The sequence below is a fragment of the Pseudomonas sp. CNPSo 3701 genome (assembly GCF_028674975.1).
Classification (GTDB): domain Bacteria; phylum Pseudomonadota; class Gammaproteobacteria; order Pseudomonadales; family Pseudomonadaceae; genus Aquipseudomonas; species Aquipseudomonas straminea.
Genome location: NZ_JAQZSI010000003.1, coordinates 1 through 113,684, shown reverse-complemented (window position 1 = coordinate 113,684; position 113,684 = coordinate 1). Strand labels below are relative to the sequence as shown.

The window sequence follows — 113,684 nt, the reverse complement described above, 5'->3', positions numbered from 1 at the left end:
GGCGATCTGCTGCAAAAGCGCCATGCCGTGCGGCGCAACTACCCGATCCTGGGCAATATCCGCTACCTGGTCGAAGGTATCCGCCCAGAGATTCGTCAGTACCTGCTCGAAGGCGATAGCGAGCAACTGCCCTTCTCTCGCGCCCAGCGCTCGCTGGTGTACGCCAGGGCCAAAAACGAGGGCGCCGACAAGCCGTTCGGTACGCTCAGCGACGTTTACCAGAACGGTTTCGAATTCATCAGCCACTCGATGCGCCCGGCGCCGCTGGGCGACCCTGACAGTTTCCGGGTGATCATCGGCGGGCCGCAGTGCAGCCAGCCCTATTCGGCCTCACTGTTCAACATTTCCGCCATGAGCTTCGGCTCACTGAGCGCCAACGCCATCCGTGCACTCAACAAGGGCGCGAAGCTGGGCAACTTCGCCCATGACACTGGCGAAGGCAGCATCAGCAGTTATCACCGAGAGCACGACGGCGATCTGATCTGGGAGCTGGGCAGCGGTTACTTCGGCTGCCGCACCGCCACCGGAACTTTCGATGCCGAGCGCTTTGCCGCCCAGGCGCAGCGCCCCCAGGTGCGGATGATCGAGATCAAGCTCAGCCAGGGCGCCAAGCCCGGCCACGGCGGCATTCTGCCCAAGCACAAGATCACCCCGGAAATTGCCGAAACTCGCGGCGTGCCCATGGGCGAGGATTGCGTATCACCGTCGCGCCACAGCGCCTTTGCAACGCCCATCGAACTGCTGCAGTTCATCGCCCGGCTGCGGGAGCTGTCCGGCGGCAAACCAGTTGGTTTCAAGTTCTGCCTGGGCCATCCCTGGGAGTTCATGGCCATCGCCAAGGCCATGCTAGAAACCGGCATTCTGCCGGACTTCATCGTCATCGATGGCAAGGAAGGCGGCACCGGAGCGGCCCCCGTGGAATTCACCGACCACCTGGGTGTGCCGATGCGTGAAGGCCTGCTGTTCGTGCACAACACGCTGGTCGGCCTGAACCTGCGCGACAAGATCAAGCTCGGCGCCAGCGGCAAAATCGTCAGCGCCTTCGACATCGCCCGAGTGCTGGCCATCGGTGCCGACTGGGCCAACTCGGCGCGTGGCTTCATGTTCGCCATCGGCTGCATCCAGAGCCAGAGCTGTCACACCAACAAATGCCCGACAGGCGTGGCCACCCAGGATCCGCTGCGTCAGCGTGCCCTGGTGGTCGCAGACAAGGCCCAGCGGGTCTACAACTTCCACCGCAACACCTTGAAGGCACTGGCCGAAATGCTCGCTGCAGCCGGCCTCGATCATCCTGCGCAGATGGATGCGCGGCACCTGGTGCAGAGAATGTCAGCCACGGAAATCCGCCTGTTCTCGCAGCAGCACGTATTCCTCAAGCCAGGCGAGTTGATCAGCGGGGATATAGAGGGGGAGTTTTACGCCAGGATGTGGAAGATGGCTCGCGCCGACAGCTTCGACGCAGCGCCTGACGCAGCCTGATAAAGCGCTGCGTCAGGCCGGCAGATCAGCTCAGGCTGTCATCGATGACCAGCACCAGCTTGCCGTTGACCTGGTTGCTTTCCAGGGTCTCGTATGCCTCATGAGCTTCGGCCACCGGGAAGGTGCGGGCCAATTGCGGCTTGAGGCGCCCCTCGCTGAACAGCGGCCACACGTGCTGGCGCAGATCGCGCAGCAGCTCGGCCTTGAACAGGTCGTCACGGTTGCGCAGGGTCGAGCCGATCAGCTGGATGCGCTTGCCGAGCACCAGCGCCATGTCCATCTCGGCCTTGCGCCCGCCCATCATGCCGATGTTCACCCAGCGCCCGTCCAGCGCCAGCAGCTTGAGGTTGAGTGCCGCGTAGCTGGCGCCTACCGGATCGAGAATCACCTCGAACGGGCCGAAATCGTCCGGCACCTTGAGGCCATCCTTGTCACGAATCGCCCCGCCACTGGCGCCCAGGCTTTCGCAGTAGGCCAGGCGGTCCTGGGAGCCGACGGTGACCCAGCAGCTGCTGCCGAAAGCCTTGCACAGCTGGATGGCCGCCGAACCGACACCACTGGCGCCGGCGTGCAGCAGCACCTTCTCGCCGGGCTTGAGGCCGGCCAGCTGGAACAGGTTGAGCCAGGCGGTGGCGTACACCTCCGGCAACGCTGCTGCCTCGTGCAGCGACAGGCCCTCCGGCACTGGCAGCACGTGGCGTGCATCAACCACCACCTCTTCGGCCACGCCGCCACCAGCGAGCAGCGCGCAGACGCGATCACCCACCTGCCAGTCATCACAACCCGGCCCTACCTCACTGACAATACCCGCGCATTCCAGGCCCAACGCGTCGCTGGCACCCGGCGGCGGCGGGTAGTTGCCGGCCCGCTGCAGCAGGTCGGCGCGGTTCAGGCCCGCGGCCGCCACACGAATACGTACTTCCCCTACATCACAGGCCGGCGTGGGTCGATCGACCCATTGCACCTGCCCTTCAACGCCTTGCAATGCTTTCACGGTGCCTCCATAGTGCATTCGAACCTGGCCCGCCGCTAAGCGACGGGCCTTTGCATTGCGCCAATGGAACCTGGCGCCCTCAAAGACGGCCTAATATGCGTTATCAACTGTCCCCACGTCGAATCAGCATGAAGCGATCCTTTCTCAGCGCCACCCTGGCCCTCGTTCTCGGGCTGGGCGCTTTACCCCTTGCCGCCAAAACCACTCAGGCCGATCCGTGGGAATACCTGCAGCCCGATCGTGATCAGGTGATCGCCAGCCTCAACGTGGTCGAATTGCTGCAGCGTCATCACTACAGCAAGCCTCCCTTGGACGACGCCCGCTCGGAAAAGATCTATCAGGGTTACCTGAAGATGCTCGACCCGGCGCGTAGCTACTTCACCGCCGGTGATATCGCGGAGTTCGACCGCTGGAAGGACAAGTTCGACGATTTCCTGAAAAAGGGTGATCTGGAACCCGGATTCGCGATCTACAAGCGCTACCTTGCCCGCCAGCAGGATCGCCTGAACTATGTGCAGGGCCTGCTCGCCAAAGGCGTCGACAAGATTGACTTCACGGTTGACGAGAGCCTGTTGATCGACCGCGAGAAGGCGCCGTGGGCCAAGGACGTCGCCGAGCTCGACGACCTGTGGCGCAAACGTCTGAAAGACGAAGTGCTGCGCCTGAAGCTCGCCGGCAAGGAACCCAAGGCGATCCAGGAGCTGCTCACCAAACGCTACAAGGCTCAGCAGGCACGCCTGCAGCAGACCCGCAGCGAAGACGTGTTCCAGGCCTACATCAACGCCTTCGCCATGACCTACGATCCGCACACCAACTACCTGTCGCCGGACAGCGCGGAAAACTTCGACATCAACATGAGCCTGTCCCTCGAGGGTATTGGCGCCGTGCTGCAGAGCGACAACGAGCATGTGAAGGTCGTACGTCTGGTTCCGGCCGGCCCGGCCGAGAAAAGCAAGCAGATCTCGCCGGCTGACAAGATCATCGGGGTTGGCCAGGGCGACGACGAAATCGTTGACGTCATCGGCTGGCGCCTGGATGAAGTGGTCAAGCTGATCCGCGGCCCTAAAGGCTCGAAGGTGCGCCTGGAGGTGATCCCGGCCAGCAACGCGCCCAACGACATGACCAGCAAGATCGTCAGCATCACCCGTGAAGCGGTGAAGCTCGAAGAGCAGGCGGCCAAGAAATCCATCCTCAAGCTCGACCAGGACGGTCGTCCTTACAAGCTGGGCGTGATCGAAATCCCGGCCTTCTACCTGGACTTCAAGGCATTCCGTGCCGGTGATCCGGATTACAAGAGCACTACCCGCGACGTCAAGAAACTGATCACCGAGCTGCAGGCCGAGAAGGTCGACGGTATCGTCATCGATCTGCGCAACAACGGCGGCGGCTCGTTGCAGGAAGCTACCGAACTGACCGGCCTGTTCATCGACAAGGGCCCGACCGTACTGGTGCGCAACAGCGACGGCCGCGTCGACGTGCTGGCTGACGAACAGGACGGCGCGTTCTACAAGGGCCCGCTGGCCTTGCTGGTCAACCGCCTGTCCGCCTCGGCCTCGGAGATCTTCGCCGGCGCCATGCAGGACTACCACCGCGCGCTGATCCTCGGTGGTCAGACCTTCGGCAAGGGTACCGTGCAGACCATCCAGCCGCTCAACCACGGTGAGCTGAAGCTGACCCTGGCCAAGTTCTATCGCGTTTCCGGGCAGAGCACCCAGCACCGCGGCGTGGTGCCGGACATCTCCTATCCGGACGTGATGGACAACAAGGAAATCGGCGAGAGCGCGCTGCCCGAGGCCATGCCGTGGGACAGCATCCGCCCGGCCATCAAGCCCGAGCTGGATCCAATCAAGCCGTTCCTCACCGAGCTGAAAAACCGCTACGACGCGCGTACCGCCAATAACCCCGACTTCAACTTTGCCCGCGACCGCCTGGCGCTGTCCCGCGAGCTGATGGCCGAGAAGACCGTCAGCCTCAACGAAGCCAAGCGCCGCGCCGAGCAGGCCGATATCGAGAAACGCCAGTTGGTGATCGAGAACGCCCGCCGCAGTGCCAAGGGCGAAGAGCCACTCAAGGAGCTGAAGAAGGAAGACGATGACGACGTCATGGCGCAGGCCGAGGAAGACAAGAAGACCAAACCGGAAGACGACGCCTACCTGACGGAAACCGGCCACATTCTGATCGACTACCTCAAGCTCAATACCCGCCTGGCCAAGCAATGATCACCGGCCAGCTGTAACCCAAAGGGCGTCGCCAACACGACGCCCTTTTTTATTGCCCGAGACATAACAGCAGCGCCAGAAAATCATCTTCCTGTTTATTGACGCCGGGCCCGCGTCATCAAGCGGTCATCATTCTGTAGTCAAATCATGCGTATCTTGCGGGACGCAACTATCATGGCTAATAGCCATCTTCCGCTATTCGATTTGCATAGAGATACGCCATGACCGTCACCGAACAGTTGAGCTCGCTGGGCCAGATTCTCGCCCACGGCGACTTGCATAGCCTGTTCCAACCCATCGTGTCGGTCGCCGAGCGTCGTATCCTCGGTTACGAAGCGCTGACCCGTGGCCCTTCCAATAGTCCGCTGCATTCGCCACTGACCCTGTTCGCCGCCGCGCGCCAGACCGGCATGCTCAGCGAGCTGGAACTGGCGTGTCGCAAGAGCGCCTGCCGCCGATTCAGCGAACAGCAGCTCGATGGTTTGCTATTTCTCAACGTCTCTCCCGATTCGCTGCTTGACGCCAACCACCAGCCTGGCCGTACCCTGCAGTTGCTGCAGACCTATGGCATATCCCCCAGCCGCGTGGTGATCGAGCTGACCGAACAATCGCCCACTGACGATTTCTACCTGCTCGACACCGCCCTGCACCACTACCGCGACATGGGCTTTTCCATTGCGCTCGACGACCTGGGTGCCGGTTATTCCAGCCTGCGCCTGTGGTCGGAACTGCGCCCGGATTACGTGAAGATCGACCGCCACTTCATCGACGGCATCCACCGCGATGCGGTCAAGCGCGAGTTCGTCGGTTCCATCCTGCAGATGGCCAAGGCCTCGCGAGCCAAGGTGATCGCCGAGGGCATCGAGCTGGAAGAAGAGCTCGCCGTGCTCTGTGAAATGGGCGTCGACCTGCTGCAGGGCTACCTGCTCTGCCGCCCACAGAAAACGCCGCCTACCGACGCCCGCAAGATGTTGCCCGCCCTCGGTCAGGCGCCGACGCCCCTGGGCGAGGAAAGCAGCGACCTTACCGCCCTGCTCAACGAGCAGCCGGCGGTGTCGATTTCCACGCCGACCGCCGATGTGCTGGAGGCGTTTCGCGCCCAGGCCAACCTCAACTCACTGGCAGTGCTGGACGAGGCCCAGCGCCCGGTCGGCATCGTGCATCGGCATTCACTTTCGGACGTGTTGCTCAAACCCTTCGCCACCGAGCTGTACGCGCGCAAGCCCATCAGCCGGCTGATGAGCAACGACTTTCTGGCCGTGGAGATCAGCCAGTCGCTGCAACAGGTCAGCCGCCTGCTGACCAGCCGTGCCCGCCAGCGCATGGAAGAGGATTTCGTGATCACCGTCGAGGGCTGCTACCAGGGCCTGGGGCGGGTGATCGACGTACTCAAGCTGATCACCGAACTGAAGATCCAGCAGGCCCGCTACGCCAACCCGCTGACCCTGCTGCCGGGTAACGTGCCAATCCAGCAATGCCTGGCGCGCCTGCTGCAGCAGAGCCGCGAGGCGGCGGTCTGCTATGTCGACATCGACAGCTTCAAGCCTTTCAACGATCTGTATGGCTATGCCAAGGGCGACGAGGTGCTACTGTGCCTGGCGCACTGCCTGAACGAGCGCGTCGACCCCAGCCGGGATTTCGTCGGCCATATAGGCGGCGATGACTTTCTGCTGGTGTTCGGCTCCAAGGACTGGCGCAGCCGCCTCAACCAGTTGCTGGAAGACTTCCAGAGCCAGTGCCGACGTTTCTATCTGGAAGAGCACCTGGACGCGGGCTGCTTCATCAGCCACAACCGCCAGGGCCAGCGCGAGGAATTTCCGCTGCTATCACTGTCGCTCGGCGTGGTGCACCTGCACCCCGAGCACTGCGCCCTGCTGGACGCTAGCGAACTGGCGGGTCTGGCCTCCGAAGCCAAACGCCAGGCCAAGGCAGTGCCGGGTTACAGCCTGCAGGTGATCGATACCCATACCTTGCAAGGTGCCACGCAACAGGCGGTCTAACCGCGGTCTACCAGACCTTCCAGATCAGCGCGCACCAGGGCACGAATATCGAGCTTGTCGCGCGCCGCCTGGGGCAGCTCGGTGTAGTCGATGATGCCTCGCTCGATCAGTAGCGTGATGACGTCCTCCATCACCCGCAGTACGTCACGGTCGGACTCGCGCAACCAGTCGCGCTGGGCCTGAGCCTCGCCGCTGCGCAGCCAGTGGCTGACCTCGGCGCTATGAAATGCTAGGGTATCGTTCATGCCCTCGAAAGGCTGATTATCCAGGCGCAACAGGCGACCATGGGCGCCGCGGAGCGCGTAGACCACCGGTTTTCCCTCATCCACGCAGGCCTCCTTGATACTTGCCATAGTCAGGACAACAGGCTGATAACCGTGAAGCGGCTGATTGTAGCCTGGGCGACCAGGGTATCGGATACCGATGCGTAGCTGCTCGAGCTCTTGCGCATCAGGTTGTATACCGCGGTCACATAATCGCCTGCCCAGCGCTGCTCGTCGTCGCCCAGCTGACGGGCCAGAAAACTGCGAATCTCGTCCTGGCGCTGGCGTAGCTGCTCGCCCAGTTCCTGGATATGATCCAGCGCCTTGACCACGGTATCGAGCATGCGCCGGACCTCACGCGGTTCTTCCAGCGTTTCCAGCGCCTGGGGCTGCAGCAGCTGCGATTCGACCGGCTTGAGTTCGGTGAAGCGCTGCGCGGCGAACAAAGCTCCCTCGCCCTTCACACGGATATGTTCGCGCAGAGTCTGCCAGTCGGCTTCGCGGGCGGAAAAGACCAGCGCGCCGTCGGTCGTCAGCTCACTGCGAATTCCGGCCGGGGCCAAGCCGACATTGAAGCGGCGCAGGATCTGCTCTTCACTCAACCCTTCGTCGAGCACCACCGCGACCGGTTCCTGGCTGCTGCGCCCGATGCTGAACAGCAGACTTTCACGCCCGGCCTGCTGGAACGTTTGCAGGGATTCGAGCCCCGGCAAGCTGAAGCGCACCCGCACCGGCTCGTTCAGGTGCAGATTGAGTTGGCCATCCAGGCTGCCGGCACTGCGGGCACTGCGCTGATCGAGTAACGAGCGTAACTCGCCCAGCTGCGCACCCACACCTTCGCGATCCTGCATCCGCGCGTTGCCCAGCTCCCGGCTCAGGCTCAGCTTGAGCGGCACCAGGGTCGCGGACAGCTGAGCCAGGTAGCTGCTGGCCGATTGCATGGTGGTCAGTTGCTGATTGAGCTGCAGCCCGAAACCGGCACTCTTGCGGCCCTGGGCCGAGCCCACCGCCGCGCCGCGCTCCGACTGCGTCTGTTGCGCGGCATCGGCTACGGTAACAAGCGAGCGCTTGGGCGCCTGCCGGTCAAGGCCACTGACGATCGGGGAATGCTTGTCGACCCGCATGCTTTGTCGCTCCTCAGAGCAGATTGAACAGCGACAGCTCGCTTATCTTCAGATAGGTCTTCTGCGTCGACTGAACGGCCAGCAGGTAGTCGTTGAAGCGGATGTTGGCGCTGGCGTAATCGAGACGCGACAACTCGCCCTCGACACGCTGGTTGACCAGGGAAACGTCTTCGTTGCTGTCGTTTAGCAGGGTCAGTGCGTTCTGCCGGCCGCCCAGGTCGGTGACCGAGGCCATCACCCGGCTGTGGGCCGAGTCCAGGGTATCCAGGGTGGAGGTGATCAACTGGCGTACTTGCGGGTCGGTGCTGTCGAGCGTCGGGTCCTGCAGGGTGGTCACCAGCTCGCGCATCTGGTTGAGCAGGTCGACCGAGCCGCCAAATACGTCGGCGGCAGTGACGTTCTCGGCCACCATTACGCCATTGGCGACCAGCACCTGGCGCTGCTTGTCATTGCCGCCAAGCTGGTAGCCGGTGGCCTCGTCGTAACTGATCGCCGGTTGTTCGCTCAGGGTGCCGGAAAACAGATAGCGCCCCTCTTCATCACGTACGTTGGCAAAACTCAAAATCGACGACTCGATGATCTTCAGCTCGCCGGCGATCGCACCGAGATCCTCTGAGGCGTTGGCACCGTTGGCAGCCCACAGCAGGCGATCACGGGCACTGAGCAAGGTGTCGGAGATCGACTTCAGGTTGGTTTCCTGCATCGACAGGCTGCTGCTCAACGCGCCGATGTTGGTCTGGAACTGCTCCAGGCTCGCCTCCGAACGCTGGATGCGCAGCAGCCTGACGCTGGCGATGGGGTCATCGGAAGGCAACTGCAGCCGCTGGTTGGTCGCCATTTGCTGCATCAGCTTGGCCAGCTCGACGGAGTTCTGATTCATCGACCCCTGCATGGTGGCAGTGATCTGGGCATTGGTGATGCGCATGCGAGAAGGCTCCATGGCCGCGGTCAGAAGGCCGCGAGCAACTCGTCGAAAATCTGGTTGGCGGTGCTGATGACTTTCATGTTGGCCTGGTAGGCCTGTTGGTAGTCCATCAGGGCGATCGCTTCTTCATCGCGGTTCACGGCGCTGACGCTGTCGCGCCGTGCTTTGGCCTGGGTGGTGACCCCGGTGGCGGTATTCAGGTCGCTCTGGTTCTGCCGGCTGGCACTGGCCACCTGGCCAAGCAGCGTGGCGTAGGCATCGTTGAGGGTCAGGGTGTTGCCGGCAACGACCACGCCCTGGTCCTTCAGGGCGACCAGCTTGAGCAGGTTTTCATTGTTGCCCTTCTCGTCAGCAGCGGAGGACAACGCCAGCTCGCCGGGTGCCAACGGGTTCAGCACCAGCATGGCGCTGCTGTTGGCCTGGAAGGTAAACAACGGCTTACCCGCAGTACCGTTCAGGTCGAAGCCACCGGCCAGGGTCGAATTGACCAGCCCGGCCAGCGCCGAGGCCATGTCCTGCAGCGCGGTCTGCTGCGGGCGCAGCACGCCATACTCCGCTTCGTGCAGGCCACCAAGGGCGCCGCCCAGGCTGTCCTCACGCAGCGCGAAGTCGGTGTCGGCGAAGCGCAGCGCCATCGATTGGGTACCGTCGGCCTCGCGGGTCACACTCAGGCTCGCGGCGCGGTTGCCGGCTACCAGCGGCTGACCGTTGGTGAGCGACACCTCCAGTGCCCCCTTCGCATCCTCATGGATACGCAGCGCAGCATGCTGCGCGAGCTGCTGCACCAGCACGTCACGCTGGTCACGCAGAGCATTGGTGTCGCCGCCACTGGCCTGGGTTTCGACGATGCTGCGATTGAGCTCGGCGATGTTACCGCTCAACCCGTTGACCTCCTGCGCCATGGTCGAACGCTGCGCCTGCAGGCCATCGAGCTGAGCCTGCAAATTGCCGCCCAGGCCGTTGAAACGCTGCGCCAGGTTGCCCGCCTCGCTGATGATCTGCTGGCGCAGGGCGATGGAATCCGGGGTCGCCGACGCACCACTGAGCGCAGCGAACAGCTGGTCCAGGCCGATGCTGATGCTCGAGCCGTCGGATGCCATCAGTTGCTCCACTGCGGTGAAGTACTGCTGTGCACCCTGATGGAACTGCTGCACGCTGGTGGCGCGCCACAGCTGCTGGTTGTCGAAATCGTTGGACAGACGGCGGATCGAACTGACCTGCACGCCGCCGCCAGCACGCAGCGCGCTGCTGCCGGCCAGCGACGAGAATTGCGTGTCCAGGCGGCTGAAGCCGGCGGTCTGGCTGTTGGCGATGTTCTGAGCGGTGGTATTGAGGGCCACCTTGGCGGCGTTGACGCCGCTGTAACCAATCTGGTTGAGGATGCTCAAGGCTGCGACTCCTGACGCTCGGTGCGAATCGGTTGAGCGAATGCCAGCGACAGCCCCCGGTGTCCGTGGCTCGCGGCAGCACTGCGCTGCTGCTCTTGCAAGGCGACCGATGAGGGCGGTGAATTAAGCGGCGCTGCCGACGAAAGTGGCGCCGCTACGCCAGCCGCCGGCTCGCCAAGGATCCGCCGCGTGTAGGTACGGGTTTCCTCGAACGGAATGCGCTGAATCCACTCGCCGGTACTCAGGCCGCCCTGACGCGGATCACCGTTGCTCTTGAGCCACTCGTCCACCTTGCCCGGCCCGGCGTTGTAGGCGGCCAGCGCCAACGCCTGATGGCCGTCGTAACGCTCCAGCATCTGCTGCAGATAGGCGCTGCCCAGGCGCTGGTTGTAGTCGGCATCCTGGGTCAGCCGGCTCTCGTCATAGGGCACGCCAAGGCGTGCGGCCATTTCCTTGGCGGTATCGGGCATCAGCTGCATAAGGCCGCGCGCGCCCTTGGGCGACACGGCATCGATGCGACCACCCGACTCTTGAGCGATGACTTTATCGACCAGCTGCGAAAAGGCCTTCGAGCCCTGGCTGACCAGACTGTCGACCTGCCCCCAGGTACGCTGCAGCGCGATGGCGAAGCCGCCACCGCCGACCGGCCCGGGCGCCGGCCCACGGCCATCCGCGGTAACACGCTGGTCGGCGCCGCCGGAGAGTTGCTTGACCAGCAGCTCGGCAATACCACCCTGGCGCTGTTGCGACAGGCCATCAGCCAGTGCCTGGTCGTGCAGGTCACGCAAGGTATCCAGGTCGCGGCTGCGCGTCAGGCTGCCTTCGCTCAGCACGTCACCGGCCTTGCGCATTTGCTTGAGCAGCTGCTGCAGAAACAGCGCTTCAAACTGCTCGGCGGCCACTTCCAGCTGTGAGCGAGCCACGGGTTGCTCGCCAGCGCGGCTGGCCGGGCGTGAGTTAAGTGAAATGACGTTCATGGCTTAGATCACGATCAGTTCGGCGTTCAGGGCACCGGCCTGCTCCAGGGCCTGGAGGATGCTCATCACATCATCCGGGGTGGCGCCGAGGCTGTTGACGGTGTCGATGATGCTTTCCAGGCTGGAGCCTTCCGGCCAGCGGAACATCGGGTTGGCTTCCTGGGCGACTTCCACGTCAGATTGCGGCGTGACCACGGTCTGCCCTTGCGAGAAAGGTGCCGGCTGGCTGACCTGAGGATTTTCCCGGATGGTCACCCGCAAATTGCCATGGGAGACCGCCGCGGCCTTGACCCGCACGCCCTGCCCGACCACCACGGTGCCGGTGCGACTGTTGAACACCACACGCGGGCGCACGCGCCCCTGTTCGACCTCCACGGCTTCGAGCAGCGCCATGAAACTGGTGCGCTGGCTCGGCGTCTGCGGCGCCCTGACACTGACTCGAGTGCCGTCCAGGGCGCTGGCCAGGCCCGGCCCGAAGGTCGCCTCCAAGGCACGGACGATATGGGTGGCCGTCTGGAAGCTCGGCTGGCGCAGGTTGAGCATGATGTCCGGGCGGGTGATGAAATCGCTGCCGATCATTTTCTCGATGGTCGCACCATTGGCGATGCGCCCGCTGTTGGCACTGTTGATGGCGATGCTCGAGCCGCTCTGCCCTTCGGCCTTGAGGCCGCCGACCACCAGGGCACCCTGGGCCAGTGCATAGGTCTCGCCGTCCACACCGAGCAGCGGGGTGAGCAGCAATTGCCCGCCGCGCAAGCTTTTGGCATCGCCCAGTGAAGACACGGTGATGTCGACCGTTTGCCCCGGGCCGTAGGAAGGCGGCACTTCGGCGGTGACGGTCACCGCGGCGACGTTCTTCAGCTTGGGGTCGACGTTCTCCGGCAGGTTGACGCCGAACTGCTTGATCATGTTGGCGACCGACTGGCTGGTGAAGCGCACTTGGCTCTTGTCGCCGGTGCCGTCCAGGCCTACCACCAGTCCGTAGCCAATCAGTTGGTTGCCGCGAATTCCTTCGACATCGACCAGATCCAGCAACGGTACGGCCTGCACCAGCGGCGCGAGGCCGAGCAGCGCGACGGCGCACAGGCGAATAAGCGGGGCACGCATGGCAGCTCCTGTCACAGCGGGAAAATCGGATGGGTGAAGAAGCGCGTCAGCCAGCCCGCCGAATTGCTGTCGTTGAGCACGCCGCGACCGGCGTAGGAGATCTGCGCGTTGGCGACGTTCTGGGAGGAAATCTGGTTGAAGCGGTTGATATCACCGACCCGCACCAGGCCGGTGAGGCGAATGAACTCTTCGCCCTGATTGAGCCTGAGGCCCTTTTCACCGCGAACCAGCAGGGTGCCGTTGGGCAGTACCCGATGCACAGTCACCGCGATGGAGCCGCGCAGCGAGTTCTGCTGCGAGCTCTGCGCCGAGCCATTGAAGGTACGGTTGGCTGCGGCGCTGCTTTCCAGCCGCTCGTAGTCGTTACCCAACACCCGCGGTATACCGATATTCACGCCCGCCTGCTTGCCGAATTGTGTGCCGGCGCTCTTGCTCGACTGGGTACTTTCCTGCAGCACCACGGTAAGAATGTCGCCGACACGCAGAGCACGTTGATCCTGCAGCAGCGAGCCACCATAGCCATTGCGATACAGGCCGCCGGCCACCGTGGGCGGCAGGCTGTAGTCCAGCTCGGGCGGCTGATAGGCGGCGGAATCCTCGTCGGGCAGCATTTCCTTGAAGCTGGCACAGCCGGCCAGACACAGCACGGCGAGCAGCGAGAACAGGCGAAGGCTCATGGTCAGACGGTCTGGTTGAGGAACTGCTGCATGCCGGACGCGGCGTCCAGCACCTTGGCGTTGGCCTCGTAGGCACGCTGGATGGCGATCATGTTGACCATCGCCTCGACCACCTGCACGTTGGAGCCCTCCAGCACGCCCTGCTTGAGGCCACCCAGGCCTTCCTCGCCTGGTACGCCCTCCTGGGGCTCGCCACTGGACACGGTCTCGCGGTACAGGTTGCCGCCCAGGGCTTCCAGGCCCGCCGGGTTGGCGAAGTTGACCAGGTTGATCTGGCCCAGCTCGGACGGCAGCGAATCACCGGCCAGCACCGCCGTGACGATGCCGTCGCTGCCCACCGTGAAGCGGCTGGCGCCAGCCGGTACTTCAATGTTCGGCGTCAACGGCAAGCCCTGAGCATTGACCATCACCCCTTCGGCGTTGAGCTGGAACTGGCCGTTCTCGGTGTAATAGATGTCGCCGTTGGGCGCTTCGACCTGGAAGAAACCGGCGCCGACGATGGCCAGATCCATTGGCTGGTTGGTGGTCTGCATGCTGCCTTCGGTGAATACCTTCTGGGTGCCGACCACCCGCACGCCGCTACCGAGCTGGATGCCGGACGGCACGGTATTGACCTGATCGGCCTGGGCACCGGGCTGCAGATCGATGGAATAGAACAGATCCTCGAAGACCACTCGATCGGCCTTGAAGCCGACGGTGTTGACGTTGGCCAGGTTGTTGGCCACCGCCGACAAGGCAGTGTCCTGGGCCGTAAGGCCGGTCTTGCTCACCCACAATGCAGAACTCATTTCACGCTCCTGTTAACCCTGGCCACGAATCAGCCGGTTGCCCGCCTCGGACAGATTTTCGGCCGCCTTCATCATCTTCACCTGGGTCTCGAACAGACGCCCCAGGCTCATGCTCGCCACCAGTTGCTCGATGGACGACACGTTGCTCGACTCCAGAAAGCCGGACACCAAGCGCACGCCTTCGTCCGCCTCTGCCTGTACGCCATCGGCGCGGATCAGCAGGCCGCTCTCGTCCTTGCGCAGCGCGTCGGCGGGTTCGTTGACCAGCTTGATGCGCCCCACTTCGGCGGTGACGAAGTCGCCGCGCGGCACCACCGAGACGATGCCGTCACGACCGATGTTGAGGCTGTCGTATTCGGGCAGCACGATCGGCCCGCCCTCGCCCACCACCGGTCGGCCATGCAGGGTCAGGCGCATCTCGGCGTCGACCACCAGGTTGCCGTTGCGGGTGTAGAGCTCGCGCCCTTCACCATCCTGCACGGCGATCAGGCCGGGGCCCTGGATGGCGAAATCCAGCTCGCGGCCGGTCGCCATCATCTGGCCCTGGCTCAGGTCAACGCCGTTGTCGCGCACCCGCGCCAAGTGCCGGCTGGCATAGCCGTAGCCATCCACGCTGGAGGCCTCGGCCTGTTCCAGGTCGGCGCGAAAGCCGCTGGTGTTGACGTTGGCCAGGTTGTTGGCACGCACTTGCAGCGAGGTCATCGTGCGGCTGGCCGCGGTCATCGCGGTGTATCCCAAACGATCCATGGGTCAGCCTCAGATTGCGTTGAACAACACCTGGGTGAGTTCCTTGTTGGTGGTCAGTACCTTGCTGTTGGCCTGGTAGTTACGCTGGCCTTCCATCAGGTTGACCAGCTGCTGGGTCAGGTCGACGTTGGAGCCCTCCAGCGTGCTGGCCGCCAGGGCGCCAAACGAGCCGACACCCGGAACCCCGAGCAGCGCCTGGCCGGAATCGGCGGTCTCGCTCCAGGCCGTACCGGTTTCGTTGCGCAGGCCCTGGGCGTTGGCGAAATTGGCCAGTACCACCTGGCCCTGCAGCATGCGCTGGCCGTTGCTGTAGTTGGCGTAGATCATGCCGTTCTTCTCGACCGCCATGCCGATCTGCTCGCCCGCCGTATAACCGTTGGCGACGTTGGTGGTGACCACGAACGGCGAGCCGAACTGGCTGGTGCCGGTGTAATCGAGAGCGATGCTGATCGCGTCGGCACCCGGCACGTTGGCCGTCAGGGTGGTCGGCGCGGTAGGCGCGGTCAGCGCGCCTGCGGTCGAGAAATTCAGGGTGGTCGGCGTGCCGACGGCCGTACCGTCCAGGTAGTAATGACTCTGCCAGGCGTTCTCGGCGGTCTTGACGAAGTACTGTGTGAAGGTGTGTTCACGTCCCAGGGAGTCGTACACCCGGGAGGTGTAGGTGGAATTGAAGCTGTTGCTGTCGGCCGGGTCGAAGACGGCGACCGTCGGCACGGCATCGTTGGCATTGAGGTTGGTGACGAAGTCCAGGCTATCGCTGGCCCTGGCCGGCAGGTTGGCGCTGCTCAGCTGGAGGTCGCCGACCGCACCGACCTGCAGATTGCCGGCGGCGTCGACGCCATAGCCCTGCACGCGTGCACCACTGGGGGTGGTGACGAAGTTGTCCTTGTCCGGCCCGAATACCCCGGCTCGTGTGTAATGCACCTCGCCACTGGCGCTGCGCACGGTGAAGAAACCGTCGCCGGCGATAGCCAGATCGAGGCTCGAACCGGTGCCGACCAGGGCGCCACGCTGGCTGATGCTCTGGGTGGTGGCCAGGACCTCCACGCCCATCATCTGGCTCTCCGCGTAGACGCTGCCGAACTCGGTGCGCGACGACTTGAAGCCTGTGGTGCCGACGTTGGAAATGTTGTGACTGATGGTGTTGAGCTGCTCGTTGACCGCGTTCAGGCCACTCAGGGCGATGTTGAAACTCATGGAATACCTCTGCGTGAAAGACGGATCAGAACAGGCCCGCGGTGCGGGACTGGCCGAACTCGGTCAGGGTGTAGAACGGCACCGATCCGACGCCGTCGATATCCAACATCGGGCCGCTGTCACCGACCCGTACCCGCGTGACCACACCGGCGACCTCGACGGTGGGCACCTCGCCACTGGCAGTGACCACCGCCACCTTGAAAGAACCGGGGCGCAGACCGAGCGCCGCCGGGTCGATGGTGAACGGCACATCCCCCGGCACCTGGCTGCCCAGCTCCACACGGGTGACCACGCCATTGCTGTCGGTAAGTTCCAGCTGGGTCTTGGCCGAGGCGTGTTCGAGGTTGAACGAGCCCTTCACGGGGTCGCCGTCGAGGCTCAGCGACTCGACCGCCACCTTCACTTCCTGATTGACCAGCCCGGCGGCGGTCAGGGTCTGCAGGTTGTCCAGCAGCACCAGGTTGCTCTGGCTCATGGCCGCCATGTTTTCCAGGCTCTTGACCTGGGACATGGCCGAAAACTGGTTGAGGAACTCGGTGTTATCCACCGGGCTGGTGGGATCCTGGTTCTGGATCTGCGCCACCATCAGCGAGATGAAGGTGTTTTCCATCTTCGCCGCGTCGCTGAGGTTGACCGCGCCCTTGATCTGATCGGAGGAATCGGAGCCGTTAGCCGACAGGCTCGTGCCGGTGACCACGGCCATCAGTTTTCACCCAGCCGCAGCAGGCCCTGCTGCATGCTCTTGACCCGGTTGAGCACCTCCACGCCCGTTTCGAAGCTGCGGGTAGCGGACATCATGTCGGTCATTTCCTCGATCTGGTTGATGTTGGCGTAGTAGACGTAGCCCTGGCCGTTGGCCAGCGGATTGCCAGGCTCGTAACGGCGTACCGGCTCACGACCGGACGGCACCACATCGAGCACCTGTACATGGGCGCCGCTCATGCCGGCACTGCGGGTCAGCTGGCCGTTCTCGTAAATGGCGGCGAATACCGGCTTGCGTGCCTGGTACACGTCAGCCGGGTCGGCTGCGGCCGACTCGGCATTGGCCAGGTTGCTGGCCACGGTATTGAGGCGCACGGTCTGTGCGTTCATGGCGGTGCCGGCAATGCGGTAGAGAGAATCGAACGACATGCTCAGCGGCCCTCGATGGCTTGCTTGAGACCCTGAAACTTCATGCTCAGGAACGTCAGGCTGGTCTGGAAATCGATGGCATTGCGCGAGAACTCAGCCTGCTCCACCGCCAGCTCGACCGTGTTGCCGTCCAGCGAAGGCTGCATGGGCAGGCGGTACTGCAAGCCGGCATCGGCGCTGCGGCCCAGCGCCGAAAAGGCCGAGCCTTCGAGCTGCCTCATCTCACTGGCGAAATCGATGTCACGGGCCTTGAACCCTGGCGTATCCTCGTTGGCCAGGTTGGCCGAGAGGATTTCGCTGCGCTGCATGCGCAGCTCGAGGGCACGCACATGTACCCCCAGGCTTTCCTCGATCCGTATACTCATCGCACGCTCCCCCCACATCCATCGCTGTTGCGGGTACGAGAGCAGAAATCGTGCCCACTCGATAAATTCAAGCAAGCTACTGATTTAAATGTATTTTTCAGAAAAGCCAGACACTCGGACAACAGCCACGCTTCCGCTTTTACAGGAAGCCCTGGCGGCAGGCGGAAACCTCGCTTCCGCCACGACGGCCGTTGCCGCCGCGCTGCTGGCGGTCGCGCTGAGCTATTCGAATGGGGCGTTTGCCGATTCCGGGCAGCAGATCGACGCACGTATTCGCGCCTACCTCGCCAGCCAGCTCGATGACCACGCCGAGCAGCAGGGCTGGCAGAACCCGCAGATCACCTACAAGCGCACTGTGCTGGGCACCAGCCGTACGCTGCCCAGCTGCGCCTCGGCACTGCAGCTCGAGCGCCTCGACGAAGGCCGGGGGCTGCTCGAACGCCAGCGTCTGCAGGTGGCCTGCCCGGGCGATGACGGCTGGCAACAGGTCAGCCTGGTGACGCCCAGCGTACTGCTGCCGGTGCTGGTCGCCACCGCCGTGACGGATCGCGGCGCGCCACTGGCGGCCGAGCAGTTTCAGCTGCAGGAACAGGACGTCGCCAGACTGCCGCGCGGTTTCTACCAGGATGCAGATGAGGTCGCTGGGCAGATCGCCAAGCGACGCATCAGAGCGAGCCAGGTGCTGACCCCCAATCTGGTTGCCCCGGCCTTGCTGGTCACGCGCGGGCAGACCGTGACCATGATCGCGCGCCAGGGCGATATCCAGGCCAGCACCGCGGGCACCGCCCTCGAAGACGGACAGATGGGTCAGCTGATCCGCGTGCGCAATCAGGCTAGCGACACGGTGATCCGCGCCAGGGTCAAGGCAAAGGGCGTGGTGACGACGCAGCGCCAGTGAGCCGCAAAAGCAGTGTTCGATATCTGGCGCCATTTTTTTTGCAGAAAACATTTAAGTCCCTGACGGCTACTGTCGCCTTCACCGGTTAGCAGGCGCAAAGCCAGCTCCCAACCAACCGTCAGAAGGACGATTCGAAATGGCTCTGTCGATCCACACCAACTACGCATCCCTGGTCACCCAGTCGAACCTGAACAAGACCAACGGCAACCTGTCCACCGCGCAACAGCGCCTGGGTACCGGCTACCGCGTCAACAGCGCCGCCGACGACGCCGCTGGCCTGCAGATCGCCACCCGCCTGAATGCCCAGTCCCGCGGCATGGACGTTGCCTCGCGCAACACCGGCGATGCCATCTCCCTGCTGCAAACCGCTGAAGGCGCCTTCACCGAAATCACCGACATCACCCAGCGTCTGAAAGACCTGGCCACTCAAGCGGCGAGTGATACCAACAGCGCAGACGACCGTACCGCACTGCAGGGCGAGTTCGACGCACTGGCCCTGGAGATCGAGAACATCTTCCAGAACACCACCTACGCTGGCGAAAAACTGTTCGACACCGGCGGCAAACTGCAGGCAGGTCCGGTCAACTTCCAGATTGGCGCAACTGCTGACGAGACATTGGCCTTTGACGCATCGACCAAGGTCGACGGCATGGCAACCCTGATCACCGATATCAAAGCCCTGACCCTGGACGACGCGGCCAACGCTGGCGCGGCCATCACTGCCCTGGCAGATGGCCTGGACGATATCGGCGCTCTGCGTGCCGACTTCGGTGCCAACATCAACCGGCTGAACCACACGTCCAACAACCTGGCCAACATGAAGGACAACACCGATGTTGCCCGCGGCCGCATCATGGACGCCGACTTCGCTTCCGAAAGCGCCAGCATGACCAAGAACAGCATGCTGATGCAGTCCGGTATTTCGATGCTGCGCCAATCCGGCCAGATGCCGAGCATGGTCATGTCCCTGCTGGGCTGATCCAGCCGCAGCGACAAGCCCTTCGACGCCCCCGCCCTCGTGCGGGGGCGTTTTCGTTTGCGTGACAAAACCGGTCGTGCACACCGCCGAAGTGATCGGGTCGGCAATTTTCAGCCGCCATACTCGACAAAATGTCACAGCAGTCATGCTAAAAAAGTTGCAGTGACGGTTTTACAACGCCAATATGCCGCCACAAATGGATGTTATACCTCCTGAAATGGAAAAAGTTCACGTTCGCCTATGACGCTTTCCTCCTCCCTTGAAATCGACCTGGACGGCCCCTGCTTCCGATTGCAGATCGGTGGCGCGGGTGGCGAAGCGTTGTTTCAGCCGGCGCGCTACCTGCTGATACTGCTCAATGGCGAGCAGCAAAAGCGTGTGGAACTCGGCTATTCGGGTAGTCGCTTGCTGGAGCGCCTGCTGCAGACGCCTGGCGAAGTGATCGCCAGGGAGGATCTGCTTCAATACGCCTGGGCGGATCGCGTAGTCGGACAGGGCAGCCTGAACCAGCAGATCTACACCCTGCGCCAACTGCTGGGCGATGAACAGAAACGCGACATCATCCAAACCCTTCCGCGCCGGGGGTACCTGCTCAACCCCAGCTCCGTGCTGGAAACCCTGCAGCCTGCAGCCACTGCGGCACCAGCGCTGCAAGCGGCGCCAACTGCGCAAGTGATCACGAAAAAACGCCCTGGATTTCAGTTGCGCTGGCCGGCCGCCTTGATGGCCGCCGGCACATTGCTGCTGTGCAGCAAGCTGGCCAGCGACAAGGAAACCGACTTGCAGTTGTATGCCACGCTGGGCCAATTGAGCATTCTCTACGTCGCTCAGAACCCGCGACAGCTTGCCCAGCTGCAGCATCTGGCGCAGCCCGCGGTCAGTGGTCTGGCCGAGCTAAGCGAGCAGCCGCGCGTGGTCACGGTCACCGGCATCGGAGAATTCGTGCAGGTGCTATGCCGCAACCCGGACAGCCGACAAACCCACTGGCTGGAAATCCATCAATCACGGCTCAGTGCAGTGCCGGAACAACACCTGCGAAGCTGCCTTATATGACGCGTGGAAAAAAGATTCTGTTATTCACCGGCACCCTGGCGTTGGCCCTGGTCACCCTGTCTCCCTGGTCGGCGGAAAGCTGCCTGCAGGGCCGCTACAGCAGCCAGGGCACCCTGCTGCTCGCTGATGGCAGCAGCACCCAGGTCACCCATGCGATGCAATTCAGCGACCAGCGCTTCTATGGGCTCAGCCGCCAGCAAGGCCTGATCGTGGAATTCAATGGCCGGATTGAAAAGCACCAGAAGGGGCACTACCAACTGGTGGTTGAAAAGGGCAACGCCACGGAGCTGGATGCCAGCGCCGACGACTACAGCCTATTCACCCACCTGTTCACACGTCGCAAGGGCTCAGTGATCAACCTGACCGCCATCAACGACTGCCTGTACGCCACCGAAACCAGCCAGGTCTATTGTCGCGACTAGCGGCTCACAGCGCCTTGGCGTCAGGCTGCGCATTACCGTTGCCGAGCAATTGCGCCCCCTGCTCGCTAACCCGGGCACGTAGCGCCGTGCTGTCGAACAACTGCCGATACAGCGCCTCGGCCTGATCGGTCAGCAGGAGGATTTCCACCCGGCGATTGGCACCGTCCTCCGGCTGATCCGGCCGGATGGGCATACCGTCGGCATGGGCCGTGACCTGCAGTACGCGCGCCACCGCAATGCCTTTCTCGACCATCACCCGGCGCGCCTGCAGCGCACGGTCACCGGAGAGATTCCAGTTGTCGTAGCCGGTAATACTGCGAAAAGCAGTCGAGTCGGTATGTCCGCTGATGATCAATTTGTTGTCGGCACCGGCCAGCACTGCTGACAAGCCACCCAGCAACGCCAGAAAATGCGGATCGATCTTGGCGCTACCACGGGCGAACATGAAGCGTTGCGCATCATCCTTGAGAACGATGCGCAGCCCCTGAGGCACGATTTCTACCTCCAGGTTGGCTTCGGCATCGAGTTGCTGCTTGATCTGTTCCAGCAGGGTGGCCAGCGACTGCATATCGCTGGCGCTGCCGTAATGGCGCACGGGCTGCGCCTCGCCAGCTTCGCCTGCCTCACCGGCCTGCCCCTGGCCACTGGCGTACTCGTCCGAAGGTCGCTCGGGCTGCGGCCGAGGTACTGATACGCCGTCGAACTCCAGCGGCGTTCGGCTGGTGCCCTCGAAGACCCCGGCGCCCCCGTCGACCAGCGGGTTGGTGAGCATGTCGCCCTGGGATGGGCTGGTCATTTCATTACGCGGGTTGACGATCCACAGCACCATGAACAGCGCCATCATCGCCATGGTGAAATCGGCGAAAGCCACCTTCCAGGCGCCACCGTGGCCTTCTTCATGGCCCTTGCGCGAACGCCGCTTGATGATGATCTCATGGCCCTGAGCGGCCCCACGCTTGCTCATGCGGCGTCCCTTTGATCCTCGAACTGGTTGACCCAGATCTCCAGCTGCTTGAACGCCGGCTTGACGTCCTGCTCGATCAACTTGCGGCCGGCGTCCACCGCCAGCAGCGTCGGCTTGCCGGCCACGTGGGCGACCAGTGTGGTACGTACGCACTCGAGCGCCGACAGCTCGGTCTTGATGCGCTGCGACATGGCATGGGACAGCGGCTCCATCAGGCAATAGCACATGAAGATGCCCAGGAAGGTACCGACCAGCGCCGCCGCCACGTGGGCACCCACTTCGGCCACCGAACCACCGATGCTGCCCATGGTGATGATGATGCCCAGGATCGCGGCCAGGATGCCGAAGCCCGGCATCGCTTCACCAATCTTCTGCAGCGAGCGCGACGGCTGCAGGAGCGCATGCTCCATGGCCTCGAGTTCCTGCTCGAGAAAGCCTTCCAGCTCGTGGGCGCTGATCTTGCCCATGGCCATCAGCCGGAAGTTGTCGGCGATGAAGGCCATCAGATTGTTTTCTTCGAGAATCAGCGGGTAGCGGGTGAACAGCTCGCTCTGCTCAGGCTCCTCGATATGCTCGTCGAGCGCCTTCAGGCCACCCTCCTCGACCGTTTCCAGCAGTTCGTAGAGCAGCATCAGCAACTGCCGCTGAAACTCCTCGCCGCGGCGTTTGAGGACGAACACGCCCTTGATCTGGCTGCACATTTCCAGCAGCACTTCCTTGGGGTTGGCCACCACCAGACTGCCCAGGCCGGCGCCGAGAATGATGACCACCTCGGCCGGTTGCCAGAGCATGGCGATGTCACCATGGGCCATGGTGTAGCCGCCCAGCACGCAGCCGATGATGATCAGCGAGCCCAGGATCTTCTGCATCGTTTCAGTTCTCCGTGAGAAAGCGGCAAGCCTTGGCGATCGCCTGCTTGCTCAGTTGACAGACCCGGGCGTCACTCACTTCGAGCACCAGGGCGATTTCCTTGAGACTCAGCTCGTGCAGGTAATACAGGGTCAGCACCAGGCGCTCGCGCTCATCCAGGCGCGCCAGGGCCTGGGTCAGCAGGCGCTCGCGCAGCACCTGGTCCTCGGCGCTGCGGCTGTTGCCGGCCAGGCTTTCCTGGCCGTCCTGCAGCAGGCTGTCGAGGCTCTCGATGGCTTCGCTGGTTTGCGCCATCAGGTGATCCTGATAGCCCTGGGCGTCCAGGCCGGTAGCGGCCAGGATCTCACTCTCCTGGGGCTCGCGGCCCAGTTTTCGGGTCAGCTCGCGAATGCCGTCGCGCACCCGATGCGACTGTTGCCGCACGGTACGTGGGCGCCAGTCGAGGCGACGCAGTTCATCGAGGATCGCGCCACGGATGCGCAAGCTGGCGAAACGTGCGAACTGCTCATCCGGCTCGCCATAGCGGCGCAGGCTGTCGAGCAGGCCTAGCAAACCGATCTGTTCCATGTCTTCACGATCGAGCACCTGGCTGGCCTGCAGCGCCAGTTGGCGTACCACCCGCTTGACCAGCGGCAGGTAGCGCAGCAGCCACTGCTGTTCGGCTGCTGCCGACAGCGGTACGAACGCGACCGGTGCCTCGGCGTAGTGGTGGTCCTGGGCAGGCTGAGCGCTCATGGGCCGGCCTACTGCACGATCAGCTTGCTGACCAGCAGATTGCTGAACGGCACGCTGATATTGCGCGCCGCCAGGTCTTCACGCAGCACGCTTTCGAGTTTCGTCTGCAGGTCGCTGACGGGCAGTTCGCGCAGGGCATCGAACGACAGCGCGGAAAGATGAGACACCACCGAATTGCGCACCATGGGCTCGAGGCTCTCGAGCTGCACCTTTTCGGTTTCCTTGCCGGCCTGCAGCGCCAGGTCGAGCACGAAGTAATGCTCGCGCGCGGTACCGCGCACACTGACGATGATCTTGTCGATGGGGAAGAATTGGTACTCGGACGCCGCTACTTCGGCCACCGTGGCCGTTTCGGCTGCCTCCCCCGCCGGCGCGCTGGCCGCATGCACGCCCGCGCGCAGCATCCAGTAGTTGGCGCCCACGCCGCCCAGGGTGATGAGCAGGTTGAGGACCAGAATGATCAGCATCAGGCGCGGCATCGTCATGTTCGATAAATCTCAGTTCACGAAATTGCGGAAAAATGGGTAGCCACTGGCTGACCTATACGGTGATCAGCACGTCGCTGCGCGAGCCCCTGGCTTCTGCGCCCTGGTCTTCGTCCAGTTGCACGGCCTGGCTCGGTGATTCGTTTACCCAGGCGGGCGGCGCCTGCCGGCCCCGGCGATCGTGCTGGGCATCGCCGCCGACCTGCACGCTGACATCGACGAACGTCTGCCCGACCAGGTCCTGGCGCAATCGCTCGCTGGTCTGCTGCAGCAGGCGAACCACGTCCGCCTGGCCAGCCTGGATCTGCACCTGCAGGCGCCCTGACTCATGGCTCAGCTGGATTTCCACGCGACCCAGCTCGGCCGGATCGAGGCGAATGGTGGCCTGCTGCAGGCCGTTGCGAAATTGCAGTTCGATGCTGTCACGCAGGGCACCGATCATGCGCTCGCCCCACTGCGCCTGTGACACCTGGGCCAGGCTCAAGGTGCGTTCTGCAGGCGCTGCGCTGGCCGTCGCAGCTACAACCGGTGCAGCGGCGCCAGGCACCGCGCCCAGGCCGACCACGACCGGCGCCAGCGCGGCTCGAGCAGGCTCGACAGCGGCGAATTCGGTTTTGTGTAGCAAGGCTGCAACGCTGATTTCGTCCACTGGCGCAGCGCGTCCGGGCGCGGCTTGTGCGTCCGCCTGAGGATCGGGCTGAGGCAAGTCCCCCTGACGCAGGCCCTTGTCCTCGACGCTTACGCCACCTCGCAACGAAGCCGCGCCAGGCGGCGTAGTGACCATCGGCGGCACGGGCGCATTGCCGCCGCCAATGCGTGGCACTTCACGGACCTGCAACTGAGCCTCCAGCTGACCGAACATGCTGGCCAGCCATTGCTCGGCTTCGCTACCGGGATCTTCGGCGGCATCGGGCGAAACCGGCACCTCCGGCTCTGGCGCCTGCACGGCGTTCTCTGCCAGCGGCCAGGCGTCGAGCACCGACGGTGCAAGCACCTGCTCGGCATCGATCACGAAGCTCGCGCTGCCGGGCTGCACCATCGCCTGCGCATCACCGCTCGACAACTCGGCGGCTGCCAGCGGCGCATCGCTGGATGTGGACGCTGCCGCGCCCGGCAGGCCGGAAAGCACAGGGGTCATCACACGCCCTCTCCCCACAGTTGACTCTGCTGATAGGCGCTGCGCCCTTCGGCGCGCTCCAGGTAATCGCGCAAGCGGCTGCGCAGCCGCTCGCACTCCGCTTCGCAGCGCTGGCGGGCCTGGCCGTGCAGCACCTGCAGGCGCAGACGCGCCTCGGCATGCCGGGCATCACAGGGGCAGGCATCGGCGCTGCTCAGGTAGCCCGCGATGTCGCGATCGACCTCGGCCAACGCCGGCCAGTCTTCACGCATCAGCACATCGGCCAGGGCGTCGTACAGCGCCCGCAGGCGCAACACGTCGTCGCAGGTTTCAGCCGCGCTTGGCATTCACGCCCTCCCAGCCTTCGCGCAGCACGCCGAGCAACCCGGTGACTTCGTCCAGCCCCTCGAGCGACAGCGTCACGCTGACGTCGGAGATGCGGTAGATGCAGTAGTCGTAGAGCCGTGCCAGGCCCTGCACCACGTCGCCGCCATTGTCATGATCGAGGGCGCCGTTGAGGCCGTTGAGGATCTGCAGACATTTTTCCAGAGACTGCCCCTTCTGCTGGAAACGCCGCGCCTGAATATGCCCGCGTGCGCGTGCCAGTTCGTCGAGCAAGCCGTCGAACAGTTGCAGCACCAGCTCGTAGGGCGATGCCGAAGCCGCACGGGCGTGCAGGTCAACGGCGCGGTAACTGTCGTAGCTGTCGTCGAAGGAGTAGTAGCTCATCAGAACATTCCGCCGGTCTGTTCCATGCTGATCTGGATCTGCATGAGGTTGGTGTACTGCTTCAGGTAGCGGTTGTAGTACTGCTCGTACTGGCGATCGATGTCGTCGAACTGTTTCTCGACCCGCTTGATAGCGGTGCCCAGATTGTCCTTGCGTGCCTTGAGCAGGCCATTGCCGCTGTTGGTGTAAAGCGCCACGGTCTTGTCGAGGCTGTCGATCAGGCTGTCCTTGCCGGTGAACAGCTTCTCGAAGGCCTCGGGCTCGGCAGCCAGCGCCTTCTGAAAGCGCGCGGCGTCCAGGGTCAACTTGCCGTCTCGGTCGGCGCTGACGCCAAAGTCGATCAGGCTCTTGCCGTCGAAACTGGTGCGGATCAGTTGGCTCAGCGAGTTGTCGATGGTACGTACCGTGGAATCACCGGCCAGTGCGCCGCGCTGCCCTGACTCGCCGCCGCTGCCGGTCAGGCCGTCGATGACCCCGGCCAGGGCGTTGTAGGCATCGATAAAGGTCTTGAGCTTGGCCTGGGTCGCCTCGTCATCACGCTCTACGGTGAAGGTCAGCGGCTGCTCGCCGCTAGCATGCACCTGGTTGAACGTGATGTTCACGCCTTCCATGAGGTTCTCGAAGGTATTGCTGGCGTTCTGCAGCAGCATCCCGCCTTCACCGCCCAGGCGCACCCGGGCATCGCGGGCAACCGAAAGCTCCTGGCGGTTGTCGGCGGCAGTGGCCAGGGCGGCGTTGCCGCTGACTGCCACGGAAATCGCCTGGGCCTCACCGCTCTTTTCGCTGTTGAGCACCAGCGTCACTTCGCCGTTGCTGCGTACCAGGGTGCTCTTGACTCCGGTGTTATCGCTCGCGGAATTGATCGCCGCGGAAAGCTCGGCCAGCGACAGGGTGCCGTCGCCGCTCTTGTCCGCAGCGCTCAGGTCGACCGTGAACGACTTGTCACCCTGCCCCAGGGTCAGTGAGCCGCCCGCCGCCACGTCACCGTCGCGCAGCTGACCGAAGGCCAGCTGGTGGCTGCTGGCCAATTGCTCGACAAAAAACTGATAGGTGCCCGCAGCGGCCTTGCCGTCCAGGGTAGCCGTGGCCTGCTCGGGCTTGCTGAAGGTGCCGCTGTTGATCAGCATGCTGGCCTTGTTGGACTTTAGCCCGTACACCGCCGACTTGAAGGTCTTGAGCGCCGAATCAAGGGATGTCAGCGAAGACAACTGGGCGTTGTAGTTGGTCTTGTTGCGCTGCGCCCGGCGCTCCGTTCCCTGGACCTCGTAGGTCGCCAGTTGCGTCGCCATCTGCTGTACGTAAGCTGAGTCTATGGCCATGTTCGAATCTCCACTGAAAGCTATTTAGCAATTCCGGTGCCAGGGCCAGAAACCCCGTATTACGCGGGCTTCAGCCAGCCGAGAGGTGAAACGATGCTTCCGCCTGGGCAGCCGGAGACGTCCGGCGGAAGCACTGCTTCCTTCCGCCTGAAGCAAGGATGTACGGATCAGTACGCGGGCGGGCTGTAGAAGCCGTCGCCACGCTGGGGCTCGAGCAACTGGCAGAGAATCTCGTGCTGGCTGGCGAGTAGCTGGCCATTGACCTCATTGAGGCGCTGGCACTGCTGGACGATCTGCCCGAGCTGCGCCCACAGCGCCTGCATGTCGCGCCCGCGCGCTGGCGGATAAAGGGCGATGAAGGCCTGCATACCGGCCTCGTCGAACGCAAGGCCGACGGCCTTCAATACCTTGACGCGGCGCCGGGCACGATCCTGCGCGCTGCCGAGCAGCAGCTGGATACGCTCGTTGAGCAGGTGCACGCCGTCGGTGTCGCAGCGCATCAGGCCATGACGCAACTCCTGCATCAGGCCGCGCAGGTAGACGTAGTCGTCCAGGTCCTGATGAAGATCCTGCTCCATGGCCTCGAGCAGGCGTTCGCGCTGGCTCACGCCTCGCGAATCCCGTGGTAGATCAGAATGCCGCTGGCCAGGGCACCGGCGCTGCTGTCCAGGCTGCCTTCGCGCAGGGCCTTGCGCAGGCTCTCGACCTTGTCCAGGTCGACCTCGGGCAGCGCACGCAGCGCATCCTGCAGCTGCTCGAGCGGGCGAGCGTCGGCGCCGCCTGGCGCAGCAGGCGTGGACGTTGCCTCACGGGTGCCGCGGCTGGCAGCCGCCGGCTCGCTGACGGGCGTCGGCGTGAGGTTCAGGTGGCGGTTGATTTCCATGTGATCGGTCCAGGTTTTCCGCTGTTATCGAGTAGAGGCGACTGGCGATGAAGGCCACTTAAGCCGGCAGGCAATTTTTTTACCGGGCGATCACGGCGCCTGGTTTCGCCACCAGGCCTGGGTGGCCAGGCCATCCTGAATCTTCTGTTCCTGCTGCGCCAATTGCGCCTGCCATTGCTGCAGCTTGCCATCGAGCACCTGGGCCACCACCTTTTCGCTGCGCATGGCCGCCAGCAGTTCGCTCTGAATGCGCTGCAGCGCCTGCTCGGCCACATCCAGCTCGCGGCGTTGCAGCTGCAGCATCTTGTGCAGGGTCAGCTTGTACTGCTGCTGATTGCTGCGCTGCAGCAGCGTATCCACGCGAACCTCGAAGCCGCACAGCCGGTCGAGACCACTGATGTTGTTGCGATAGCGCTGGCACAGGTTGCGCTGATAAGCCACGCGGCCCAGCACCTGGCGCACCTGATTGCCACGCAGTGCGGCCAGGCGCTGCAGCACCTCGACCTGCTGTTTCATCGGATCAGCGCCTGCAAGCGGCCCTGGCTGTCCGCCAGGTCAGCGCCCTCACCCACCTCCTGACACAGAAAGCGCTGGATGGCCGGCGCAATCTGCACCGCGCGATCGGTCCTGGCATCCATGCCCGGCGTATAACCGCCAAGGGGAATCAGTTCGCGAATCTTCTCGAAGGCGCCGTACAGCTCCTTGAGCTGCAGGGCCGCGCGGCGCAGTTCCACCGGCACCACCTGGGACATGCAACGACTAACCGAAGCGGCGATGTCGATAGCCGGATAATGGCCGACGTCCGCCAGGCGCCGCGACAGCACGATATGCCCGTCGAGAATGGCCCGGGCGCAGTCGGCGATGGGGTCCTGCTGGTCATCGCCCTCGGCCAGCACGGTGTAGATGGCGCTCAGGCTGCCGCTGCCGGCCTCGCCGTTGCCGGCGCTTTCGACCAGCTCCGGCAACAGGCCGAACACCGACGGCGGGTATCCCTTGGTGGCCGGCGGCTCGCCCAGGGCCAGGGCGATTTCCCGCTGGGCCATGGCATAGCGCGTCAACGAGTCGACGAGCAACAGCACGTCCTTGCCCTGGTCACGAAAATAGGCGGCGATGCTGTGGCACAGCTCGGCCGCCTTCAGGCGCATCAGCGGCGATTCGTTGGCTGGCGCCACGACCACCACGGCCTTGCGCAGCCCTTCCTCGCCCAGCGAATGGAGAATGAATTCCTGTACCTCACGGCCCCGCTCGCCGATCAACCCGACCACCACCACATCGGCCTTGGTTTCGCGGGTGATCATGCCCAGCAGCACGCTCTTGCCCACGCCGCTGCCGGCGAACAGGCCGACGCGCTGCCCCTTGCCGAGGGTCAGCATGGCGTTGATGGCGCGTACGCCGACATCCAGCGGCTCTTCCACCGGGCGTCTGCGCAGCGGATTGACGGTCGGCAACTCCTGGGCCAGCGAATCGCGCCCGGTCAGTTTGCCCAGGCCGTCCAGGGGTTCGCCCAAGCCGTTGATCACCCGGCCAAGCCAGGACTCGTCGATCTGCAGCGACGCCTCGTCGGCGGCGGGAAACACCCGCGAACCCGCGCCGAGGCCCACGGGTTTCTTGAACGGCATCAGGTAGGTGATATCCCGGTTGAAACCCACCACCTGGGCTTCCAGCAGGCAGCCATCACCCTGTTCAATGTGACAGCGCTGGCCGGTGGTGCGCTGGCACCCCAGGCTTTCCAGCAGCAGCCCGGAGACCTTGACCAGGCGCCCGCTGACCTTGGCCAGGCGCACGCCGTCGAGCGAGCGCAGGGCTTCATCGAGCTTGAATTCACCCAGTTGCACCATGGCCTCAGTCCTCGGTCAGTTCGAGGTGCTCGGCCAGGGTTTCCAGGCACGAGTCCAGGCGCTGCTGGCAGCCGATGTCCGCCTCGGCCTGGGCGGTGACCACCCGGCACTCGCCTAGCGCCAGGCGCTCGTCGGCGACCAGCCGCCAGGTGGCCGCGCGCTCGGGGGCGAGATCACGCAGACGCGCGTATTCATCGGGGTTGAGCAGCACCTTGACCTCGCCCTGCTCGCCCGGCATGCCGGCCAGGGCCTCTTCGGCGAGCGTCAGCAGTTGGTCCGGGTGCAGGGTCAGCTCGCAGCGAATCACCTGGCGGGCGACCTTGCCCACCAGTTCCAGAAGTTCCTGGCGACGCTTGCGTTCCTGCTCGGCGGCGTGCTGCTGCAACTGCGCATACAGCGCATCCAGCGGCCGGGCGGCCTCCTCGAAGGCCGTCTGACCATGGCGGCGGCCTTCTTCGCGGCCCAGGCGAAAACCTTCCTCGCGGCCCAGCTGCAGGCCCTGCTGGTGACCGGCATCGTGGCCCTGCTGCAAGCCCTCCTGGTAACCCTTTTCGATGCCCTGCTGGAAACCGTCGCTCATGGCGCGCTGCACGCTGGCCGCGTCACCGCCCGACTCGAGGATGTCCGGGCAGCGTGGCGGGAAGCGGTACGCCCGCCAGGCCTTGTCGTGGTCTCGACTGACTTTCACGCTCATGCCGTTCTACTCCACCGTCTGTTCGCGGAACAACTGCAGCTGGATGTCGCCCTGGGCCGCCATGTCACGCACCACGGCCATGATGTCCTTGCGCACCTGCTCGATGCGGCTCATCGGCACCGGGCCCTGGCGCCGCTTGATCGACTCCATCTGCTGGGCCTGGCGCTTGGGCATGACCGCCTGGATGGCCTTGGTGAGCGCCGGCTCGGCGCCCTTGAGCGCCACCACCCACTCTTCCATGGGCACGGCTTCGAGCAAGGCGGACAGCACGTCCGGGGTCTGCCGCGAGAGGATGAAGAAGTCGTACATTTCCTCCTCGATGCGGCCCACCAGCTGCTCGTCGTGGGAACGCAGCAGCTCGAACATCTGGTTTCGGTCACCCTTGAAGCGGTTCATGATGTCGGCCGCCTGCTTGAGGCCGCGCACCTGAGAGCCCTGGGCGGACAGCACCGACAGGCTGCGGTCGATCAGTTGCTCCAGTTCGGCGATCACGTCGCCGTTGACCTCGTTGAGGTTGGCGATGCGGTACAGCAGCTCGTCCTGGCGCTCGGCCGGCATGCACTCGAGCACGTCGCAGGCCATGCCAGGCGGCAGGAATGCCAGGAACACCGCCTGCATCTGCGCGTGCTCCTTGGCCAGCATGGCGGCGAACTGCTTGGGATCGAGCCACTCCAGGCGCGCCATCTTGGCGCGGATTTCCTCGCCGTAGATGCTGTCCAGCAAATTGCGGGTGATCTCGCTGCCCAGGGCCTTGCCGAGCATCCCGGAGAGGTAGCTGCGCGACGCCCCCTTGATGTTGCTCTGTTCCTTGTAGTCGTCGAAGAACCGCCCGATGACGTCGGAAACCGTGGCCAGTTTGATGTTCGACAGGCGCGCCATGGTCTGGCTGATGCTGATGATCTCCTCGCGCGAGAAATGCCGCAGCACCCGCGAGGAAATGTCGTCGCCCATGCTCAGCATGAGGATCGCCGCCTGCTCGGTAGAGCTCAACGCACGCGCCCTCGGTTTGAGCTCGCCAGCCTTGCTGCTGGCAGCCTTCTCAACCGGTTGCACCGAGTTCTTTGTCATTGCGCCCTACCCATTGTTTGATGACTTCCGAGACGCGCTCGGGATCGTTCTCGGCCAGCATCCGCAGGTGCTCGATCTGGTGCTCCAGGCCGGAGCCCGGGGCCGGCAGGCGAATTTCCGATAGCGGATTGAGTTCGCTGAACAGCTTGGCCGGATCACGCTCGCCACCGACCCGCGCGAGCAGGCGCCCGGCCTGCTCGCTGGCCAGCATCGCCGGCAATTCGCCTTCGCCCTCTGCCCCTGCAGCCGCGTTTTCCGCCTCGCGGTCCGGGCGGGCGATCAGCCCGCGCACGGCCGGGCGAACCACCAGCAGCACCAGCAGCAGGCTGATCAGCGCGAACACGGCGATCTTCACCCACTCGTGCACGTTGGGGTTTTCCCACCAGGCGAGGCCGGCGTTGGCCGACTCGTCCGCCGCGGCGGGAGTGAACGGCAGCACGCTCAGGGTCAGCACATCGCCGCGCGCCTGATTGAAGCCGACCGCACTCTTGACCATCGCCTCCAGCTCGCTGCGCGCCTCGGCCGTCCAGCCACCTTCAGGGGCGGCCTGGGCGTTGAGCACCACGGCCACGCTCTGCTGCTGCAGGCGATAGGGTGCGTGGCGCACGTGAGTGACGCTCTGGTCGTAATCGAGCTGACGATTGGATTCCTTGCGCAGCGACGTCGCGGTCTTGTCCTCGGGCGGTGCCGGCTGCGCGGCCTGGCCGCCCTGGGCCGCCTGGCGCTGGGCCTGGGTGTTGGCCGGCGGCGTGTTGCTCAGCGAGCCGGGAACACCCAGGGCCAGTTGGTCGAGCACGCTTTCGTCGCGGGTCACCTCGTTACGCAGCCGCGGCTCCTGGCCGTAGGTCTGCAGGGTTTCCTCGCGCTGGCTGAAGTCGATATCGGCGGACACGCTGAGGCGGTAATTGTCGCGGCCCAGCACCGGGGTCAGCACTTCCTCGACATTGAACGCCGCCTTGCGCTGGTAATCCTCGATCACCTGCCAGGTGCGCTGCGGGCCACCCCAGCCTTCCAGGTCACGGGACAGCAGCGTGCCGTGCTGATCGACGACGCGCACGTCCTTGGCATCGAGCTGGGGCACGCTGCCGGCCACCAGGTTGACCACCGCGGACACCTGCTCCGGCTCCAGGCGATAACCCGGCGCCAGTTGCAGCATCACCGATGCCTTGGTCGGCTCGCGACGGGCGATCACGAACGAATTGTTCTCTTCGCGCGCCAGGTGAACCCGCGCCTGCTGCACACCCTGCAGCGCCATGATGGTCTGCGCCAGCTCGCCCTCCAGGCTGCGTTTCAGGCGCACGTCCTGCATGAACTGGCTGGTGCCCAGTGGCTCGTCCTTGTCGAACAGTTCGTAGCCCGCCGGCAGCGACACCTTGACGCCCTTGGCCGCCAGCAACAGCCGAGCCCGCGCCACCTGCTCATCGCTGACCAGCACCTGGCCGCTTTGCGGGTGCAGGCGATAGGGAATGCCCTCGCCTTCCAGCAGGGCGATCACCTCGGCAGCGGGAAAGCGCTCACCGGCGCCATACAGCGGGCGCAGGTTGTCCTCGCCCTTCCACAGGTAGTAGACGACGCCCATTGCCAGCAGCGCAGCGATGGCCGCCATGCCTGCCAGGGCGATACGCGGATCGGCCCTGAGGCGCTCCAGCAGCGGATTGCTTCTGATGGTTTTCAGTACGCGTTGCGGCACCTGGCCTCCTTACAACGGCATCTTGATGATGTCGTCGAACGCCGTGCTCAGCTTGTTGCGTACCTGCAGCAATGCAGAGAACGCCACACTGGCCTTCTGGCTGTCGACCATGGCACCGACCAGGTCATCGCTCTGCCCACGCTCCACGGCGGCCACCGCCGAACTCGCCTGGTGCTGCTGGGCGTCGATGGCCCGCAGGTTGGCGGCGAAGCTGTCGGTGAAGCCCTGGGGCTCGGCCGCCGGGCGAATGCCCGCGCCCTGGCTGAGGCCCTTCATGGCCTCCATGCGTGCCAGCATGTCCTGGCGTATCGAATCGATCGAATTCATCCACGGCTCTCCAGCGGCGATCAGAACGGAATGTGTACGCCCTGCTCGCGCATGGCGCTCAGGCGATAGCGCAGTGCCCGGGTACTCATGCCCAGGCTCTGCGCGGCTTTGGTCTTGTGGCCGTCGAAGCGGCGGATGGTATCGAGCACGTGCTGGTACTCGGCCCACTTGCCACTGGCGCGCAGCGCTGCGCGGCCATCCTCACCCGCATCCGGCTGCATCGCCGCGGCGATGTGGATGCTCGCTGCCGGCACGCTGCCCGGCACCTCCAGGCCAAGGTCGGCAGGCTGGATGAACAGGCCATTGCGCAGCACCAGCGCACGTTGCACGGTGTTCTCCAGCTCGCGCACGTTGCCGGGCCAGTCATGGCCGAGCAGCGCACGGCGCGCCGAATCGGTGAGCAGTTCTTCGCCTTCGCCCGGCGCGTGGCTGGCGATGAAGCGGCTGACCAGCGGCAGGATGTCGTCACGCCGCTCACGCAGCGGTGCGATGTGCAGGGGCAATACGTCCAGACGGAACATCAGGTCGGCGCGAAAACGCCCGGCGGCCACTTCCTGCTGCAGGTCGCGGTTGGTGGCAGCGATGATGCGCACGTCCAGCGCAATTTCCCGGCGCCCGCCAAGGCGCTCCACCCGCTGCTCCTGCAGCACACGCAGCAGCTTGGCCTGCAGCGCCAGGGGCAGTTCGCCGATTTCATCGAGCAGCAGCGTGCCGCCGTTGGCCTGTTCGAACTTGCCGGCCTGCGCGCTGACGGCACCGGTGAAGGCGCCACGCTCGTGGCCGAACAGAATGGACTCGAGCATCTGCTCGGGGATCGCCGCGCAGTTGACCGCGACGAAGGGCGCCTCCGGGCGCCCGGAGCACCGATGGATATAGCGCGCCATGCGCTCCTTGCCGGTTCCGGTTTCGCCGCTGATCAGCACCGGCGCACGGGTCAGCGCCACGCGCTGGGCCATGGCCAGCAGGCGACGACCGGAAGCCGAATGGCAGACCAGTTCGTCGGCGGAACTGTCGGCGAGCGCCTGGCGCTGCAATAGCGTGGCGACCTGCTGCTCGCTGAACGGCGACAGCAGGTAATCGACGCAGCCGCCTTCTAGTAGCAGCGCCGCTTTTTCCTGGTCGGCGTAGTCGACCACCGGAATCAGGGTCAGGCGCGGATACCGCAGCAGCCAGCTGCGCACCTGTTCGCTCAACGCCTGGGCGCACCCCATGGAGGCGAACAGGAAGACCAGGCTGGCCCGCTCCAGGTGGGCGGCCTGCACGCCGTGAAGGTCGGCGCAGCGCTGCACCTGACAACGTTGGGTCGCCAGGGCATCGAGCAGCGCGCCGTGAAATGCCCCCTGGCCAACGACCAGAACACGTCGACTGTCCGTGGCGGCCGCGAACACGAGAGGGTCGCAATGACTGACTGGACGATTCATTTCAATCCCTCCCTGCTGGCGGTGGTGAAAAAATTTCGTGGCGCGTGAACCAATGACTTAATCGCCGATCAGAACAGGTCGCCCTCCTACATTTGGGCGCCCTGCCGTTCGGGCGGAAGGCAAAATTAGCCAATTGCCCGCCAAGCGCTGAATCAGTTCCCGTCAAAACCCGTCAAGCGGCGCCAATAACGCCTCAAGACGTCTTTTGATATCTCTTGATTTAACCTCAAAGCCCCGTCGCTCCTAGACTCGCCCCTCACTTCAGGTATGCCGCCTTGGCCACGTCAAAGGCGCCGGCAACTCCGTGCCCAGGCATGTGATTGCTGCCCTGTCTCTCCGATTTTTTGGAAAAGTGCGGTTTGGCAGATGCTCGGTAATTCGAAAATCCACCACGATGTTCAGCCTGATCAGTTGCTGCGGCTCAAGCCGCACAAACTCGGTCGGCACTATCACCGCATCCCGAATTACATCCGGGAAACGTCGGGCAAATACTCGCGCCTGGTCAGTGACTATTTCCTGCGCAACTACCGCATCAACCTCGAGTTGCAGGGCGTCGACGTGCTCGAGCATTTCAAGTGCCCGGCCGAATGCACCTATCGCAGTGCCCACGGCAAGGTCGGCTTCGCCATCGAGCGCAGCCTGCTTACCGAAGCCCTGGAGTGTTACTACGGCGGCACGTCGCTGCCGGGTGGCGAGATGCCCCCGGAAAGCTCGTCCGAGCAGCGCATGCGTGATCGCCTCGGCAGCGACGTGGTGCACCTGTTGCTGCGCGCGCTGCTCGCCGGCGAAGCCCCCGGCAAGCTCAGCCACCACGACAGCACCTATGACGAGGTGCAGTGGGAGTACCAGGCCGAGTTTCGCTACATCAGCCATATCACCGGCACCCAGGCTTCACTGTACCTGTATCTGGATGCCCAGCTGGTCGACGAACTGACGCGCCGCAACAGCCCGCCCCCGGCGCGGCTGAACGGCAATCCTGCGCAGCACATCCAGCAGTTGCCGGTGCAGCTCGATTGCGTGCTGGCACGCCTGCGCATGCCGCTGTTGCAAGTGCTCAACCTGAAGCGCGGCGACATCCTGCCGATTCGCCTGGCGGAGCGCTGCGATATCGAGATCAACCAGCAGAAGCTGTTTCGCGGCACCGTTTTCGAGGAAGACGGCGCCCTTTTCCTGACATCCCTCGAGAGCGTGCAGACCCCATGAGCGGCCCGATTTCCGACAGCGAACTGGACAACCTGATCAACGACGACCTGGCCGGCGCACCGGCAGAGAGCGGCGCTCCCGCCCGCGAGCTGGGCCAGGACCTGAGCTTCTTCGGCAAGATCCCGGTGGACGTCAGCCTCGAAGTGGCTTCCACCCGGGTATCGCTCAAGGAACTGATGGAGGTCGATACCCACAGCGTGATCGTGCTCGACAAACTGGCCGGCGAGCCACTCGACGTGAAGGTCAACGGCGCGCTGTTCGCCAAGGCCGAAGTGGTGGTGATGAACGGCAATTACGGCCTGCGCATCGTCGAGTTGTGCGGCAACGGCCTCGACGACCTGGCTCCATGACCGCATCCCGTGTCGCCTGCCTTGGCGCTCTGGCCCTGGCGCTGCTGCCTCTGAGCGTGCAGGCGGCCAACGGCGACATCACGCTCTTGAGCCTGAACGACACCGAAAACGGCCAGGACCTGAGCGTCAAGGTACAGATCCTGGTGCTGATGACGCTGCTCGGCCTGCTGCCGGCCATGCTGCTGATGATGACCTGCTTCACCCGCTTCATCATCGTGCTGGCCATCCTGCGTCAGGCCATCGGCCTGCAGCAGAGCCCGCCGAACAACGTGCTGATCGGCATCGCCCTGTGCCTGACCCTGCTGGTGATGCGCCCGGCCTGGCAGGAGCTTTACGAGAATGCCTACCAGCCCTTCGAGACCGACCAACTGACGCTGCCCGAGGCGCTGGACAGCGCCAAGGGCGTGATGGCGCGCTTCATGCTCGCGCAGACCAACAAGAATTCGCTGGTCACCATGGTCGAACTGGCCGGCGAGACCATGCCCGAAGATCCGACCACTCTGGATTTCTCGCTGATTCTCCCGGCGTTCGTGCTCAGCGAGCTGAAAACCGCGTTCCAGCTGGGGTTCATGATCTTCATCCCGTTTCTGGTCATCGATCTGGTGGTGGCCAGCGTGCTGATGGCCATGGGCATGATGATGCTCTCGCCGATGATGATCTCGCTGCCCTTCAAGCTCATGGTGTTCGTGCTGGTGGACGGCTGGACACTGATGATGGGCACCCTTGCCACCAGTGTTCAACCCTTCTAGGTTGCCGCCATGCTGACGCCCGACACCGCTGTTTCCATCGTCGCCAACGCCGTGCACATCACCGCCCTGGTGGTCTGCGTACTGGTCGTGCCGAGCCTGCTCGGCGGCCTGCTGGTGAGCATTTTCCAGGCGGCCACGCAGATCAACGAACAGATGCTGAGTTTTCTGCCGCGCCTGCTGATTACCCTGGGCATGCTGGTGTTCGCCGGCCACTGGATTCTGCGCACGCTGAGCGAGCTGTTCATCGAGAGCTTCCAGCAGGCCAGCCGTCTGGTCGGGTAGACGTACGTGCCCGCCGAAGCCTCCGCCTACCAGTTGTCGCAACTGCTGCTGACCCTGCAGGGCTACTGGGCACCCTTCTGCCGGCTGCTGGCGTTCTTTGCCGTGGCGCCGATGTTCGGCCACCGCGCCCTGCCCGTGCGCGCCCGGGTCGTGCTGGCGTTGCTGGCCAGCATCGCCCTGGCCCACAGCCTGCCGCCGCTGGACTACTTCGAGCCGCTGTCGGTGCGCGGCCTGCGAGTGGCCTTCCAGCAGCTGGCCATCGGCGCCCTGCTGGGCCTGTCGATGCAACTGGTGTTCACCGTGTTCACCCTGGTCGGTGAAATCATCTCCACCCAGATGGGCATGAGCATGGCGCGCTACAACGACCCGGTGAACGGCGTGTCGTCGTCCTCAATCGTCGCCCAGGTGTATTTCATCCTGCTGCTGTTCCTGTTCTTTTCCATCGACGGCCACCTGCTCGGCATCAGCGTGCTGTACCAGAGCTTCGTGCACTGGCCGATGGACGAACCCCTGCCCTACGCCGGCTTCATGGCCTTTGCCCAGTCGCTGAGCTGGATGATCGCCGCCGCGACCCTGTTCACCCTGCCCATGGTGTTCTGCACCATGCTCGTGCAGTTCTGCTTCGGTCTGCTCAATCGCATTTCGCCGGCGATGAACCTGTTTTCCCTGGGCTTTCCACTGTCGATCATCACCGGCCTGCTGTGCATCTACATGACGCTCGCCGACGTGCCCCAGCACTATCTGCACCTGACCCGCCGCCTGCTCGATGACCTCGGCACCCTGATGGGAGGCGGCCTGACATGAGCGACCAGAGCAGCCAGGAAAAAACCGAACAACCCACGCACCAGAAGCTCAAGAAGACCAAGGAAGAAGGCCAGGTCGCGCGCTCCAAGGACCTGTCCACCACCATCACCCTGCTGGCCACCCTGCTGACCCTCAAGTACAGCGTCGGCTGGTTCTACACCGGCCTGCAGGACAGTTTCGCGCGTACCTTCGTCAACCTGCAGCCGGGCCAGCTCGGCCAGGACGACCTCGAGCAGTTTCTGGCCCATAACCTGATGCTGTTCGTCATGCTGCTGGTGCCCCTGGGGCTGACCAGTCTGCTGGTGGTGGTGTTTTCCATGATCCCTGGCGGCTGGGTGTTCGCCAGCAAGAACTTCGCCTTCAAGGCCTCCAAGCTCAACCCGCTCAGCGGCCTGAAGCGCATGTTCTTCTCGGCGCAGAGCTGGACCGATCTGTTCAAGTCCCTCGGCAAGATCCTCGTGCTGGGCCTGCTCGCCGCCTACCTGGCGCGCGACGTGGTGACGCAACTGACGGCCCTGCAGCGCAGCGACGTGTACACCGCCATCGCCGGCGCTTTGAACCTGGCGATGAATACCGCACTGATCCTGCTGGTGGTATTCATCCTCTTCTCGCTGATCGACATTCCCTTGCAGCGCCTGCTGTTCCATCGACGCCTGCGCATGAGCAAGCAGGAGATCAAGGAAGAGCACAAGAATCAGGAAGGCCGCCCCGAGGTCAAGGCGCGCATCCGTCAGGTGCAGAAGCAGATGCTGCATCGCCAGATCAGCAAGGTGATCCACGAGGCCAACGTGGTGATCGTCAACCCGCAGCACTATGCGGTCGCCCTGCGCTATGACAGCAGCAAGGCCGAAGCACCCTACGTGATCGCCCGAGGCAACGACGACACCGCGCTGTACATCCGCGAACTGGCCCAGCGCCACGGCCTGGATCTGGTGGAGATTCCGCCCCTGGCCCGGGCCATCTACTTCACCACCCAGGTCAACCAGCAGATTCCCACGGCGCTGTACAAGGCCGTCGCCCAGGTTCTGACCTACGTGCTGCAACTCAAGGCCTGGCGCCAGGGGCGCCGTCGTCGCCCCGAGCTGCCGGGCAACCTCCCGATACCCGAAAGCCTTGCCAACAGAGGCCTGTCATGAAACCACTGCAACACGTCGCATCGACACTGAGCAACGGACGCCTCGGTATTCCCGTGGTGATCCTGTCGATCCTGGCGATGATCATCCTGCCGCTGCCGCCGTTGCTGCTGGACATCCTGTTCACCTTCAACATCGGCATCGCCGTGCTGGTGCTGATGACCAGCCTGTCGTCGCGCAGCCCGCTGGACTTCTCGCTGTTGCCCACGGTGATTCTCGTCACCACCCTGATGCGCCTGTGCATGAGCGTGGCCTCCACCCGCGTGGTGCTGCTCGATGGCCACACCGGCTCGGGCGCGGCAGGCAAGGTGATCGAAGCGTTCGGCCATGTGGTGATCGGCGGCAACTTCATCGTCGGCATGATCGTTTTCGTGATCCTCACCATCGTCAACTTCATGGTGATCACCAAAGGCGGTGAGCGGATCTCCGAAGTCACCGCGCGCTTCACCCTCGATGCCCTGCCCGGCAAGCAGATGGCCATCGATGCCGACCTCAACGCCGGCCTTGTCGACCAGGCCGAAGCCAAGAAGCGCCGCGCCGAAGTGGGCAAGGAAGCGGACTTCTACGGCGCAATGGACGGCGCCAGCAAGTTCGTGCGCGGCGACGCCATCGCCGGCATCCTGATTCTGCTGATCAACCTGTTCGGCGGTTTGGCCATCGGCGTGTTCGTGCATGGCCTGGCCGGCGGCGAAGCCTTCCGCCTATATGCCCTGCTGACCATCGGTGACGGCCTGGTGGCGCAGATTCCGGCGCTGCTGCTGTCCACGGCGGCGGCGATCATCATTACCCGGGTCAACGAGAGCGCCGAGATCACCAGCTTGGTGCGCAAGCAGATGCTCGCCTCGCCCCAGGTGCTGTACACCGTGGCGGCTATCCTGTTCATTCTGGCGCTGGTGCCGGGCATGCCCTTCGTGGCTTTCAGCAGCTTCGCCGCGCTGATGGCCTTCATCGCCTGGCACACCTCGCGCAATGCCCCGCCGATCGAAGGCGAGGTGCTGGAGCAGACTCAGGCGCTGAGCAAGGCGATGGCCAACGAGCGCGCCCAGAACCTGGCCTGGGAAGACATCCCGCTGGTCGAGCGACTGTCGGTGTCACTGGGCTACAAGCTGGTCGGCCTGGTCAACGAGGAAGGTGGCGCGCCGCTGGTCCAGCGGGTGCGTGGCGTACGCCAGACGCTCTCGGAAAGCCTCGGTTTCCTGCTGCCGGAAGTGCACATCCGCGACAGCCTGCGCCTGAAGGCCAACCAGTACCAGATTCTGGTCAACGGCGAGCGGGTGGACAGCGGCGAGCTGCATGCCGACCGCCTGATGGCGATTCCGGCACCGGAACTCTACGGTGAAGTGGACGGCATTCTCGGCACTGACCCGGCCTATCGCATGCAGGTGGTGTGGATCCAGCCGGCGGACAAGTCACGCGCCCTCAACCTGGGCTATCAGGTGATCGACTGCGCCAGCGTGATCGCCACCCACCTGAACAAGGTGATCCGCGAACACTTGCCCGACCTGTTCAAGCACGACGACGTCGAGCACCTGATGCAGCGCCTGACCGTGCAGGCCCCAAAGCTGGCCGAGAACATCAAGGCGCAGCTCAGCTACAGCCTGCAGCACCGCGTGTTCCGCCAACTGCTGCAGGAGCAGGTACCGCTGCGCGATATCGTCAGCATCGCCTCGACCCTGCTCGAATCCAGCGAGACCACCAAGGATCCGTTGCTGCTGGCCGCCGATGTGCGCTTCGCCCTGCGTCGCAGCATCGTCTCGGCCATTGCCGGTGAGCGCCAAGAACTGGCCGTGTTCGTGCTCGACAACAGCCTGGAAAACACCCTGCTCAGTGCTCTGTCCATCGCCCAGCAGGCCGGCCCGGTGAGCCTGGACAATATTCCGGTGGAGCCCAACCTGCTCAACCAGCTGCAAAACACCATGCCGGTGGTCAAGGAGCGCCTGCGCAAGGAAGGCCATCCGCCGATCCTCACCGTGATGCCGCAGCTGCGCCCGCTGCTGGCCCGTTATGCGCGGGTATTCAGCCCCGGCCTGCACGTGCTTTCGCAGAACGAGATTCCCGAGCGCGTTGGGGTGAACATCCTCGGCACCCTGGGGTGAGATATCAGGGCGGCGTGGCCGGTATACCGCGGTCGACGCGCAGGCGCTCGACGAACGCCACGTAGTCATGGCCGGGCTGCAGCAATTGCAGCCCGAGCTCCTGATGACCACTCTGCGGATTTTCCCGCACCCACAGGCAGGTGGCGTTGAGCTCCACCTGGGTCATGCTGCCGTCACCCGCGCGCATGCGCAGACTAAGGCCAAGCTGGGCACCCACCTCCACCGGCAGGTCGCAGATCAGCCGCAGACCGTCTTCGCAGACGTCACGGGCGTAACCGATGAGCTTGCCGGAGTGGCGGTCGCTGACCTTCACCCGGAACAATGAACGAAACATGATGCGGCTGTATTGACGCATGGCCCTGCCAACGTATGGGAGTCAGCCATACAGAGCGACCCGGCTGCCCCGAAACTTAAATGCCTGGGCAGAAGATGGCGGATCGTCAGGTTGGTCAGGGCGTATCGGGATAATCGAACTCGAACACCCGGGCCACTTCCGAAGCATGCCAGGAGGCGGCCGCGACGCCGTCGGGGGCCCCGTCGAAACGGCCCAGGCGGGTGACGCACTCGAAGAACCCGGTGCGTGGCAGGCGGCTGGCACCCTGGCTGATCACCAGGGCGCTGCGCAGCGGTCGGTCACTGCGCGCATCCAGTGCGGCCAGGTGTTCGAGCGCAGCGGTAAGGGTTTGCATGGCCGGCGCCGGTAGCGCGAGGCGCTCGATCAGCGCGCGGTAGGTCAATAGATGGCGCTGCCGGCGCGCATCGTCGAGCGCTGCGAGCAGCGCCTCCCAGTTCGTGCGGCTGATGCGCACGCTCATGCCTGCCAACCGGAGATGCCGAGCACCCAGGCCAGGGCACGCAGAATGGCGGCATCGGGCTGGCGCTCGCCGCTTTCGATCATGCCCAGATAATGCGGGCTGATGCCCACCGCGCGCGCCAGCTCGTCACGGCTCAGGCCCTTGCCTTCACGCAACGCGGTAAGCTCGCTCAACGGCTTGGGCGCATCGGCATCGGGCTGGCTCGGAACCACTGCAGGGCTCTTGCCGGCCGCCTGGAGCAGCGCCTGATACTCGACCCACGGCAGCACCGCGTATTCCGGCTCGCCGTCGCGCTCGATCACTTGTACGTTCATGCTTGGTTTCTCCGCAAAGCGCAGCATCCCTCTGCGTGCACCGGCTCAAAGTCTTCAGATAGCCGGATACTACCAGCCCTGCCGCCCAGCGCGCTCGCAACACGTCAGCGCCTGTTCAGGTCGCCGCGCCCTGCATGAAGAACTGCAGCAGCGACGCGCCCATGCTGGCCCGCGCTACCCGCCCCCGTCGCTCGCCATCGACCAGGCCGAACAGCAGCGAGGCGAACAGCTCGGTCAATACCGGCGCGCCGATATCGATACGGAAAATCCCCTCCTGCTGGCCGCGCAGGAAGAATTGGTCCAACGCATTGGTATACGGCAACCAGCGCGCTTCTTCGCCGCACTGATGCAGCGAGTCCGGGCGCCACTGAAACATCAGGAATACCAGCAGGTCACGATGCACCAGGTGCCCGTCCACCAGGCGTTGCAAGGCTTCTGGCACCGGCGCATGCTGCAGGTCAGCCTCGGCGATAACCTGGTTCATCACCTCTGAGCCATAGTCGAAGAGCATCTCGATCAGGTTGTCGCGGGTTCCGCAAAATCGGTTCAGGGTAGCCTTGCTGACCCCGGCCGCCTCGGCGATTTCCTTGAAGGTTCCACGGGGCTGCTCGACCATGGCCACGGCCAAGGCCTTAAGGAGTTTTTCTTCGGCGACAGGTCGTTGTGTCAATGCATTGCTCTCAAGTTTTTCTTCACGGCGCGCCATTGTGCAGCAAAAGTCTCAATATCCGTAATAACTGCCAAATCTAGTCACACAAAATGCAAATGAGACAATATTGACTCACCCGCATCTATAGCTGACCATTCGCGCCTTTCCAGAATAATTGCAACGGGCATTGCGCCCCAGGTGAAGCATGAGCAGGATTCGCGCTGGTCACGTCGTTTCGGCGATCACCCTTTCCATGGCCATCGCTCTGACCGGCTGCGACAAGGGCGAACAGGGCTGGGGCGAAGCGCCACCGCGTGAGGTGGATGTGCTCACCGTCAAGACCGAACCCTTCACCGTGGTGGCCGAACTGCCGGGCCGCATCGAGCCGGTGCGTGTAGCAGAGGTGCGTGCGCGGGTTGCCGGCATCGTACTCAAGCGCACCTTCGAGGAAGGCGCCGACGTCAAGGCCGGTGACCTGCTGTTCCAGATCGACCCCGCGCCCTTCAAGGCGGCGCTGTCACGCGCCGAGGGCGAACTGGCCCGCACCGAAGCGCAGCTGTTCCAGGCCCAGGCCACCGTCGAGCGCTATCAGCCGCTGGTGAAGATCAACGCAGTCAGCCAGCAAGACTTCGACGTGGCCCGCGCCACCCTGCGTAGCGCTCAGGCCGACAAACGCTCGGCCCAGGCCAATGTGGAAACCGCCAAGCTGGATCTGGGTTACGCTCAGGTCCGCGCGCCCATCGCCGGGCGCATCGGCCGTGCCCAGGTGACCGAAGGCGCGCTGGTCGGCCAGGGCGAAACTACTCTGCTCGCCCGCATTCAGCAGCTCGACCCGGTGTATGCGGACTTCAGCCAGCCGGCAGCCGATGCCCTGCGCCTGCGCGCCGCCATAGCCGATGGCAAGGTTTCCGGCGAGGGTGACAAGGCGCTGTCGCTGCGCGTCGATGGCACCGATATCGAGAGCAAGGGCACCCTGCTGTTCACCGATATTTCGGTAGACCGCAGCACCGGGCAGATCGCCCTGCGCGGGCGCTTTGACAACCCCCAGGGCGTGTTGCTGCCGGGTATGTACGTGCGGGTGCGCACACCCCAAGGGCTCGACCAGGACGCCATCCTGGTACCGCAGCGCGCCGTGCAGCGCTCTGCCGATGGCAAGGCCAGCGTGATGTTTCTCGGCGCCGACAACAGCGTGGAAGCGCGGCCGGTCGCCACCGGTGCCATGCAGGGCGCCCGCTGGCAGATTACCGAAGGCCTCAAGGCCGGCGACAAGGTCATCGTCAGCTCACTGGGCGCGATCCAGCCAGGTGCCAAGGTGGTGCCCCGTGAACAAGGCGCGCCAGCGCCAGACACGCCCGCCAACCCTTCACAGGCGCAGTAAGCCGGAGCCCATGACATGATGTCTCTGTTCTTTATCCGGCGCCCGAACTTCGCCTGGGTGGTCGCGCTGTTCATCACCATGGCCGGCCTTTTGGCTATCCCCTTTCTGCCGGTTGCGCAGTACCCCAACGTGGCGCCGCCACAGATAACCGTGACCGCAACCTACCCGGGTGCTTCGGCCCAGGTGCTGACCGACTCGGTCACCAGTGTGATCGAGGAAGAGCTCAACGGCGCCAAGAATCTGCTGTACTTCGAGTCCACCAGCAACGCCAACGGCATCGCCGAAATCACCGTGACCTTCCAACCGGGCACGGACCCGGAACTGGCTCAGGTCGATGTGCAGAACCGCCTGAAGAAGGCCGAAGCACGCATGCCCCAGGCTGTGCTGACCCTGGGCATTCAGACCGAACAGGCCACCGCTGGCTTTCTGCTGATCTACGCCCTGAGCTACAAGGATGGCGGCGCCAACGACGACACCACGGCGCTGGCCGACTACGCGGCGCGCAATATCAACAACGAGATCCGCCGTGTACAGGGCGTCGGCAAGCTGCAGTTCTTCGCCTCCGAAGCGGCCATGCGTGTGTGGATCGACCCGCAGAAGCTGGTCGGTTATGGCCTGTCCATCGATGACGTCAACAACGCCATCCGTGCCCAGAACGTACAGGTGCCGGCCGGCGCCTTTGGCAGCACGCCGGGCAGCGCCGAGCAGGAGTTGACCGCGACCCTGGCGGTCAAGGGCACCCTGGACAATCCCGAGGAATTCGCCGCCATCGTGTTGCGCGCCAATCAGGATGGCTCGCGCCTGACCCTGGGCGATGTCGCGCGTATCGAGGTCGGCAGCCAGGATTACAACTTCGGCTCACGCCAGGACGGCAAGCCGGCCGTGGCCGCTGCCGTGCAACTGGCCCCTGGCGCCAACGCCATCCAGACCGCAGAGGCGGTCAAGCAGCGCCTCACCGAGCTGTCCGCCGGTTTCCCGGAAAATGTGCAGTTCTCGGTGCCCTACGACACATCGCGCTTCGTCGATGTGGCCATCGACAAGGTCATCATGACTCTGGTCGAGGCCATGGTGCTGGTGTTCCTGGTGATGTTCCTGTTCCTGCAGAACGTGCGCTACACGCTGATTCCGTCGATCGTGGTGCCGGTGTGTCTGCTCGGCACATTGACCTTCATGTACCTCCTGGGCTTCTCGGTGAACATGATGACCATGTTCGGCATGGTGCTGGCCATCGGCATCCTGGTCGACGACGCCATCGTGGTGGTGGAGAACGTCGAGCGGATCATGGCCGAAGAAGGCCTGGAACCGGTGCCGGCGACCATCAAGGCGATGGGCCAGGTGTCCGGAGCGATCCTGGGCATTACCCTGGTGCTGTCGGCGGTGTTTCTGCCACTGGCGTTCATGGCAGGCTCGGTGGGGGTGATCTACCAGCAGTTCTCGCTGTCGCTGGCGGTATCGATCCTGTTCTCGGGTTTCCTGGCGCTGACCTTCACGCCGGCGCTGTGCGCCACCATTCTCAAGCCGATCCCCCAGGGGCATCACGAGAAAACCGGTTTCTTCGGCTGGTTCAACCGCAAGTTCACCGGACTGACCGGGCGTTACACCAAGCTCAACGGCAAACTGGTGCCGCGTGCCGGGCGCTTCATGTTCATCTATCTGGGCATCGTGGTGCTGATGGGTTTCTTCTACCTGCGCCTGCCGGAATCCTTCGTGCCGGTCGAAGACCAGGGCTACATGATCGTCGACATCCAGCTGCCGCCCGGTGCGACGCGCGAGCGCACCTCGGCCGCCGGCAAGCAACTGGAGGAGTTCCTCGCTTCCCGTGAAGCCGTGGCGACCTCGTTCCTGGTACTGGGCTTCAGTTTCTCGGGCATGGGCGAGAACGCCGCGCTGGCATTCCCATTGCTCAAGGACTGGTCCGAGCGCAGCGCCGAGCAATCGGTGCAAGCCGAGACCACAGCGGTCAACGGCCGCTTCGCCAATCTCGATGACGGCGCCATGATGGCCGTGCCACCACCACCGATCGAAGGCCTGGGCAACTCCGGCGGCTTCTCGCTGCGCCTGCAGGACCGCGGTGGCCTGGGTCGAGACGCCTTACTGGCAGCCCGCGACCAGGTGCTTGGCAAGATCAACGGCAATCCGCTGTTCCTCTACGGAATGATGGAGGGCCTGGCCGAAGCGCCGCAGCTGCGCCTGGTGATCGACCGTGAGCAGGCACGCGCCCAGGGCGTGAGCTTCGAGTCGATCAGCAATGCCCTGTCCACCGCCTTCGGCTCCTCGGTGATCAACGACTTCGCCAACGCCGGGCGCCAGCAGCGTGTGGTGGTACAGGCCGAGCAGGCTGCACGAATGACCCCGGAGAGCGTGCTCAAGCTGCACGTGCCCAATGACAGCGGCAATCTGGTCCCGCTCAGCGCCTTCGTGACGACCCAGTGGGAGCAGGGCCCGGTGCAGGTCGCCCGCTACAACGGCTATCCGTCGATCCGTATCTCCGGCGACGCCGCTCCTGGCGTCAGCACCGGCGAAGCCATGGCCGAACTGGAGAGTATCGCCGCCGACTTGCCGGAAGGTATCGGCTACGAATGGACTGGCCTCTCCTACCAGGAGAGGGTCGCCAGTGGCCAGGCGGTGATGCTCTTCGCCCTGGCCATCGTGGTGGTGTTCCTGCTGCTCGTCGCCCTGTACGAGAGCTGGGCGATTCCGCTGGCGGTGATGCTCATCGTACCGGTCGGCGCCCTCGGTGCGGTGCTCGCGGTGACCGCCATCGGCCTGCCCAACGACGTTTACTTCAAGGTCGGCCTGATCACCGTGATCGGCCTGGCGGCAAAGAATGCCATCCTGATCGTCGAGTTCGCCAAGGACCTCTGGGAAGACGGTTACTCGCTGCGCGATGCCGCCATCGAAGCCGCTCGCCTGCGCTTCAGGCCGATCATCATGACCTCCATGGCCTTCATGCTCGGCGTGGTGCCGCTGGTGATCGCCACCGGCGCAGGCGCCGCCAGCCAGCGCGCCATCGGCACCGGCGTGCTGGGCGGTATGTTCAGTGCGACCTTGCTGGGGGTGATCTTCGTGCCGATCTTCTTCGCCTGGGTACTGTCGCTGCTGCGCAGCAAACCGCAGCAAACCGACAACCATCCCCTGCACAAGGCGGAGTAAGGCGGTTGCCTATGCGGCAGTCGTCGGTCAGTAAACGCGAGATAGCGCAGCCTTGGCGACCTTGATGCCTTCGCTGCGCTCCAGCTCGCCTTTCAGCGCCCCTTCGGCCCTGACGAAGCGCACGTCGGTGATGCCCAGGAACTTGAAGAAGCTCTGCAGGTACGGCTCCTGGAAATCCATCGGTGCCATGGGCCCGTGGGAATAGAAGCCGCCGCACACCGACACCACGATCACACATTTGCCGCCGGCCAGGCCTACGGTGCCATGCTCGGTGTAGCTGAAGGTGCGCCCCACCTGAGCAATACGATCCAGCCAGACCTTCAACTGACTGGCAATGGAGAAGTTGTACATCGGCGCACCGATCACCAGGATGTTGCTGGCCAAAAACTCGTCTACCAATTGCTCGGAAAGCCGATGCTCCTGTTGCAGCGCTTCGTCGGCATCAGCCAGCTCACCCCCCTCGAAACCGGCGAATATCGGACCGGTCAGGTGGTTGATGGGGTTTTCGACCAGGTCTCGGTACAGCACCTCGGCATCCGGGTAGATAGCACGCAGGTTGGCGACTGCGATGGCAGACAGCTCCTTGCTCAACGAGCGATCGCCCGAGATGCTCGAGTCCACATGCAGGATTTTCATTGTTTTCCAAGTCACTTCTGAAGCGGCGATAAAGTAAACAACGGCGCCGAACGCCAGCTATCTGTGGCGAGTCGTTCGGCACCGTTCGTGGTCAGACCCGGAAAGCGGTGACCAGACCATTGAGGCTGACCGCCAGGCTGGCAAGCTCCTGGCTCGCGGCACGGGTCTGGTTGGCACCGGCCGAGGTCTGCTGCGACAGATCGCGGATATTCATCAGGTTGCGGTCTACCTCACGCGACACCTGGGCCTGCTGCTCCGCGGCGCTGGCGATCACCAGATTACGCTCGGTGATCGAAGCGATAGCCTGCACGATGTCATCCAGCGCGTCGCCGGCGGCCTGGGCCAGGGTCAGCGTGGTATCGGCGCGGGCACTGCTGCTCTGCATGGCGGCCACCGCATGTTCGGTGCCGTGTTGAATGTTCTCGATCATCTGTTCGATTTCCACGGTCGACTGCTGGGTACGATGCGCCAGCGCCCGTACCTCATCCGCGACCACCGCAAAGCCCCGTCCCTGCTCGCCAGCCCGAGCAGCCTCGATGGCCGCGTTCAGGGCCAGCAGATTGGTCTGCTCGGCGATGGAGCGAATAACCGTGACCACCTGGCTGATCTCGCGCACGCTGCCGGCCAGCTTGCCGACCTCTTCAGAGGTTTCGGTAACGTCCCGGGCCAGCAGATGGATGGAGTCGACGGTCTTGCGCACTTGCTCCTGCCCGCCGTGCGCAGCCTGGTCGGACTGGCGCGATGCCTCGGAGGTGCTGACCGCGTTCTGCGCCACTTCCTCCACCGTGGCAGTCATCTGGTTAACCGCAGTGGCCGCCTGCTCGATCTCATCGTTCTGCTGATACAGGCCGCGGGTCGCATCCTCGGTTACCGCCTGCAGCTCTTCGGATGAAGAGGCCAGCAGGTTCGACGACTCGCCAATACGCTGCAAAGTAGCGCGCAAGCTGTCCTGCATGGTGGCCAAGGCTTGTAGAAGCTGCGCAGGCTCGTCATGGCCCTGGTGCTCGAAATCGCGGGTCAGGTCGCCGGCGGCGATGCTCTGTGCGACCTCGACCGCCTCGCCAAGCGGTTTGACAATACTGCGAGTCAGCACAATTGCCAGGGTAATGGTCAGCAGCGTAGCCATGAGCACAACCAGCGCCACGGTACGTGTGCTGCTCTCGAATACCTCATCGCTTTCGCCGAAGTCACGCATGGCGCCCTGGCGATTGTATTCGGTGAGCGCCTTGAGCTCTTCGACCAGTTGGTCACCTTCCTGAGCCATGGAACCGGTCAGAATCTGTTCGGCACTCGCCCGCTCACCACGCATCAATTGCTCGACCACATCGCGTTGGTGCTGCAGGTAGCGATCCTTGACGCCGAGCAATTGCTGCACAAGAGCACGCTCGGAATCGGAGTCGACCAAGGGTGTGTAGTCGTTCTGCGCGTGGGCCAGATCCGCCTTGGCGCTGTCTAGCGCGGGCAACGCAGCACGGCGTGCCTCGTCGCTATCGAGGGCGTAGAAACGCAGGGTCAGCGCCCTGACGCGCATGACCGACATGCCCAGTTCATTCAGGGCCAGTGTCGACGGAAACCACTTCGCTTCGATACCATCGCTCATGCTGTCCATGCGCTTCATTTGCTCGAAGGTGATGATTCCCAGCACAACCAGCAAGGTAGCCAGGGCGGCGAAACACGCACCGGCACGCACACCAATCTTCAAATTTCTAAGCGCCATCACTTGCCTCTCGGTTATCAGGCGTCCGACCGGCCGCCAGGTATCGGATCGCACATGCCTACTCCACGCGCAACCCGGGATTCATGCACCTTTCAACACGCACGGCATGTCCAGGCCTTCGATGAGTTTTTGCGGGCGGGCAAAGAGAAATCCCTGTACCCACTGCGCTTCGCAATCACGGCTGATTGCCAGGTCATCGGTGGTTTCGATGCCCTCGACCACCACATGGGTAGCCAGGGTGTTGCACAGGCCAACCAGGTGCCGGAGGGTTCTGGCATGCAGCGCGGAGCGCCGCGCGCGCTGCACATAGCCCTGATCGATCTTGATGATGTCCGGCTGCGCATCTTGGATAAACGCCAGCGTGGCGAAGCCTGCTCCGAAGTCGTCGATGGCCACATGGCAGCCGGTGCTGCGCAACTGATGAACAAACTCGACGGCCTGGTCATGGCCGCAAGGTGCCGAACTCTCGGTGATCTCGATGACCAGCCGCGCGGCCATATCGGCGTCAACCAGTCGCTGCAGCATCAACTCCCAGTGGTAATCGATTCGCGCGCTCTGGGCCGAGACATTGCAGCCCAACGTCAACATCGGATTTGCCTGCAGCAGGCCAACAACCGCGTCGAGCACGAAATGGTCGAGACGCCGCATGGCATGGCGGCGCTCCAGCAAGACGAACGGATTAAAGCCCAGCGGCTCGCCTTCGCTGCGCAGCAAGCCCTCGCTGTATAAGGAGCGCTGGATGTCGGTGGCAGATCTCACCGGCTGAAAGGCCAGATGAAAGCGGCCGCACTGCAGCTGCTCGTAGAAATACCGCACGCGTGCTTCGTCGGCGGCCAGTTTGCTGGCAGACATGGCGTCGAGGCCCATCATCGGGCGCTCAGCGAACATCGAAGGCATGAGTCGATTTCCATAGTTGCGATGTATCGCTCATCGCGCAAACGTTTGCGCATAGCAGCGGATAGCCACTATTCGATAAGATCGCTAATCGGCTGACAGGAATGTGCGTGATCGCTCAATAGCACCACATCGGGGTATCAACGCGGTGTACAGTCGCTCGCAGCAACAGCTACCGATCACGGAGTGGGACGTGCGGCTTTACTTTATGGCTTAGCCTCACTCACGGCCCAGCAGGAGCGGCACGGATAAGGAGCGCAATTCTCTCAGCGTGCACAGGCGACAGCCAGTGTTCCCGGGCGCCCCTTTGTTGTCCGCACACGCAACGGCTGTACAACTTCATTCAGCGGCTATCCAGGACATGCGATGTACACAGTGACGAGCAACTGCTTCCAGGTGATGGCCAAGACTTTTCTCGAACAAGGTGTGGACCCGCGCAAGCTCGACCAGCAGTTGTTGCTAGCCCTGCACAACGGCACGCCGATCACCCTGGCCCAGGTATACAGCCTGTTCAGCCAGGCCAGCGAACAGACTGGCAATCCTGACATCGGCCTGGGCGCCTATGCTCACGCCCACCCCAGTGCTCTGGGCGTACAGTGCTACCCAATGATGTCCAGCCCGACCCTGGGCACAGCGCTGAAGCTGATGGTCGATTATCATCCCCTGGTCACCAATGGCTCGCACTACCTGCTCGAACAACGCCAGGACACCTTGAAGCTGATCGGCCTGGAAGTCGGTACTTCGCCCATACCCGCGCCGCGCGCCTTCATCGATGCCGGCGCCGCGCTGACCCTCGGCGTCATACACTGGCTAACTCCCCATCAGCGCCCGAAGCCGCTGGGCGCCGAATTCACCTACGCACAACCGTCAGATACCACCCGCCTTCGCCAGATGTTCGGCGACAACCTGCGCTTTTCGGCGCCCCACAACAGCATGATCTTCAGAGCACGTGATGCGGCCATCGCACTGCCGACGGCGGATGCGGCGCTGCATGTCATGCATCAGGAATACGCGCAGTCGCGCCTCGATGATCTGGTCAAGGGCTCAGTGGCCGCCCGCGTCGAGCGCCTGCTGACCAGACAGCTCACGCAGGGCATCAACCTGGATCTGAGTGAAGTCGCCAGCACCTTGCTGCTCAGCAAACGCGGCCTACAAAAGGCCCTGGAGCGTGAAGCGGTGAGCTTCGTCCAACTGCAGGAAGAGACACGCCTGAAGCTGGCGCACAATCTGTTGCGCAACTCCACACGCAGCCTCAAATACATTTCCGCCACTCTGGGTTTTCGCGACCAGAGCAGCTTTCACAAAGCGAGCATGCGCTGGTTTGGCATGCCGCCAAGCCAGTACCGCAATCACGAAGACGTGCTGACCAACTGAACAACCGGTACTCGGCCAGTTATTGCAGCACGCAGGAATGGGTAGGAATGCAGCCAGAGCCGGGCGTTGCGCCCTGGCGTTCGGCAGGCTGCAAAAGCTGGTGCCCACCACAACGTGCCGAACACGTGGCAGGCGCCACGCGTTCGGCAGTCGGTTAGCCGGCGCGCTCTTCGCTAGGCGCCTGCTTGTGCCACAAGGTCGGGATCAGGAACACGATGGCCAGCAGGCACGCGCCGATCAGCAGCACGAAGCCACCATCCCAGCCGAAGTGGTCGACCGTATAGCCCATCGCAGCACTCGCGGCGACCGAGCCACCCAGGTAGCCGAACAGACCGGTAAAGCCGGCAGCCGTACCAGCGGCTTTCTTCGGCGCCAATTCCAGCGCATGTAGACCAATCAGCATCACCGGACCGTAGATCAGGAAGCCGATGGCGACCAGTGCAGCCATGTCCACCAGCGGGTTGCCCGGCGGGTTGAGCCAGTAGACCACGGTCGCCACGGTCACCAATGCCATGAACACGACGCCGGTCAGGCCGCGATTGCCACGGAACACCTTGTCCGACATCCAGCCGCACAGCAGCGTGCCGGGGATGCCTGCCCATTCGTAGAAGAAGTAGGCCCAGGAGCTCTTGTCGACAGTGAAGTGCTTGACCTCTTTCAGGTAGGTCGGCGCCCAGTCCAGTACGCCATAGCGCAGCAGGTAAACGAAGACGTTGGCCAACGCGATGAACCACAGCATCTTGTTGCGCAGCACGTACTTGACGAAGATTTCCTTGGTGCTGAATTCCTTCTCGTGGCTTTCGTCGTAGCCCTCGGGGTAGTCGTTCTTGTATTTCTCGATCGGCGGCAGGCCGACCGACTGCGGCGTGTCACGCATGGTCGCGAAGGCGAACACTGCGACCAGCATGGCGACCGCAGCGGGTACATAGAAGGCAGCATGCCATTCATTGAACAGGCCCATGCCGAGCAGGAACAGCGGGCCGATCAAGCCACCCCCCACGTTGTGGGCAACGTTCCACACCGACACTACGCCACCACGCTCCTTCTGCGACCACCAGTGCACCATGGTTCGGCCACTGGGCGGCCAGCCCATGCCCTGAGCCCAGCCGTTGATGAACAGGAGGATGAACATGATGGTCACGCTGGAGGTTGCCCACGGTGCGAAACCGAAAACGAACATCACCCCGGCCGATACCATCAGGCCGAAGGGCAGGAAGTAACGGGGGTTGGAGCGATCGGAAATCAGCCCCATGAGAAATTTCGACAAACCATAGGAGATGGCGATGGCCGACATCGCCAGGCCCAGTTGCCCACGGGTGTAACCCTCCTCTTCGATGAGGTAGGGCATGGCCAGCGAGAAGTTCTTGCGCAGCAGGTAATAGCCTGCGTAGCCGATGAAGATACCGGCGAAAATCTGCCAGCGAAGGCGGCGGTAGGTACTGTCTATCTGATCATCAGGCAATGGCTCCCGATGAGGGGCGGGACGAAAGAAGGCGAACATCTAAAGGCTCCAGTTCTTGTTTTAGCTGCACGTGCAAATGTGACAGTTGTGTGACATTTTCATTTGCGAAAATATCACTCACTAGTGAAACGGTAAAGATAACAATCTGTTGGAATCCGAAAGTAATGTAAGCATTCGGACCAGAGGCAGTAGTCGCTGACCCGGTTCTGGCTATCCAGGCCGCCAGCAAGTGCCAACGTTATGCTGAGCCGCACACCTTTGCCGGCCAGATAAACGCTGAGGATGGATGCTCAATTACGGGAGGCAGAAACAAGAAAAGCGGCCCTAGGGCCGCTTTTCAGGAAACCTGCTCTAGGCAGGTGAGTATGGCGCAGCGGACGGGACTCGAACCCGCGACCCCCGGCGTGACAGGCCGGTATTCTAACCGACTGAACTACCGCTGCGTGTCGGTGGACTTGCGTCCGTAGAACTCGTGCTTCGTCAGATGCGTAGGCTTGGCCTTCGCATCACATCTCAGATCAGGATCTCAGATGGAAAATATGGCGCAGCGGACGGGACTCGAACCCGCGACCCCCGGCGTGACAGGCCGGTATTCTAACCGACTGAACTACCGCTGCGCGTCGGTGGACTTTCGTCCGTTTCTCTCAAGGCAAGTGGTGGGTGATGACGGGATCGAACCGCCGACCCTCTGCTTGTAAGGCAGATGCTCTCCCGGCTGAGCTAATCACCCTTGGCCTTGCGAGGACGCGAAATTTACGCGGGCACCCAACCTAAGTCAAGGCCGGCGTTGAATTTTTTTCAAAAAAGACGCGATGCACCCGATCACGCCTCAGCGGTAGATCATCTTGCGTGTCATGCCGCCGTCGGTGACGAACTCCTGGCCCGTCACGAAGCCCGCCTCGGGCGACAACAACCAGGCCACCAGCGCTGCCACGTCCTCGACCTGCCCTACCCGCCCGACCGGATGCTGCGCGTGGTCCTCAACGCTCAGCGGCTCGCTGGCACGCTGCGCCGCATCGCGGGAATCGATCCAGCCCGGGCTCACCGCATTCACTCGAATGCTCGGGCCGAGGCTGATCGCCAAGGCGTGCGTGAGTGCTATCAGCCCACCCTTGCTCGCCGCATAGGCTTCGCTCTCGGGCTCGGACTGGCTGGCGCGGGTCGACGCCATGTTGACGATGGCACCACCCGTTGCACGCAGGTGCGCCGCGCAGTGCTTGGCCAACAGCATCGGCCCGCTGAGGTTGATCGCCAGCACCTGATTCCACTGTTCCAGCGACAGCTCTTGCAGCGGTCCGCTATGGGGGCTGGCGACCCCGGCATTGCACACCAGGGCATCCAGCCGGCCAAAGCGCTCGATGACCGCTCCCACGCCGCGGGCGACCTGGGCTTCGTCCGCAACATCCATGGCCACGAATGCGGCATGCTCGCCCAGGGCGGCAGCTACCTCGGCGCCCTGGCTGCCTGCCAGATCGCAGAGCGCTACCCGCCAGCCATGCTCCAGCAACCAGCGTGCGACACCTTCACCAATGCCGCGCGCAGCACCGGTGACCAGCGCAACGCGGCCGTGGGCGACATCGCCGGTAGCACTCACAGCGCCTGCAAGCCTCGGCTCAGATCGGCCTTGAGATCGGCGATGTCTTCCAGGCCGACGGCTACCCGAATCAGGCTGTAACGAATCCCGGCATTCTCGCGCTCCTGGGGCGACAGGCGCCCATGGGAGGTGGTCGCCGGATGAGCGATGGTGGTCTTGGTATCGCCCAGATTGGTGGTGATGGAAATCACCCGCGTGGCATCGATGAAGCGCCAGGCGCCCTCCTTGCCACCCTTGACCTCGAAGCTGACCACCGCACCGAAGGCACTTTGCTGGCGCGCAGCCAGCTCGTGTTGCGGATGACTGGTGAGCCCGGCGTAGTGCACCTTCTCGATGCCTTCCTGCTGCTCCAGCCAGCGCGCCAGCTCCAGCGCCGTGCTGCAATGCGCCTGCATGCGGATGCGTAGGGTCTCCAGGCCTTTGAGGAAAATCCAGGCATTAAAGGGGCTGAGTGTCGGCCCAGCGGTACGCAGGAAACCCACCACCTCGGTCATCAGTTTGGCGCTGCCGGCTACCACGCCGCCCATCGCCCGGCCCTGGCCATCGATGTACTTGGTGGCCGAGTGCATGACGATGTCCGCGCCAAGCTTCAGCGGCTGCTGCAGCGCTGGCGTGCAGAAGCAGTTGTCCACCGCCAGCAGTGCGCCCTTCTCGTGGGCGATGGCCGCCAGGGCCGCGATGTCGACCAGCTCGGCCAGGGGGTTGGAGGGCGACTCGACGAACAGCAGCTTGGTGTTCGGCTTGAAGGCGGCGGCCCAGCCCTCGAGGTCGGCCAGCGGCACATAGTCCACCTGCACGCCGAAGCGCTTGAGGTACTTCTCGAACAGGCTGATGGTCGAGCCGAACACGCTGCGCGAGACCAGTACGTGATCGCCTGCGCTGCACAGGCTCATGACGATGGACAGGATCGCCGACATGCCCGATGCCGTGGCGACCGCTTGCTCGGCGCCCTCCATGGCTGCGATGCGCTCTTCGAAGGCACGCACCGTCGGGTTGGTGTAACGCGAATAGACGTTGCCCGGCACTTCGCCGGCGAAACGCGCCGCGGCGTCGCCAGCGGTACGAAACACGTAGCTGGAGGTCGGGAACAGCGCTTCGCTGTGCTCGCCTTCCGGCGTGCGGTGTTGGCCGGCACGGACCGCCAGAGTGTCGAAGCCTACGCCGTCGAGATCGCTGTCGAGCCGACCGGCTTCCCAATCCTGTGTCATATCCTTTTCCTCATCCAGAAAACAGGCCGGGCCCAAAGGGCCCGGTTGTTGAATCATTTAACATCGATCAGTTGTTGTACAGATCGATGATCTCGCTGACCGCTTGCGACTTGGCCTTGTTGCCATCGTTGCGCGCCAGGTCGATGCGATTCAGGTAAGCCTCGTCGACATCGCCGGTGACGTACTCACCGTCGAATACCGCGCTGTCGAACTGCTCGATCTTGATCTTGCCGCCACCGACCGCTTCCTTCAGGTCGTCGAGATCCTGGTAGACCAGCCAGTCGGCGCCGATCAGCTCGGCCACCTGCTCGGTGGTGCGGCCATGGGCGATCAGTTCGTGGGGGCTCGGCATGTCGATACCGTAGACGTTCGGGTAGCGAACGGCCGGTGCCGCGGAGCAGAAATACACGTTCTTGGCGCCGGCTTCGCGGGCCATCTGGATGATCTGCTTGCAGGTGGTGCCGCGCACGATGGAGTCATCGACCAGCATCACGTTCTTGCCGCGGAATTCCAGCTCGATGGCGTTGAGCTTCTGGCGCACCGACTTCTTGCGCGCCGCCTGGCCCGGCATGATGAAGGTCCGGCCGATGTAGCGGTTCTTCACGAAACCTTCGCGGAACTTGACGCCCAGGTGGTTGGCCAGCTCCAGCGCCGAGGTGCGGCTGGTATCGGGAATCGGGATGACCACGTCGATATCGTGCTCCGGGCGCTCGCGACGGATCTTGTCGGCGAGCTTCTCGCCCATGCGTAGGCGCGCCTTGTAGACCGATACGCCATCCATGATGGAGTCGGGGCGTGCCAGGTAAACGTGCTCGAAGATGCACGGCTTGAGCTGCGGGTTCGGCGCGCACTGGCGGGTGGACATCTGGCCTTCTTCGGTGATGTACACCGCTTCGCCCGGCGCCAGGTCGCGGATCAGGGTGAAGCCGAGCACGTCCAGAGCGACGCTTTCGGAGGCGATCATGTACTCGACGCCTTCGTCGGTGTGGCGCTGGCCGAACACGATCGGACGGATGCCGTTCGGGTCGCGGAAACCAACGATGCCGTAACCGGTGATCATCGCCACCACGGCGTAGCCGCCGCGGCAACGCTTGTGCACGTCCTTCACCGCCGCGAACACGTCTTCTTCGCTGGGGTTGAGCTTGCCGCGCACGGCCAGCTCGTGAGCGAACACGTTGAGCAGCACTTCGGAGTCGGAGTTGGTGTTGACGTGGCGCAGATCCGATTCGTAGATCTCCTTGGCCAGCTGCTCGACGTTGGTCAGGTTGCCGTTGTGCGCCAGGGTGATGCCGTACGGCGAGTTGACGTAGAACGGCTGGGCTTCGGCCGAGCTGGAGCTGCCCGCGGTCGGGTAGCGCACGTGGCCGATACCCATGTGGCCGACCAGGCGCTGCATGTGGCGCTGCTGGAACACGTCACGCACCAGGCCGTTGTCCTTGCGCAGGAACAGGCGGCCTTCATGGCTGGTGACGATACCGGCAGCATCCTGGCCGCGGTGCTGGAGGACGGTGAGGCCGTCATACAGCGCCTGATTGACGTTCGATTTACCGACGATACCGACAATGCCACACATGTGACGCAACCCCTACTCAGTGAAACGACTATTTACCGGTGCCGACAGGAGAAGCCCCCTGCAGCACCTCTTTGAACGGCAGCTCGACCGGCTCGCGTATACCGCTGGCCAGCCACTCGCTGGACACACCCAATATGAGGTTCTTCGACCAGTCTGCAACCAGCAGAAAATGCGGCAGCAAGGCCGACTGCTGCCACCAGGCATCCTGTTGCACTGGCCCCAGGCTGAGCAGCCCGACCGCCACCACGACCAGCAAGGCGCCGCGGGCGGCGCCGAACACCATGCCCAGGAAACGATCGGTGCCCGACAGGCCGGTCACTCGGATCAACTCGCCAATCAGGTAGTTGATCAGCGCGCCGACCAGCAGCGTCAATACGAACAAGATCACGCAGGCAGCGATGACGCGGGCGGACGGGGTTTCGATATAGGCGTCGAGATGCTGTGCCAGCGCGCCGCCGAACATCCAGGCGACCACGCCAGCGATGATCCAGGTGACGAGCGACAGGGCTTCCTTGACGAAGCCTCTGCTCAGACTGATCAGACTCGAAACGGCGATGATGGCGATGATCGCCCAATCGACCCAGGTAAATGCCACGATGCAGGCTACCGATGGAAGAGGCGCTGCATTTTAGCAGAGCCCTGCCCATCGGTTAAGCGCAGATACGTGCGATGCGTCAGTTGCTTTCCGGCTGGAAGCGCACCACGAAACCATTGAGCTTGTGCTGGCGGTTGAGCTGGTCACGCAGACGATCAGCTTCGACTCGCTCGACCAGCGGCCCGACGAACACGCGATTCATGCCATCGGCAGTGCGGATATAGGCGTTGTAGCCTTGCGAGCGCAGGGTCTTCTGCAGATTTTCCGCGCCTGGGCGGCTGGACAGACTGGCCAGCTGTACCGACCAGCTGACCGGCAAGCTGTTGACGTCCAGGCGCTCGGCCGGGGCTTTCTGAGGTGGTGGCGCCACTTCGGCCGGCTTGCTCGGCGCAGGCTGGGCAGCCGGAGGCGGCGTTGGCGCTGCAGGCTCGCTGGCCGGCAGTTCGCTGATGGGCTGCTCGACCGGCGGCTGCGCCTGATCGGTGGGCGAGCTGTCGACCGGTACCGGTTCCTGCGGTAGTTCCTGCGGGTCGGGCACGATCACCGGCTGCATCTCGATTTCAGGGGTGACCGGCTTGGCGGGAATGCTCGGCGCATCGACCACCACGTGCCGCAGCTCGTCGGGACGGGAAAGCAGCATCGGCAGGAAGATCACGGCCAGGGCCACGAGCACCAGCGCGCCGACGATACGTTGCTTGGTTCCACTATCGAGCATTGCCATCCTGCACAACCTCCTGGGCGTAGCGCTCCAGCCACATCAGGGCTTCGGCCACGCAGAAAAAAGACCCAAAGAGCAGAATTTCATCACCGTCTGCAGCCCGCTCGCACTGCGCCTCCAGGGCACTGGCGACATCACCGTACGCCTCGACCTGAGCATCACAGGCAGCCAGGTGCGCATGCAACTCGGCAGCGGGACGCGAGCGCTCGCTGGGCAGCTTCGCCACCGCCCAATGGGCGATGTCCGACAGCAGCGGCGCCACCACACCGGGCAGCTCCTTGTCGGCCAACAGACCGAACACCGCCAGGCGCTCCCCCGCTATGCCACGCGCCTGCAAACGACCGGCAAGAAACTGCGCGGCATGGGGATTGTGCCCCACGTCGAGCAACAGAGTGAGGGACTTGCCGCGCCAGTTCAAGTGACGACGATCCAGGCGACCGGTCACCCGCGTGGCCTGCAGGGCACCGGCGATGCGCTGGGCATCCCATGGCAGGTCCAGCAAGGCGTAGGCCTGCAACGCCAGTGCGGCATTTTCCATGGGCAGATCGAGCAGCGGCAGGCCCTCGAGACGCAGCACCTCGCCGGTGGCGGTCAGCCCATACCAATTCCAGCCTGACTCACTGACGCTCAGGTCGAAATCCCGGCAACGCAGGAAGAACGGGCAATCCAGTTCGGCGACCCGTTCGAGCAGCGGCAGCGGCGGGTCGAAATCACCACACAGCGCCGGCTTGCCCGCGCGCATGATGCCAGCCTTCTCGAAGGCCACTGATTCACGGGTATCGCCCAGCCAGTCGGCATGATCGACACCAATGCTGGTGATCAGTGCGAGGTCGGCATCGACCAGATTCACCGCATCCAGGCGCCCGCCCAGGCCGACTTCGAGCACCGCGACATCCAGGCCGGCGCGCTCGAACAGCCAGAACGCCGCCAGGGTGCCCATCTCGAAATAGGTCAGTGAGGTTTCGCCGCGGGCCGCCTCGACAGCGGTGAAGGCTTCGCAGAGGCCGGCATCGCTGGCCTGCTCGCCATCGATCTGCACCCGCTCGTTGTAACGCAGCAGGTGCGGCGAACTGTACACCCCGACCTTCAGGCCCTGGGCACGCAGCAAAGAGGCGATGAAGGCGCAGGTCGAGCCCTTGCCATTGGTGCCGGTAACGGTGATGACACGCGGCGCCGGCCGAGACAGGCCAAGACGCGCCGCCACTTCACGGGAGCGCTCCAGGCCCATGTCGATGGCGCTCGGATGCAGACGCTCCAGGTACGCCAGCCACTCGGCCAGGGAGCGCTGGGTCATGCGCTGACCGGCAGTGCAGCAGGTGTTGGCTGGTGAGTGAACTGCGCCAGCAGACGGGCCAGGCGCGGACGCAGCTCGGCACGGTGAATGATCATGTCGATGGCACCGTGGTCGAGAAGGAACTCGCTGCGCTGGAAGCCTTCGGGCAGTTTCTCGCGAACGGTCTGCTCGATCACGCGCGGGCCGGCGAAGCCGATCAGCGCCTTGGGCTCGGCGACAATCACGTCACCCAGCATCGCCAAGCTGGCGGATACACCGCCGTAGACCGGATCGGTCAGCACGGAGATGAACGGAACCCCCTCTTCACGCAGGCGCGCCAGCACGGCGGAAGTCTTGGCCATCTGCATCAGCGAGATCAGCGCTTCCTGCATGCGCGCACCACCGGAGGCGGCGAAGCAGATCAGCGGGCAGCGGTTCTCCAGGGCCACGTTGGCAGCCTGCACGAAACGCTCACCGACGATGGCGCCCATCGAGCCGCCCATGAACGAGAACTCGAAAGCACAGGCCACGACCGGCATCCCTTCCAGGCTGCCGCTCATGGAAATCAGGGCATCCTTCTCACCAGTCTGCTTCTGGGCAGCGACCAGGCGATCCTTGTACTTCTTGCTGTCGCGGAATTTCAGGCGGTCAGAAGGCTCCAGATCGGCACCGATCTCCTCACGGCCATCGGCATCCAGGAAGATGTTCAGGCGGGCGCGGGCATCGATGCGCATGTGGTGGTTGCATTTGGGGCAGACGTCCAGGGTCTTTTCCAGCTCCGGCTTGTACAGCACCGCTTCGCAGGATGGGCACTTGTGCCACAGGCCTTCAGGTACCGAACTCTTCTTGACCTCGGAACGCATGATCGAGGGGATCAGTTTGTCTACCAGCCAGTTGCTCATGCTCTCAATTCTCCAACGCTGTAGGCTTCAACATGCTTGCTGCACATGACAAGCGAATTCACAAAGCGGTCGTTGCTGGGGCCGGCTGATGCCCGCCACCTGCTTCGACCACGCAAAAAGCACGCGCTGTTCGCGGCGATAGGAGTATGGACGGCTCACCCTGCGGCGCCGTCACATCGACTCTCCAACGCTGCGCACCGCGCGCACGAAGTCTTTGACCTTGTGGGCATCCTTGATGCCCTTGCTGACCTCCACGCCGCCGCTGACATCCACCGCGTAAGGACGCACCTGAGCGATGGCTGCCGCGACGTTGCCGGGCGTAAGACCGCCAGCCAGGATCACCGGTTTGCTCAGTTGCGCCGGCACCAGCGACCAGTCGAACGCTTGCCCCGTGCCGCCAGGCACACCATCGACGAAGGTATCGAGCAATACGGCGCGTGCGCCCGGGTAGGCGTCAACCTGCGCGGCGACATCATTCCCCGCGCGTACACGCAACGCCTTGATATACGGCCGACGCAGCGCTTCGCAGTCGGCTGGACTTTCGTCGCCGTGAAATTGCAGAAGATCCAGGGGGACGGCAGCTAGCACCCCTTCGATTTCGCGCGGCGGCATGTCGACAAACAGGCCGACGGTGGTCACGAACGGCGGCAGCCCGGCGACGATGGCCTGGGCCTGGGCAATCGTCACCGCGCGCGGGCTGGGCGCATAAAACACAAGCCCGATGGCATCGGCACCGGCCGCTACGGCAGCCAGTGCATCCTCGAGGCGAGTAATCCCACAGATCTTGCTGCGAACCACTGACAAAAGACGAATACCTCCGCGAAAGGCCGGATGGTAACAAATGACCGGCCAGGGCGCGTCATTAATTGCTGCCCCCTGCCCCGCTCAGCGCGCCGCCACGTCCTCGAGTCCGGAGAGAAAGTGCGGGCCCAGGTAACGGGCCGGCAAGTCGAATTCTTCCGGATAGTCCACCTGCACCAGATACAGCCCATACGGGTGAGCAGTCACCCCCCCGGTGCGCCGCACACCAGCCTCAAGCACCTGACCGGCCCACTCCACCGGCCGCTCACCGGCGCCGATAGTCATCAGCACGCCGGCGATATTACGCACCATGTGGTGCAGAAAGGCATTGGCGCGGATATCGAGGATGATGAAACGACCATGCTGCAGCAACTCGAGGTGATGGACCGTCTTGATCGGCGACTTGGCCTGGCACTGGCGGGCGCGGAAGGCGCTGAAATCGTGGGTACCCAAGAATACCTGGGCCGCCTCGCGCATGCGCTCGACATCCAGCGGCCGATGATTCCAGGTCACCTCCTCGGCCATATGCGCCGGACGGATCTGGTCGTTGTAGATCACGTAGCGGTAACGCCGCGCCATGGCGCAAAAGCGCGCATCGAAATGACTCGGCATGGCCTTGGCCCAGGTGACGCTGATGTCACCCGGCAGATTCATGTTGGCGCCCATCACCCAGGCATGCATGGAGCGCTCGACGTTGGTGTCGAAATGCACCACTTGGCCGCTGGCATGCACCAACGCATCGGTACGCCCGGCACAGCTGAGCGTGACCGGAGCGCCACCAGCAACCTTGGACAGGGCTTGTTCGAGGGACGCCTGGATCGACGGAACTCCGTCGCGCTGCCGCTGAAAACCGCGATAGCGGGTGCCGCGGTATTCGACCCCCAGGGCGATCTTGTAAATGCCGACGGCAGCCATTTCGGCTGCCGTCTTTTGTTCGTTAATCAATTGGTAGACCAGATCAGAGCTGCAATGCCGGCAATTATACCGCCACGCCAGGAGGCTGCCATGCCGGCAGCCCATTTAGTTGTGAGCCGCAGATGTAAAAACGGCAGCCCAAGGGCTGCCGTTTTCTCCACTCAACTGCTCGTCAAACCAGTTTGCCGATCAGCTCGCGCGCTTCCTGCTGCTGAGTTTCGTTACCTTCGGCGACCACCTCATCGAGGATGTCACGGGCACCCTCGCTATCGCCCATATCGATGTAGGCCCGCGCCAGATCCAGCTTGGTGGCGGTCTCGTCGGTGCCGGCGAGGAAGTCGAAGTCCTCATCGTCATCGAGCGGCACATGATCGGCCTGCATGTCCTGCGGCGCCTGCTGACCTTGCTGCTCGAGGCTTTCGGCCAGCTGGTCCAGCTCGGCGGTCACGTCGTCGAGTTGAGCGGCGAAGCTGGCGCCAGTGCTCGGCTCGGCCGGCTCGTCATTGAGCGACAGATCGAAGTCGGCAGGCAGGCCAAAGTCATCCCCCTTATCGCTGTCCAGGGCAGCGGACAGATCCGAGAAATCATTCGCCGGCTTGTCGGCGTCGTCATCCAGGCTCAGCAGGAAGTCATCTTCCTTCGTGGCAGCCGGGGTAGCGGGCGTGTCGAGATCCAGACTGAAGTCGGCCAGCTCGCCACCAGGCTCCTGACGATTGACCGGCTCATTGCCCAGATCCAGGTCGAAGTCCAGCGGCTCGTTCTTGACTGCGACCGGCGCTGCGGACGGCAGATCGAGATCGGAATCCAGGCTCAGGGTGTCGATTTCGTCGAAACGCGGCGCGTCATTTTGAGTTTTTGCCGGAGGCTCGGCAGAGAACTCGGCTTCCAGGGCATCCAGGTCGAGATCGAAGGCGTCATCTGCCGCAGGCGGCAGCGGCGCGACCGGCTGCTCCGGCTCGTCCAGCGCCAGGTCGTCCAAGCTGAAGGAATCCAGATCGTCTGCCGCAGCGGCGCTGGCCAGGGCAGCGCTGCCACCAAGCACGACCATGGTCGGATAGCGGCTCTTCAACTGCTCGACCTGGGCGTTGGCACCGCCGATTTCGCGCAGCTCATTCTCCTGGCGGGCGAAGCCTTCACGGTCGCCCAGCTCGGCGTAGACCTCCATCAGCTTCAGGCGCAGGTCGGTGCGATGCGGCTCATCGTTGATGGCGTTGTGCAGCAGCTCGGCGGCCTGATTGAAACGACCGTAGGCGATGTAGATGTCCGCTTCACCCAGGGCGTCGCCAGTCTGGGCGGTGACGCGCTCTTCGCTCGCTGGCTGGCTCAGGGCAACCTGGTCGTCCGGCAAGTCGTTCAGGCTGTCAGCGGGCAGTTCCAGATCGCTGTCGAAGGCGTGGGTGTCTTCTTCATAAGTCGACAGGCTGGACTCTTCCTCTTCGGCCTTGCGGGCATTGCGACGCGAAATGATCAGCAGCACCAGCAGCAGGGCCAGCAGCAGGCTGCCGCCGATCAGGCCGAGCATCATCGGGTTGGCCAGCAGGTTGTCGAGGGCGCTGTCCTCCTCGACCGGCTCGGGCGTGGCGGCGACCGGCGCCTGGGCAGGCACTTCGGCAACAGGCGCAGCTGGCTCGGCGGGCGCGGCTTCTGGAGCCGGCACAGGCGCAGTCTCGGTTGCCGGCGCATCAGCTGCTGGCTCGCCAGTCGGCTGAGCAGCTGCAGGATCCACCGGCGCTGATTCGGGCGCGGCTTCATTACCGGCAGGCGCCTGAGCTGCTGGAGCAGCAGCCGATGGCGTCTCGGCAGGTGCAGTGGCTGGAGTTGCCGGAGCGGGCGTAGTGCCAGCGGCGGCATTGCCAGGAGCCTGGCCAGCCGGTGCCGACACATCGGCCTGCAGCTTGGCGAGCTGGTTGTCCTTGAGCTGAATCAGGCGTTGCAGCTTGTCGAGCTGGCTTTGCAGATCGCTCATGCGATCTTTCAGCTCGTCGTTCTCGCGACGCGTCGCCCCCCCCCCCCCCCCCCCCCCCCCCCCCCCCCCCCCCCCCCCCCCCCCCCCCCCCCCCCCCCCCCCCCCCCCCCCCCCCCCACTGCGGCCCTGACGCCAGGAACTGTTCTGCTCGGCTACCTGAGCCAGCGCTTCGGATTGGCTGCGACGGGCGATCTGCTGGTCATCGGGCAGACGCAGAACCTGGCCGCTCTTCATGCGGTTGATGTTGCCGCCGATGAAGGCATCCGGGTTGAGGTCCTGAATGGCCAGCATCTTCTGATGGACGCTGCCACTGCCGCCGGTACGCTGGGCCACTTCCCACAGTGTGTCGTTGGCATTGGTACGGTAATCACCACCAGCGGCGGCACGCGGCGTAGGCGCAGCGGCAGAAGATGCGGAGGCACGCGGTGCGGCGCTCGGCACCGGACGTGGTGCAGGAGCAGGCGCAGCTACCGGCAGTTGCGGGGCAGCAGCGGCTTGCGGGGAATACAGGGGCGGGTCGAGCAGCAGGGTGTACTCGCGCAGCAGACGGCCATTGGGCCACAGTACTTCGACGAGGAAGTTCAGGTAGGGCTCGCGCACCGGCTTGGTGGAGGTGACGCGAATCACGCTCTTGCCGTTGGGTTTGACGATGGGCGTGAACTTGAGGTCGGTGAGGAAATACTGGCGATCGACGCCAGCCTTGTTGAACGCCTCGGGCGAAGCCAGCGACGGACGCATTTCCGCGGGGGACAGATCGCGCACATCGAGCAGTTCGATTTCCGCCACCAGAGGCTGGTTCAGAGACGACTGGAGTGTCAGCTCGCCGACCCCCAGCGCATGCGCCATACCGGAAGACAGCGCCGTCGCCGCAGCGATAGCCAGTACCAGTTTACGAACCCGAACCATAGCCTTTTCCTTTGTGTTGACGGCTCTCGCACAACGAGAGGATAGATGATCGGTGGCTGCCCCCTTTCAGGCCCCCCAGCCAACGATCAGCGCGCTCAGTGATTGCCAAGCTCGAATAAATATGCAGATTTCCGGATAAGTATCTTTTACAGATAGTGTTTTATCAATAACTCGCCCAGCTGCACGGCGTTCAAAGCCGCACCTTTTCGCACATTATCAGACGCAATCCACAAAGTGAGCTGACAGGGATCGTCAATTCCGCGGCGCACGCGGCCCACGTACACCTCGTCCTGGCCGACAGCGTCGCCGATCACCGTCGGGTAGTCACCCGCCTCAACCAGCTCGATGCCGACCGCCGCTTCCAGAGCCGCCAATACCTTGTCGAGTTCTACAGGTGTAGACGCCTGCACGGTGACACTCAAACTATCGCCGAAAAATACCGGCACCTGATGGCAGTTGACGGCCACGCTTTGCAGGCCTTCGCCGAGCAGCGCCCTGACGTCTTCGTGGATGCGTCGCTCCAGCGAGCCGTGCCCGTCGGCATCGACCTCATCGACCTGGGCGAGCACGTTGAAGGCCATTTGCCGGTCGAACAGCCGCGGCTCGAACGCCCGGCCATTGAGCAGTTCGGCGGTTTGCCGCGCCAGCTCGGAAACCCCTTCGCGACCGCGACTGGACACCGCCAGCCCCGCATCGACCACCACCTTCTGCACCTGCAGCTGATCGCGCAGCGCACCGAGCACCAGGCCGACCGCCACGGCCACTGACGCCGGGCTGGTGAGCGCGAACGGTGCCTGCCCGCTGATCGCCTCGCTGTTCACTTCCGGCACCACGCGCGGCGCCACGTCAGCGGGCAGCGCGCCGGAGACGTCGATCAGCGAGCAGCCGGCCTTGCGCACCGCCTCGGCATGGGCGCGGGTTACCGCTGGGTCGGCGGCGAAGAACACCAGCTGGACGGTACGGAAATCGAACCCTTCCACAGCGCGCACGCGCAGGTTGCGGCCCTTGAAGGCCAGGCTGCGCCCCGCCGACTCGCTGCTGGCCAAGAGGTGCAGGTCGGTAACGGGAAAGTCGCGCTCTTCGAGAAGTTGCAGCAGGGATTCGCCGACGCTGCCGGTGGCACCGACGATGGCGATAGCAAAGGTAGAAGACATGAAGGAAGCCTGACGCTGGGTAGCTGAAACAGACCCGGCACTCTACCGAAAAGCAGAGGGGCGGGCGACGGCAATCGCAAGCGATCACCTTCTACCCGCCCCTCTTGGCGCGCCTGGCAGCGCGCCGGTGTCGATCAGCGCTCCAGCAGGATGCGCAGCATACGACGCAGCGGCTCGGCAGCGCCCCACAGCAACTGGTCGCCCACGGTGAAGGCGCCCAGGTACTGCGAACCCATGTTGAGCTTACGCAGACGACCGACCGGTACGCTCAGGGTGCCGGTGACGGCCGTAGGGCCGAGCTCGCGGATGCTGGCTTCGCGGTGGTTCGGCACCAGCTTGACCCAAGGGTTGTGCTGGCTGATCAGCCCTTCGATGTCCGACAGCGGCACATCCTTGTTGAGCTTGATGGTCAGCGCCTGGCTGTGGCAACGCATGGCGCCGATGCGCACGCAGATGCCGTCGACCGGAATCGGATTCTTGAAGCGACCGAGAATCTTGTTGGTCTCTGCCTGGGCCTTCCACTCTTCACGGCTCTGGCCGTTCGGTAGCTCCTTGTCGATGTAGGGGATCAGGCTGCCGGCCAGCGGCACGCCGAAGTTGTCGACTGGGAAGGCATCACCGCGCATGGCCTCGGCCACCTTGCGGTCGATGTCGAGAATGGCGCTGGCCGGGTCGGCCAGTTCATCGGCCACGGTGGCGTTGATGGTGCCCATCTGCTTGATCAGCTCGCGCATGTTCTGCGCGCCGGCACCGGAGGCCGCCTGATAGGTCATGGCGCTCATCCAGTCGACCAGACCGGCTTCGTACAGACCGCCAAGGGCCATCAGCATCAGGCTGACCGTGCAGTTGCCGCCGATGTAGTTCTTGGTGCCAGCGTCCAGCGCGTGATCGATGACCCGGCGGTTGACCGGGTCGAGCACGATCACCGCGTCGTCGGCCATGCGCAGCGAGGACGCCGCATCGATCCAGTAGCCCTTCCAGCCGGCTTCGCGCAGCTTGGGGAACACTTCATTGGTGTAGTCGCCGCCCTGGCAGGTCAGGATCACGTCCAGGCCCTTGAGCTCGTCGATGCTGTAGGCATCCTTGAGCGCCTCGGTTTCCTTGCCAATGGCCGGCCCCTGGCCGCCGACGTTGGAAGTGGTAAAGAACACCGGCTCGATCAGCTCGAAATCCTGTTCTTCCAGCATGCGCTGCATCAGCACGGAACCAACCATGCCCCGCCAACCGATAAGACCTACACGTTTCATAACCACTACACCTATGTGAACAAGCCGCCGGACTGCTTCCGGGGGCCTGGAAGATTACAGACTACGCAGCGCTTCGACTACCGCATCACCCATTGCCGCCGTGCCGACCTTGGTCGTACCCGCCGAGTGGATGTCGCCGGTGCGCAAGCCCTGGTCGAGCACACGACTGACCGCCAGCTCGATGGCGTCGGCGGCCTGGGTCTGGTTGAAGCTGTAACGCAGCATCATCGACACCGACAGGATGGTCGCCAGCGGGTTGGCGATGCCCTGCCCCGCGATATCCGGCGCCGAACCGTGGCACGGCTCGTACATACCCTTGTTGTTGGCATCCAGCGACGCCGACGGCAGCATGCCGATGGAGCCGGTAAGCATCGAGGCTTCGTCAGAGAGGATGTCGCCGAACATGTTGTCGGTGACCATCACGTCGAACTGCTTGGGCGCACGCACCAGCTGCATGGCGGCGTTATCGACGTACATGTGGCTCAGCTCGACGTCCGGGTAGTCCTTGGCGACTTCCTCGACCACCGCGCGCCACAGTTGGCTGGAGGCCAGCACGTTGGCCTTGTCCACCGAGCACAGCTTGCTGCCGCGCACGCGGGCCATGTCGAAGCCGACCTTGGCGATGCGACGGATCTCGCTCTCGCTGTAGGGCAGCGTGTCATAGGCCATGCGCTCGCCATTATCGAGCACCTTGCTCTCGCGCGGCTGGCCGAAATAGATGCCGCCGGTCAGCTCACGGACGATGAGGATATCCAGACCCGACACCACTTCCGGCTTTAGCGACGAGGCGTCGGCTAGTTGCGGGTAAAGGATGGCCGGGCGCAGATTGGCGAACAGGCCCAGTTGCGAGCGGATCTTCAGCAGGCCGCGCTCGGGGCGGATGGCCGGATCGATCTTGTCCCACTTCGGGCCGCCGACGGCGCCGAGCAGCACGGCGTCAGCCGCGCGGGCGCGCTCCAGGGTCTCGTCGGCCAGTGGCACGCCGTACTTGTCCACGGCCGCGCCACCCAGCTCGTCGAACGACAGTTCGACGTCGAGGGCGAACTTGTCGTTGGCCAGGCGCAGCACCTTGACCGCTTCGGCCATGATTTCAGGGCCGATGCCGTCACCGGGGAGAACCAGAATCTGCTTGCTCATACCTTTTCCTTCATGTCGTTCGGATCGCCGGCCTTGCCGTGTGCGACCTGTGAAAACCCGAACAGGCCCGCGGCCATCACCCTGCCGAGAGGGGCGCCATATTCGGCGCCTGCTTCGGCGGGGTCAAGGCACGACGGGCCCATCCGCTGATAACACGTAACCTTTTCTTTCCGCGCCACCAGTTGGCGCAGGGCTCGTTTACTTGACGGCGCCGAACAACCAGGGCTGACGCTGCTGGTAACCGACTTCGAAGGCGCGAATCGCATCCGCGTCCTGCAGGGTCAGGCCGATGTCATCCAGGCCATTGAGCAGGCAGTGCTTGCGGAAGGCGTCGACCTCGAAGCTGTACTGCACGCCATCGGGACGGGTCACGGTCTGCGCTTCGAGGTCGACGGTCAGCTGATAGCCCTCGCTGGCCTCGGCCTGTTCGAACAGCGCATCGACTTCTTCAACCTTGAGAATGATCGGCAGCAGGCCGTTCTTGAAGCTGTTGTTGAAGAAGATGTCGGCGAAGCTCGGCGCAATCACCGTACGGAAACCGTACTCGTCCAGTGCCCAGGGCGCGTGCTCACGGCTCGAACCGCAGCCAAAGTTCTCGCGGGCCAGCAGCACGCTGGCGCCCTGATAGCGCGGGAAGTTGAGGACGAAATCCTTGTTGATCGGGCGGTTGGAGTTGTCCTGATTCGGCTGACCGACATCCAGATAGCGCCACTCGTCGAACAGGTTGGGACCGAAGCCGGTGCGCTTGATCGACTTCAAGAACTGCTTGGGAATGATCTGGTCGGTGTCGACGTTGGCGCGGTCGAGCGGGCAAACCAGGCCGGTGTGTTGGGTAAAGGCTTTCATCATCTAACTCCTCAGGCCTGGATCAATTCGCGCACATCGATGAAGCGGCCGGTCACCGCGGCAGCGGCGGCCATGGCCGGGCTGACCAGGTGGGTACGCCCACCGGCGCCCTGACGGCCTTCGAAGTTGCGGTTGGAGGTCGAGGCGCAATGCTCGCCACTGCCGAGTTTGTCCGGGTTCATCGCCAGGCACATGGAGCAGCCCGGCTCACGCCATTCGAAACCGGCTTCAATAAAGATCTTGTCCAGCCCTTCGCTCTCCGCCTGGGCCTTGACCAGGCCGGAGCCCGGCACCACCAGCGCCTGCTTGACGGTGGCGGCGACCTTGCGGCCCTTGGCCACCTCGGCGGCCGCACGCAGGTCTTCGATACGCGAGTTGGTGCACGAGCCGATGAACACGCGATCGAGCTGAATGTCGGTGATCGGCTGGTTGGCAGCCAGGCCCATGTACTTCAGGGCGCGGGTGATCGAATCCTTCTTCACCGGGTCGCTTTCACGGGCAGGGTCCGGCACGTTCTGGTCGACGGCCAAGACCATCTCGGGCGAGGTACCCCAGCTGACCTGTGGTTTGATGTCTTCGGCACGCAGCTCGACCAAGGTGTCAAAGTGCGCATCGGCATCGGACACCAGATCACGCCACACCACCACGGCCTGCTCCCAGTGCTCGCCCTTGGGCGCGAACGGGCGATCCTTGACGTAGGCGATGGTCTTCTCGTCCACCGCCACCAGACCAACGCGGGCACCGGCCTCGATGGACATGTTGCAGATGGTCATGCGCCCTTCCAGCGACAGGTCGCGGATCGCGCTGCCGGCAAACTCCAGGGCGTGGCCGTTGCCACCGGCAGTACCGATCTTGCCGATCACGGCCAGAACGATGTCCTTCGCGGTCACGCCGAACGGCAATTTGCCTTCGACGCGCACCTGCATGTTCTTCATCTTCTTGGCGACCAGGCACTGGGTGGCGAGCACGTGCTCGACTTCCGAGGTGCCGATGCCGTGGGCCAGCGCGCCGAAAGCGCCGTGGGTGGAGGTGTGCGAGTCGCCGCAAACGACGGTCATGCCCGGCAAGGTAGCGCCCTGCTCCGGGCCGACCACGTGGACGATGCCTTGGCGCACGTCGTTCATCTTGAATTCGAGGATGCCGAAGTCGTCGCAGTTCTCGTCCAGGGTCTTGACCTGAATACGCGAGACTTCATCGGCGATGGCGTCGAGGCCACCGAGGCGCTCGGCGCGGGTGGTCGGCACGTTGTGGTCCGGCGTTGCGATGTTGGCATCGATGCGCCACGGCTTGCGGCTCGCCAGGCGCAGGCCTTCGAAGGCCTGGGGCGACGTCACTTCGTGAAGAATGTGGCGGTCGATGTAGATCAGCGACGAACCGTCGTCGCGTCGCTTCACTTCGTGCATTTCCCACAACTTGTCGTAGAGCGTCTTGCCTGCCATCAGCCTGGTCCTCATCGGTCTTTCGGGCACCTCTAAAAACTGCAGCGCTTTCATCGCTTGCCTTTAGTAGAGGTGTCCTTTCTATGCCTGGGCAATAGCCCTTTGGCTTATGGGGAGAATGCTATGCGTGGCTGGCGAATAACTCAAATTCATATTTTTCATCCAGAAGATTCCTGACTGGAATTACTATAGGATCGCCTTCTACCGTCCCGATCGCAGCCGGAAACGCCCATGGATCTCGCCACGCTCAATGCCTTTATTGCCATCGCCGAACTCGGCAGCTTCTCCGAGGCCGCCATACGCCTGCACCTGACCCAGCCGGCGGTGAGCAAACGCATCGCCAGCCTCGAGCAGCAACTGCGTGTGCGCCTGTTCGACCGCCTGGGCCGCGAGGTGAGCTTGACCGAAGCGGGCCGTGCCCTGCTGCCGCGCGCCTACCAGATTCTCAACGTGCTGGAGGACACGCGCCGGGCGTTGACCAACCTCAATGGCGAGATCACCGGGCGACTGACGCTGGCCACCAGTCACCATATAGGCCTGCACCGCCTGCCGCCGCTGTTGCGCGCCTTTACCCGCGCACATCCGCAGGTCGCACTGGACATCCAGTTTCTCGATTCGGAAGTGGCCTATGACGAGGTGTTCCATGGCCGCGCCGAACTGGCGGTGATCACCCTGGCTCCGGACACCCGCGACCCGGTGCGAGCGGTGCCGGTGTGGGACGACCCGCTTGATTTCGTCACCGCGCCCGAACATCCGCTGGCCCAGGGCACGGGCGTGACGCTAGCCGATGTGGCCCTACACCCGGCGGTATTTCCCGGCGGCAACACCTTTACCCACCATATCGTGCAGCGCTTGTTTGAAGCCGAGGACCTGATACCAAATATCGCCATGAGCACCAACTACCTGGAAACCATCAAGATGATGGTGTCCATTGGTCTGGCCTGGAGCGTGCTGCCACGCACCATGCTTGATGATCAGGTTTTCCGTCTGCCTTTGCCGGACATCCAGCTGTCGCGCCAGCTTGGCTATATCGTGCACACCGAACGCACCCTGTCGAATGCCGCCCGGGCCTTCATGCAACTGCTCGACAGCCATCGCGACAGTCTTGCCTTAGCGCCTGGGCAGCAGCTAACGTGACACCCATACCGGCCATCTGCCGGTATGCCTTCGGCGAACTTGCCGATAGCCCGGCCGCCACCATTGCCAGGCTCCGTAGAGGAAAGGGTCATGGGCAACTCAAACGACAAACGCCCACCACTGCCCCACGTACCGGTGCTCGATCCAGCCGAGTTCGAAAAAACCTGGCGTGACAGCCAACATTTGCTGGCTGCTCTCAATGGTGCTGGCCTCGGCGCCTGGTTCTGGAACCTCGATACCGGCGAGGTTAGCTGGTCACGTGGCGCCCAGAAGGTCTTTGGCCTGGATCCGACCCGCCCCCTCAGTGATCCGGTCAACTACATCGAACTGATTCCCGAAGAAGAGCGCGACGAGGTGCTGCGTCTGTTTCAGGCAGTGATCGATGGCTCACCTACCGCCGCACCCATCCGCCACCGTATCCGCTGGCCGGATGGCAGCCTGCACTGGATCGAGATCACCGGCAGCCTGCAGGTCGGCGAGGGCCGACAGAACCGAATGTTCGGCGTGGTGCGCGATATCACCCGCCAACGGGCACAAGAGCAGGCACTAGCCGATAGCCAGGAACGTCTGCGCCTGGCGCTCGAGTCGGCAGAACTGGGCACCTGGGACTGGCACATCCCCAGCAATACCATGTTCGCCTCGCCCCGCGCAGCCATGCTGCACGGCCTGCCGGATGCAACCTTCCAAGGTCCCTTTCCGGATTTCTTCGCCCATGTTCCAGAGCAGGATCGTGACGGCCTGCGCCAAGCCTATCGCGACCTGCTGCCTGATAACGGCCAGGACTCCCAGGTCACCTACCGTACGGTACACGGCAACGGCCAGACCCATTATCTGGAAAGCAAGGCAAGGCTGTACCGCGACGCACATGGCCAGCCGCTGCGCATGACCGGCGTGATGATCGACACCAGCGAACGCACCCTGCGAGAACAACGCCTGCAAGCCTCTGAGCGCAAATTCGCCACGGTCTTCCAGGCCAGCCCCGACCCGATCTGCGTTACCACACTGCCGGAGGGTAGGATTCTGGAGGTCAACCCGGCGTTCACCCAGGCATTCGGCTGGCGGCCGGCGGAAGCCGCCGGGCGCAATATTTTCAAGATCGCCCCCTGGCAGGGACTGCCGGCGGAGTCGCCGCTGCGCGGCAAAATCCTTACCGGCACCGATCTTGAGGACGAACGCATCGACCTGCTCGACCCAAATGGCAGGCTGATGAACTGCATCGTCTCGTGCCGACGCCTGGAACTGGCCGGCCAACCTTGCGTACTCAGCAAGTTTCGCGACATCACCGAGCAGCAGCGCGCCGAATCGGCGCTCAAGGCCAGCCAGGAGAAGTTCTACAAGGCCTTTCACTCAAGTCCCGATGCCATCACCATCACCAGCCGCGAAAACGGCCGCTATATCGAGATCAACGACGGCTTCACCCGCCTGACCGGCTACAGCGCCGAGGAAGTGATTGGACATACCACGACCGAGATCGGCATCTGGTCGAACGCGGCGGAGCGCCAGCGCCTGCTCGATGCCCTGAACGACGAAGGCCATATCCGACGCATGGAAATGAATGCCCGTGATCGCCACGGCAACCCGCTGGAAGTGGAAGTGTCCTTCGAGCCGATCGAGCTGGATGGCACCGAATGCCTGCTGGTCACCGCCCGCGACATCAGCGAGCTAAAGGCCGCCCAGGAACAGATCCAGCATCTGGCTTACCACGACCCGCTGACCAGCCTGCCCAACCGCGCCCTGCTAATGGACCGCCTGACCCAGCAGATTGCCCTGTTGCAGCGCCACAACCTGCGCGGCGCCCTGCTATTTCTCGACCTCGACCACTTCAAGCACATCAATGATTCACTCGGCCATCCGTTCGGCGATGCCGTACTCAAGCTGATCACCGCCCGCTTGGAAGTCAGCGTGCGCGAAGAAGACACCGTGGCGCGCCTGGGTGGCGATGAATTCGTGGTACTGCTGACCGGCCTGGAGGGCACCCGCGAACAGGTCATCGCCCACGCCGGGCAGGCGGCGGAAAAGCTGCGCATCCTGCTCAGCGAGCCCATGCTGCTCGAGGGCCATCGCCTGCAGGTCACGCCGAGCATCGGCATCGCGCTGATACCCGATCACGGCCAGACCCCGGCCGATCTGCTCAAGCGCGCCGACATCGCCCTGTACCGCGCCAAGGACTCGGGGCGCAACGTCATCCAGCTGTTCCACGGCTCCATGCAGCACGCTGCCAGCGAACGCCTGCGCCTGGAGAACGAGCTGCGCACTGCCCTGAGCCGCGGTGAATTCGAGCTGTATTTTCAGGCCCAGGTGGATGCCCGTACCGACCAGATCATCGGCGCCGAAGCGCTGCTGCGCTGGGCCCACCCAACACTCGGCCAGCAGTCGCCGGCGTTGTTCATCCATGTGCTGGAGGAAAGTGGGCTGATTCTGGAAGTCGGCGCCTGGGTGATGGTCGAAGCGTGCCATGCCTGTGCTCGACTGCTGCAGGATGGCCTTATCGACGAGCGTTTCAGCCTGTGCGTGAACATCAGCACCCGGCAGTTCCGCCAGAGCGACTTCGTCGAGCGCGTCGAGCATTGCCTGCGCCAGAACAAACTGCCCCAGGGCATGCTCAAGCTGGAAATCACCGAAGGCATCGTCATCGAGGACATCGACGACACCATCGCCAAGATGAATCGCCTGCGCAAACTGGGCGTCAGTTTCGCCATGGACGATTTCGGCACCGGCTACTCGTCGCTCACCTACCTCAAGCGCTTGCCGGTGAACGTGCTGAAGATCGACCAGTCGTTCGTACGCGACGCCACCAGCAACCCCAGCGACGCGGAAATCATCCGCGCTGTGGTGGCGTTGGGCCTCAGCCTGGGCCTGGAGGTCATCGCCGAAGGCGTGGAACAGCAGAGCCAGCTGGACTTTCTGCAAAGCCAGGGCTGCAACTGCTACCAGGGCTACCTGTTCAGCCGCCCGCAGCCGCTGACGGCCTTCCGCGCCCTGCTCAGCCACGGCGCCCAACACCTGCCGCACTGAACAGAAAAGGCGCCACGAGGGCGCCTTTTCTGTTCAGTGCGGCAACGGCGATCAGTTCTCCAGCGCCGGACGTGCGGCCCCGATCGGGATGCGCTTGGCCTTGGCCTCTTCCGGCACATGGCGCTCCAACTCGATGTTGAGCAGGCCGTTCACCAGGCTGGCGCTCTTGACCTCGATGTGATCGGCCAGGCGGAACGACAGCTTGAACGAACGCTGAGCGATGCCCTGATACAGGTAGGTGACATTTTCACCACTGCCATTGCCTGCGCGCTTGCCGCCGGTCACGGTCAGCACGCCGCGCTCGACCTGCAGATCCAGATCTTCATCCTGGAAGCCGGCGGCAGCGATGACGATCCGGTACTGGTCGTCGGCATGCTTCTCGACGTTGTAGGGAGGGTAGCTGCTGCTGGTCTCGTTGCGCATCGCCGATTCGAACAGGTCGTTGAAACGGTCGAAGCCAATGGACTGACGGAACAGCGGGGTCATGGAAAATGCAGTGCTCATGGTTGATCTCCTGAATTGGTCAGCGAGTGATAAGGTGCGGGACCCGACTTCGGCATCCCACGGTGATAAAAATGTGGATGGCCGAAAAAATTTCAAGGGACCGAAAAAGGAGATTTTTCGATGAGCAAGGTGATGCTGATCACCGGTGCCAGCCGCGGCATCGGTGCGGCCACGGCAAGGCTGGCGGCTGGGCAGGGTTACCGCGTGCTCATCAACTACCAGCGCAACTGCGAGGCCGCCGACGCGCTCGTCGAAGCGATCACGACCACGGGCGGCGAGGCGCTGGCGGTACAGGCCGATGCGGCGGACGAAGCCCAGGTTCGCCGGCTGTTCACCGAGGTCGACGCCCGCCTGGGGCGTCTGGACGTGCTGGTCAACAACGCCGGGATGCTCGAGCAGCAGATGCGCCTGGAGCGCATGAGCCTTGAGCGCTGGCAACGGGTGTTCGCCACCAACGTGTACGGCAGCTTCCTGTGCAGCCGTGAGGCGATTGCGCGGATGTCCACCCGCCAGGGCGGGCGTGGCGGCGTGATCGTCAACATGTCATCGATTGCCGCCCGCCTCGGCGCGCCCGAAGAGTACATCGACTATGCCGCAGCCAAGGGCGCGGTCGACAGCATGACGGTAGGGCTGGCCAGGGAACTCGCCGCCGATGGCATTCGCGCGAATGCCGTGCGACCCGGCGTGATCGACACCGAGATCCATGCCAGTGGCGGCGAGCCGCAGCGAGTGGCGCGGGTAGCCGGAAGCATTCCGCTGGGCCGCGGCGGGCGGGCTGACGAGGTGGCAGAAGCGATTCTGTGGTTGGCCAGCGAACAGGCCAGCTATACCACCGGCTCGCTGCTCGACGTCAGCGGAGGGCGCTGAGCGCCTCCTCGTCAGCCTCGAGCGCTTGCAGCGTGCTCACCTCCGTCGGCGCGATGCTCACGCCCAGCAGTGCGTCGATGACCTCGCAGTTGGTTTCCCGCCGCACCAGGGCGAACAGCTCGACAGCCTCGGGATAGCTGCGCGTCAGCATCGCCAGCCATTGCTTGAGCCGCCCGGGAGCGTAGCGCGGCGAGATCTTGCGCCGCGCCTGCAGCCAGAACACGGCCAACAGCGGCTGCAGTTCTGCCCAGCTCATCACGCCGGCATCCTGCCCCATCTTCGCCGCGGCGATCTGCCGGGCCAGGTCGGGCCGCGCCACCACGCCACGGCCCAGCATGAAGTGCTCGGCGCCGCTCACCTCGCGGCAGCGCTGCCAGTCCTCGACGGACCAGATATCGCCGTTGGCATACACCGGCACGCTGACCACCTCCTGCACCCGCGCCACCCACTCCCAGTGCGCTGGCGGCTTGTAGCCCTCGACCTTGGTGCGCGCGTGCACGACGATCTGCGAGGCGCCGCCTTCGGCCAGTGCACGGGCGCAATCGAGAGCCAGGTCCTTGTGATCGAAGCCCAGGCGCATCTTGGCAGTGACGGGAATGGCCGCCGGCACGCTGCGGCGCACCTCGCGCACGATGGCGTGCAGTAGCTCCGGCTCCTTGAGCAGCACCGCCCCGCCACGGGACTTGTTCACCGTCTTGGCCGGGCAGCCGAAGTTGAGGTCGATCACCGGCGCGCCGAGCACGCAGGCGTAGGCGGCGTTGTCACCCAGGCACTTGGGATCGGAGCCGAGCAACTGCACGCGCAGCGGTGTACCGGCAGCCGTGCGTGCACCATTGAACAACTCCGGCGCCAGTTTGCGGTAGGTCGACCTGGGCAGCACGCGATCGGTGACGCGGATGAACTCGGTCACGCACCAGTCGATACCGCCAACCTGGGTCAGCACGTCGCGGAGGATTTCATCGACCAGCCCCTCCATGGGCGCCAGGGCGATCTGCATGGCGATACTCTCGAATAACGGGGAAGGCCATCGGCATGCCGAGGCAAAAACGGCGCGTAGTGTAGCGGCGAGTGACGCGCCGGGACAGCGCCTGAACACCCAACGCCTGGCGCAGTCCACTGCAGTGACAGACACCACCGGAAATCGCCATGAATCGACTCGTGCTGCTCAGCGCCTCGCTCGCCCTGCTGCTGGCCACCACCACCGCAATCGCCGCCACGCCAATCTCCGAGGGCGTGCCGCTGGATCCCGCAGCGGCCGCCAAGCTGATCGTCAGCCGCGACCGCAATGCGCCCAACGCCTGCGACCTGCAACTGCGCGTCGACGAGCAACTGGTTGTCGCCTTGCCAGCCGGCGAAAGCGTCACGCTCGACGTTCCCAGCGGCGAACGCAGCGTGGTGCTCACCCCGTCACGCGAAGGCTTCTGCGCCGAGATAGACCTGGTGAGCAGCCAGTCGCTCTTGCTGCAACCAGGTGAAACCCGGCGCTACCAGGCAGTCTACGAAGAGCAGAAGCTGTTTCTGGCCCCGCAGCCATGAACACTCAAGCCGGCAGCAACGCCCGGCCATAACCCTCGATGAATTCGGCCGGCATGCGCTTGGGTCGACCGCTGGACAGCTCGATGCAGACGAAGGTGGTGCGCGCACGCAGCAGGGTGGCGCCATCCTGCGGGCGTATCAGTTGAAAGCAGCGATCCATCTTCAGGCGCTGGTCGGACTCGACGATCCAGGTGCCCATGACCAGTTCCTGGCCTTCGTAGGCACTACTCAGGTAATCGATCTCGTGGCGCACCACCGCCATGGCCCGATCCAGGCGCCGGTACTCGACCAGATCCAGCCCCAGCGATTGCGAATGGCGCCAGGCGCAACGCTCCAGCCAGGTCACGTAGACAGCGTTGTTGGCGTGCCCGAGGCCATCGATATCCTCGCTGCCGACCAGCAGGTCGATGGTGAACGGATCAGGGCGATCCCAGTTCACGACACATACCCGAGCGCAGCGGCGTGCAGCGATGCAGCAGTGTAAACGAGCTTCATGCAATGGCCTCCCTTGGCGACGCCACAGGCTCGACCTTAGGGGCTCAGCCTGCTGTAACGCAAGCGCCGCATCGCCAGCCGCACGGATCGACGAGAACTTTTCGTACGCGCAAAACAAAAGGGCCACTTCGTGAGAAGTGACCCTTAAAAACCCCGCAGAGCGGGCAAAAATGGCGTCCCCTAGGGGACTCGAACCCCTGTTACCGCCGTGAAAGGGCGGTGTCCTAGGCCACTAGACGAAGGGGACGAAACCTTCGAAGAGCAAGGCCAGCACTCGGCTGGCCTTGTCGTGGATTGGTGGAGCTAGACGGGATCGAACCGTCGACCTCTTGCATGCCATGCAAGCGCTCTCCCAGCTGAGCTATAGCCCCAGAACCTTGCGGTCTGGCTGCAATGCCTAAGCACTGCAGCTGGAAATAATGGCGTCCCCTAGGGGACTCGAACCCCTGTTACCGCCGTGAAAGGGCGGTGTCCTAGGCCACTAGACGAAGGGGACGCAAATGCCCTTCTTTACAACTCAACCCGCTCCTTAGAACCGGTTGTGGCATCCGAGATTGGTGGAGCTAGACGGGATCGAACCGTCGACCTCTTGCATGCCATGCAAGCGCTCTCCCAGCTGAGCTATAGCCCCATCTCGAGGACGGGGCGCATGTTAAGTGCGCCCCTGCACCCTGTCAACAAAAAATTAGCGGCTGCCTTATTTTTTTTCGCTGACATAACAAACACTTACCTCAAACCGCCGGCTGCCGGCCGCCGACGGCGACCAGCGGCAGACAAACCACTGGTGATCAGCCGATGCTGGCCAGCAGTTTTTCCCACTCCTTGTTCTCTTTCTTCGACACACCGCCGAGTAGCTCGATGGCCTGGCGCAGACGGAAACGGGTGAGGTCCGGGCCGAGAATTTCCATGGCATCGAGCACCGATACCGAACTGGCCTGGCCGGTGACGGCGGCGAACATCAGCGGCATGGCATCGCGCAGTTTCAGCTCCAGGTGTTCGACCACCGCCTGGATGCAGCCGGTGATGCGCTCCTTTTCCCACTGGCGCAGCGCCTCGAGCTTCCAGAGGATCAGCTGCATGAGCTGGCGTACCTGATCGTCCGACAGCTTCTTATGGGCGAACAGTGCTTTGTCCGGCTGTACGCCACCGGCGAAGAAGAAGCTGGCCAGCGGCGCGATCTGGCTGAAGGTTTCCACCCTGCCCTGCACGTGGGGCGCGATCTTCATCAGGTAGTCGCTGTTGAAGGCCCACTTCTGCACGCCAGCGGCGAACTCTTCGACGCTCAGGTCGCGCATCCACTGGCCGTTGAGCCAGGACAGCTTCTCCAGATCGAAGATCGGCCCGCCGAGGGAAACGCGCTGCACGTCGAAGTGCTCGATCATTTCCTCGAGGGTGAATTTCTCGCGCTCGTCCGGCATGGACCAGCCCATGCGGCCCAGGTAGTTGAGCATCGCCTGGGGCAGAAAGCCCATGCGCTCGTAGAAGGTGATCGAGGTCGGGTTCTTGCGCTTGGACAGCTTGCTCTTGTCCGGGTTACGCAGCAGCGGCATGTAGCACAGCTGCGGCTTTTCCCAACCGAAGTACTCGTACAGCAGGATCAGCTTGGGCGCCGAGGGCAGCCATTCTTCACCACGCAGCACGTGGGTGATCTTCATCAGGTGGTCGTCGACCACGTTGGCCAGGAAGTAGGTCGGCAGGCCATCGGTCTTCATCAGCACCTGCATGTCCATGCGATCCCACGGAATCTCCACGTCGCCGCGCAGCATGTCCGGCACCACGCAGACGCCCTCGCTCGGCACCTTCATGCGGATCACGTGGGGCTCGCCCGCTGCCAGGCGGCGCTGCACTTCCTCGTCGGAGAGCAGCAGGCCGCGGCCGTCGTAGCGCGGCGTCTCGCCACGAGCCATCTGCTCGGCACGCATCTGGTCGAGTTCTTCCGGGGTGCAAAAGCAGTAGAAGGCGTGGCCCTTCTCGACCAGCTCCAGCGCGTACTTGCGGTAGATTTCGCCACGTTCGCTCTGCCGGTACGGGCCATAAGGGCCGCCGACGTCCGGGCCTTCGTTCCACTCGATGCCCAGCCAGCGCAGGGCGTCATAGATCTGCTGCTCGGACTCGCGAGTCGAACGGACCTGGTCGGTATCCTCGATGCGCAGGATGAACTCACCACCGTGTTGCCTGGCGAAGCACAGGTTGAACAGGGCGATGTAGGCGGTGCCGACGTGAGGATCGCCAGTGGGCGACGGAGCGATACGAGTGCGAACGGTGGTCATGGAAAGTCCCGAGCAGGTAAGACTGAAAATGGCATGGGCTAGCCCCGCGCCCAGGCCGCATGGGCGACAGGCGCAGGCGCCATGGATGACGCGAGAAAGCGAAGGGAACGAATATTAACAGGCCAGCCCCAGCTGGCTCCAGCGGACCGCGGCGCAGGGCTGCGAAGAACGCGTCAGACGCGCGAACCGCCACTGAGGTAGCGAGATAGCGCCGTAACGCCCTCCTCCACACTGGCGCTGCAGCCAGCCCAGGAGCAGGCGAGCATCAGGTTGCGCGGCAGGCCGAAATCCTCGATGAAGTAGCCGTCGGCATCACGACCGTTTTCGTCACCGGGCAGCCATTGGCGCATGCTGCCCTGGGGCTCGAAGTAGGCCCACACCGGCTTGCCCAGCGCCACCGCCGCACCGACCTCGAAGGCCGTGCCGGAATCCGGCTCGGAGCCGCGAAACAGATTGAGGTTGGCCAGCACGGCGTCGGCATCATGGATCATCGCCAGGTTGAGCCGACAGATCTGCGCCGCCAAATCGGCCGGTGCCAGGCCCTCGGCCACCTCGTTATCGAACGGATAAAGCCCTTCGAGCCCGTGCTCGAGGCACAGGCGCTTGAGGTACTCACCGCGCTCGATGGCATCGGCCCTGAACACGTCGAAACCGGCCAGGTAGACCCTGGGCTGAGCCGCCGTACTCATACCGCGAGCAGCCGGTCACGCAGCTTCTGGATTTCGTCGCGAGTCTGCGCCGCGGCCTCGAATTCCAGGTCACGGGCCAGCTCGAACATCTTGTCCTCAAGCTGACGAATGCGCTTGGTGATCTCCGCCGGCGAGCGCAGCTCCGCTTCGTAACGGGCGTTCTCTTCGGCTGCCTTGGCCATGCCCTTGCGCTTCTTGCTACGTGCACCCGGTACCACGGCACCTTCGAGAATGTCCTTGATGTCCTTGACCACGCCCTTGGGCACGATGCCGTGAGCCTCGTTGAAGGCCAGCTGCTTCTGCCGGCGCCGCTCGGTCTCGCCGATGGCGCGCTCCATGGAGCCGGTCATGTTGTCGGCGTAGAGAATCGCCCGACCATTGAGGTTACGGGCTGCGCGCCCGATGGTCTGGATCAAAGAGCGCTCGCTACGCAGGAAGCCTTCCTTGTCGGCGTCGAGAATCGCCACCAGGGCGACTTCGGGCATATCCAGGCCCTCGCGCAGCAGGTTGATGCCGATCAGCACGTCGAAGGTGCCGATGCGCAGGTCACGGATGATTTCCACCCGTTCGACCGTGTCGATATCCGAGTGCAGGTAACGCACCTTGACGCCGTGGTCGGCCAGGTAGTCGGTGAGGTCCTCGGCCATGCGCTTGGTCAGCGTGGTGACCAGCAAGCGCTGCTCCAGGGCCACGCGCTTGTTGATCTCCGAGAGCAAATCATCGACCTGGGTACGCGCCGGGCGTACCTCCACTTCCGGGTCGACCAGGCCGGTGGGTCGCACCACCTGCTCGATGACACGCCCGGCATGGTCGGCCTCGTAAGGCCCCGGTGTGGCGGAAACGAAGATGGTCTGCGGGCACGCGGCTTCCCATTCCTCGAAGCGCATCGGCCGGTTGTCCAGTGCCGAGGGCAGACGGAAGCCATACTCGACCAGGGTTTCCTTGCGCGAGCGGTCGCCTTTGTACATGGCGCCGACCTGGGGCACGCTGACGTGGGATTCGTCGATCACCAGCAGCGCCTCGGCCGGCAGGTAATCGTACAGCGTGGGTGGCGGCGCACCGGGGTCGCGCCCGGACAGATAGCGCGAGTAGTTTTCGATGCCGTTGCAGTAGCCCAGTTCGAGAATCATCTCCAGGTCGAAACGGGTGCGCTGCTCCAGTCGCTGGGCTTCGACCAGTTTGTTGGCGCCGCGCAGGTAGTCCAGGCGATCCTTGAGCTCGACCTTGATCTTCTCCATCGCCTCGAGCAGCGTGTCGCGGGGCGTCACGTAGTGGCTCTTGGGGTAGAAGGTGAAGCGCGGCAGGCGTTGCAGCACCTCGCCGGTCAGCGGATCGAAGGCGCTGATGTTCTCGACTTCATCGTCGAACAGCTCGATGCGGATCGCTTCCAGATCCGATTCTGCCGGGAAGATATCGATCACATCGCCACGCACCCGGAAGGTCGCCCGGGCGAAATCCATGTCGTTGCGGGTGTACTGCAGCTCGGCCAGGCGGCGCAGCAGCGCGCGCTGGTCCATCTTGTCGCCACGGTCGAGGTGCAGCACCATTTTCAGGTACTCCTCGGGGCTGCCCAGGCCGTAGATCGACGACACCGTGCAGACCACGATGACGTCCTTGCGCTCGATCAGCGCCTTGGTCGCCGACAGGCGCATCTGCTCGATGTGATCGTTGATCGAGGCGTCCTTCTCGATGAAGGTGTCCGACGACGGCACGTAGGCCTCGGGCTGGTAATAGTCGTAATAGGAAACGAAGTACTCCACCGCGTTGTTCGGGAAGAACGACTTGAACTCGCCATATAACTGTGCCGCCAGGGTCTTGTTCGGCGCCAGCACCAGCGTCGGGCGCTGCACCTGGGCGATGACGTTGGCCACACTGAAGGTCTTGCCGGAGCCCGTCACGCCGAGCAGCGTCTGGTGCGAAAGCCCGGCTTCGAGGCCTTCGACCATCTGCCGAATCGCCTCGGGCTGGTCGCCAGCGGGCTCGAAACGGGTGACCAGTTGAAACTCGGACATAATTACCTCTGCAAAGGCTGTGACGCCACGACAACACGTGCGTCATACCTGATGTACGCTGTCGCGACACCGAATATGGGCCGCTATACTAACGGCCCGCTTGCGCAACCCCTAATCCAGTTGCCGGGTTGCTCGATACTCACCCCACCACAGAGCTGCCGCCCCATGAGTCTGTTCTCCGCCGTCGAAATGGCTCCGCGCGATCCCATCCTGGGCCTCAACGAAGCATTCAACGCCGATAAACGCCCTGACAAGGTCAACCTTGGCGTGGGTGTCTACACCAACGAAGAAGGTCGCATCCCGCTGCTGCGCGCCGTGGTCGAAGCCGAAGCGGCCCTGACCGCCGCTCGCGCGCCACGTGGCTACCTGCCGATCGAAGGCATCGCCGCCTACGATCAGGCCGTGCAGAAGCTGCTGCTGGGCAACGACTCGCCGCTGATCCAGCAAGGCCGCGTGATCACCACCCAGGCCATCGGCGGCACCGGCGCGCTGAAGACCGGCGCGGACTTCCTCAAGCGCCTGCTGCCCGACGCCACCGTGGCGATCAGCGACCCGAGCTGGGAGAACCATCGCGCACTGTTCGAAGCCGTCGGTTTCCCGGTGCGCAACTACCGCTACTACGACGCCTTCAGCAACGGCGTGAACCGTGGCGGCCTGCTCGAAGACCTGAAGAATCTGCCGGCGCGCTCCATCGTCGTGTTGCACGCCTGCTGCCACAACCCGACCGGCGTCGACCTGACGCCCGAAGACTGGCAAGCGGTGCTGGAAATCGTGCGCGAACGCGAGCATGTGCCCTTCCTCGACATCGCCTACCAGGGTTTTGGCGACGGTATTGAAGAAGACGCCGCGGCGGTACGTTTGTTCGCCCAATCTGGCCTGACCTTCTTCGTCTCCAGCTCGTTCTCCAAGTCGTTCTCGCTGTACGGTGAGCGCGTCGGCGCGCTGACCATCGTGGTCGGCGACCAGGAAGAAGGCAGCCGCGTGCTTTCCCAGGTCAAGCGCGTAATCCGCACCAACTACTCCAACCCGCCGACCCATGGCGCCAGCGTGGTTGCAGCCGTGCTCAACAATCCTGAACTGCGGGTGATGTGGGAAACCGAGCTGGGCGAGATGCGCGATCGTATCCGCACCATGCGCCTGGCCATGGTCGAGCAGCTGGCAGCACTGAACGCCAAGCGCGACTTCGGCTTCGTCGCCGAACAGCGCGGCATGTTCTCCTACTCGGGGCTGACCACCGAACAGGTCGAGCGCCTGCGCAGCGAATTCGGCATCTACGCCGTGGGCACCGGCCGCATCTGCGTGGCCGCCCTGAACACGCGCAACCTGCCAGTGGTGACCAAGGCCATCGCCGCCGTTCTGTAAGTTGCGAGGGGAAGTCGGCAGATGCTTGACTTCCCCTTCGTAATCAGTAGGATACGCGTCGTTGTTCCGCGATAGCTCAGTCGGTAGAGCAAATGACTGTTAATCATTGGGTCCCTGGTTCGAGTCCAGGTCGCGGAGCCAAATTCAAGAAACCCGGCCTTTATGCCGGGTTTTTTATTGCCTGCCGGACTCTCACCAGGGACTACGTCCCAGGTTATTCGCTTCGCTCACCCTCCGGGGCCGCGCTGAAGCGCGTTCAGCTGCGCTGTCGAGTCCAGGTCGCGGAGCCAAATTCAAGAAACCCGGTCTTTAGGCCGGGTTTTTTATTGCCTGCCGGAAAGTGTGCGGTTCGTAGGGTGGGTTAGCGCCACTGGCCAGAAGCCTGGCGAACGCTACTTACTCGGAGCGGTGCGTAACCCACCGCGGAATCACAAGGCCTATAAAACTTCCCGGGTATCGCTTCGCTCAACCCGGGCTACCCCAGGTTTAGCTGGCGTACAGATAAGCCTCGACATCCATCCCGGCATCACGCATCTGCGCCAGCTTGTAGCGCAAAGTACGCGGGCTGATGCCCAGTCGCTCGGCGGCCTCTTTACGACGCCCACGCTCGGCACGCAGGATATCGATGATCACCTGATATTCCCTGCGCCGTAGATCCTCGCCCAGGGCGCCATCCGTCACGCTTGCGTCCGGCATGACCGGCAGCGGTGCGCTCTGTACCACCGCCAATTGCGGCGCAGGAGCTGCCTGTGCGAACCCGATAGGCGCGCTCAGGCACAGATCATGGGGCTCGATGACGCCGTTTTGTTGAAGGATGACCGCGCGCTGAATGGCATTGTCCAGCTCACGAACGTTGCCCGGCCAAGCATACCCCGTCAAGCAGGCGACCGCCTGGACGGAGAGCCGTAACGGCGCCAGGTTCATCTTCTTCACGTACTTGGCCAGCAGACGCTCGGCCAGGGGCAGGATATCCGCCGGGCGCTCACGCAACGGTCGCCAGGCCAGCGGGAACACCGACAGGCGATAGAACAGATCCTCCCGGAAGCGACCTGCCGCTACTTCTGCAGCCAGGTCACGGTTGCTGGTCGCCAGCACGCGGATATCCAGGCTGATCGGCTTGCGGGCGCCAACCCGTTCGACCTCACGCTCCTGCAGCACACGCAACAGCTTGGCCTGCAAAGCCAGCGGCATCTCGGAAATTTCATCGAGCAGGATGGTTCCGCCCTCGGCCAGCTCGAACTTGCCCGGCGCGCTGGCAACGGCGCCAGTAAAGGCACCCTTCTCGTGACCGAACAGGGTGGCTTCCAGCATGTTGTCCGGAATCGCCGCGCAGTTGATGGCGATGAAAGGACCCTTGGCACGTGGAGACTGCTGATGAAGATAACGCGCCAGAACCTCCTTGCCGGTCCCCGACTCGCCGGTGATCAGCACGGTGGAATCGCTACGAGCGACCCGCGCCGCCAACTCGAGCAGTTGCAAGCTGGCCGGCTCGCAGGCTACCGGCCCGTCCTGCTCCAGCTCGCTGGCCCGCCCGAGCACATGGCGCGCCACCAGCGACAGCAGGGTCTTGGGCTCGAACGGCTTGACCAGATAATCGGCTGCACCACGGCGTATGGCATCGACGGCACGCTCGACGGCGCCGAAAGCCGTCATCAGCAGCACCGGCAACTGCGGCTGGCGTTCGCGAATGGCGCATAGCAGTTGATGACCATCCATGCCCGGCATGTTCACGTCACTGATCACCAGCCCGAACGGTTCCTGGGCGATGGCGATCAGCGCCGCTTCGGCGCAGTCGACGGCCCGGTAATCATGGCCACCAAGCTCGAGGGTGTCGGCCAGAGCTTCGCGCAATGCGCGATCGTCTTCAACCAGCAGGACTTTGGCAGCCATGGGTCACTCCTGAATCGTGGGGTGCGCTGGGGTAATCAGCGGCAGAATCAACAAAGCGCAGGTACCGCGACCCGGCCGTGAACGCAGGTGCAACTCGCCCTGGTGAGCGCGAGCGACCGCCTTGACCACCGCCAACCCGAGGCCGGTGCCGGTGGTTTTCGTGGTGAAGAACGGCTCGCCCAGACGCGCCAGCGTGAGGGCATCAATGCCGGGACCATCATCACTGATGCACAGACGCAAGGTGGATTCGCGCTTGTAAGCATGCACCTTGAGGCGCACACCCTGCCCTGTCGCCTGGATCGCGTTCTCGACCAGGTTCAGCAGCGCACCAACCAACGTGTCGCGATTGCAGAGCAGCTCGCCGCCCCGAACATCGCATTGCCAGCGAACGTCGATACATTGCACCACCGACTCACCGGACTGCCTGAGCGCCTCGAACAGCTGAGCAGGATCGAGTCGATCCGGCAGTGGTAGCTCGCCGCGGGCGAACACCAGCATGTCGCGTACCTGATGCTCGAGCTCATGCAGCCGCTCTTTGAGGCGCCCGGCAAAGCGCTGTTGCTGCTCGGCCGGCAGTACCTGTTCAGTCAGGTGACTGGCATACAGCAACGCCGCCGATAGCGGCGTACGCACCTGGTGAGCCAGTGACGCGACCATGCGCCCCATGGCACTCAGGCGCTCGTGTCGCGACAGCTGATCCTGCAGGCGACGGGTTTCCGTCAGGTCGGTCAGCAACACCAGTTGGCCCGGTTCGCCCTGCAGCGAGCGGGTGGAAATCGACAGTCGCCGGCCATCGGCCAAAGAAATTTCATGACCGTCGTCGCGCCGCGGTGCGAAGCGCTGCGCGATCACGTCACGCCAAAGACATCCCAGAAGCGCTTCCCCAAGCATATCCCGCGCCACAGGATTGGCTTCACGCACCACGCCATGGCCATCGATGACGACGACGCCACCGGGCAGCAGATCCAACAGGCTTTGCAGGCGGTGGGCCAACCGCTCCTTTTCGTTCAACTCCTGCACGCGCTGCTCGCTGACTTGGGCCAGCTGCCCAGTCAGTTCATTGACGCGATTTTCCAAGAGACTGTAGGAGCTACCCAGCCGACGCGACATCTGCTCGAACAAGGCCAGCGACTGCTCCAACTCCCCACGCTCCGCGCCTACCGGCGATGAGTTATCCAGGGAAACATGACGTTGCGGGCTTGGTTTCATTGCACTCTCTCGCGTGGCGAGCCGTCAGAAGGCGGTCATTTGCCAAGAGATAGCAATACTCATGCCTGAAAATAAAATGCTTTATTTTCAATAATATAAGGATTTAATGGGCAGTAGATCGTCAATTGACTGACTGCAAGAGCGTTAATGCTCTGAGGGAACAGGTGGGCTGTAGCCCACCCTGAAAGATTTAGGACAGGCGAGTCAGTCGTCGCCCATCTCGTCTTCGCGACGGCTCATGCCGTACTTACGCATCTTCTCGACCAGCGTGGTGCGCCGGATGCGCAAGCGCTCAGCGGCGCGAGCCACGACACCACCGGCATCATCGAGCGCCTGCTGGATGAGCCCCTGCTCGAGATTACCAAGGTAATCCTTGAGGTCCAGGCCCTCGGCCGGCAACATCGCCGCGGACAGAGCGGATGGCGCCGACGAGGTCAGCACTGCACGCTCGTCCAGCTCATCGCGCAGGCTGGCCGCCAGTTGCTCGTCTTCGTCATCAACGTGACGGAATTTCTTCGGCAGCTCGCCCACGCCGATCACGCCGTAGGGATGCATGATCGCCATGCGCTCGACCAGGTTGGCCAGCTCACGAACGTTGCCCGCCCAATCATGACGGCAGAGCGACATGATGGCGGCAGAGTTGAAGCGGATAGAACCGCGCTTCTCGTGCTCCATGCGCGAGATCAGCTCGTTCATCAGCAACGGAATGTCTTCAATGCGCTCACGCAGCGGCGCCATTTCGATAGGGAACACGTTGAGGCGGTAGTACAAATCCTCACGGAAGCTGCCACTCTCAATCATGCTCTCGAGGTTCTTGTGGGTGGCCGCGATGATGCGCACGTCGGCGTTCTGGGTCTTGTTGCTGCCCACGCGCTCGAAGGTGCGCTCCTGCAGAACTCGAAGCAACTTGACCTGCATCGGCAGCGGCATGTCGCCGATCTCGTCCAGAAACAGCGTTCCGCCATTGGCCAGCTCGAAACGCCCAGCGCGGCTGGTGATGGCGCCCGTGAACGCACCCTTCTCATGCCCGAACAGTTCGCTTTCCAGCAGCTCGGCGGGAATGGCGCCACAGTTGACCGGTACGAACGGCGCTTCGCGGCGCTTGGAGTGGTAATGCAGATTGCGCGCGACGACTTCCTTGCCGGTGCCCGACTCCCCGAGAATCAGCACGCTGGCCTCGGTGTCGGCCACCTGCTGCATCATCTGCCTAACATGCTGAATGGCACGACTGGTGCCTACCAGGCTACGAAACAAATTAGGTTCGCGCTGCCGGCCGCGCTCCCGCGCCTGGTCATACATCTCGCGATAGACCTGGGCACGATGGAGGGAATCGAGGAGTTTGTTATAGCTGGGCGGCATTTCCAAAGTCGCCAATACCCGGCGGCGAAACTCCTCTGGCCAGTCGGTGGTGGCATGCTCATGAAGCATCAGCACCGGCAAGAACTCGTCCCAGGCGGCGAATTGCTTGAGCAGATCCAGCGCCCCCCCCTTGAGCTGCACCTCACCGAGCAGGACGCCAAGAATGCTTCTGCTGGAGTCGATTTGCTCCACAACGTCGCGCCACTCGCTACTGCCGCAAGCAAGGTGGTCTTCACCGAGAAAATTGAGAATCACCGACAGGTCACGACGACGTTCGAGGTTGTCGTCAATTAGCAGAAGCTTGGTTTCACGCCACATAGTTGTTCGGCCCAAAGATAAAAAGCCACCAGCAGCCAGAGCGCCGGCATATAGCCAGCAGTAAAGTAAATTATTGGCGCTTAGTCAATTTTATGGCGTGATTATTTAGAGGAACTTGCAACGAGGCCCAAAAAGCGTTCAGCAACCAGGCTTAGAAGGCGTAGAGATAGAAGGCGACGCTACAGAGAACAATATCGGTTATCGAGTGACTCAGCCAAATAGCTGATAAACCTTCGCGCCCTGCTGCGACTGATTGAACTGAACGAGCTCGTTGGCCAAGCGCTGACGCTCGGCCTGACACGCAGTTACCAGATCCTTATAAAGATCCAGCAGCTCTTCCATTCGCGCCCGCAGCGCACCGTCATCCTCGGCAGCATCGACCATGGCATCTTCCACAGCCTGGCGGCACTGCAGATCCAGCTCACCGATAGCCGCCCAATCCTGGGTGGACAATGCCTGACGCATAGCCGTGCCCGTATTCTGCAGACGCTGAACAGATGTATTCATGGAAAACTCCTTTCCAGCCCGCCAATCACTGGGCAATTGCATCCCAGCCGGATTTGACGTTGCGAAGCAAATCGGCGACTTCATCGAGCGGCTCGACGCTGTTCTTCAGGTTAGCCTCCAGCAAGCGGCGGCTCATGTAGTCGTAAAGGTTATCCAGATTCACAGCCAGCTCACCACCTTCTTCGAGGTTCAAACCAGCCCGCAGACCACCAATGATGCCAATGGCCTTGCCGATCAGCTCACCCTTCATCGCGAACTGCCCACGCTCCATGGCACCACGTGCCTGGGCCAGACGAGTCAGGCCACCCTCCATCAGCATCTGAATCAGACGGTGCGGGCTGGCATCTACAGCCTGCGCCTGAGTGTTGACGTTTTGATACTGACGCATAGCGGCCATGGCGTTCATGCTGATGTACTCCAGTGTAAAGCGGGAATACTTCATATATCGGCACAAGCGGCCTGAGCTTTAACGAAGATTAATAATTGACTGCGCTATGGAGAAGCGTAGCAGCCAGTACTGACGAGAGAAACGCCGTTCATTCGCTACCAGACTCAACCTCAGGGCCAATAGCTTTCCAGGCATCACGGATCTGCGTCAGAAGCTGCTGCACCTCCTCCAATCGACGAGGCGTATTGTCGAGCGCTACGCCAACCAAACGCCGGTTGATGTAGTCGTAGAGGTTGTCGAGGTTCTGCGCCAGCTCACCGCCGAGCTCCTTATCTAGGCTCGACTGCAACACTGCGATGATGGAAGTCGTGCCGCTTACCGCTTCACCACGTAAACCGGGATTGCCCTGTTGCTGCCCCAAGATTGCCAGGGAGATTCGCTCGATGGCGCCGTCCAGAAGGAGATTAACCGCTTGATAAGGTGTAACCACCTGACTGGTCTTGACGCTTTTGTAGATATCGAGGGGGCTGTCCATTGGCTATGTTTTTACTACGCCGGGTAATTTGGAAAGACTATTTTGCAGCTGACTGCTGGTCCCATTCAACTGACCGACCAGAGAGTCCATTGCATTGAACTGGGCAAGCAGGCGTTTTTGCATACTTTCGACACGCAGCTTCAGAGCCTCGGTCTGTTTTTTTATGTCGGCATCGGTAGACTGCAGCGCAGACATACGCTGAGAAAGAATCCCGCCCGTCTGGCTGTATGCTGCCACCTGCCCGTCCAGACGCTTCATCAAACCGGTATCGCCCAGGAAAAACGAACCGACTGCATCGAAGTTGTCTTTTAGCGCTGCGTCGAGTTTGGTGTCTTCAATTTTCAGGGTGCCGTCTTTCTGCGTAGTGATGCCGAGATCGGCCAGCACCCTTACACCATCGCCTCCAACGGGGTTCACCAATTCATTACGAACACCGCCGACCAGATTGCGCACCGTCGAATCACCCACCAACCCTCCCACCAGCGGAGTGCCGTCCTCGCCGACTTTGGTAACCCGGGTCAGATCGTTGGTGGTGTTGATCAGCTTGTTATAAGCCTCGACGAATTTCTTGATACCCGCTTTGACACCAGCGTTATCCTCACCAACCTTGAGGGTCAGAGCTTTGCCATCCTCGGTTGTGGCAAGCAAATCAAAATCGACATCGGCGATGGCTCCCTTGACCGAATTGGTTGGACTGCTGAGCGCCAGACCATCAATGGAGAACTTGGCGTTAGCGGCCTGAACGATATAACCGGAAGCGGAAGCATCCGTCGCTGCGAGCGCGGTACGACCATCGACGCTCAGAGCAGCAAGGTCGCCACTACCAGAAACGATGACGTCCTTGCCGTTCCCCGTCTCGTTGCCGCTGAATACCAGTCTAGACTTGCCAGTGGCAGGATCGTTGATGGTGCTGACGCTTACGCCCTTATCCTTGAGCGCGGTATTGAGCTGGTCACGAATGCTGGCCAGGTCAGAACCTGCAGTGATCTTCACATCGACAGCGGTGCCACTCTCACCAATTTTGACGCTCAGTACCTCGTCACTGCCGCCACTCGTAAAAGTACCGTCGAGCGCCTTAGTTGCGACCTTGCTGGACGAAGCGAGGCTCTTCACCTCAACCTGGTAGCTGCCAGCAGATGCTGTTTTTCCGGCGGTGGCTGTTAGCGCACTGGTGTTGGAGGACGTGGCCGTGCGCTTCTCGAACAGAGCCGGGCTATTGAGATCCTTCAGCGCGGTCTGAAACTCGCCAAGCGCAGTATTCAGTTTGCCCAGACCAGTTAGCTTGACGGTAGTCGAGCTAGACAAGCGCGCCAATTGCGCTTCCTTGGGCGCCCTTTCAGCATCGACCATTGCCTTGACCAGATCGCCGATCGGCAACCCTGAGTTGATGCCCGTCTGAACTCCACCAATAGCCATGTTTTATACTCCGTCACGATATTGACGTTTATTTGAAAACTTATGCAGTCCTGCTCCCTAATTCAAAAATCGCGCCATCTCAGGCTTCGGCCTTGAACAGCAGACTTCGCGCCTCCTCTAGACTTTCCGCCAAGCGCAAGGCCTCTTCGGAAGGCAACTGACGAATCACATCGCCGGAGGCGCGATCAGTCACCTTGACCACAACTCTGCCACTTGAATCATCGACACTGAAGTTCAAGTCGCGCTGGATGTTCTGGACGAAACTCTGGATGGACGTGATCGCGCTGTCCACCTGCTCATAAGTTTGCTCTGAATCTTCCGGCGACACCTTGCCCTGGCGTTGAGCAAGCTTGTCATTTACGGCCTCAGAAGAGGCACCCGCTGCCGCGTAGACACCTGACACAGGCGAACCACTAGGCTTGGTCAGAACCGGCGACAAACTGTTTACTGCGATATCCATTTCTTTTACCTCGCAAGGCAAAACGGGGAGAAGCGCCATGCACTTCCCCCCGGAGTTTAGAGCAGCCTAGCCAATTGGCTTACCGCAGGAGGCTGAGTACTGCCTGCGGCAGCTGGTTGGCCTGGGACAGAATCGCAGTACCGGCCTGTTGCAGGATCTGGTTCTTGGTCAGGTTCGCAGTTTCCGCCGCGAAGTCCGTGTCCTGAATCCGACCACGTGCTGCCGAAACGTTCTCTGCGATGTTCTGCAGGTTACCAATGGTGTTCTCGAAGCGGTTCTGCACAGCACCGAGGTCGGCACGTTGCTTGTCGATCGACGAGATCGCCTGGTCGATAACGATGACCGACTCCTGGGCACCCTGCACGGTGCTGACGTCGATGTTGGTCATTTCTTTTTCGGTGACAGCTGTAGCCGCAGTGTATGCAGGGTTGGCTGTTACCCCAGCGACAGTACCACTTACACTCAGTGCAGAAAGCGCGTTCGCAGTACCGTCAGTGTTCTGATTAGAAATCAGTTTCGTTGCACCTGCATCGTCGACGAACGCACCCACACCGATGTTGGCATCGTTGATGGCGGTGGCAACCGACTGGCTAACCTGCAGTGCAGTTGAGCCGCTGGCAATGGCTACATCGACCGAGAAATCGGTACCGTTTACGGTGCCGGAAACGGTGATAGTGCCCGAAGCGCTTGCGGTACCAGTGGCAGCAGCCAGGCTGCCCTCGTAGTACTTGCCCTTCAGCGACGCGGTGCTCATCTCATCGATTTTTACACTGATGGTTTCGTTGGCCGCGCTACCTACCTGGAAGGTGGTGGTACCGAAGTTGCCATCCAGCAGCTTCTTGCCACCGAAGGTGGTGGTGTTGGAGATACGGTTCAGCTCCTTCTTGAGCTCGGTCACTTCCGAGTTCAGTGCCTTACGCTCGCCTTCGCTGTTCGAACCGTTGGCCGACTGCAGAGACAGGTCACGCATACGCTGCAGGATGGTGGTCGACTGCTGCAGGGCACCTTCAGCGGTCTGCGCCATGGAGATGCCGTCGTTGGAGTTCTTCACCGCAACGTTCAGGCCGTTGACCTGACTGGTCAGACGGTTGGCGATTTGCAGGCCAGCCGCATCATCCTTGGCACTGTTGATGCGCGAACCGGTCGACAGACGCTGCAGGGAGGTATTGAGCGCGTTGGACGAGGTGTTCAGGTTACGCTGAGTGTTCAACGACGCAATGTTGGTGTTTACGGTCAAAGCCATGATGTTTGTCCTCCATCGGACACTAACTGTTTGCCTGGGCTTGCGACTCTGGCCTGCAATGCTCAGGCAACATTGAGTTCGCTTTCATACTCTTTATCGACCTGACTCTGCGAAGCTTTAGGAGCGAAGTTGAATTTTTTTGCGACTCCCTTGACAACCCAGAAGCCATGCTTCTTCAACCTCTTCCTGAACAGCGTATCGGCACCTGCCGCGAATCCTTGAGCCAGTCAGTAAAACCGCGCCAAAGCCTCGTCTCAGTCGGGCAACCAGGCGCGCCGCCAGGCCACCAGGTTGTCACCCTCAAGCATCCAGTCGCGCATCACCTGCTGGTGCAATGCTTCACCGGCGCGAGCCGTCGCGTCCAGATCGCCTACATGCATTCTTATGGCTTCCATCCAGTCCCGATAACGGTTCTTCACCCGCGTCACCGGCAGATTTCCCTGGTAACTGCGCAAGTCACTGCACACCACGGCAAACCCACAGGCTCCGTACTCCAGCAGGCGCAGATTGCTCTTGCACTCGTTGAACAGGTTTTCCTCCAGTGGCGCCACCGCCAGGTCCAGATTCAAAGCTGCCAATGCCCGCGGATAGACACCGATATCGACACCCTCGTGAACCTCCTTGACAGCAGGCCGCAGTCTGTCGGGGCACATGCCCATGAACACCCAGTCGACTTCATCGGCCAGGGCCAGCACGACATCAGCAATCATTTCCAGATCGCCGGTGTGCCCAATGCCCCCTGCCCAGCCAACCCTGGGTTTCTGCGAACTGTTTCGTCCGGCGGCGAGCCCTTTCCACCAGGCAGGCGGCAAACAGTTCTCGATCACCCGGATATCATCGTGCAAGCCGCTGCAGGCATCGGCCAGGGCCTGCGTCGACACGACAAAACGGTCCACGTACCCCAGGCCGCGACGCATGGACTTCAGGATGTCCTTGGGCATCTGCGCACGGTGGACGCTTTTTACCGGCAGATTAGGCAGGTAGTCATCGAGTTCGTAGACCTTGAACGCACGCGAAAAAGCCTGCATACGACGCATCGCATCGAAGCGATCATCGCCGATCTGCTTCTGCAGAATGATCACATCCGGGTCGTAGCGCTCCAGATCCGTAACGTGCATGAGCCCCGGGGATAGCCCACCATCGATCAACCCGGCCTGTTGCAAGGCGCTAAATGGCTGAATCACTCGATAGTACCCAGAGCCGTAGTTGTCAGACGGATGGGCCAGCACAGTGGGTACCGGCTTCCATGACGACAGGGGCCGCCATGACAACGCCGTGTCGGCCAGCTTGAAGCCCCCCGGCTGCGAGAGGGAGAAATTCGGGTTGTAAGCGGGATCGCGTGCCAGCACCGGCAGCCATTCTGCATAGAGGGCGTCATGCTCGGCGGTAGTGCCCCGGGAAATATCTACCGGGTCGAGCATCAACTGCGAGAACGGTGTCCACACGGTCAGATAACCGGCCTGGCGCGCCTTCAGGCAGAGGTCGACACCCGCATAGCGCCACGGCATGCCCTCCTCTCTCAGTCCACCCAACTGCAGAAACACGGCCTTGGCAACCAGCAGGCACTCATGCCCAACGGCGCTGCTGTTCTGCACCACCTGCAGGCGTTGCATATAACCCGGCGCATCCAGGGGCTCACCGACATAGGGCCGCCCCACCGGCCCCTCGAGTCCGAGGATCAGGCTGGCGCGGGCGATTTTCCCGTCTGCTGACAGCAGCTTGGCGCCGACGCAGGCCACCTCAGGACGTTGTGCGTGATTGACCAGCTCGTCTAGCCAGTCCTCGCTGATAGCAGCCGTATCGGCCGACAGCAACAGCAGGTAATCCCCATGCGCCTGCTCGGCAGCCTGATTGAGCAGCGTCTGAGGCGCCAGCACCTCCTGCCCAGCAGGCAGTACCCGAATACGCGCTTCGCCAAGCGAGGCCAGCGCACCGAGCCAGGCACCGACCTCATCAGTTTGCAGAGGACTCTGAATCAGCAGCAATTCGTAGTTGGGATAGCGGGTATTCTCGAGAATGCTCTCCACGCAGCGCTGCAAGTGCTCGAGACACTCACCGGGCAGAATCAGGAAGGACACCAGCGGCGATTGCGCATGCCCATAGTCGATCCGATAACGCCCGGGCTTCACCGACGTGACAGCCGCATCCGAGTAGCCACGCTGCTGCAGATGCTGGGCGATGGCCCGCTGCTCGGCATCATTGTCGGCCAACGCGGGTGCCTCGGTGATCAGCAACGGCTCCGCCACGTGCCCCAGGCCATCGAGGCCGCCTTGGTTGATCAGCCTGAGGATCAACTCCAGCTCCGCCGCCTGTTCGAAGGCAGGGTCGAAGCCGCCGGCCGCCACTATGACATCACGGCGGAACAGCCAGTGCCTGGCCATTCCTGCAGGGAAACTCAAAAGGTAGTCGAGATTGAAGGCAGGCCGCAAAGCCGCGGCCAACTGTCCTTCCTGGCGGAACATTTCGTCGCAGTAGATCGCGCGGCAATCCGGCGCGGTCAGCAATTCCAGCCCCGCCATCATCAGGCCCGAGGGGGTCAGCTCCTCGCCCGCGCGCAGTAGCAGGCACCAGTCGAAGGCCGAGGCAGCCAGGAGCTCGTTGAGCGCCGCGAGCCAGTCATCAGGCCGCACCGCCACGACCTGGCAGGATGGAAAATTGGCGACGTTTTCAGCACTGCTCAACACCACTGCCTGCAGCTTCGCATAGTTGTCGCGCGCGCTGTCGAGGGAGGCGAGTGTACGCGCCAGTGTGGCGTGGTCCCCTTGCAGATCTACGATCAGGATACCGAAGTGTGGCGCCCCACCCTGCCCTTCGAGGCGCTCGTCCACCAGGGCTTTCTGGGGAGGCGTCAAGGCGCGCCGCTGCAGCCATGCCTGCATACTCGGCGGTTGACGGGTCACCTCGACGTCAGCCCCGAGACGCTGCAGCAAGTCCACCCTGCCGGCCTTCACCGCCGCACTGCCCATGTCGCCGTGGCGCCGGTACATTTCCTTATACAACGCCGGATAATCCTTCAGCGCCTGCTGAGAACGTCGCTCGACGGACGATTCGTCAGCGCGCATGCGCACCTGTACGGTTTCCTGCTGCACGTGGTGGAAAGGCAGACGAGCGGCGAGCCGCATCAGGAAATCCCAGTCCTCCAGGCCTGACAGGGTTTCGTCGAACCCGCCAACCTCCAGCGCAGCCGAACGCGGCCAGGCGAAGGTATTGACCGGGATGTAGTTGTCTACGAGCAGGCGTTCGCGCGAGTAATCCCCATGGGGATAACGCTGCTCCTGATTGATCACGTGGCGTACCCCGTTCTCAACGCGCTCGGCAATGAACAAGGCGTCGCTGTACACCACCTCTCCCGGGTGTTTCTGCAGCGCATCGGCCAGGACTTGCAGGTGAGCCGGCAGAAAGACGTCGTCGTCGTCCAGATAAACCAAGTACTGACCGCGGGCCAGGCGATGCGCGGCGTTGCGCGCCGCCGCGGGCCCGGCATTGCGCCCCTGGCGCAGGTAGGTAATACAGTAGGGATACGACTCCAGGAGGGATTCGACACCCTCTCCATGGTCGTTCACCAGAATGACCTCGAAATCCTGCAGCGTCTGAGCCTTGACGCTGTCCAGCGCGAAGCGCAGCAGTTCGCGCCGGTTGTAGGTCGTCATGATGATCGAGAACAGGAACTGCGAGGGGACCATGGACAATTCGCCCTTGGCCATCAAGGCGGTATGTATGGCATCGATTCTTCGCTGATAAGGCGCCGTCGTTGTAGCGGGATAAGCGCTTATCCGCTGCTGATACAACGCCCAGATGGCCTCGCCGTGGACGATCATGCGCCTGCGGGTCGGCGCATCGGCAAGGTTCATTTCCAGAATCTCGGTGTGCTCGCGCAGCGGGCGCTCGCTGCCGTAAAAGGTGTTCGATATCTGACCGGAATGGATGCGGTAACCCACGCTCGCCTGGCGCAGAAATACGAAATCGGGGAACTGGCGCGCCAGACGAATCCACAGTTCCCAATCGCCCGCCAGCAGGTCGTGCCGGTGGATGCCCCCTTCGGGCAAGGCGACATGAGGCAGCGCGCTGCGCCGCAGGATCGCCGCCGACGGGGTAATGTAGCTGTCGAACGTGAGGAGATCAGCGACCTCGTCACGCCCCCCAGAATAGGATTGCCGGCGGTGCCCCGGATGATCGGCATAGCGAATGAACCTGCCGTTCTCATCAATCCAGTTGCACTGGGCATAGCCAAGCGCCGCGCCCGGGCAGGCATTCATGGCCGCCACAAGAGACGCCAGATGGCCAGGATAGAGAACGTCATCGGACCCCAGCACCACCAGGTACCGACCGTTTCCCGCTTGAACGCAACGATTGTAGTTGCCAGCCATGCCCAGATTGACCGAGTTGACCTGAAAACTGAAGCGCGGGTCGCCAACATACCCGTTCAACACCTCGACACTGTCGTCGCTGGAGCGATCATCGAAGACCAGCAGTTCGAGGCTTACGCCTTCCTGAGACAGCACCGATTCGATCGTCTGTGCAAGATACGGTGCGTTGTTGTAGGACATGACGGTAACGGTAACATCGACATCGTAGCGCGTACCCGCCTGGCCGCGTCGCGAAGCCTTCAGCCCGTTGAGACTGGCCAATCCATCGAGCAAACGATCGAGTGGCGGAACACTAGAACTGACAGAGGTCATGCCGAAGGTCCTTGTAACGCCTTTCTGAATTCATCGTAATCCCTGAAATAGTCATCTTCGTCATAAAACTGCGACGCCATGACCATGCACACGGAGCCGCTGGAGAAATTGTCGATTTCACGCCAGATCATGGGCGGAATGTAGAGCCCGTAGTAGGAGCGGTTCATGTGGTATTTGAAGCGGGTACGGCCATCGTCCAGCAAGATATCGAAACTGCCCGACATGGCGATCAGCAACTGGTGCAGCCCCTTGTGCGCATGGCCACCGCGGTGGGAGCCACCCGGCACGTCATAAAGGTAATAAACGCGCTGGATGTCGAACGGAATATGCCGCCCACCCTCGACGAACGTCAGGTTGCCACGCGGGTCTTCGATCTTTGGCAGATCGATGATCTTGCAATCTTTCAGCGACACGGGCCTTCTCCACGCTCGTCATAGGAAAAATCGTTGCATGCATCGATCACCGCAGCCACGTAATCCTCCGGCATGCCGGGATACAGAGGCAGGCTCAGCACTTGCTCAGCCATGCGCTCTGCCACCGGGAGGGACAGGTCGGATAACTCGGCATAGGCAGCCTGGCGATGAATCGGCACGGGGTAATGAATCAGGGTGGGAATACCGCGACGCCGCAAATGCGCTTGAAGCGACTGCCGTTGCGCACAGCTCACCACGAACAGATGCCAGACATGGCTCAGTGGCAACGAAGGCTGGCTGGGCAAGGTAATCGCCGGATGCGATATGCCCTTCAGGTAGCGATCCGCGATGGCCCGCCGCCTCTCGGCGTCTTCACCCAGCCTGGGTAACCTGACGCGCAGCAATGCCGCCTGTAGCTCGTCCAGGCGCGAGTTTACGCCTTTCACGTCGTGAACGTACTTCTCCGAGGAGCCATAGCTACGCAACTTGCGTACGTGCTCGGCAAGCATGGAATCATTGGTGGCAACCGCACCACCGTCGCCAAGCGCACCCAGGTTCTTCACCGGAAAGAAACTGAATCCCGCGGCATCGCCCAGCGAACCCGCCACACGGTCGTGCTCGTCACGTGCGCCGTGGGCTTGCGCGCAATCCTCGATCAGCAACAGATTGTGCCGTTGCGTCAACTGCCGCAAGCGGGGCATATCAGCCAGTTGCCCATAGAGATGGACGGCGATTACCGCCCCTGTTCTGGGGGTGATGGCCGCTTCGACGGCCGCGACCGAAATGCCAAAGTCGCATTGTGCAGGCTCGACCAGCACCGGAACCAGGCCTGCCTCGCTAACGGCCAATGCCGTGGCGATAAAGGTGTTGCCTGGCAGTATGACCTCCGCGCCCGGCGCAAGGCGACCGAGCTGGCGGTAGGCGCGCAGGATCAACGTAAGGGCGTCAAGGCCATTGCCGACGCCGACCACGTGATCAACCCCACACAGTTGCGCGAACTCGTGCTCGAACGCTTCCACCTCGGGCCCCAGCACGTACCACCCGGAATGCAAAACACGGTTGAATGCCTCATTCAGGGCATGCTCGTCGCGCGCCATGAGCGCCTTCAGATCAAGAAATGGGCGCATGGCGATCATCCAGATAGCGTACGACTCTCGCCGGGTTGCCGACCACCAGCGCATAGGCGGGTACATCCTGGGTCACGACGGAGCCGGCGCCGACCATCGAACCAGCGCCGATGGTCAACCCGGGCAGGATCACCGCAGCGGCGCCGATCGACGCACCGGCCTCGATATGGGTCGGCAGAAAATGCGCCGGGCGTTGCCGCGAACGGGGAGACGGGTCATTGGTGAAGGTCACGTTCGGACCGATAAACACATCATCGCCGACACGCAGGCCGTCCCACAGATAAACACCGCATTTCACGGTGACCCGATCACCCAGCACCACATCATTCTCGATGAAGCAATGCGCGTTGATATTGCAGTCACGACCGATAACGGCATCGGCCAGGACCACCACGAACTGCCAGATCCGCGTGCCATCGCCTATCTGGCGACTCTGGATATCGGCGAGAGGATGAAGGGTCATGCCATCAGCCCCTTGAGAACGCCCAGTACACGACGCCCGGCAGCACCATCGAACTCGTGGAAAAAATGCCTGATCGCTGCGCTGCGACTGAGGTGCAGCGGGTCCTCGTCTCGACGCAACTGATCCAGGAATGCAGCGACCTGGCCAGCATCCACCGCGGTCTGATAACGACGTACCACCGCAGCGCCTTCTTCGTTGAGACCCAAACCATGGGGATTTTTCAGGTAGAGCACCGGCTTGCCGGTCGCCAGATACTCCATCAGAAAAGATCCGGCATCGCTCATCATTGCCGAACTGGCTGCGAACGCATGGCGGTGGTCGGAGCGCTCGTCAATGATCACGCCCAGCGCTGTCAACTGCACCTTGAGATCCGCGATCTCCTGCTCGTTCAAGATGTCCAGGTTGATCAGCTTTTTCCATAACAGCGGATGAGGGCGCAACAGCAGCACGAGATCGGGGCGCGAGGTGAAAGCATCGAGGATGCCAGCCGCCAGCTGATCGAAGGTCGACCACAGGTCGCCATCGAATGAAAAGTGCGCGTTCCACAGCACGGCCTTGCGCTCGCCGATCGCCGCCAGCAACCCAGGATCCACCGTAAACTGCGCAAAATCGACCAGGCCGTCCATTCGCGGGTGTCCGGTGACATGGACATGCTCGGCCCCCGTCGGGCAATGGCGGGCGAACATGTCGCGCACGCTTGGCGATCTGACAAAAACAGCGTCTGCATGGGCAGTGACGGGCTGGCCGTACTGATAGACGTAGTTTTGCTCGCCGCCGCCCACTTCCAGCCCATAAGGGATATAGGCGATACGCCTCGCTTGTCGGCGGAGGCTGGCAAACTTATAGGCCTCCGGCCTGGTTTCATCGTAAGGCGAGGTATATAGCACGGCGTCCAGGGTCGCCTCGCTGAGCGAAAAGGCATCCCAGGGCACGAATGGCACCCCGAGTTCGGTCAGATGCGCCTCCGCCAGGTCCCGTCGCCACTCGTAATCCCCGTGCACGAATGGCAGTAAAACCACGGATACCTCGACGGACTCGTCATCGCGAGCGGCTTCCCATACCGAGCGCACGTTGGCCCAGGATTCAGGTAGCTGATAGAGGATCACCAGGTGTTTTTTGGTAGTGCTGGTTAGGTCGTTATGCATAGTTGTCTCGATCTGGCCATCCGTTGGCGAGAACCTGCCGCGCCATGTCAAGGTCGGTAATCGTGTCGATATCGAATGCCTTTATCTCGGCAGCAGGCATTGGCAGATAAGCTTCCAGTGCCTGATACACGTATATCGGTTTATCGACGACGGCGGCAGGGTCGATAACCGCGATCCCGGTCCACTCCCAGGCATGCTCAGCGGCGCGCGTGAACGCGGTGACGCAGGCGCCGGCTTCGTCGAGAAGCACGCGAACGCCATCACTGGTGGTGTATCGGGAAATACCAATCAACTGCGCTTGGTCCTGCGCTGCCGCCATGAAGGCGGTGAAGGAGCGCGGCTCGACGACGGTATCGGCATCGATCACCAGAAACCGTTCCTGCAGATGGCGCGACACGCGGTAAATGCTTTGCAGCGTATTGGTCCTGGCATATTCGGGATTGCGGACGACGATCAAGTCCTTACGCAGCGACATCGCCTGTCGAATAACCTCAGTTTCTTCGAAGCCGACGACCAGCCATACATTCTCAGCCCAAGTCAGGCGCTCGAGGTGATAGTCGAGTAATGTCCGGCCGCCTATTTCCACCAGACATTTCGGTTTGTTCAACCCCAGCCTCGAGCCAATTCCCGCAGCGCTAATTACAACGTGTTTAATAGGCGACACAAGGCACCTCCGTCGTGCACGACAAAGTCACTCAATTTGACCAGGAGATGGTTCGGCGCGTGGGCGCCACCGAATGCGATACGCCAATCGGCTACCTCGAACATAGGCACGTCGTTCATGCCATCACCGACGGCGATGATCCGGTCGAAACGATCGCGAAGGCCGAGTACTGCATCGCCCTTGTGCAAGATATGCTTGATGCCCTCGATGCGGGAGTTGCTCACTTTGGCAACCGAGGTGAAGCTCTGAATACCGAGACGATCGAGTATGGGCTTGACCCATACATCGAGATTTCCGGTCACAACGAAGCACTGCTCAGGCCGCCGCGCGATGAATTCGATCATGTGCGCATCAAACTCGACTTTCTCGAGAAGCGCCGAATGAATCCAATCGATATTGGCATCGCGCAACAGACGTACACGTAGCTTGAACGACTTTTCGAACGGCAAGATGCCATTTATCGTCGCTTCGGTCAGTACCGATATTTCATCCTCCAGGCCAACCGATGAGGCGATTAAGGGCAATAGTTCTTGCTGAGTTAAGGTACCGTCCAGATCGAAGCAATAGGCAGTGGCCATCGCGCTCAACTCTTTTTAAGGATGAAATAGTGCTGCCGAGTCTCCGTTCGCTTTTCTAGGTCAGCAGGGAACAGCGACGCTGATACCTGGATACGCAGGGCCGGCAAGACCTGCGCCTGCCCCAGTAACGCTTCCAGTTCTGCAACGGTGCGGTAGATGGCCGAATACTCGTACTTCAGTTCTTCGGAATAGAATCGGTCAAGCGTCAAGCGCTCCTGCACGCCAACGGGCTCGCGCAGGTAAATCTTTCCGCCAGGCGCGCACAATTGGCAGGCTGAGCGCAACACCCTTATGCAGTCATCGTCATTCAGGTAGATCAACAGCCCCGAGATGATGACAAGGTCAAAGGGCGCCTGGACCAGCAATTCGTCCGGCCGGATATCGATTGCCGACATTGTCTGAAAACGCAACGCGTTGTCACCCCGTTGCAGGGCTTCCTGTCTGGCCTTTTCAATCAGAGTCTCTGAAAAATCGATGCCCAGGTAGCCGATGCCAGAAACGGTCTGCTCGAGAAACCAGCCCCAGCGCCCAACCCCACAGCCGATATCGAGAGCCCGGGCCGCCGCGGGAAGCTGCAACTGCGGAGCTAGCACGGCCTTCTCGGCCTGGTCACGCTGCCTGACCAACTCCGGGTCATTGTCCTGATACATCGTGGCACTTAGAGCACTGGCATAATCTCGCCGGCCTCTCTCTTCGAAAAAGGCCTGTGTTGCCTCGTAGTCGATAGGAACGTTGGTTCCCTTTATCCGGCCTTGAGTGCTCATTTGTTCTCCGCAGGGGCATGGTAGGCGCGACGCGCCATTGGCGATTAACTCTGCGTCAATCTTCCGACATTCAGAGACAACCAAGCAAAAGATTAGCCAACTGGGAAGAAGCTGCTACTGACTACCACATGAACAGCGTTATGTGGCACCAGCATCGAAGGATCACAGCTTATTGAACAAATTCAGACTACTAATTTTCACGTAGCTCTGCTGCGCAGCCTCGAGAATGAGTGTTTGGAACGATAGGCGAGAAAGCGCTTCGGGGTAGTCCAGTTCACGTAGCTGCGCCTGGACCGATTTGTTAGCGAGGGCGGTATCTTCGTTACTGGTCAAAGTACTGTCGATAATGTTTCGACGCGCACCAATGTCGCCCCGCGTGCCGTCGACCGTAACGCTGGCACGCGACAGGTTGGTCATCGCTTGCGCCACGGCATCACGGACCTGAAGGTTGCCCTCTGGCGTAGCTGGTGATTCCTCAAGCGATCTACGCAGGCTGGCGATGGTATCGAGGGCGCCCTGCTTCTGTCTGTTGGGATCTGACGTAACGGTTACTGTGTCGCCTGCGGCGGGTGCTCCATCGAAGTTGATCACCACGCCACGAAATACTAGCTTGTCGCTAGCGTCAGGGTCATCGTCCATGGCACCAGTGGCAAGTGCCGGCGTGGTGGTTCCGGCTGCAAATACTTCGTAGCTGTTGGCATCGGGGTTGCCGAAGACGATATCAACGCCGGCATCCGGAAATCGGGGCGTACCGTTGAATGCCACTTCATCCTGAACCAGCGGCGTGGAGGCACGCAGGGTAGACCCAGGCTGGGCCGCAACAGCCGCATTCAGGCGACCGGCATTGATAACGTCCTGAAATACCTTCTTGCCGTTGTCACTGATCGGCACGCTGAGTGAGCTGGCAATTTCCAGCTTGCGCTGCCCTTCGTCACCCTGATAGCTGTAAGTGCCATCGGCATTACGAACGAAAGGTTCGGCCTTGCCTTGAAATCCCGAGAAAAGGTATTCGCCGCGGGCGTTCTTGGTATTCATGAGGCCGAGCAGTTCGTCTTCACGTTCACGTAATTCCGCAGCAATAGCTTTGCGCTGCTCGGGAGCCAATGCTCCATTGCCGGCAGTAACAGCAAGTTCCTGCACACGGTCAAGTACAGTATTTACCGACTGCAAAACGCTTTCTTCCTGAACGAGGCTGTTATCTGCCGCATTCAGATTTTCCTTATATTGGGTCAAAACATTCTGCTGCTGCTCAAGCTGCAGCAGACGCACCGACGCAACCGGGTCATCGGCCGGCGTGAGGATCCGATTGCCGGTGCTGATCTGCTCCTGGGTACGGATGGTACTGGCATAGTTGCGCTGCAGGCCTTGAACGCCGTTGTTGAACGCCTGGATAGTGGAAATACGCATAGCTGCCTCATCTTCTCTAGCGGTAACTGACACTTACCAGAGCCGCACCCGTTTTGGGATTTTTCACCACATGGCGTTTGCCACGCGGCCGAACCGGAAATCTTTATTGGCAACCTGTAGCGGCAGCCATGATGAGCCAAGGCCCAGCCTACTACCTGAAGGCTCCGATGAGGGTATCGAACAACGAGCGCGCAACTTGAATCACCTGAGCAGAGGCGTTGTAGTACTGCTCGAACTTGATCAGGTTGGCAGCCTCTTCATCGAGGTTGACCGCCGAGAGAGAATCACGGTTGTCCTGCGCCTGCTTGAGAATAGCACTGGTCGCATCGCTGTCCTGACGGGCCTGGGCGGTCAGGGTACCGACCCGCTCGACTAGGTCGCCATAGCTATCTGTGAAGCTCGAACCGGTCGTGATGCCTGTGACGCTAGGGTCGACACCGACGACTTGCTTGCTCTGCAACCCTACCAAGGCCAAAGCATTGCGGTTGTCGGATACGCCGTTGAGGTTGAAGGCGATATCGAAACGATCGCCATTTTCCGGGCGCCCGCTGACACTCATGTTGACACTGGTGCCATCTGCCAGAGTCAACTGATAGTTGTTTTGCTGACCGGGCTCGAACAGCGGGGTCGGTGCCGGGGTGATCGGCTGTCCCTTGTTGTCCACGCGCGTCAAAGACGCCCCGGCTGGCAAGCCAGTGAAGCTGCCGGCGGCCGAATCGTAGGTCAGCGTGATCGGCGCAAAAGCCGCCTGCAAGGCGGCCGGGTTGATACTGCTGCCTGTGGATTTCAGTGTCGGCTGACTGATTGCACCATTACCGCGGTTCTGCAGGTTGGCCTCAGCGCGAATCGGCGCGGCGAAGGCCAGCTGATCAGCCTGGTCAAGGACGGTTGAAATAGTCGAAGCGCCAATACGTGTAGGCTGTAGCGCGAAATAATCACCGGCCGCCGGTGCCGGTGTTCCCACAACGACCTGGAAACCCTGATCACGCCCTGCGCTGTCTTGGAAACTCAGGGTGCCAGCCGGATTCTCGGTCACAGCCATCGTCTGATTGTCACTCAAACGGCGGGCCGAGTAGTTGGTGCCGTCGAACTCCAACCGATAATCACTGGTGGTCAATACTGAACTATTGGTGATATTCAGCACTGGCGATGCGTTACTGCTGTTGGTCGACGAAGGTAACACGCGCAGGCGCGCCAACGATTCCTCGTTGAAATCACCAAACAACTTGGTACCAACCTGCCCCTTGAGATCCAAGCCCTGCCCCAACTGGCTGTTGACCTGATCACTGATCGACAGTGCTAGGCGACCCAGAGAGTTGAAGGTCTTGTCCAGCACGTCTTCGCGGTACCGCAGAATGCCGCCCAACTCTCCACCGGTCACTTGAGTGGTGATGGTTTGCCGGGAAGCACCGACGATGAACTGGATTTCGGAGCGATTCGGATCATTGGTGCCTGGTACAACCTCAAGGCGGGCGGCGTTGCTGCCGACCACCAGCGGCTGGCCAGAACCGATGAAGACGTTCTGCGTGCCGTCGTTCTGCGCAACAACGTTAACGCCGACAAAGGTTGCCAGTTGACGCACGGTCTCTTCGCGCGCATCCAACAGATCATTAGGCTGACTGCCGTTGGCTTGAGCGATAGCAATTGATTCGTTGAGACTGGCAATGGAACCGGCGAGCCGGTTGATCTGTTCGGTGACGGCGCCCATCTGCTTATTGGCGAAGCTATTCTGTTCATTCAGGCGGTCGTAGACGGTATTGAACCGACGACTCAGCCCCTCCGCTTCGGAGAGCACCAGCTGGCGGGCAGGCAGGTTGGACGGATCCTCGGCGGCCGTCTGCATGGCTGAGAAGAACTTTTGCAACGATGGCGTGACACCCGTGGTGCTACCGGCCAACAGAGAATCGAGCTGATCGATCTGGCTCTTATAAGCCTGCACGTCGGCACTCAGCGAGGTGCTACTGCGCAGTTGCGTACTGAGAAACTCACTGTAACTGCGACGAATGTCCACCAGCGAGGTGCCGCTGCCGATATAGCCGGCACCGCTGAATTGCGGCGTGCGCGTTGCCTGGATGGTGTCCTGCCGCGAGAACCCTGGGGTATTGATATTGGTGATGTTATGCCCGGTCACCGACAGCGAGGTCTTGTTTGCCGCCAGGCCCGACAGGCCAATATTCAGTAGGTCAGCCATGCTTCATCATCCCCGGTTCGAGGGCGCGCCGTTGGCGGCGATCATCTGGTAGGTCGACAGCTTGCGGGCGATCTGCGAGACCTTGCGGGCGTACTGCGGATCGGTGGCATAGCCGGCTTTCTGCAGCTCACGAGCGAACTGCTCGGGGTTGGCGGTAGAACTCAGCGCCTTTTCGTAGCGTCCGTTGCTTTGCAGGAAGCTCACGTAATCCTCGAAGCTATGGGCGAAGGATTCGTAAGAGCGAAACGAGGCGGCTTCCTTCACTGGCTTGCCGTTCTGATATTCGGTGGTCATCACCCGGGCGGAATCGCCGTCCCAAGTGTTGTGTGTCTTGATGCCAAACAGGTTGTAGCTGCTGCTGCCATCGCCCTGCTTGATGATCGACTTGCCCCAGCCGGTTTCCAACGCCGCCTGGGCGACCAGGTAGGTCGGATCGACACCCAGTTTGGCCGCGGCCTTCTCGGCCATCGGCAGCATGGTTTCCATGAATTCCTTGGCCGATTTGAACGTGGTACGGCTGGCGATTTCTTCGCTGCCGTTGATGCTCAAGCGGCGCTCGGCCGGCGCGGCGTAGGCCTTGGCGGGCAGCCAGTCGCCTTTTGCCAGAGGCTGGCCGATAGCATCGCCGGCTGGTGTATTGGCTACGGTAGTGGCAGTGACGGCTTCGGCGCCCGGCACGATGCCGGCCTGAACGCGCTGGGCGAGCTTGCCCGGCAGCGACAGTCGACGCTGATTGATCAGGGTCATGTCGTTACGCTCAGGGTCCACAGCGGCAGCGACTTTCTCGAGCTTCTCGACTTTCGCAGGCACAGCGTCAGCAACCGCTTCGTTACGAGCCAGCGGTTTGCTCGGCGCAGCCGGCACCGGCGCATCGACCTGGGCGAACGGATTGGGTCGCTCGCTGGGGTTCTTCATCTTCGACATCTGCCGGGCCATCACGTCGGCCAGACCGATGCCGTTCTTGTTGCCGGCCATGGTCACCGACAGCTGTTGGTCGTACATGTCCTGGTAGGTCTTGGCCTCGTTGCTGTTCATGAAGTTACCTTCACCGAACACCTCGTTGGCCGAGCGCATAGTCTTGAGCATTTCATTGAGAAACAGCGACTCGAACTCCTTCGCAACCTTGCGAATATTCTCCTCATTGTCACCACCGACCTTGAACTGGTTGAGGCGATTGAGATCGGTGTAGGCACCGCTGTCTACGGTGCTGGTGCCGGCGGCCGAGAGTCGAGTATCCATGTCGCGTGTCCTTTAAATCACGATCAGGTCGGCCTGCAGAGCGCCGGCTTGCTTGAGCGCCTCCAGGATGGCCATGAGGTCAGAAGGCGCAGCGCCCACCTGGTTCACTGCCCGGACGATCTCGTCGAGGGTGGTGCCGGGGCCGAACTTGAACATCGGTTTCTTTTCTTCGTCGGCGCCAACGCGCGAGCGCGGCACCACGGCGGTTTCGCCACCGGACAGCGCGCCCGGCTGACTGACGATCGGATCTTCGGTGATGGTCACCGTCAGGCTGCCGTGGGTCACCGCGGCGGGCTGCACGCGCACGTTTTGCCCGATGACGATAGTGCCGGTACGCGAGTTGATGATGACCTTGGCCACCGCCTGGCCGACATCCACTTCCATGTTTTCCAGAATCGACAGATAGTCGACGCGCTGGCTCGGATCGAGCGGCGCGCTGACGCGAACCGAGCCACCATCCAGTGCCTGAGCAACGCCTGGGCCGAGCAGTTCGTTGATGTGGTCGACGATGTTCTTGGCGGTGGTGAAATCCGGACGATTGAGGTTCAGCGTCAGGGTATTGCCTTGATCGAAGCCGCTCGGCACCGGGCGCTCGACGGTGGCACCACCCGGGATACGGCCGGCCGACGGAACGTTGACGGTGATACGCGATCCATCGGCGCCGCTGGCATCGAAGCCGCCAACCACCAGGTTGCCCTGGGCGATAGCGTAAGTGTTGCCGTCAATACCCTTGAGTGGCGTCATCAGCAGGCTGCCGCCGCGCAGGCTCTTGGCGTTACCGATCGAGGAAATAGTGATATCGATGGTCTGCCCTGGCTTGGCGAAAGGCGGTAGATCGGCATGAATGGACACCGCCGCGACGTTCTTGAGCTGCACGTTGCCGCCCTCCGGCACCTTGATGCCGAACTGCGCCATCATGTTGTTGAAGGTCTGCACGGTGAACGGGGTCTGGGTGGTCTGGTCGCCGCTGCCATTGAGGCCGACCACAAGGCCGTAGCCAATCAACTGGTTACTGCGCACGCCCTGAATGCTGGCCAGGTCCTTCAACCGCTCGGCTTGAGCGGTCGAGGCCAAGAGCAGCGCAGCAACGGTGATGATCCATTTACGCATGATCATTGACCTCAGAACGGAAACAGCGGGCTGGCGAAAAAGCGGTCCAGCCAACCCGGCTGGCTAGCATCGGCAAAGGCGCCGGTGCCGGAATAGGTGATACGTGCATCGGCGATGCGGGTCGACGCCACCGAGTTGTCACGAGCCACATCATCGGAACGAACCAGTCCGGCGATACGCACCAGCTCGTCACCGGTGTTGAGGGTCATCCACTTCTCACCGCGCACTACCAGCAGGCCATTGGGCAGCACCTCGGCCACGGTCACGGTGATCGAGCCGGTCAGGCTGTTACTCTGCCCCGCCTGACCAGAACCATCCGTACTGCGCTGGGCGCCGTACTGAGCGCTCAGCCCCAGGTTTTCGGCCTTCAGCGGATTGAGACTGGTGCTGGGGTTATCGATCGATACATCGCCACCAAACAGCGAGGTCAGGCCGATATTGGCGTTACTGTTCTTGGCGATCTTCGAGGTGGCGTTTTTGCTCGCCTGGGTGCGCTCGTTGAGGGTGATGGTAATCACATCACCCACGCGAAAGGCCTTGCGATCGCCATACAGGTTGCTCTCGAACCCGGACTGGAAGATTGAGCCGTTGTTCTGCGCAGCCGGAAGCGGCGTACGCGGCAGAACGGGTGCGTAGTAGGGATCGTTTGGCCGCGCAGCGGGTGCCACACAGCCACTCAGCACTACGCTGCCGAGAATCGAAAACACACACACCAAGCGGTTCATAACCACTACCTCACAGCGTTCAGGCGTATCAGGGGACGGGCTTATGCCCTACCACGGGGTCTTAAAGGTTCTGAGAAATGAAGCCCAGCATCTGGTCAGCGGTGGAGATGACCTTGGAGTTCATCTCGTAGGCGCGCTGAGTGGTAATCATGTTGACCATCTCCTCAACCACGCTGACGTTGGAGTTCTCCAGGGTGTTCTGCAGGGTGGTGCCCAGGCCATTGAGGCCGGGCGTGCCGACCTGCGGCGCACCGCTGGAAGCGGTTTCCATGAACAGGTTGTTGCCGATGGCTTCCAGACCCGCCGGGTTGATAAAGTCGGCGATCTGGATGTTGCCGACGATCTGCGGCTGCGGGTTGCCGGTAGTGGTGACCGATGCGGTACCGTCCTCCCCCACAGTGAAGGTACGCACTTCCGGCGGCAGCACGATGGCCGGTTCCAAGGCGAATCCCTGGGAGGTGACCACTTGACCGTTGGCATTGAGGTGGAAGCTGCCATCACGGGTGTAGGACACCGTGCCATCGGGCATCAACACCTGGAAAAAGCCACGACCATTAACAGCCATATCCATCGGCTGCTCGGTGGTTTGCAGGCTGCCGGCGGTGAAAATCTTCTGAGTACCATTGATACGCACACCGGTACCGAGTTGCAGGCCCGACGGAAGCTGACTGTCCTGGCTCGACTGACCGCCGGGCTGACGGCGGATCTGATACAGCAGATCTTCGAACTCGGCGCGATCGCGCTTGAAGCCCGTGGTGGACACGTTGGCCAGGTTGTTGGAAATGGTCGTCAGGTTCATGTCCTGAGCTGACAGGCCGGTCTTGGCGACCCACAGTGACGGAAGCATAGTGTTCTCCTCGGGTGCCGGATTCATGGCACCGCGTATTGGTTATCAGCTCATTTGCAAGACGCGCGCCATGGCGGTGTCATTATCTTCTGCAGTGCGCATCATCTTGACGGACAGCTCGAACTGCCGGGACAGCGCCAGGATCGACGTCATCTCCTCGACCGCATTGACGTTGCTGGACTCGAGAAAACCCGAGGTAATCTGCACCGTGGCATCAGCTACCGGCGGCTGCGGGCCAGTGAAGCGGATCATGCCGTCAGTGCCCTTCTGCATCTGCTTGAGATCCGGATTGACGAGTCGCAGCCGATCGACCTCGGCGAGTACGCGCGGCGCCTCGCCGAGCGCACGAATACTGATGGTCCCGTCCTGGCCAATCTCGATCTTCTGCTCCGGCGGCACGGCAATCGGCCCGGCATTGCCCATCACCGGCATGCCATTGCCGGTGCGCAGCATGCCCTGGGCATCGACATTCAGGCTGGCCGTACGCACATAGGCTTCGCTACCGTCAGGCGCCTGCACGGCCAACCAGCCCTTGCCGCCGATGGCCACATCCAGATCTCGCCCGGTCTCCTGCAACGAACCCGGCGTAAAGTCGGTTCCCGGTCGCTCGCTCATGGCGAATACGCGCGATGGCTGACTCTCGCCGAAAATCTGCATCGAACGGGCCTGCTCGAAATCACGACGGAATCCAGTTGTGGAGATGTTCGCCAGATTGTTGGCGTGGGCACGCTGGGCCAAGCTGTTGTTGTGGGCACCAGTCATGGAGACGTACAGCATCTTGTCCATGTTTTCCTCCGAGGTGGGCGACGCGCCCGCGACTCTGACCACACCTCAAAAGCAATACACATGCCACAACTCAATAAAACTGCTAAGCAATTGAGTTTAAAGGAATTAATAAAATAAAAAGGCTCCCGAAGGAGCCTGTAATTTGTCGCTCGGCGAGTGGTTTGCGGTTTCGGCCACC

106 protein-coding genes, 8 tRNA genes and 1 pseudogene (1 of these 115 running past the window's edge) are annotated in these 113,684 nt (G+C 62.6%); 23 read left to right on the top strand and 92 right to left on the bottom strand.

The genetic code is table 11. The features are described from left to right. Positions 1–1,479: the 3' portion of an FMN-binding glutamate synthase family protein gene (locus PVA39_RS09670; protein ID WP_274123896.1), read on the top strand. Its footprint begins 138 nt before the window's first position; the window shows 1,479 of its 1,617 coding nt (coding positions 139–1,617); its start codon lies off the left edge, out of view; the stop codon is at positions 1,477–1,479. 25 nt (positions 1,480–1,504) lie between these two features. Here the strand turns inward: PVA39_RS09670 and PVA39_RS09665 are convergent, their stop codons facing one another. Continuing rightward, positions 1,505–2,473 (bottom strand): NAD(P)H-quinone oxidoreductase, encoded by a 969-nt coding sequence (locus PVA39_RS09665; RefSeq protein WP_274123895.1) that lies wholly within the window; start codon positions 2,471–2,473, stop codon positions 1,505–1,507. Positions 2,474–2,601: 128 nt separating this feature from the next. On the opposite strand from PVA39_RS09665, the gene PVA39_RS09660 reads away from it, so the two are divergent. Continuing rightward, positions 2,602–4,692: a carboxy terminal-processing peptidase gene (locus tag PVA39_RS09660; RefSeq protein ID WP_443200952.1), complete on the top strand. Its 2,091-nt coding sequence runs from the start codon at positions 2,602–2,604 to the stop codon at positions 4,690–4,692. 221 nt (positions 4,693–4,913) lie between these two features. After that, positions 4,914–6,692, top strand: coding sequence for a bifunctional diguanylate cyclase/phosphodiesterase (locus PVA39_RS09655; protein ID WP_274123893.1), 1,779 nt, complete (start codon positions 4,914–4,916; stop codon positions 6,690–6,692). Here the strand turns inward: PVA39_RS09655 and PVA39_RS09650 are convergent. Genes PVA39_RS09650 through flgB form a run of 13 tightly spaced genes read right to left on the bottom strand, consistent with a single transcriptional unit; the run spans position 6,689 to position 17,381 of the window. Then, positions 6,689–7,021 carry a tryptophan synthase subunit beta gene (locus PVA39_RS09650; RefSeq protein WP_093502522.1) on the bottom strand — a complete coding sequence of 111 codons (333 nt, stop codon included), beginning with the start codon at positions 7,019–7,021 and terminating at the stop codon, positions 6,689–6,691. The genes PVA39_RS09655 and PVA39_RS09650 overlap by 4 nt on opposite strands. Before the next feature lie 26 nt (positions 7,022–7,047). Then, positions 7,048–8,079 carry a hypothetical protein gene (locus PVA39_RS09645; RefSeq protein ID WP_274123892.1) on the bottom strand — a complete coding sequence of 344 codons (1,032 nt, stop codon included), beginning with the start codon at positions 8,077–8,079 and terminating at the stop codon, positions 7,048–7,050. Between the two features lie 13 nt (positions 8,080–8,092). Then, a complete protein-coding gene (gene flgL / locus PVA39_RS09640; protein WP_274123891.1) occupies positions 8,093–9,004 on the bottom strand; it encodes a flagellar hook-associated protein FlgL in 912 nt (303 codons plus the stop codon). Between the two features lie 23 nt (positions 9,005–9,027). Next, the gene (gene flgK, locus PVA39_RS09635; RefSeq protein ID WP_274123890.1) at positions 9,028–10,392 is read right to left on the bottom strand and encodes a flagellar hook-associated protein FlgK; all 1,365 of its coding nucleotides are present in this window, start codon (positions 10,390–10,392) and stop codon (positions 9,028–9,030) included. Continuing rightward, a complete protein-coding gene (locus PVA39_RS09630; RefSeq protein ID WP_274123889.1) occupies positions 10,389–11,369 on the bottom strand; it encodes a lytic transglycosylase domain-containing protein in 981 nt (326 codons plus the stop codon). Before PVA39_RS09630 ends, flgK (PVA39_RS09635) begins: the two co-directional genes overlap by 4 nt. Before the next feature lie 3 nt (positions 11,370–11,372). Continuing rightward, positions 11,373–12,476, bottom strand: a complete 1,104-nt coding sequence (locus PVA39_RS09625) for a flagellar basal body P-ring protein FlgI (RefSeq protein ID WP_093501962.1) — start codon at positions 12,474–12,476, stop codon at positions 11,373–11,375. An 11-nt stretch (positions 12,477–12,487) separates the two neighbouring features. Beyond that, positions 12,488–13,153 carry a flagellar basal body L-ring protein FlgH gene (gene flgH / locus PVA39_RS09620; RefSeq protein WP_147175204.1) on the bottom strand — a complete coding sequence of 222 codons (666 nt, stop codon included), beginning with the start codon at positions 13,151–13,153 and terminating at the stop codon, positions 12,488–12,490. Positions 13,154–13,155: 2 nt separating this feature from the next. Further along, positions 13,156–13,941: a flagellar basal-body rod protein FlgG gene (gene flgG, locus PVA39_RS09615; protein WP_013792107.1), complete on the bottom strand. Its 786-nt coding sequence runs from the start codon at positions 13,939–13,941 to the stop codon at positions 13,156–13,158. A gap of 12 nt (positions 13,942–13,953) precedes the next feature. Next, positions 13,954–14,688, bottom strand: coding sequence for a flagellar basal body rod protein FlgF (locus PVA39_RS09610; RefSeq protein ID WP_013792108.1), 735 nt, complete (start codon positions 14,686–14,688; stop codon positions 13,954–13,956). 9 nt (positions 14,689–14,697) lie between these two features. Continuing rightward, positions 14,698–15,885: a flagellar hook protein FlgE gene (flgE, locus tag PVA39_RS09605; RefSeq protein ID WP_274123888.1), complete on the bottom strand. Its 1,188-nt coding sequence runs from the start codon at positions 15,883–15,885 to the stop codon at positions 14,698–14,700. Positions 15,886–15,910: 25 nt separating this feature from the next. Beyond that, positions 15,911–16,588 carry a flagellar hook capping FlgD N-terminal domain-containing protein gene (locus tag PVA39_RS09600; protein ID WP_274123887.1) on the bottom strand — a complete coding sequence of 226 codons (678 nt, stop codon included), beginning with the start codon at positions 16,586–16,588 and terminating at the stop codon, positions 15,911–15,913. Further along, a complete protein-coding gene (gene flgC, locus PVA39_RS09595) occupies positions 16,588–17,016 on the bottom strand; it encodes a flagellar basal body rod protein FlgC (protein WP_274123886.1) in 429 nt (142 codons plus the stop codon). The genes PVA39_RS09600 and flgC overlap by 1 nt, the downstream gene beginning before the upstream one ends. Positions 17,017–17,018: 2 nt before the next feature. Then, entirely contained in the window at positions 17,019–17,381 is a 363-nt protein-coding gene (gene flgB / locus PVA39_RS09590) for a flagellar basal body rod protein FlgB (protein ID WP_274123885.1), read from the bottom strand. A gap of 88 nt (positions 17,382–17,469) precedes the next feature. Between flgB and flgA the strand changes: the two genes are divergently transcribed. The 4 genes from flgA to PVA39_RS09570 all read left to right on the top strand — a co-directional run bounded on the left by flgA (position 17,470) and on the right by PVA39_RS09570 (position 20,733). Then, positions 17,470–18,279, top strand: a complete 810-nt coding sequence (flgA, locus tag PVA39_RS09585) for a flagellar basal body P-ring formation chaperone FlgA (protein WP_274123884.1) — start codon at positions 17,470–17,472, stop codon at positions 18,277–18,279. 136 nt (positions 18,280–18,415) lie between these two features. Next, on the top strand, positions 18,416–19,258 hold the full coding sequence (lafA, locus tag PVA39_RS09580) for a lateral flagellin LafA (protein WP_093501977.1): 843 nt from the start codon (positions 18,416–18,418) through the stop codon (positions 19,256–19,258). Positions 19,259–19,498: 240 nt separating this feature from the next. Beyond that, positions 19,499–20,311 (top strand): winged helix-turn-helix domain-containing protein, encoded by an 813-nt coding sequence (locus PVA39_RS09575; protein ID WP_274123883.1) that lies wholly within the window; start codon positions 19,499–19,501, stop codon positions 20,309–20,311. Then, positions 20,308–20,733, top strand: a complete 426-nt coding sequence (locus tag PVA39_RS09570; protein WP_274123882.1) for a hypothetical protein — start codon at positions 20,308–20,310, stop codon at positions 20,731–20,733. The genes PVA39_RS09575 and PVA39_RS09570 overlap by 4 nt, the downstream gene beginning before the upstream one ends. Positions 20,734–20,737: 4 nt before the next feature. Here the strand turns inward: PVA39_RS09570 and PVA39_RS09565 are convergent, their stop codons facing one another. From PVA39_RS09565 to PVA39_RS09485, 17 genes are all read right to left on the bottom strand, one after another. Beyond that, on the bottom strand, positions 20,738–21,697 hold the full coding sequence (locus PVA39_RS09565) for a flagellar motor protein MotB (protein ID WP_274123881.1): 960 nt from the start codon (positions 21,695–21,697) through the stop codon (positions 20,738–20,740). Continuing rightward, a complete protein-coding gene (gene motA / locus PVA39_RS09560; protein ID WP_093501986.1) occupies positions 21,694–22,566 on the bottom strand; it encodes a flagellar motor stator protein MotA in 873 nt (290 codons plus the stop codon). The genes PVA39_RS09565 and motA overlap by 4 nt, the downstream gene beginning before the upstream one ends. A 4-nt stretch (positions 22,567–22,570) precedes the next feature. After that, the gene (locus tag PVA39_RS09555; protein WP_274123880.1) at positions 22,571–23,302 is read right to left on the bottom strand and encodes a FliA/WhiG family RNA polymerase sigma factor; all 732 of its coding nucleotides are present in this window, start codon (positions 23,300–23,302) and stop codon (positions 22,571–22,573) included. 8 nt (positions 23,303–23,310) lie between these two features. Then, complete coding sequence (locus PVA39_RS09550; RefSeq protein ID WP_337993283.1) at positions 23,311–23,781, bottom strand: flagellar basal body-associated FliL family protein; 471 nt, start codon at positions 23,779–23,781, stop codon at positions 23,311–23,313. Positions 23,782–23,842: 61 nt separating this feature from the next. Beyond that, complete coding sequence (locus PVA39_RS09545; RefSeq protein ID WP_274123878.1) at positions 23,843–24,925, bottom strand: flagellar hook-length control protein FliK; 1,083 nt, start codon at positions 24,923–24,925, stop codon at positions 23,843–23,845. Further along, complete coding sequence (locus PVA39_RS09540; protein WP_274123877.1) at positions 24,925–25,251, bottom strand: hypothetical protein; 327 nt, start codon at positions 25,249–25,251, stop codon at positions 24,925–24,927. Before PVA39_RS09540 ends, PVA39_RS09545 begins: the two co-directional genes overlap by 1 nt. Continuing rightward, the gene (gene fliS / locus PVA39_RS09535; RefSeq protein ID WP_093501996.1) at positions 25,235–25,633 is read right to left on the bottom strand and encodes a flagellar export chaperone FliS; all 399 of its coding nucleotides are present in this window, start codon (positions 25,631–25,633) and stop codon (positions 25,235–25,237) included. Before fliS (PVA39_RS09535) ends, PVA39_RS09540 begins: the two co-directional genes overlap by 17 nt. Then, on the bottom strand, positions 25,633–26,952 hold the full coding sequence (gene fliD / locus PVA39_RS09530; protein ID WP_274123876.1) for a flagellar filament capping protein FliD: 1,320 nt from the start codon (positions 26,950–26,952) through the stop codon (positions 25,633–25,635). Before fliD (PVA39_RS09530) ends, fliS (PVA39_RS09535) begins: the two co-directional genes overlap by 1 nt. 167 nt (positions 26,953–27,119) lie before the next feature. Next, the gene (gene flgN / locus PVA39_RS09525; protein ID WP_274123875.1) at positions 27,120–27,560 is read right to left on the bottom strand and encodes a flagellar protein FlgN; all 441 of its coding nucleotides are present in this window, start codon (positions 27,558–27,560) and stop codon (positions 27,120–27,122) included. Next, positions 27,557–27,835, bottom strand: coding sequence for a flagellar biosynthesis anti-sigma factor FlgM (flgM, locus tag PVA39_RS09520; protein WP_147175199.1), 279 nt, complete (start codon positions 27,833–27,835; stop codon positions 27,557–27,559). Before flgM ends, flgN begins: the two co-directional genes overlap by 4 nt. Before the next feature lie 90 nt (positions 27,836–27,925). After that, the gene (locus PVA39_RS09515; protein WP_013792127.1) at positions 27,926–28,351 is read right to left on the bottom strand and encodes a hypothetical protein; all 426 of its coding nucleotides are present in this window, start codon (positions 28,349–28,351) and stop codon (positions 27,926–27,928) included. Continuing rightward, positions 28,348–29,673: a flagellar protein export ATPase FliI gene (gene fliI, locus PVA39_RS09510; protein ID WP_274123874.1), complete on the bottom strand. Its 1,326-nt coding sequence runs from the start codon at positions 29,671–29,673 to the stop codon at positions 28,348–28,350. The genes PVA39_RS09515 and fliI overlap by 4 nt, the downstream gene beginning before the upstream one ends. A gap of 4 nt (positions 29,674–29,677) precedes the next feature. Continuing rightward, a complete protein-coding gene (gene fliH / locus PVA39_RS09505) occupies positions 29,678–30,367 on the bottom strand; it encodes a flagellar assembly protein FliH (RefSeq protein ID WP_274123873.1) in 690 nt (229 codons plus the stop codon). A gap of 6 nt (positions 30,368–30,373) precedes the next feature. Beyond that, entirely contained in the window at positions 30,374–31,435 is a 1,062-nt protein-coding gene (locus tag PVA39_RS09500; protein WP_274123872.1) for a FliG C-terminal domain-containing protein, read from the bottom strand. Beyond that, positions 31,407–33,125 (bottom strand): flagellar basal-body MS-ring/collar protein FliF, encoded by a 1,719-nt coding sequence (gene fliF, locus PVA39_RS09495; protein ID WP_274123871.1) that lies wholly within the window; start codon positions 33,123–33,125, stop codon positions 31,407–31,409. The genes PVA39_RS09500 and fliF overlap by 29 nt, the downstream gene beginning before the upstream one ends. 9 nt (positions 33,126–33,134) lie before the next feature. Further along, complete coding sequence (locus PVA39_RS09490; protein ID WP_093502012.1) at positions 33,135–33,452, bottom strand: flagellar hook-basal body complex protein FliE; 318 nt, start codon at positions 33,450–33,452, stop codon at positions 33,135–33,137. A gap of 20 nt (positions 33,453–33,472) precedes the next feature. Then, on the bottom strand, positions 33,473–34,873 hold the full coding sequence (locus PVA39_RS09485) for a sigma-54 interaction domain-containing protein (RefSeq protein WP_274123870.1): 1,401 nt from the start codon (positions 34,871–34,873) through the stop codon (positions 33,473–33,475). A 366-nt stretch (positions 34,874–35,239) separates the two neighbouring features. Here PVA39_RS09485 and PVA39_RS09480 point away from each other — a divergent pair, with 366 nt between their 5' ends. The 7 genes from PVA39_RS09480 to PVA39_RS09450 are packed head-to-tail and all read left to right on the top strand — an operon-like array spanning position 35,240 to position 41,490. Next, positions 35,240–36,076 (top strand): FliM/FliN family flagellar motor switch protein, encoded by an 837-nt coding sequence (locus PVA39_RS09480; protein ID WP_274123869.1) that lies wholly within the window; start codon positions 35,240–35,242, stop codon positions 36,074–36,076. Then, complete coding sequence (gene fliN / locus PVA39_RS09475; RefSeq protein ID WP_013792135.1) at positions 36,073–36,426, top strand: flagellar motor switch protein FliN; 354 nt, start codon at positions 36,073–36,075, stop codon at positions 36,424–36,426. Before PVA39_RS09480 ends, fliN begins: the two co-directional genes overlap by 4 nt. Next, positions 36,423–37,175, top strand: coding sequence for a flagellar type III secretion system pore protein FliP (gene fliP / locus PVA39_RS09470; protein WP_274123868.1), 753 nt, complete (start codon positions 36,423–36,425; stop codon positions 37,173–37,175). The genes fliN and fliP overlap by 4 nt, the downstream gene beginning before the upstream one ends. A gap of 9 nt (positions 37,176–37,184) precedes the next feature. Next, positions 37,185–37,457 (top strand): flagellar biosynthetic protein FliQ, encoded by a 273-nt coding sequence (locus PVA39_RS09465; protein WP_013792137.1) that lies wholly within the window; start codon positions 37,185–37,187, stop codon positions 37,455–37,457. A gap of 6 nt (positions 37,458–37,463) precedes the next feature. After that, positions 37,464–38,261 carry a flagellar biosynthetic protein FliR gene (gene fliR / locus PVA39_RS09460; RefSeq protein WP_274123867.1) on the top strand — a complete coding sequence of 266 codons (798 nt, stop codon included), beginning with the start codon at positions 37,464–37,466 and terminating at the stop codon, positions 38,259–38,261. Continuing rightward, on the top strand, positions 38,258–39,397 hold the full coding sequence (gene flhB / locus PVA39_RS09455) for a flagellar type III secretion system protein FlhB (RefSeq protein WP_274123866.1): 1,140 nt from the start codon (positions 38,258–38,260) through the stop codon (positions 39,395–39,397). Before fliR ends, flhB begins: the two co-directional genes overlap by 4 nt. Further along, positions 39,394–41,490, top strand: a complete 2,097-nt coding sequence (locus tag PVA39_RS09450; RefSeq protein ID WP_274123865.1) for a flagellar biosynthesis protein FlhA — start codon at positions 39,394–39,396, stop codon at positions 41,488–41,490. Before flhB ends, PVA39_RS09450 begins: the two co-directional genes overlap by 4 nt. Positions 41,491–41,494: 4 nt before the next feature. Here PVA39_RS09450 and PVA39_RS09445 read toward each other — a convergent pair whose 3' ends face one another. The 4 genes from PVA39_RS09445 to PVA39_RS09430 form a co-directional block, all read right to left on the bottom strand. Continuing rightward, positions 41,495–41,824 carry a PilZ domain-containing protein gene (locus PVA39_RS09445; protein ID WP_337993281.1) on the bottom strand — a complete coding sequence of 110 codons (330 nt, stop codon included), beginning with the start codon at positions 41,822–41,824 and terminating at the stop codon, positions 41,495–41,497. A gap of 115 nt (positions 41,825–41,939) precedes the next feature. Beyond that, positions 41,940–42,305: a hypothetical protein gene (locus tag PVA39_RS09440; RefSeq protein ID WP_274123864.1), complete on the bottom strand. Its 366-nt coding sequence runs from the start codon at positions 42,303–42,305 to the stop codon at positions 41,940–41,942. Further along, positions 42,302–42,619 (bottom strand): helix-turn-helix domain-containing protein, encoded by a 318-nt coding sequence (locus PVA39_RS09435; RefSeq protein WP_274123863.1) that lies wholly within the window; start codon positions 42,617–42,619, stop codon positions 42,302–42,304. Before PVA39_RS09435 ends, PVA39_RS09440 begins: the two co-directional genes overlap by 4 nt. Positions 42,620–42,734: 115 nt before the next feature. Beyond that, entirely contained in the window at positions 42,735–43,325 is a 591-nt protein-coding gene (locus PVA39_RS09430) for a TetR/AcrR family transcriptional regulator (protein ID WP_093502033.1), read from the bottom strand. Between the two features lie 148 nt (positions 43,326–43,473). On the opposite strand from PVA39_RS09430, the gene PVA39_RS09425 reads away from it, so the two are divergent. Beyond that, the gene (locus tag PVA39_RS09425; RefSeq protein WP_274123862.1) at positions 43,474–44,646 is read left to right on the top strand and encodes an efflux RND transporter periplasmic adaptor subunit; all 1,173 of its coding nucleotides are present in this window, start codon (positions 43,474–43,476) and stop codon (positions 44,644–44,646) included. Between the two features lie 18 nt (positions 44,647–44,664). Beyond that, positions 44,665–47,799 (top strand): efflux RND transporter permease subunit, encoded by a 3,135-nt coding sequence (locus PVA39_RS09420; RefSeq protein ID WP_274124275.1) that lies wholly within the window; start codon positions 44,665–44,667, stop codon positions 47,797–47,799. Positions 47,800–47,826: 27 nt separating this feature from the next. Here PVA39_RS09420 and PVA39_RS09415 read toward each other — a convergent pair whose 3' ends face one another. The 4 genes and pseudogenes from PVA39_RS09415 to PVA39_RS09405 all read right to left on the bottom strand — a co-directional run bounded on the left by PVA39_RS09415 (position 47,827) and on the right by PVA39_RS09405 (position 51,022). Further along, positions 47,827–48,435 (bottom strand): FMN-dependent NADH-azoreductase, encoded by a 609-nt coding sequence (locus PVA39_RS09415; RefSeq protein WP_093502035.1) that lies wholly within the window; start codon positions 48,433–48,435, stop codon positions 47,827–47,829. 91 nt (positions 48,436–48,526) lie between these two features. Next, positions 48,527–49,561, bottom strand: coding sequence for a methyl-accepting chemotaxis protein (locus PVA39_RS23400; protein ID WP_443200958.1), 1,035 nt, complete (start codon positions 49,559–49,561; stop codon positions 48,527–48,529). A 78-nt stretch (positions 49,562–49,639) separates the two neighbouring features. Next, positions 49,640–50,152 (bottom strand): annotated as a pseudogene (locus tag PVA39_RS23395) (MCP four helix bundle domain-containing protein); the annotation flags it as partial. A gap of 81 nt (positions 50,153–50,233) precedes the next feature. After that, positions 50,234–51,022, bottom strand: a complete 789-nt coding sequence (locus PVA39_RS09405) for an EAL domain-containing protein (protein ID WP_274123860.1) — start codon at positions 51,020–51,022, stop codon at positions 50,234–50,236. Between the two features lie 390 nt (positions 51,023–51,412). Here PVA39_RS09405 and PVA39_RS09400 point away from each other — a divergent pair, with 390 nt between their 5' ends. Next, positions 51,413–52,420 (top strand): AraC family transcriptional regulator, encoded by a 1,008-nt coding sequence (locus PVA39_RS09400; protein ID WP_274123859.1) that lies wholly within the window; start codon positions 51,413–51,415, stop codon positions 52,418–52,420. 154 nt (positions 52,421–52,574) lie between these two features. Here the strand turns inward: PVA39_RS09400 and glpT are convergent, their stop codons facing one another. The 19 genes from glpT to leuC form a co-directional block, all read right to left on the bottom strand. Further along, the gene (gene glpT / locus PVA39_RS09395; protein ID WP_093502042.1) at positions 52,575–53,921 is read right to left on the bottom strand and encodes a glycerol-3-phosphate transporter; all 1,347 of its coding nucleotides are present in this window, start codon (positions 53,919–53,921) and stop codon (positions 52,575–52,577) included. A 327-nt stretch (positions 53,922–54,248) separates the two neighbouring features. Next, positions 54,249–54,325 (bottom strand) — tRNA-Asp (locus tag PVA39_RS09390). 97 nt (positions 54,326–54,422) lie between these two features. Continuing rightward, a tRNA-Asp gene (locus PVA39_RS09385) sits at positions 54,423–54,499 on the bottom strand. A 37-nt stretch (positions 54,500–54,536) separates the two neighbouring features. Beyond that, positions 54,537–54,612 (bottom strand) — tRNA-Val (locus PVA39_RS09380). Between the two features lie 99 nt (positions 54,613–54,711). Next, complete coding sequence (locus tag PVA39_RS09375) at positions 54,712–55,476, bottom strand: SDR family oxidoreductase (protein ID WP_274123858.1); 765 nt, start codon at positions 55,474–55,476, stop codon at positions 54,712–54,714. After that, a complete protein-coding gene (locus tag PVA39_RS09370; RefSeq protein ID WP_274123857.1) occupies positions 55,473–56,684 on the bottom strand; it encodes an O-succinylhomoserine sulfhydrylase in 1,212 nt (403 codons plus the stop codon). Before PVA39_RS09370 ends, PVA39_RS09375 begins: the two co-directional genes overlap by 4 nt. Positions 56,685–56,751: 67 nt before the next feature. Then, complete coding sequence (gene purF, locus PVA39_RS09365) at positions 56,752–58,257, bottom strand: amidophosphoribosyltransferase (protein WP_274123856.1); 1,506 nt, start codon at positions 58,255–58,257, stop codon at positions 56,752–56,754. Between the two features lie 28 nt (positions 58,258–58,285). Next, complete coding sequence (locus PVA39_RS09360; RefSeq protein WP_147175185.1) at positions 58,286–58,852, bottom strand: CvpA family protein; 567 nt, start codon at positions 58,850–58,852, stop codon at positions 58,286–58,288. A gap of 79 nt (positions 58,853–58,931) precedes the next feature. Continuing rightward, entirely contained in the window at positions 58,932–59,573 is a 642-nt protein-coding gene (locus tag PVA39_RS09355; protein ID WP_027906198.1) for an SPOR domain-containing protein, read from the bottom strand. Next, the gene (gene folC / locus PVA39_RS09350) at positions 59,557–60,864 is read right to left on the bottom strand and encodes a bifunctional tetrahydrofolate synthase/dihydrofolate synthase (RefSeq protein ID WP_274123855.1); all 1,308 of its coding nucleotides are present in this window, start codon (positions 60,862–60,864) and stop codon (positions 59,557–59,559) included. Before folC ends, PVA39_RS09355 begins: the two co-directional genes overlap by 17 nt. Next, positions 60,861–61,745, bottom strand: coding sequence for an acetyl-CoA carboxylase, carboxyltransferase subunit beta (gene accD / locus PVA39_RS09345; RefSeq protein ID WP_093502056.1), 885 nt, complete (start codon positions 61,743–61,745; stop codon positions 60,861–60,863). Before accD ends, folC begins: the two co-directional genes overlap by 4 nt. Positions 61,746–61,916: 171 nt before the next feature. Beyond that, positions 61,917–62,549, bottom strand: a complete 633-nt coding sequence (locus tag PVA39_RS09340) for a phosphoribosylanthranilate isomerase (protein ID WP_274123854.1) — start codon at positions 62,547–62,549, stop codon at positions 61,917–61,919. Positions 62,550–62,630: 81 nt separating this feature from the next. Then, positions 62,631–63,461: a tRNA pseudouridine(38-40) synthase TruA gene (gene truA / locus PVA39_RS09335; protein ID WP_274124274.1), complete on the bottom strand. Its 831-nt coding sequence runs from the start codon at positions 63,459–63,461 to the stop codon at positions 62,631–62,633. A gap of 172 nt (positions 63,462–63,633) precedes the next feature. After that, complete coding sequence (locus PVA39_RS09330) at positions 63,634–66,333, bottom strand: FimV/HubP family polar landmark protein (RefSeq protein ID WP_274123853.1); 2,700 nt, start codon at positions 66,331–66,333, stop codon at positions 63,634–63,636. A gap of 146 nt (positions 66,334–66,479) precedes the next feature. Then, a complete protein-coding gene (locus PVA39_RS09325; RefSeq protein ID WP_274123852.1) occupies positions 66,480–67,487 on the bottom strand; it encodes an aspartate-semialdehyde dehydrogenase in 1,008 nt (335 codons plus the stop codon). A 134-nt stretch (positions 67,488–67,621) separates the two neighbouring features. Beyond that, on the bottom strand, positions 67,622–68,734 hold the full coding sequence (gene asd / locus PVA39_RS09320) for an aspartate-semialdehyde dehydrogenase (protein ID WP_013792163.1): 1,113 nt from the start codon (positions 68,732–68,734) through the stop codon (positions 67,622–67,624). A gap of 54 nt (positions 68,735–68,788) precedes the next feature. Continuing rightward, a complete protein-coding gene (gene leuB, locus PVA39_RS09315; RefSeq protein WP_274123851.1) occupies positions 68,789–69,871 on the bottom strand; it encodes a 3-isopropylmalate dehydrogenase in 1,083 nt (360 codons plus the stop codon). 198 nt (positions 69,872–70,069) lie between these two features. Continuing rightward, on the bottom strand, positions 70,070–70,717 hold the full coding sequence (leuD, locus tag PVA39_RS09310; RefSeq protein WP_274123850.1) for a 3-isopropylmalate dehydratase small subunit: 648 nt from the start codon (positions 70,715–70,717) through the stop codon (positions 70,070–70,072). An 11-nt stretch (positions 70,718–70,728) separates the two neighbouring features. After that, entirely contained in the window at positions 70,729–72,156 is a 1,428-nt protein-coding gene (gene leuC, locus PVA39_RS09305; RefSeq protein ID WP_274123849.1) for a 3-isopropylmalate dehydratase large subunit, read from the bottom strand. A 231-nt stretch (positions 72,157–72,387) separates the two neighbouring features. Here leuC and PVA39_RS09300 point away from each other — a divergent pair, with 231 nt between their 5' ends. Together PVA39_RS09300 and PVA39_RS09295 are read left to right on the top strand one after the other, a co-directional pair. Next, on the top strand, positions 72,388–73,293 hold the full coding sequence (locus PVA39_RS09300) for a LysR family transcriptional regulator (protein ID WP_093502070.1): 906 nt from the start codon (positions 72,388–72,390) through the stop codon (positions 73,291–73,293). Positions 73,294–73,383: 90 nt separating this feature from the next. Then, entirely contained in the window at positions 73,384–76,308 is a 2,925-nt protein-coding gene (locus tag PVA39_RS09295; protein WP_274123848.1) for an EAL domain-containing protein, read from the top strand. Positions 76,309–76,359: 51 nt separating this feature from the next. Here PVA39_RS09295 and PVA39_RS09290 read toward each other — a convergent pair whose 3' ends face one another. Further along, positions 76,360–76,812 carry an Hsp20 family protein gene (locus tag PVA39_RS09290; RefSeq protein WP_027910273.1) on the bottom strand — a complete coding sequence of 151 codons (453 nt, stop codon included), beginning with the start codon at positions 76,810–76,812 and terminating at the stop codon, positions 76,360–76,362. Positions 76,813–76,932: 120 nt separating this feature from the next. Between PVA39_RS09290 and PVA39_RS09285 the strand changes: the two genes are divergently transcribed. Further along, the gene (locus PVA39_RS09285) at positions 76,933–77,679 is read left to right on the top strand and encodes an SDR family oxidoreductase (protein ID WP_274123847.1); all 747 of its coding nucleotides are present in this window, start codon (positions 76,933–76,935) and stop codon (positions 77,677–77,679) included. On the opposite strand, the gene PVA39_RS09280 is transcribed toward PVA39_RS09285, so the two are convergent. Further along, a complete protein-coding gene (locus PVA39_RS09280; RefSeq protein ID WP_274123846.1) occupies positions 77,663–78,676 on the bottom strand; it encodes a tRNA dihydrouridine synthase in 1,014 nt (337 codons plus the stop codon). The two genes, PVA39_RS09285 and PVA39_RS09280, sit on opposite strands and share 17 nt — an antisense overlap. Before the next feature lie 149 nt (positions 78,677–78,825). Here PVA39_RS09280 and PVA39_RS09275 point away from each other — a divergent pair, with 149 nt between their 5' ends. Further along, entirely contained in the window at positions 78,826–79,215 is a 390-nt protein-coding gene (locus PVA39_RS09275; protein ID WP_274123845.1) for a hypothetical protein, read from the top strand. 4 nt (positions 79,216–79,219) lie between these two features. Here PVA39_RS09275 and PVA39_RS09270 read toward each other — a convergent pair whose 3' ends face one another. The 8 genes from PVA39_RS09270 to uvrB all read right to left on the bottom strand — a co-directional run bounded on the left by PVA39_RS09270 (position 79,220) and on the right by uvrB (position 84,681). After that, positions 79,220–79,654 carry an acyl-CoA thioesterase gene (locus tag PVA39_RS09270; RefSeq protein ID WP_274123844.1) on the bottom strand — a complete coding sequence of 145 codons (435 nt, stop codon included), beginning with the start codon at positions 79,652–79,654 and terminating at the stop codon, positions 79,220–79,222. A gap of 227 nt (positions 79,655–79,881) precedes the next feature. Then, a tRNA-Glu gene (locus tag PVA39_RS09265) sits at positions 79,882–79,957 on the bottom strand. Positions 79,958–80,005: 48 nt separating this feature from the next. After that, a tRNA-Ala gene (locus tag PVA39_RS09260) sits at positions 80,006–80,081 on the bottom strand. A gap of 49 nt (positions 80,082–80,130) precedes the next feature. Next, a tRNA-Glu gene (locus PVA39_RS09255) sits at positions 80,131–80,206 on the bottom strand. A gap of 59 nt (positions 80,207–80,265) precedes the next feature. Continuing rightward, positions 80,266–80,341: transfer RNA gene (locus PVA39_RS09250), tRNA-Ala, on the bottom strand. Between the two features lie 157 nt (positions 80,342–80,498). Continuing rightward, on the bottom strand, positions 80,499–81,980 hold the full coding sequence (gene gltX / locus PVA39_RS09245; RefSeq protein ID WP_274123843.1) for a glutamate--tRNA ligase: 1,482 nt from the start codon (positions 81,978–81,980) through the stop codon (positions 80,499–80,501). A gap of 173 nt (positions 81,981–82,153) precedes the next feature. Next, positions 82,154–82,669 (bottom strand): nucleoside 2-deoxyribosyltransferase, encoded by a 516-nt coding sequence (locus PVA39_RS09240; RefSeq protein WP_274123842.1) that lies wholly within the window; start codon positions 82,667–82,669, stop codon positions 82,154–82,156. Further along, positions 82,666–84,681 carry an excinuclease ABC subunit UvrB gene (gene uvrB / locus PVA39_RS09235; RefSeq protein ID WP_274123841.1) on the bottom strand — a complete coding sequence of 672 codons (2,016 nt, stop codon included), beginning with the start codon at positions 84,679–84,681 and terminating at the stop codon, positions 82,666–82,668. Before uvrB ends, PVA39_RS09240 begins: the two co-directional genes overlap by 4 nt. A 165-nt stretch (positions 84,682–84,846) precedes the next feature. Between uvrB and PVA39_RS09230 the strand changes: the two genes are divergently transcribed. Both PVA39_RS09230 and PVA39_RS09225 read left to right on the top strand, forming a co-directional pair. After that, positions 84,847–86,043, top strand: coding sequence for an amino acid aminotransferase (locus tag PVA39_RS09230; RefSeq protein ID WP_274123840.1), 1,197 nt, complete (start codon positions 84,847–84,849; stop codon positions 86,041–86,043). 65 nt (positions 86,044–86,108) lie between these two features. After that, positions 86,109–86,184, top strand: a tRNA-Asn gene (locus PVA39_RS09225). A 345-nt stretch (positions 86,185–86,529) separates the two neighbouring features. Here PVA39_RS09225 and PVA39_RS09220 read toward each other — a convergent pair. From PVA39_RS09220 to flgF, 24 genes are all read right to left on the bottom strand, one after another. Next, on the bottom strand, positions 86,530–87,933 hold the full coding sequence (locus tag PVA39_RS09220) for a sigma-54-dependent transcriptional regulator (protein ID WP_274123839.1): 1,404 nt from the start codon (positions 87,931–87,933) through the stop codon (positions 86,530–86,532). 3 nt (positions 87,934–87,936) lie between these two features. Continuing rightward, complete coding sequence (locus PVA39_RS09215; RefSeq protein ID WP_274123838.1) at positions 87,937–89,142, bottom strand: sensor histidine kinase; 1,206 nt, start codon at positions 89,140–89,142, stop codon at positions 87,937–87,939. A gap of 204 nt (positions 89,143–89,346) precedes the next feature. Beyond that, on the bottom strand, positions 89,347–90,819 hold the full coding sequence (locus tag PVA39_RS09210) for a sigma-54 dependent transcriptional regulator (protein ID WP_274123837.1): 1,473 nt from the start codon (positions 90,817–90,819) through the stop codon (positions 89,347–89,349). A 210-nt stretch (positions 90,820–91,029) separates the two neighbouring features. Next, entirely contained in the window at positions 91,030–91,326 is a 297-nt protein-coding gene (locus PVA39_RS09205; RefSeq protein ID WP_075931053.1) for a flagellar protein FliT, read from the bottom strand. Between the two features lie 25 nt (positions 91,327–91,351). Then, positions 91,352–91,732, bottom strand: coding sequence for a flagellar export chaperone FliS (gene fliS, locus PVA39_RS09200; protein ID WP_027906174.1), 381 nt, complete (start codon positions 91,730–91,732; stop codon positions 91,352–91,354). A 130-nt stretch (positions 91,733–91,862) separates the two neighbouring features. Continuing rightward, entirely contained in the window at positions 91,863–92,249 is a 387-nt protein-coding gene (gene fliS, locus PVA39_RS09195; protein ID WP_274123836.1) for a flagellar export chaperone FliS, read from the bottom strand. A gap of 3 nt (positions 92,250–92,252) precedes the next feature. After that, complete coding sequence (fliD, locus tag PVA39_RS09190; RefSeq protein ID WP_274123835.1) at positions 92,253–93,665, bottom strand: flagellar filament capping protein FliD; 1,413 nt, start codon at positions 93,663–93,665, stop codon at positions 92,253–92,255. 79 nt (positions 93,666–93,744) lie between these two features. Continuing rightward, positions 93,745–94,125 (bottom strand): flagellar protein FlaG, encoded by a 381-nt coding sequence (locus tag PVA39_RS09185; RefSeq protein WP_274123834.1) that lies wholly within the window; start codon positions 94,123–94,125, stop codon positions 93,745–93,747. 79 nt (positions 94,126–94,204) lie between these two features. Then, the gene (locus tag PVA39_RS09180; protein ID WP_274123833.1) at positions 94,205–95,368 is read right to left on the bottom strand and encodes a flagellin; all 1,164 of its coding nucleotides are present in this window, start codon (positions 95,366–95,368) and stop codon (positions 94,205–94,207) included. A gap of 254 nt (positions 95,369–95,622) precedes the next feature. Then, positions 95,623–100,047: a glycosyltransferase gene (locus tag PVA39_RS09175; RefSeq protein ID WP_274123832.1), complete on the bottom strand. Its 4,425-nt coding sequence runs from the start codon at positions 100,045–100,047 to the stop codon at positions 95,623–95,625. Continuing rightward, entirely contained in the window at positions 100,044–100,460 is a 417-nt protein-coding gene (locus tag PVA39_RS09170) for a sugar 3,4-ketoisomerase (RefSeq protein WP_274123831.1), read from the bottom strand. Before PVA39_RS09170 ends, PVA39_RS09175 begins: the two co-directional genes overlap by 4 nt. Beyond that, the gene (locus PVA39_RS09165) at positions 100,451–101,587 is read right to left on the bottom strand and encodes a DegT/DnrJ/EryC1/StrS family aminotransferase (protein WP_274123830.1); all 1,137 of its coding nucleotides are present in this window, start codon (positions 101,585–101,587) and stop codon (positions 100,451–100,453) included. Before PVA39_RS09165 ends, PVA39_RS09170 begins: the two co-directional genes overlap by 10 nt. After that, a complete protein-coding gene (locus PVA39_RS09160) occupies positions 101,571–102,050 on the bottom strand; it encodes an acyltransferase (RefSeq protein WP_274123829.1) in 480 nt (159 codons plus the stop codon). The genes PVA39_RS09165 and PVA39_RS09160 overlap by 17 nt, the downstream gene beginning before the upstream one ends. Next, complete coding sequence (locus tag PVA39_RS09155; RefSeq protein WP_274123828.1) at positions 102,047–103,195, bottom strand: CDP-glycerol glycerophosphotransferase family protein; 1,149 nt, start codon at positions 103,193–103,195, stop codon at positions 102,047–102,049. The genes PVA39_RS09160 and PVA39_RS09155 overlap by 4 nt, the downstream gene beginning before the upstream one ends. After that, positions 103,188–103,802, bottom strand: coding sequence for an NTP transferase domain-containing protein (locus PVA39_RS09150; protein ID WP_274123827.1), 615 nt, complete (start codon positions 103,800–103,802; stop codon positions 103,188–103,190). Before PVA39_RS09150 ends, PVA39_RS09155 begins: the two co-directional genes overlap by 8 nt. Before the next feature lie 32 nt (positions 103,803–103,834). Beyond that, positions 103,835–104,437: an HAD family phosphatase gene (locus PVA39_RS09145; RefSeq protein WP_274123826.1), complete on the bottom strand. Its 603-nt coding sequence runs from the start codon at positions 104,435–104,437 to the stop codon at positions 103,835–103,837. Between the two features lie 5 nt (positions 104,438–104,442). Next, positions 104,443–105,201, bottom strand: coding sequence for a class I SAM-dependent methyltransferase (locus tag PVA39_RS09140; RefSeq protein ID WP_274123825.1), 759 nt, complete (start codon positions 105,199–105,201; stop codon positions 104,443–104,445). Positions 105,202–105,363: 162 nt separating this feature from the next. Further along, the gene (gene flgL, locus PVA39_RS09135; RefSeq protein WP_274123824.1) at positions 105,364–106,608 is read right to left on the bottom strand and encodes a flagellar hook-associated protein FlgL; all 1,245 of its coding nucleotides are present in this window, start codon (positions 106,606–106,608) and stop codon (positions 105,364–105,366) included. A 151-nt stretch (positions 106,609–106,759) separates the two neighbouring features. After that, positions 106,760–108,799 carry a flagellar hook-associated protein FlgK gene (gene flgK, locus PVA39_RS09130; protein WP_274123823.1) on the bottom strand — a complete coding sequence of 680 codons (2,040 nt, stop codon included), beginning with the start codon at positions 108,797–108,799 and terminating at the stop codon, positions 106,760–106,762. 6 nt (positions 108,800–108,805) lie between these two features. After that, positions 108,806–110,038 carry a flagellar assembly peptidoglycan hydrolase FlgJ gene (flgJ, locus tag PVA39_RS09125; protein WP_274123822.1) on the bottom strand — a complete coding sequence of 411 codons (1,233 nt, stop codon included), beginning with the start codon at positions 110,036–110,038 and terminating at the stop codon, positions 108,806–108,808. A 12-nt stretch (positions 110,039–110,050) separates the two neighbouring features. Continuing rightward, on the bottom strand, positions 110,051–111,148 hold the full coding sequence (locus tag PVA39_RS09120) for a flagellar basal body P-ring protein FlgI (protein WP_093502530.1): 1,098 nt from the start codon (positions 111,146–111,148) through the stop codon (positions 110,051–110,053). Between the two features lie 11 nt (positions 111,149–111,159). Beyond that, a complete protein-coding gene (gene flgH / locus PVA39_RS09115; RefSeq protein WP_274123821.1) occupies positions 111,160–111,873 on the bottom strand; it encodes a flagellar basal body L-ring protein FlgH in 714 nt (237 codons plus the stop codon). 61 nt (positions 111,874–111,934) lie between these two features. Beyond that, positions 111,935–112,720: a flagellar basal-body rod protein FlgG gene (gene flgG / locus PVA39_RS09110; protein ID WP_027910249.1), complete on the bottom strand. Its 786-nt coding sequence runs from the start codon at positions 112,718–112,720 to the stop codon at positions 111,935–111,937. 45 nt (positions 112,721–112,765) lie between these two features. After that, positions 112,766–113,506, bottom strand: coding sequence for a flagellar basal-body rod protein FlgF (flgF, locus tag PVA39_RS09105; protein ID WP_093502123.1), 741 nt, complete (start codon positions 113,504–113,506; stop codon positions 112,766–112,768). Between the last annotated feature and the right edge of the window lie 178 nt (positions 113,507–113,684).

Excerpts from the sequence above, each read along its gene's own strand:
- PVA39_RS09660 (WP_443200952.1), top strand. The coding sequence starts at position 2,602 with ATGAAGCGATCCTTTCTCAGCGCCACCCTGGCCCTCGTTCTCGGGCTG.
- PVA39_RS09655 (WP_274123893.1), top strand. The coding sequence starts at position 4,914 with ATGACCGTCACCGAACAGTTGAGCTCGCTGGGCCAGATTCTCGCCCAC.
- PVA39_RS09645 (WP_274123892.1), bottom strand. The coding sequence starts at position 8,079 with ATGCGGGTCGACAAGCATTCCCCGATCGTCAGTGGCCTTGACCGGCAG.
- flgL (WP_274123891.1), bottom strand. The coding sequence starts at position 9,004 with ATGCGCATCACCAATGCCCAGATCACTGCCACCATGCAGGGGTCGATG.
- PVA39_RS09630 (WP_274123889.1), bottom strand. The coding sequence starts at position 11,369 with ATGAACGTCATTTCACTTAACTCACGCCCGGCCAGCCGCGCTGGCGAG.
- PVA39_RS09625 (WP_093501962.1), bottom strand. The coding sequence starts at position 12,476 with ATGCGTGCCCCGCTTATTCGCCTGTGCGCCGTCGCGCTGCTCGGCCTC.
- flgH (WP_147175204.1), bottom strand. The coding sequence starts at position 13,153 with ATGAGCCTTCGCCTGTTCTCGCTGCTCGCCGTGCTGTGTCTGGCCGGC.
- flgG (WP_013792107.1), bottom strand. The coding sequence starts at position 13,941 with ATGAGTTCTGCATTGTGGGTGAGCAAGACCGGCCTTACGGCCCAGGAC.
- PVA39_RS09610 (WP_013792108.1), bottom strand. The coding sequence starts at position 14,688 with ATGGATCGTTTGGGATACACCGCGATGACCGCGGCCAGCCGCACGATG.
- flgE (WP_274123888.1), bottom strand. The coding sequence starts at position 15,885 with ATGAGTTTCAACATCGCCCTGAGTGGCCTGAACGCGGTCAACGAGCAG.
- PVA39_RS09600 (WP_274123887.1), bottom strand. The coding sequence starts at position 16,588 with ATGGCCGTGGTCACCGGCACGAGCCTGTCGGCTAACGGCTCCGATTCC.
- flgC (WP_274123886.1), bottom strand. The coding sequence starts at position 17,016 with ATGTCGTTCGATTCTCTCTACCGCATTGCCGGCACCGCCATGAACGCA.
- flgB (WP_274123885.1), bottom strand. The coding sequence starts at position 17,381 with ATGAGTATACGGATCGAGGAAAGCCTGGGGGTACATGTGCGTGCCCTC.
- flgA (WP_274123884.1), top strand. The coding sequence starts at position 17,470 with ATGTATTTTTCAGAAAAGCCAGACACTCGGACAACAGCCACGCTTCCG.
- lafA (WP_093501977.1), top strand. The coding sequence starts at position 18,416 with ATGGCTCTGTCGATCCACACCAACTACGCATCCCTGGTCACCCAGTCG.
- PVA39_RS09575 (WP_274123883.1), top strand. The coding sequence starts at position 19,499 with ATGACGCTTTCCTCCTCCCTTGAAATCGACCTGGACGGCCCCTGCTTC.
- PVA39_RS09570 (WP_274123882.1), top strand. The coding sequence starts at position 20,308 with ATGACGCGTGGAAAAAAGATTCTGTTATTCACCGGCACCCTGGCGTTG.
- PVA39_RS09565 (WP_274123881.1), bottom strand. The coding sequence starts at position 21,697 with ATGAGCAAGCGTGGGGCCGCTCAGGGCCATGAGATCATCATCAAGCGG.
- motA (WP_093501986.1), bottom strand. The coding sequence starts at position 22,566 with ATGCAGAAGATCCTGGGCTCGCTGATCATCATCGGCTGCGTGCTGGGC.
- PVA39_RS09555 (WP_274123880.1), bottom strand. The coding sequence starts at position 23,302 with ATGAGCGCTCAGCCTGCCCAGGACCACCACTACGCCGAGGCACCGGTC.
- PVA39_RS09550 (WP_337993283.1), bottom strand. The coding sequence starts at position 23,781 with ATGCCGCGCCTGATGCTGATCATTCTGGTCCTCAACCTGCTCATCACC.
- PVA39_RS09545 (WP_274123878.1), bottom strand. The coding sequence starts at position 24,925 with ATGACCCCTGTGCTTTCCGGCCTGCCGGGCGCGGCAGCGTCCACATCC.
- PVA39_RS09540 (WP_274123877.1), bottom strand. The coding sequence starts at position 25,251 with ATGCCAAGCGCGGCTGAAACCTGCGACGACGTGTTGCGCCTGCGGGCG.
- fliS (WP_093501996.1), bottom strand. The coding sequence starts at position 25,633 with ATGAGCTACTACTCCTTCGACGACAGCTACGACAGTTACCGCGCCGTT.
- fliD (WP_274123876.1), bottom strand. The coding sequence starts at position 26,952 with ATGGCCATAGACTCAGCTTACGTACAGCAGATGGCGACGCAACTGGCG.
- flgM (WP_147175199.1), bottom strand. The coding sequence starts at position 27,835 with ATGGAAATCAACCGCCACCTGAACCTCACGCCGACGCCCGTCAGCGAG.
- PVA39_RS09515 (WP_013792127.1), bottom strand. The coding sequence starts at position 28,351 with ATGAAACAGCAGGTCGAGGTGCTGCAGCGCCTGGCCGCACTGCGTGGC.
- fliI (WP_274123874.1), bottom strand. The coding sequence starts at position 29,673 with ATGGTGCAACTGGGTGAATTCAAGCTCGATGAAGCCCTGCGCTCGCTC.
- fliH (WP_274123873.1), bottom strand. The coding sequence starts at position 30,367 with ATGAGCGTGAAAGTCAGTCGAGACCACGACAAGGCCTGGCGGGCGTAC.
- PVA39_RS09500 (WP_274123872.1), bottom strand. The coding sequence starts at position 31,435 with ATGACAAAGAACTCGGTGCAACCGGTTGAGAAGGCTGCCAGCAGCAAG.
- PVA39_RS09490 (WP_093502012.1), bottom strand. The coding sequence starts at position 33,452 with ATGAATTCGATCGATTCGATACGCCAGGACATGCTGGCACGCATGGAG.
- PVA39_RS09485 (WP_274123870.1), bottom strand. The coding sequence starts at position 34,873 with ATGAATCGTCCAGTCAGTCATTGCGACCCTCTCGTGTTCGCGGCCGCC.
- PVA39_RS09480 (WP_274123869.1), top strand. The coding sequence starts at position 35,240 with ATGCTCGGTAATTCGAAAATCCACCACGATGTTCAGCCTGATCAGTTG.
- fliN (WP_013792135.1), top strand. The coding sequence starts at position 36,073 with ATGAGCGGCCCGATTTCCGACAGCGAACTGGACAACCTGATCAACGAC.
- fliP (WP_274123868.1), top strand. The coding sequence starts at position 36,423 with ATGACCGCATCCCGTGTCGCCTGCCTTGGCGCTCTGGCCCTGGCGCTG.
- PVA39_RS09465 (WP_013792137.1), top strand. The coding sequence starts at position 37,185 with ATGCTGACGCCCGACACCGCTGTTTCCATCGTCGCCAACGCCGTGCAC.
- flhB (WP_274123866.1), top strand. The coding sequence starts at position 38,258 with ATGAGCGACCAGAGCAGCCAGGAAAAAACCGAACAACCCACGCACCAG.
- PVA39_RS09450 (WP_274123865.1), top strand. The coding sequence starts at position 39,394 with ATGAAACCACTGCAACACGTCGCATCGACACTGAGCAACGGACGCCTC.
- PVA39_RS09445 (WP_337993281.1), bottom strand. The coding sequence starts at position 41,824 with ATGTTTCGTTCATTGTTCCGGGTGAAGGTCAGCGACCGCCACTCCGGC.
- PVA39_RS09440 (WP_274123864.1), bottom strand. The coding sequence starts at position 42,305 with ATGAGCGTGCGCATCAGCCGCACGAACTGGGAGGCGCTGCTCGCAGCG.
- PVA39_RS09435 (WP_274123863.1), bottom strand. The coding sequence starts at position 42,619 with ATGAACGTACAAGTGATCGAGCGCGACGGCGAGCCGGAATACGCGGTG.
- PVA39_RS09430 (WP_093502033.1), bottom strand. The coding sequence starts at position 43,325 with ATGGCGCGCCGTGAAGAAAAACTTGAGAGCAATGCATTGACACAACGA.
- PVA39_RS09425 (WP_274123862.1), top strand. The coding sequence starts at position 43,474 with ATGAGCAGGATTCGCGCTGGTCACGTCGTTTCGGCGATCACCCTTTCC.
- PVA39_RS09420 (WP_274124275.1), top strand. The coding sequence starts at position 44,665 with ATGTCTCTGTTCTTTATCCGGCGCCCGAACTTCGCCTGGGTGGTCGCG.
- PVA39_RS09415 (WP_093502035.1), bottom strand. The coding sequence starts at position 48,435 with ATGAAAATCCTGCATGTGGACTCGAGCATCTCGGGCGATCGCTCGTTG.
- PVA39_RS23400 (WP_443200958.1), bottom strand. The coding sequence starts at position 49,561 with ATGGCTACGCTGCTGACCATTACCCTGGCAATTGTGCTGACTCGCAGT.
- PVA39_RS09405 (WP_274123860.1), bottom strand. The coding sequence starts at position 51,022 with ATGATGGGCCTCGACGCCATGTCTGCCAGCAAACTGGCCGCCGACGAA.
- PVA39_RS09400 (WP_274123859.1), top strand. The coding sequence starts at position 51,413 with ATGTACACAGTGACGAGCAACTGCTTCCAGGTGATGGCCAAGACTTTT.
- glpT (WP_093502042.1), bottom strand. The coding sequence starts at position 53,921 with ATGTTCGCCTTCTTTCGTCCCGCCCCTCATCGGGAGCCATTGCCTGAT.
- PVA39_RS09370 (WP_274123857.1), bottom strand. The coding sequence starts at position 56,684 with ATGACACAGGATTGGGAAGCCGGTCGGCTCGACAGCGATCTCGACGGC.
- purF (WP_274123856.1), bottom strand. The coding sequence starts at position 58,257 with ATGTGTGGCATTGTCGGTATCGTCGGTAAATCGAACGTCAATCAGGCG.
- PVA39_RS09355 (WP_027906198.1), bottom strand. The coding sequence starts at position 59,573 with ATGGCAATGCTCGATAGTGGAACCAAGCAACGTATCGTCGGCGCGCTG.
- folC (WP_274123855.1), bottom strand. The coding sequence starts at position 60,864 with ATGACCCAGCGCTCCCTGGCCGAGTGGCTGGCGTACCTGGAGCGTCTG.
- accD (WP_093502056.1), bottom strand. The coding sequence starts at position 61,745 with ATGAGCAACTGGCTGGTAGACAAACTGATCCCCTCGATCATGCGTTCC.
- truA (WP_274124274.1), bottom strand. The coding sequence starts at position 63,461 with ATGGCTGCCGTCGGCATTTACAAGATCGCCCTGGGGGTCGAATACCGC.
- PVA39_RS09330 (WP_274123853.1), bottom strand. The coding sequence starts at position 66,333 with ATGGTTCGGGTTCGTAAACTGGTACTGGCTATCGCTGCGGCGACGGCG.
- PVA39_RS09325 (WP_274123852.1), bottom strand. The coding sequence starts at position 67,487 with ATGTCTTCTACCTTTGCTATCGCCATCGTCGGTGCCACCGGCAGCGTC.
- asd (WP_013792163.1), bottom strand. The coding sequence starts at position 68,734 with ATGAAACGTGTAGGTCTTATCGGTTGGCGGGGCATGGTTGGTTCCGTG.
- leuB (WP_274123851.1), bottom strand. The coding sequence starts at position 69,871 with ATGAGCAAGCAGATTCTGGTTCTCCCCGGTGACGGCATCGGCCCTGAA.
- leuD (WP_274123850.1), bottom strand. The coding sequence starts at position 70,717 with ATGAAAGCCTTTACCCAACACACCGGCCTGGTTTGCCCGCTCGACCGC.
- leuC (WP_274123849.1), bottom strand. The coding sequence starts at position 72,156 with ATGGCAGGCAAGACGCTCTACGACAAGTTGTGGGAAATGCACGAAGTG.
- PVA39_RS09300 (WP_093502070.1), top strand. The coding sequence starts at position 72,388 with ATGGATCTCGCCACGCTCAATGCCTTTATTGCCATCGCCGAACTCGGC.
- PVA39_RS09295 (WP_274123848.1), top strand. The coding sequence starts at position 73,384 with ATGGGCAACTCAAACGACAAACGCCCACCACTGCCCCACGTACCGGTG.
- PVA39_RS09290 (WP_027910273.1), bottom strand. The coding sequence starts at position 76,812 with ATGAGCACTGCATTTTCCATGACCCCGCTGTTCCGTCAGTCCATTGGC.
- PVA39_RS09285 (WP_274123847.1), top strand. The coding sequence starts at position 76,933 with ATGAGCAAGGTGATGCTGATCACCGGTGCCAGCCGCGGCATCGGTGCG.
- PVA39_RS09280 (WP_274123846.1), bottom strand. The coding sequence starts at position 78,676 with ATGCAGATCGCCCTGGCGCCCATGGAGGGGCTGGTCGATGAAATCCTC.
- PVA39_RS09275 (WP_274123845.1), top strand. The coding sequence starts at position 78,826 with ATGAATCGACTCGTGCTGCTCAGCGCCTCGCTCGCCCTGCTGCTGGCC.
- gltX (WP_274123843.1), bottom strand. The coding sequence starts at position 81,980 with ATGACCACCGTTCGCACTCGTATCGCTCCGTCGCCCACTGGCGATCCT.
- PVA39_RS09240 (WP_274123842.1), bottom strand. The coding sequence starts at position 82,669 with ATGAGTACGGCGGCTCAGCCCAGGGTCTACCTGGCCGGTTTCGACGTG.
- uvrB (WP_274123841.1), bottom strand. The coding sequence starts at position 84,681 with ATGTCCGAGTTTCAACTGGTCACCCGTTTCGAGCCCGCTGGCGACCAG.
- PVA39_RS09230 (WP_274123840.1), top strand. The coding sequence starts at position 84,847 with ATGAGTCTGTTCTCCGCCGTCGAAATGGCTCCGCGCGATCCCATCCTG.
- PVA39_RS09220 (WP_274123839.1), bottom strand. The coding sequence starts at position 87,933 with ATGGCTGCCAAAGTCCTGCTGGTTGAAGACGATCGCGCATTGCGCGAA.
- PVA39_RS09215 (WP_274123838.1), bottom strand. The coding sequence starts at position 89,142 with ATGAAACCAAGCCCGCAACGTCATGTTTCCCTGGATAACTCATCGCCG.
- PVA39_RS09210 (WP_274123837.1), bottom strand. The coding sequence starts at position 90,819 with ATGTGGCGTGAAACCAAGCTTCTGCTAATTGACGACAACCTCGAACGT.
- PVA39_RS09205 (WP_075931053.1), bottom strand. The coding sequence starts at position 91,326 with ATGAATACATCTGTTCAGCGTCTGCAGAATACGGGCACGGCTATGCGT.
- fliS (WP_027906174.1), bottom strand. The coding sequence starts at position 91,732 with ATGAACGCCATGGCCGCTATGCGTCAGTATCAAAACGTCAACACTCAG.
- fliS (WP_274123836.1), bottom strand. The coding sequence starts at position 92,249 with ATGGACAGCCCCCTCGATATCTACAAAAGCGTCAAGACCAGTCAGGTG.
- fliD (WP_274123835.1), bottom strand. The coding sequence starts at position 93,665 with ATGGCTATTGGTGGAGTTCAGACGGGCATCAACTCAGGGTTGCCGATC.
- PVA39_RS09185 (WP_274123834.1), bottom strand. The coding sequence starts at position 94,125 with ATGGATATCGCAGTAAACAGTTTGTCGCCGGTTCTGACCAAGCCTAGT.
- PVA39_RS09180 (WP_274123833.1), bottom strand. The coding sequence starts at position 95,368 with ATGGCTTTGACCGTAAACACCAACATTGCGTCGTTGAACACTCAGCGT.
- PVA39_RS09175 (WP_274123832.1), bottom strand. The coding sequence starts at position 100,047 with ATGACCTCTGTCAGTTCTAGTGTTCCGCCACTCGATCGTTTGCTCGAT.
- PVA39_RS09165 (WP_274123830.1), bottom strand. The coding sequence starts at position 101,587 with ATGCGCCCATTTCTTGATCTGAAGGCGCTCATGGCGCGCGACGAGCAT.
- PVA39_RS09160 (WP_274123829.1), bottom strand. The coding sequence starts at position 102,050 with ATGACCCTTCATCCTCTCGCCGATATCCAGAGTCGCCAGATAGGCGAT.
- PVA39_RS09155 (WP_274123828.1), bottom strand. The coding sequence starts at position 103,195 with ATGCATAACGACCTAACCAGCACTACCAAAAAACACCTGGTGATCCTC.
- PVA39_RS09145 (WP_274123826.1), bottom strand. The coding sequence starts at position 104,437 with ATGGCCACTGCCTATTGCTTCGATCTGGACGGTACCTTAACTCAGCAA.
- PVA39_RS09140 (WP_274123825.1), bottom strand. The coding sequence starts at position 105,201 with ATGAGCACTCAAGGCCGGATAAAGGGAACCAACGTTCCTATCGACTAC.
- flgL (WP_274123824.1), bottom strand. The coding sequence starts at position 106,608 with ATGCGTATTTCCACTATCCAGGCGTTCAACAACGGCGTTCAAGGCCTG.
- flgK (WP_274123823.1), bottom strand. The coding sequence starts at position 108,799 with ATGGCTGACCTACTGAATATTGGCCTGTCGGGCCTGGCGGCAAACAAG.
- flgJ (WP_274123822.1), bottom strand. The coding sequence starts at position 110,038 with ATGGATACTCGACTCTCGGCCGCCGGCACCAGCACCGTAGACAGCGGT.
- PVA39_RS09120 (WP_093502530.1), bottom strand. The coding sequence starts at position 111,148 with ATGCGTAAATGGATCATCACCGTTGCTGCGCTGCTCTTGGCCTCGACC.
- flgH (WP_274123821.1), bottom strand. The coding sequence starts at position 111,873 with ATGAACCGCTTGGTGTGTGTGTTTTCGATTCTCGGCAGCGTAGTGCTG.
- flgG (WP_027910249.1), bottom strand. The coding sequence starts at position 112,720 with ATGCTTCCGTCACTGTGGGTCGCCAAGACCGGCCTGTCAGCTCAGGAC.
- flgF (WP_093502123.1), bottom strand. The coding sequence starts at position 113,506 with ATGGACAAGATGCTGTACGTCTCCATGACTGGTGCCCACAACAACAGC.